Annotated in this window: 91 protein-coding genes, 6 tRNA genes, 1 other RNA gene and 1 riboswitch; of the genes, 66 read left to right on the top strand and 32 right to left on the bottom strand. The window is 60.2% G+C overall.

Annotation, left to right across the window (positions count from 1 at the left end; genetic code table 11):
- The first annotated feature begins 35 nt into the window (after positions 1–35).
- Entirely contained in the window at positions 36–1,229 is a 1,194-nt protein-coding gene (locus HMPREF2708_RS04590; protein WP_246840335.1) for a glycosyltransferase 87 family protein, read from the top strand.
- A gap of 12 nt (positions 1,230–1,241) precedes the next feature.
- On the opposite strand, the gene HMPREF2708_RS04585 is transcribed toward HMPREF2708_RS04590, so the two are convergent.
- Positions 1,242–3,659: an ATP-dependent RNA helicase gene (locus HMPREF2708_RS04585; RefSeq protein WP_070832884.1), complete on the bottom strand. Its 2,418-nt coding sequence runs from the start codon at positions 3,657–3,659 to the stop codon at positions 1,242–1,244.
- Between the two features lie 43 nt (positions 3,660–3,702).
- Between HMPREF2708_RS04585 and HMPREF2708_RS04580 the strand changes: the two genes are divergently transcribed.
- From HMPREF2708_RS04580 to HMPREF2708_RS04565, 4 genes are all read left to right on the top strand, one after another.
- The gene (locus tag HMPREF2708_RS04580; protein ID WP_070832881.1) at positions 3,703–4,596 is read left to right on the top strand and encodes a cation diffusion facilitator family transporter; all 894 of its coding nucleotides are present in this window, start codon (positions 3,703–3,705) and stop codon (positions 4,594–4,596) included.
- Between the two features lie 153 nt (positions 4,597–4,749).
- Positions 4,750–5,697 carry an alpha/beta hydrolase family protein gene (locus HMPREF2708_RS04575; RefSeq protein WP_070832878.1) on the top strand — a complete coding sequence of 316 codons (948 nt, stop codon included), beginning with the start codon at positions 4,750–4,752 and terminating at the stop codon, positions 5,695–5,697.
- Between the two features lie 27 nt (positions 5,698–5,724).
- Positions 5,725–6,210: a methylated-DNA--[protein]-cysteine S-methyltransferase gene (locus tag HMPREF2708_RS04570; RefSeq protein ID WP_246840334.1), complete on the top strand. Its 486-nt coding sequence runs from the start codon at positions 5,725–5,727 to the stop codon at positions 6,208–6,210.
- A 3-nt stretch (positions 6,211–6,213) separates the two neighbouring features.
- On the top strand, positions 6,214–6,876 hold the full coding sequence (locus HMPREF2708_RS04565) for a nitroreductase family protein (protein ID WP_070832872.1): 663 nt from the start codon (positions 6,214–6,216) through the stop codon (positions 6,874–6,876).
- 17 nt (positions 6,877–6,893) lie between these two features.
- Here the strand turns inward: HMPREF2708_RS04565 and HMPREF2708_RS04560 are convergent, their stop codons facing one another.
- Positions 6,894–8,954 carry an oxidoreductase gene (locus HMPREF2708_RS04560; protein WP_070832869.1) on the bottom strand — a complete coding sequence of 687 codons (2,061 nt, stop codon included), beginning with the start codon at positions 8,952–8,954 and terminating at the stop codon, positions 6,894–6,896.
- A 183-nt stretch (positions 8,955–9,137) separates the two neighbouring features.
- Between HMPREF2708_RS04560 and HMPREF2708_RS04555 the strand changes: the two genes are divergently transcribed.
- The gene (locus HMPREF2708_RS04555) at positions 9,138–9,899 is read left to right on the top strand and encodes an SDR family oxidoreductase (protein ID WP_070431859.1); all 762 of its coding nucleotides are present in this window, start codon (positions 9,138–9,140) and stop codon (positions 9,897–9,899) included.
- Positions 9,900–9,923: 24 nt separating this feature from the next.
- Complete coding sequence (locus HMPREF2708_RS04550) at positions 9,924–10,655, top strand: SDR family oxidoreductase (protein ID WP_070832866.1); 732 nt, start codon at positions 9,924–9,926, stop codon at positions 10,653–10,655.
- A gap of 82 nt (positions 10,656–10,737) precedes the next feature.
- Here HMPREF2708_RS04550 and HMPREF2708_RS04545 read toward each other — a convergent pair whose 3' ends face one another.
- The gene (locus HMPREF2708_RS04545; RefSeq protein WP_070832863.1) at positions 10,738–12,435 is read right to left on the bottom strand and encodes an AMP-binding protein; all 1,698 of its coding nucleotides are present in this window, start codon (positions 12,433–12,435) and stop codon (positions 10,738–10,740) included.
- Positions 12,436–12,973: 538 nt separating this feature from the next.
- On the bottom strand, positions 12,974–13,795 hold the full coding sequence (locus HMPREF2708_RS04540; protein WP_308608867.1) for a GmrSD restriction endonuclease domain-containing protein: 822 nt from the start codon (positions 13,793–13,795) through the stop codon (positions 12,974–12,976).
- Positions 13,796–14,120: 325 nt separating this feature from the next.
- Between HMPREF2708_RS04540 and gltB the strand changes: the two genes are divergently transcribed.
- From gltB to HMPREF2708_RS04525, 3 genes are read left to right on the top strand one after another with little or no spacing between them, the layout of a single operon-like run.
- Positions 14,121–18,743: a glutamate synthase large subunit gene (gene gltB / locus HMPREF2708_RS04535; RefSeq protein WP_070833119.1), complete on the top strand. Its 4,623-nt coding sequence runs from the start codon at positions 14,121–14,123 to the stop codon at positions 18,741–18,743.
- Complete coding sequence (locus tag HMPREF2708_RS04530; RefSeq protein WP_070832857.1) at positions 18,736–20,277, top strand: glutamate synthase subunit beta; 1,542 nt, start codon at positions 18,736–18,738, stop codon at positions 20,275–20,277. Before gltB ends, HMPREF2708_RS04530 begins: the two co-directional genes overlap by 8 nt.
- A gap of 54 nt (positions 20,278–20,331) precedes the next feature.
- Complete coding sequence (locus HMPREF2708_RS04525; RefSeq protein WP_005510900.1) at positions 20,332–20,652, top strand: heavy metal-binding domain-containing protein; 321 nt, start codon at positions 20,332–20,334, stop codon at positions 20,650–20,652.
- A gap of 161 nt (positions 20,653–20,813) precedes the next feature.
- Here the strand turns inward: HMPREF2708_RS04525 and HMPREF2708_RS04520 are convergent, their stop codons facing one another.
- A complete protein-coding gene (locus tag HMPREF2708_RS04520) occupies positions 20,814–21,803 on the bottom strand; it encodes an LCP family protein (RefSeq protein ID WP_141762915.1) in 990 nt (329 codons plus the stop codon).
- 366 nt (positions 21,804–22,169) lie between these two features.
- On the opposite strand from HMPREF2708_RS04520, the gene HMPREF2708_RS04515 reads away from it, so the two are divergent.
- From HMPREF2708_RS04515 to HMPREF2708_RS04490, 6 genes are read left to right on the top strand one after another with little or no spacing between them, the layout of a single operon-like run.
- Entirely contained in the window at positions 22,170–24,047 is a 1,878-nt protein-coding gene (locus HMPREF2708_RS04515; RefSeq protein ID WP_070832851.1) for a polysaccharide biosynthesis protein, read from the top strand.
- 18 nt (positions 24,048–24,065) lie between these two features.
- Entirely contained in the window at positions 24,066–25,310 is a 1,245-nt protein-coding gene (locus tag HMPREF2708_RS04510) for a lipopolysaccharide biosynthesis protein (protein ID WP_070832848.1), read from the top strand.
- A 3-nt stretch (positions 25,311–25,313) separates the two neighbouring features.
- Positions 25,314–26,504: a glycosyltransferase family 4 protein gene (locus HMPREF2708_RS04505; RefSeq protein ID WP_070832845.1), complete on the top strand. Its 1,191-nt coding sequence runs from the start codon at positions 25,314–25,316 to the stop codon at positions 26,502–26,504.
- A complete protein-coding gene (locus HMPREF2708_RS04500) occupies positions 26,504–27,682 on the top strand; it encodes a DegT/DnrJ/EryC1/StrS family aminotransferase (RefSeq protein WP_070832842.1) in 1,179 nt (392 codons plus the stop codon). The genes HMPREF2708_RS04505 and HMPREF2708_RS04500 overlap by 1 nt, the downstream gene beginning before the upstream one ends.
- The gene (locus HMPREF2708_RS04495; protein WP_070832839.1) at positions 27,679–29,241 is read left to right on the top strand and encodes an O-antigen ligase family protein; all 1,563 of its coding nucleotides are present in this window, start codon (positions 27,679–27,681) and stop codon (positions 29,239–29,241) included. Before HMPREF2708_RS04500 ends, HMPREF2708_RS04495 begins: the two co-directional genes overlap by 4 nt.
- A gap of 10 nt (positions 29,242–29,251) precedes the next feature.
- Positions 29,252–29,917, top strand: a complete 666-nt coding sequence (locus HMPREF2708_RS04490; protein ID WP_070832836.1) for a sugar transferase — start codon at positions 29,252–29,254, stop codon at positions 29,915–29,917.
- Here the strand turns inward: HMPREF2708_RS04490 and HMPREF2708_RS04485 are convergent.
- Together HMPREF2708_RS04485 and HMPREF2708_RS04480 are read right to left on the bottom strand one after the other, a co-directional pair.
- Entirely contained in the window at positions 29,901–30,596 is a 696-nt protein-coding gene (locus tag HMPREF2708_RS04485) for an acetyltransferase (RefSeq protein ID WP_070832832.1), read from the bottom strand. The genes HMPREF2708_RS04490 and HMPREF2708_RS04485 overlap by 17 nt on opposite strands.
- Positions 30,597–30,654: 58 nt before the next feature.
- Positions 30,655–31,182 (bottom strand): HPP family protein, encoded by a 528-nt coding sequence (locus HMPREF2708_RS04480; protein ID WP_246840333.1) that lies wholly within the window; start codon positions 31,180–31,182, stop codon positions 30,655–30,657.
- 140 nt (positions 31,183–31,322) lie between these two features.
- Between HMPREF2708_RS04480 and HMPREF2708_RS04475 the strand changes: the two genes are divergently transcribed.
- Entirely contained in the window at positions 31,323–31,616 is a 294-nt protein-coding gene (locus HMPREF2708_RS04475) for an RNA-binding S4 domain-containing protein (RefSeq protein WP_005510922.1), read from the top strand.
- Positions 31,617–31,619: 3 nt separating this feature from the next.
- On the top strand, positions 31,620–32,501 hold the full coding sequence (locus HMPREF2708_RS04470; RefSeq protein ID WP_038627226.1) for a VOC family protein: 882 nt from the start codon (positions 31,620–31,622) through the stop codon (positions 32,499–32,501).
- A gap of 249 nt (positions 32,502–32,750) precedes the next feature.
- Here HMPREF2708_RS04470 and HMPREF2708_RS04465 read toward each other — a convergent pair whose 3' ends face one another.
- Positions 32,751–33,935: an isocitrate/isopropylmalate dehydrogenase family protein gene (locus tag HMPREF2708_RS04465; protein ID WP_070832825.1), complete on the bottom strand. Its 1,185-nt coding sequence runs from the start codon at positions 33,933–33,935 to the stop codon at positions 32,751–32,753.
- A gap of 44 nt (positions 33,936–33,979) precedes the next feature.
- Positions 33,980–34,528, bottom strand: a complete 549-nt coding sequence (locus HMPREF2708_RS04460) for a neocarzinostatin apoprotein domain-containing protein (RefSeq protein ID WP_070832821.1) — start codon at positions 34,526–34,528, stop codon at positions 33,980–33,982.
- 202 nt (positions 34,529–34,730) lie between these two features.
- Between HMPREF2708_RS04460 and HMPREF2708_RS04455 the strand changes: the two genes are divergently transcribed.
- Genes HMPREF2708_RS04455 through HMPREF2708_RS04440 form a run of 4 tightly spaced genes read left to right on the top strand, consistent with a single transcriptional unit; the run spans position 34,731 to position 38,433 of the window.
- Positions 34,731–35,840, top strand: a complete 1,110-nt coding sequence (locus HMPREF2708_RS04455; RefSeq protein WP_246840332.1) for a heme/hemin ABC transporter substrate-binding protein — start codon at positions 34,731–34,733, stop codon at positions 35,838–35,840.
- 11 nt (positions 35,841–35,851) lie between these two features.
- Positions 35,852–36,931 carry a FecCD family ABC transporter permease gene (locus HMPREF2708_RS04450; protein ID WP_070832818.1) on the top strand — a complete coding sequence of 360 codons (1,080 nt, stop codon included), beginning with the start codon at positions 35,852–35,854 and terminating at the stop codon, positions 36,929–36,931.
- Complete coding sequence (locus HMPREF2708_RS04445; protein ID WP_070832815.1) at positions 36,931–37,713, top strand: heme ABC transporter ATP-binding protein; 783 nt, start codon at positions 36,931–36,933, stop codon at positions 37,711–37,713. The genes HMPREF2708_RS04450 and HMPREF2708_RS04445 overlap by 1 nt, the downstream gene beginning before the upstream one ends.
- Before the next feature lie 33 nt (positions 37,714–37,746).
- Entirely contained in the window at positions 37,747–38,433 is a 687-nt protein-coding gene (locus tag HMPREF2708_RS04440) for a biliverdin-producing heme oxygenase (RefSeq protein ID WP_070832812.1), read from the top strand.
- Positions 38,434–38,489: 56 nt separating this feature from the next.
- Here the strand turns inward: HMPREF2708_RS04440 and HMPREF2708_RS04435 are convergent, their stop codons facing one another.
- From HMPREF2708_RS04435 to HMPREF2708_RS04420, 4 genes are all read right to left on the bottom strand, one after another.
- Positions 38,490–39,170: a hypothetical protein gene (locus HMPREF2708_RS04435; RefSeq protein WP_246840331.1), complete on the bottom strand. Its 681-nt coding sequence runs from the start codon at positions 39,168–39,170 to the stop codon at positions 38,490–38,492.
- 474 nt (positions 39,171–39,644) lie between these two features.
- Positions 39,645–41,444, bottom strand: a complete 1,800-nt coding sequence (locus HMPREF2708_RS04430) for a phospho-sugar mutase (RefSeq protein ID WP_070832806.1) — start codon at positions 41,442–41,444, stop codon at positions 39,645–39,647.
- Positions 41,445–41,454: 10 nt separating this feature from the next.
- The gene (gene deoC / locus HMPREF2708_RS04425) at positions 41,455–42,105 is read right to left on the bottom strand and encodes a deoxyribose-phosphate aldolase (RefSeq protein WP_070832803.1); all 651 of its coding nucleotides are present in this window, start codon (positions 42,103–42,105) and stop codon (positions 41,455–41,457) included.
- Between the two features lie 119 nt (positions 42,106–42,224).
- Positions 42,225–43,511, bottom strand: coding sequence for a thymidine phosphorylase (locus HMPREF2708_RS04420; protein ID WP_070832800.1), 1,287 nt, complete (start codon positions 43,509–43,511; stop codon positions 42,225–42,227).
- Positions 43,512–43,680: 169 nt separating this feature from the next.
- On the opposite strand from HMPREF2708_RS04420, the gene HMPREF2708_RS04415 reads away from it, so the two are divergent.
- The 4 genes from HMPREF2708_RS04415 to HMPREF2708_RS04405 all read left to right on the top strand — a co-directional run bounded on the left by HMPREF2708_RS04415 (position 43,681) and on the right by HMPREF2708_RS04405 (position 47,586).
- Positions 43,681–44,100: a cytidine deaminase gene (locus HMPREF2708_RS04415; RefSeq protein WP_070832797.1), complete on the top strand. Its 420-nt coding sequence runs from the start codon at positions 43,681–43,683 to the stop codon at positions 44,098–44,100.
- Between the two features lie 45 nt (positions 44,101–44,145).
- Complete coding sequence (locus HMPREF2708_RS04410) at positions 44,146–45,363, top strand: NupC/NupG family nucleoside CNT transporter (RefSeq protein WP_070832794.1); 1,218 nt, start codon at positions 44,146–44,148, stop codon at positions 45,361–45,363.
- Between the two features lie 206 nt (positions 45,364–45,569).
- Positions 45,570–46,217 (top strand): ABC transporter ATP-binding protein, encoded by a 648-nt coding sequence (locus HMPREF2708_RS10870; protein ID WP_141762914.1) that lies wholly within the window; start codon positions 45,570–45,572, stop codon positions 46,215–46,217.
- The gene (locus HMPREF2708_RS04405) at positions 46,210–47,586 is read left to right on the top strand and encodes a hypothetical protein (protein ID WP_070832791.1); all 1,377 of its coding nucleotides are present in this window, start codon (positions 46,210–46,212) and stop codon (positions 47,584–47,586) included. Before HMPREF2708_RS10870 ends, HMPREF2708_RS04405 begins: the two co-directional genes overlap by 8 nt.
- 411 nt (positions 47,587–47,997) lie before the next feature.
- Here the strand turns inward: HMPREF2708_RS04405 and HMPREF2708_RS04400 are convergent, their stop codons facing one another.
- The 3 genes from HMPREF2708_RS04400 to HMPREF2708_RS04390 all read right to left on the bottom strand — a co-directional run bounded on the left by HMPREF2708_RS04400 (position 47,998) and on the right by HMPREF2708_RS04390 (position 52,595).
- Positions 47,998–49,146 (bottom strand): YihY/virulence factor BrkB family protein, encoded by a 1,149-nt coding sequence (locus HMPREF2708_RS04400; RefSeq protein ID WP_246840330.1) that lies wholly within the window; start codon positions 49,144–49,146, stop codon positions 47,998–48,000.
- A 143-nt stretch (positions 49,147–49,289) separates the two neighbouring features.
- The gene (locus HMPREF2708_RS04395; RefSeq protein WP_070832788.1) at positions 49,290–50,300 is read right to left on the bottom strand and encodes a sugar-binding transcriptional regulator; all 1,011 of its coding nucleotides are present in this window, start codon (positions 50,298–50,300) and stop codon (positions 49,290–49,292) included.
- 261 nt (positions 50,301–50,561) lie between these two features.
- Positions 50,562–52,595, bottom strand: coding sequence for a M13 family metallopeptidase (locus HMPREF2708_RS04390; RefSeq protein WP_070832784.1), 2,034 nt, complete (start codon positions 52,593–52,595; stop codon positions 50,562–50,564).
- A gap of 106 nt (positions 52,596–52,701) precedes the next feature.
- Here HMPREF2708_RS04390 and HMPREF2708_RS04385 point away from each other — a divergent pair, with 106 nt between their 5' ends.
- Complete coding sequence (locus HMPREF2708_RS04385; RefSeq protein WP_070832780.1) at positions 52,702–53,691, top strand: glycoside hydrolase family 25 protein; 990 nt, start codon at positions 52,702–52,704, stop codon at positions 53,689–53,691.
- A 27-nt stretch (positions 53,692–53,718) separates the two neighbouring features.
- Here HMPREF2708_RS04385 and HMPREF2708_RS04380 read toward each other — a convergent pair whose 3' ends face one another.
- From HMPREF2708_RS04380 to HMPREF2708_RS04355, 6 genes are all read right to left on the bottom strand, one after another.
- A complete protein-coding gene (locus HMPREF2708_RS04380; protein ID WP_070832777.1) occupies positions 53,719–54,747 on the bottom strand; it encodes a TIGR00730 family Rossman fold protein in 1,029 nt (342 codons plus the stop codon).
- A gap of 40 nt (positions 54,748–54,787) precedes the next feature.
- Positions 54,788–58,186, bottom strand: a complete 3,399-nt coding sequence (locus HMPREF2708_RS04375; protein WP_070832775.1) for an arabinosyltransferase domain-containing protein — start codon at positions 58,184–58,186, stop codon at positions 54,788–54,790.
- Between the two features lie 132 nt (positions 58,187–58,318).
- Entirely contained in the window at positions 58,319–60,340 is a 2,022-nt protein-coding gene (locus HMPREF2708_RS04370; protein WP_070832772.1) for a galactan 5-O-arabinofuranosyltransferase, read from the bottom strand.
- A gap of 110 nt (positions 60,341–60,450) precedes the next feature.
- Positions 60,451–61,212: a decaprenylphospho-beta-D-erythro-pentofuranosid-2-ulose 2-reductase gene (locus HMPREF2708_RS04365; RefSeq protein ID WP_069359684.1), complete on the bottom strand. Its 762-nt coding sequence runs from the start codon at positions 61,210–61,212 to the stop codon at positions 60,451–60,453.
- A 25-nt stretch (positions 61,213–61,237) separates the two neighbouring features.
- The gene (locus HMPREF2708_RS04360; RefSeq protein WP_049172477.1) at positions 61,238–62,707 is read right to left on the bottom strand and encodes a decaprenylphosphoryl-beta-D-ribose oxidase; all 1,470 of its coding nucleotides are present in this window, start codon (positions 62,705–62,707) and stop codon (positions 61,238–61,240) included.
- A gap of 113 nt (positions 62,708–62,820) precedes the next feature.
- Complete coding sequence (locus tag HMPREF2708_RS04355) at positions 62,821–63,048, bottom strand: hypothetical protein (protein ID WP_070832769.1); 228 nt, start codon at positions 63,046–63,048, stop codon at positions 62,821–62,823.
- A gap of 52 nt (positions 63,049–63,100) precedes the next feature.
- On the opposite strand from HMPREF2708_RS04355, the gene HMPREF2708_RS04350 reads away from it, so the two are divergent.
- The 6 genes from HMPREF2708_RS04350 (at position 63,101) to HMPREF2708_RS04325 (ending at position 70,001) form a co-directional block, all read left to right on the top strand.
- On the top strand, positions 63,101–63,730 hold the full coding sequence (locus HMPREF2708_RS04350) for a hypothetical protein (RefSeq protein ID WP_070832766.1): 630 nt from the start codon (positions 63,101–63,103) through the stop codon (positions 63,728–63,730).
- A 51-nt stretch (positions 63,731–63,781) separates the two neighbouring features.
- Complete coding sequence (locus HMPREF2708_RS04345) at positions 63,782–64,765, top strand: hypothetical protein (protein WP_070832763.1); 984 nt, start codon at positions 63,782–63,784, stop codon at positions 64,763–64,765.
- A gap of 78 nt (positions 64,766–64,843) precedes the next feature.
- A complete protein-coding gene (locus HMPREF2708_RS04340; RefSeq protein ID WP_070832760.1) occupies positions 64,844–65,377 on the top strand; it encodes a GtrA family protein in 534 nt (177 codons plus the stop codon).
- Between the two features lie 18 nt (positions 65,378–65,395).
- Positions 65,396–67,318, top strand: coding sequence for a glycosyltransferase (locus tag HMPREF2708_RS04335; RefSeq protein WP_070832758.1), 1,923 nt, complete (start codon positions 65,396–65,398; stop codon positions 67,316–67,318).
- 146 nt (positions 67,319–67,464) lie between these two features.
- Positions 67,465–68,664, top strand: a complete 1,200-nt coding sequence (locus HMPREF2708_RS04330; protein ID WP_070832755.1) for a hypothetical protein — start codon at positions 67,465–67,467, stop codon at positions 68,662–68,664.
- 206 nt (positions 68,665–68,870) lie between these two features.
- Positions 68,871–70,001 carry a PDDEXK family nuclease gene (locus HMPREF2708_RS04325; RefSeq protein ID WP_070832752.1) on the top strand — a complete coding sequence of 377 codons (1,131 nt, stop codon included), beginning with the start codon at positions 68,871–68,873 and terminating at the stop codon, positions 69,999–70,001.
- Between the two features lie 626 nt (positions 70,002–70,627).
- Here HMPREF2708_RS04325 and HMPREF2708_RS04315 read toward each other — a convergent pair.
- The 3 genes from HMPREF2708_RS04315 to HMPREF2708_RS04305 all read right to left on the bottom strand — a co-directional run bounded on the left by HMPREF2708_RS04315 (position 70,628) and on the right by HMPREF2708_RS04305 (position 73,696).
- Positions 70,628–71,734 carry a glycosyltransferase gene (locus HMPREF2708_RS04315; protein WP_070832747.1) on the bottom strand — a complete coding sequence of 369 codons (1,107 nt, stop codon included), beginning with the start codon at positions 71,732–71,734 and terminating at the stop codon, positions 70,628–70,630.
- Positions 71,735–71,898: 164 nt separating this feature from the next.
- Entirely contained in the window at positions 71,899–72,681 is a 783-nt protein-coding gene (locus HMPREF2708_RS04310) for a galactan export ABC transporter ATP-binding subunit Wzt/RfbE (RefSeq protein WP_070832743.1), read from the bottom strand.
- A 46-nt stretch (positions 72,682–72,727) separates the two neighbouring features.
- Complete coding sequence (locus tag HMPREF2708_RS04305) at positions 72,728–73,696, bottom strand: galactan export ABC transporter permease subunit Wzm/RfbD (RefSeq protein WP_083321871.1); 969 nt, start codon at positions 73,694–73,696, stop codon at positions 72,728–72,730.
- 459 nt (positions 73,697–74,155) lie between these two features.
- Here HMPREF2708_RS04305 and HMPREF2708_RS04300 point away from each other — a divergent pair, with 459 nt between their 5' ends.
- Positions 74,156–75,424, top strand: a complete 1,269-nt coding sequence (locus HMPREF2708_RS04300) for an aminotransferase class V-fold PLP-dependent enzyme (protein WP_070832740.1) — start codon at positions 74,156–74,158, stop codon at positions 75,422–75,424.
- A 16-nt stretch (positions 75,425–75,440) separates the two neighbouring features.
- Here HMPREF2708_RS04300 and HMPREF2708_RS04295 read toward each other — a convergent pair whose 3' ends face one another.
- A complete protein-coding gene (locus HMPREF2708_RS04295) occupies positions 75,441–76,409 on the bottom strand; it encodes an NAD(P)H-quinone oxidoreductase (RefSeq protein WP_070832737.1) in 969 nt (322 codons plus the stop codon).
- A 197-nt stretch (positions 76,410–76,606) separates the two neighbouring features.
- On the opposite strand from HMPREF2708_RS04295, the gene HMPREF2708_RS04290 reads away from it, so the two are divergent.
- The 3 genes from HMPREF2708_RS04290 to HMPREF2708_RS04280 all read left to right on the top strand — a co-directional run bounded on the left by HMPREF2708_RS04290 (position 76,607) and on the right by HMPREF2708_RS04280 (position 78,805).
- Positions 76,607–76,691: transfer RNA gene (locus HMPREF2708_RS04290), tRNA-Ser, on the top strand.
- Positions 76,692–77,130: 439 nt separating this feature from the next.
- Positions 77,131–77,916 carry a hypothetical protein gene (locus tag HMPREF2708_RS04285; RefSeq protein WP_070832733.1) on the top strand — a complete coding sequence of 262 codons (786 nt, stop codon included), beginning with the start codon at positions 77,131–77,133 and terminating at the stop codon, positions 77,914–77,916.
- Positions 77,909–78,805, top strand: coding sequence for a hypothetical protein (locus tag HMPREF2708_RS04280; RefSeq protein WP_246840329.1), 897 nt, complete (start codon positions 77,909–77,911; stop codon positions 78,803–78,805). The genes HMPREF2708_RS04285 and HMPREF2708_RS04280 overlap by 8 nt, the downstream gene beginning before the upstream one ends.
- A gap of 14 nt (positions 78,806–78,819) precedes the next feature.
- Here HMPREF2708_RS04280 and HMPREF2708_RS04275 read toward each other — a convergent pair whose 3' ends face one another.
- Complete coding sequence (locus HMPREF2708_RS04275) at positions 78,820–79,959, bottom strand: histidinol-phosphate transaminase (protein ID WP_070832725.1); 1,140 nt, start codon at positions 79,957–79,959, stop codon at positions 78,820–78,822.
- A 234-nt stretch (positions 79,960–80,193) separates the two neighbouring features.
- Here HMPREF2708_RS04275 and HMPREF2708_RS04270 point away from each other — a divergent pair.
- From HMPREF2708_RS04270 to HMPREF2708_RS04250, 5 genes are all read left to right on the top strand, one after another.
- A tRNA-Ser gene (locus HMPREF2708_RS04270) sits at positions 80,194–80,285 on the top strand.
- A 3-nt stretch (positions 80,286–80,288) separates the two neighbouring features.
- Positions 80,289–80,364 (top strand) — tRNA-Arg (locus tag HMPREF2708_RS04265).
- A gap of 567 nt (positions 80,365–80,931) precedes the next feature.
- Positions 80,932–84,603, top strand: coding sequence for a phosphoribosylformylglycinamidine synthase (locus HMPREF2708_RS04260; RefSeq protein WP_070832722.1), 3,672 nt, complete (start codon positions 80,932–80,934; stop codon positions 84,601–84,603).
- Between the two features lie 241 nt (positions 84,604–84,844).
- Positions 84,845–84,917: transfer RNA gene (locus HMPREF2708_RS04255), tRNA-Arg, on the top strand.
- Between the two features lie 526 nt (positions 84,918–85,443).
- Positions 85,444–86,433, top strand: coding sequence for an LLM class flavin-dependent oxidoreductase (locus HMPREF2708_RS04250; RefSeq protein ID WP_070832719.1), 990 nt, complete (start codon positions 85,444–85,446; stop codon positions 86,431–86,433).
- 47 nt (positions 86,434–86,480) lie between these two features.
- Here the strand turns inward: HMPREF2708_RS04250 and HMPREF2708_RS04245 are convergent, their stop codons facing one another.
- Positions 86,481–87,329 (bottom strand): CoA transferase, encoded by an 849-nt coding sequence (locus HMPREF2708_RS04245; RefSeq protein WP_070832715.1) that lies wholly within the window; start codon positions 87,327–87,329, stop codon positions 86,481–86,483.
- Between the two features lie 9 nt (positions 87,330–87,338).
- The gene (locus HMPREF2708_RS04240) at positions 87,339–88,364 is read right to left on the bottom strand and encodes a prephenate dehydrogenase (RefSeq protein ID WP_070832711.1); all 1,026 of its coding nucleotides are present in this window, start codon (positions 88,362–88,364) and stop codon (positions 87,339–87,341) included.
- 38 nt (positions 88,365–88,402) lie between these two features.
- Here HMPREF2708_RS04240 and HMPREF2708_RS04235 point away from each other — a divergent pair, with 38 nt between their 5' ends.
- The 3 genes from HMPREF2708_RS04235 to HMPREF2708_RS04225 all read left to right on the top strand — a co-directional run bounded on the left by HMPREF2708_RS04235 (position 88,403) and on the right by HMPREF2708_RS04225 (position 89,842).
- Positions 88,403–88,960, top strand: a complete 558-nt coding sequence (locus tag HMPREF2708_RS04235; protein WP_070832708.1) for a tRNA adenosine deaminase-associated protein — start codon at positions 88,403–88,405, stop codon at positions 88,958–88,960.
- Positions 88,950–89,516, top strand: coding sequence for a tRNA adenosine(34) deaminase TadA (gene tadA, locus HMPREF2708_RS04230; RefSeq protein ID WP_371326294.1), 567 nt, complete (start codon positions 88,950–88,952; stop codon positions 89,514–89,516). The genes HMPREF2708_RS04235 and tadA overlap by 11 nt, the downstream gene beginning before the upstream one ends.
- 137 nt (positions 89,517–89,653) lie before the next feature.
- Positions 89,654–89,842, top strand: a complete 189-nt coding sequence (locus HMPREF2708_RS04225) for a CsbD family protein (RefSeq protein WP_005510930.1) — start codon at positions 89,654–89,656, stop codon at positions 89,840–89,842.
- A 109-nt stretch (positions 89,843–89,951) separates the two neighbouring features.
- On the opposite strand, the gene HMPREF2708_RS04220 is transcribed toward HMPREF2708_RS04225, so the two are convergent.
- Positions 89,952–90,932, bottom strand: coding sequence for a diaminopimelate dehydrogenase (locus HMPREF2708_RS04220; protein ID WP_070603636.1), 981 nt, complete (start codon positions 90,930–90,932; stop codon positions 89,952–89,954).
- A 276-nt stretch (positions 90,933–91,208) separates the two neighbouring features.
- Here HMPREF2708_RS04220 and HMPREF2708_RS04215 point away from each other — a divergent pair.
- The 5 genes from HMPREF2708_RS04215 (at position 91,209) to HMPREF2708_RS04195 (ending at position 98,087) form a co-directional block, all read left to right on the top strand.
- A tRNA-Ser gene (locus HMPREF2708_RS04215) sits at positions 91,209–91,299 on the top strand.
- Between the two features lie 421 nt (positions 91,300–91,720).
- A complete protein-coding gene (locus tag HMPREF2708_RS04210; RefSeq protein ID WP_070832703.1) occupies positions 91,721–94,774 on the top strand; it encodes an MMPL family transporter in 3,054 nt (1,017 codons plus the stop codon).
- A gap of 61 nt (positions 94,775–94,835) precedes the next feature.
- Positions 94,836–96,137 (top strand): tRNA guanosine(34) transglycosylase Tgt, encoded by a 1,302-nt coding sequence (gene tgt / locus HMPREF2708_RS04205; protein WP_070832701.1) that lies wholly within the window; start codon positions 94,836–94,838, stop codon positions 96,135–96,137.
- A 194-nt stretch (positions 96,138–96,331) separates the two neighbouring features.
- Positions 96,332–97,294, top strand: coding sequence for an ABC transporter ATP-binding protein (locus tag HMPREF2708_RS04200; RefSeq protein WP_187404386.1), 963 nt, complete (start codon positions 96,332–96,334; stop codon positions 97,292–97,294).
- 13 nt (positions 97,295–97,307) lie between these two features.
- Complete coding sequence (locus HMPREF2708_RS04195) at positions 97,308–98,087, top strand: ABC transporter permease (protein WP_070833116.1); 780 nt, start codon at positions 97,308–97,310, stop codon at positions 98,085–98,087.
- Between the two features lie 62 nt (positions 98,088–98,149).
- Here the strand turns inward: HMPREF2708_RS04195 and HMPREF2708_RS04190 are convergent, their stop codons facing one another.
- Together HMPREF2708_RS04190 and HMPREF2708_RS04185 are read right to left on the bottom strand one after the other, a co-directional pair.
- Complete coding sequence (locus tag HMPREF2708_RS04190) at positions 98,150–98,926, bottom strand: queuosine precursor transporter (protein WP_070832695.1); 777 nt, start codon at positions 98,924–98,926, stop codon at positions 98,150–98,152.
- A 22-nt stretch (positions 98,927–98,948) separates the two neighbouring features.
- Positions 98,949–99,641 (bottom strand): ArsR/SmtB family transcription factor, encoded by a 693-nt coding sequence (locus HMPREF2708_RS04185; protein WP_070832693.1) that lies wholly within the window; start codon positions 99,639–99,641, stop codon positions 98,949–98,951.
- A 202-nt stretch (positions 99,642–99,843) separates the two neighbouring features.
- Here HMPREF2708_RS04185 and HMPREF2708_RS10865 point away from each other — a divergent pair, with 202 nt between their 5' ends.
- The 16 genes from HMPREF2708_RS10865 (at position 99,844) to ffs (ending at position 115,159) form a co-directional block, all read left to right on the top strand.
- Positions 99,844–101,136 carry an MFS transporter gene (locus tag HMPREF2708_RS10865; RefSeq protein ID WP_168168099.1) on the top strand — a complete coding sequence of 431 codons (1,293 nt, stop codon included), beginning with the start codon at positions 99,844–99,846 and terminating at the stop codon, positions 101,134–101,136.
- A gap of 31 nt (positions 101,137–101,167) precedes the next feature.
- The gene (gene gluQRS / locus HMPREF2708_RS04175) at positions 101,168–102,106 is read left to right on the top strand and encodes a tRNA glutamyl-Q(34) synthetase GluQRS (RefSeq protein WP_070832691.1); all 939 of its coding nucleotides are present in this window, start codon (positions 101,168–101,170) and stop codon (positions 102,104–102,106) included.
- 24 nt (positions 102,107–102,130) lie between these two features.
- Positions 102,131–102,583 (top strand): flavodoxin family protein, encoded by a 453-nt coding sequence (locus HMPREF2708_RS04170; RefSeq protein ID WP_016421860.1) that lies wholly within the window; start codon positions 102,131–102,133, stop codon positions 102,581–102,583.
- 68 nt (positions 102,584–102,651) lie between these two features.
- Complete coding sequence (locus tag HMPREF2708_RS04165; protein WP_083321868.1) at positions 102,652–103,878, top strand: Nramp family divalent metal transporter; 1,227 nt, start codon at positions 102,652–102,654, stop codon at positions 103,876–103,878.
- Positions 103,879–103,993: 115 nt separating this feature from the next.
- A riboswitch (SAM riboswitch) is annotated at positions 103,994–104,114 on the top strand.
- Between the two features lie 11 nt (positions 104,115–104,125).
- On the top strand, positions 104,126–104,479 hold the full coding sequence (locus tag HMPREF2708_RS04160; RefSeq protein ID WP_038627330.1) for a hypothetical protein: 354 nt from the start codon (positions 104,126–104,128) through the stop codon (positions 104,477–104,479).
- A 114-nt stretch (positions 104,480–104,593) separates the two neighbouring features.
- Positions 104,594–106,114, top strand: coding sequence for an AMP nucleosidase (locus HMPREF2708_RS04155; RefSeq protein ID WP_070832687.1), 1,521 nt, complete (start codon positions 104,594–104,596; stop codon positions 106,112–106,114).
- 120 nt (positions 106,115–106,234) lie between these two features.
- The gene (locus HMPREF2708_RS04150) at positions 106,235–107,413 is read left to right on the top strand and encodes an HNH endonuclease signature motif containing protein (RefSeq protein WP_070832685.1); all 1,179 of its coding nucleotides are present in this window, start codon (positions 106,235–106,237) and stop codon (positions 107,411–107,413) included.
- Positions 107,414–107,450: 37 nt separating this feature from the next.
- Positions 107,451–107,660 carry a heavy-metal-associated domain-containing protein gene (locus tag HMPREF2708_RS04145; RefSeq protein ID WP_070832683.1) on the top strand — a complete coding sequence of 70 codons (210 nt, stop codon included), beginning with the start codon at positions 107,451–107,453 and terminating at the stop codon, positions 107,658–107,660.
- Between the two features lie 23 nt (positions 107,661–107,683).
- Positions 107,684–109,894, top strand: a complete 2,211-nt coding sequence (locus HMPREF2708_RS04140; protein WP_070832681.1) for a heavy metal translocating P-type ATPase — start codon at positions 107,684–107,686, stop codon at positions 109,892–109,894.
- Positions 109,887–110,234, top strand: coding sequence for a metal-sensitive transcriptional regulator (locus tag HMPREF2708_RS04135; RefSeq protein WP_070832679.1), 348 nt, complete (start codon positions 109,887–109,889; stop codon positions 110,232–110,234). Before HMPREF2708_RS04140 ends, HMPREF2708_RS04135 begins: the two co-directional genes overlap by 8 nt.
- Before the next feature lie 186 nt (positions 110,235–110,420).
- A tRNA-Ser gene (locus HMPREF2708_RS04130) sits at positions 110,421–110,506 on the top strand.
- Positions 110,507–110,711: 205 nt separating this feature from the next.
- Positions 110,712–112,061, top strand: coding sequence for an extracellular solute-binding protein (locus tag HMPREF2708_RS04125; RefSeq protein WP_070833110.1), 1,350 nt, complete (start codon positions 110,712–110,714; stop codon positions 112,059–112,061).
- On the top strand, positions 112,062–112,979 hold the full coding sequence (locus HMPREF2708_RS04120) for a carbohydrate ABC transporter permease (RefSeq protein ID WP_070559682.1): 918 nt from the start codon (positions 112,062–112,064) through the stop codon (positions 112,977–112,979). It begins immediately after the preceding gene.
- Positions 112,980–112,991: 12 nt separating this feature from the next.
- Entirely contained in the window at positions 112,992–113,831 is an 840-nt protein-coding gene (locus HMPREF2708_RS04115; RefSeq protein ID WP_168168098.1) for a carbohydrate ABC transporter permease, read from the top strand.
- 18 nt (positions 113,832–113,849) lie between these two features.
- The gene (locus tag HMPREF2708_RS04110; protein ID WP_070832673.1) at positions 113,850–115,007 is read left to right on the top strand and encodes an ABC transporter ATP-binding protein; all 1,158 of its coding nucleotides are present in this window, start codon (positions 113,850–113,852) and stop codon (positions 115,005–115,007) included.
- Positions 115,008–115,064: 57 nt separating this feature from the next.
- Positions 115,065–115,159, top strand: an RNA gene (gene ffs, locus HMPREF2708_RS04105) — signal recognition particle sRNA small type.
- Positions 115,160–115,343 lie beyond the last annotated feature (184 nt).

The raw sequence follows: 115,343 nt of genomic DNA, 5'->3' as shown, positions 1-115,343 counted from the left end.
TAGGAAGAACAGTGCGGTAGTGTCGAATCATGCTCATGGACAGACTCTCGACGCTTTCCGTCATGCAGAGACGGATCTTGGCAATTGTATTTGGGCTGGTGTCGCTGGTCGTTGTCATCGACTTCATCTATCATGCGGCAACTGCCTACATGATGGACCTCGAGGTCTTCCAAGACGCCGGCTGGGCGCTACGACGAGACCAGGATCTCTACTCACCAGAGTTTCCCACCAGATCGGGTTTCCGCTTCATCTACCCACCGTTTGCAGCGCTGCTGTTTTACCCGCTGACCTGGGCGGGGCCGGTCACCCTGCAAATCATCTGGACGTTCGCCACGCTGGCGGCGGTATGGGCGATGCTGTGGATGGTCTTCACTCGTCTCGGGTCTGAGCGTCCGAAGCTGATGGCTACCTGCCTGCTCGGGGTGGTGATGCTGCTCGACCCGCTGCGCGCCAACGTGCTCTTCGGACAGATCAACGTCTTCCTCGCGCTGCTGGTGGTCTCCGATGTGCTGGGCTTTTTGCCCAAGAAGCTGCGTGGATTGGGCGTGGGTATCGCGGCGGGCATCAAGATCACCCCCGCGGCATATGCGCTGGTGTTCCTCATGCGCCGTGACTTTGCGGCTGTGGCCAAGAGCTTCTGCTGGTTCCTGGTGACCGTCGCCATTGGTTTCGCCGTGCGCTTTAAAGAGTCCATCTACTTCTGGACCGATGAGTTCTTCGCCGGCAACCGCGGTGGCGCCCCGGCTTACGAGGCCAACCAGGCGTTCAGTGGTCTGCTCGCCCGTGCCGGGGTGGAGGGCACTGCGCTCGATATTGGCATCTACGGTTTCTTCCTCTTTGGCGCCATCGCCGCTGCTTTCGTGGCGTGGATCTACCACCGCAATGGCTATGAGGTCGCAGCCCTTGGTTTCGTCGCGCTGGCGGTCAGCTTTGCTGGACCGTACGCGGTCAGCCACCACTGGTCGATTGTCATGGTCTTTGTGCCGCTGGTGTTCTTCGTCCGCGAGATCGGGAACATTGTTGTCGGCACCCTGTTCATGATCGCCCACTGGTGGGCGCCGTACAAGGTCTTTGTGGGCAACGACTTCGGCCACGCCGCGGACGTGGGGCAGTGGTTCTACGGCAACATGCAGGGAATCATGGGCGGCGTGCTCTTCTTCACCTGCCTGGGTTACGCAATCTACCTCTGGTACAAACCCAGTCGCGTGCGGGCGCAGGCAGCTGCTTAACGACGAGCCTGCTTAACGACGGCGCTTCGTTCTCGCAGTAGCCTGCTCCTCCCACGGGTTCTCGGGCCACGGGTGCTTGGGGTAACGGCCCCGCATCTCGGAGCGAACCTGTGCGTAGGCGCCATTCCAGAAACTTTCCAAGTCTCCAGTGACCGCGAGTGGTCGCTGAGCCGGTGACAGCAAATGCATTGTCACCGGCTTTTCCAATACCTGCGGGGTCTCCGCCAGGCCAAAGCACTCCTGCAACTTCACAGCCAGGACAATCTGCGCCTCTTCGTCGGTGGGGTCCTCCGGGTACTCCAGGCGAATCTTCGAACCGGATGGGACCTCCAGGCGTTCGGGCACCAGCCGGTCGAAGTCCGTAGCCTCCGGCCAGGGCAGCAGGCGGCGGAGGTGCTCGGCATCTAGCTTGGGCGGGCTGGTGCGATTCAGTTCGCCGGCAAAGAGGAGCTCGGCCTGGGCCGCAAGCCCTGCGGGGGAGACATCCGGCCATGGGGCACCGCGATGAGTGTGGAGAAAGGCCATGCGGCGGCGGAGCTGTTCGGTGTCGCGGTCGAGGTTGGGGCTGGCGTCGGCAAGCGTGTCGGCAAGCCAGGCGGAGTTGGCGGCAATGCACTGCTCGGGCGTCGGGGAGACCTGGCGGGAGGACAGCTCGATGGCGCCGAGCAGGTCGCGCTCGCGGGCGCGAACGCGGCCCTGTTCGACGCGCGCCGTGGTCTCCGTGCGGGCGAGGTGGCCGGCGGCGAGCATGGCGATTTCCAGGTCGATCGCCTCGCCGTCGCGGATTAGCGCACGACCGTGGGAGAGCCGCGAGATGTCGGCGGCCGCGATCCACTCGTGGCCGTGCAAGTCAGAACCGCGGGCGAGTTCCGCTGCGGTGCCGCCGGTGAAGAGGTACTCGTCGGAGTTCGCACTGCGCCGTCGCCCGATGAAATCCGGCCAGGCCAGAGCGGTGACCAGCGCGGGGATGTCCGAGGGCAGCAGGTTGGCGGGGGTTTCAGTTTCCAGCTCAATGCGGCGCACCTGCTTGGCCAAGCCGCGGGCATCGGTGAGTTTCTCCACCGCGCGTGCGACCGCGTCGGCGTGCTGCGGCATCATGGCCGTGGCCGTCAGCAGTGCGCGTCCCATGCGTGGATGCACCGGCAGGGTAGCCAGGGTGCGGCCGAGCTCCGTGATGTCACCGGCCTCATCAACAGCACCCAGGCCAGCGAGAATGCGGTTTGCAGCCTCCGTGTGGTGGGGCGGTGGGGCGTAGAGAAGCTTGAGTCCCTGCATCCCCGGCGTGCCCCACGCGGCGGCGTCGAGGAGCGCTTGGGTCAGGTCGGCGACCTCGATTTCCGGCGCGGGCCAGGCGGGAAAGGACGCGAACTCCGACCGAGAGACGCAGCGCACTACAATGCCCGGACCCTCACGTCCCGCACGGCCTGCGCGCTGGTTCGCGGAGGACTGCGCACACGAGCTGGTGACCAGGCCGGAGAAGCCACGCGCGATGTCGAGTCGCGGTCCGCGCGCGAGGCAGGCGTCGACAACGGCGCGCACACCCGGAACAGTCACGGATGATTCCGCAATCGCGGTGGACACAATCACGCGCCTACCGTCCGCTTGTCGACGGAACACGCGGTCCTGCTCCTCGGAGCTCTGTTGGCCGTGCAGCGTCAGCACCCTTACGTCCGAGGAATCCGCGATATAACCCGCGCAGCGCTCCACCTCGCGGATGCCGGGGAGGAAAACCAGCACATCACCGGCGGCTTCCTCCACCAGTGTCCTGGCCTGCGCTGCCACGTGCTGCAGGAAGTCGTCGGTCACACCGCGCGCATCCAGCCGTTGCGGAAAGGGTGCGTAGCGGATGTCCAACGGGAAGATCTCCGCCTCCGCCGCCACGATGGGAGCCGGGGTGGAGCCGCCGAGCAAGGCCGCGAACTTCGGCGCGTCCACCGTTGCCGACATAGCGACAAGGCGCAGGTCATCGCGGATATCCCGCAAGTCGCGCACCATTGCCAACACCAGGTCGGTGTCCAAGCCGCGCTCGTGCACCTCGTCGATGAGCACCGCGCTGGCATCCACGTCGCCGTCGCGCAGCAGTCGGCGCAGCAGCACACCGGGAGTGACAAACTCCACTCGGGTGGCGCGGGAAACCTTGGCGTCGCCGCGCACCGAGTAGCCAACTTCCTCACCGAGCTTCGTGCCCGACAGTTGGGCCAACCGCCGCGCCGCCGAGCGCACCGCCACGCGCCGGGGAGCTGTGACTACAATGCGGCCGCCCAGGGTGTTGGCCACCGCCGGCGGAACCAACGTGGTCTTGCCGGTACCCGGTGGGGCCTGGACTACTACGTCGTGGTCGCGCACGGCGTCGGCAAGCGAGTCAAGCTGCGACGCGAACGGCAGACCTGCGGAAATGTTCTGCAAATTGAACTGGAAATCGGTGCTCATAGAACTGGTAGTAACTCCGGACAGGCGGGTAAAGTGCCCGCATATGCAGGACTTATCTCGTTTTGGTTGGCTTTCAGTGGGGGCGGCGGTCGTCACCATCGCGCTGAAGTTTTGGGGCTACACTCTGACCGGATCGGTGGGCCTGCTTTCCGACGCGACGGAGTCGATTGTCAATCTGGTTGCGGCAGTTGTCGCAATTATTGTGCTCAAGGTTATCGCGCGGCCCGCGGACCGCGACCATGAGTTCGGCCATTCCAAGGCAGAGTACTTCTCGGCCGGGCTGGAAGGTGCCATGATCTTCGTGGCGGCGGCGGCGATTATTTATGTTTCTATCGAGCGTTTGGTGCACCCGCAGCCGATTGAGCAGATCGGCCTGGGCCTCATCGTGACCGTGATTGCCTCGGTGGTTAATGGTGCGGTGGCGCTGATTCTGCTTAGAGCCGGGCGCCAGCACAACTCTCTGGCGCTGACGGCCGACGGCAAGCATCTTATGACCGATGTGTGGACCTCCGCCGGTGTTCTGGCGGGTGTGGCTCTGGTGTGGATTACTGGCCTGTGGTGGCTCGACCCGATTATCGCGCTGGCGGTGGCGGTAAACATCCTGGTCACCGGTTTCAAGCTGCTGCGCGATTCCGGTAACGGACTGATGGACAAGGCCATGGAGGGCGACGACCGCGTAGCGGTGGATGAGATTTTGGCTTCGCACCGCGACCGGAGTCGGGGTATCGATGTCCACGAAATCCGCACTCGCGTGTCGGGACATCAGCAGTTCATTGAGTTCCATGTGCTGGTGCCGGGCGCGTGGAGCGTCGAGCGCGGCCACGATGTGCTTACCGCGATGGAGGATGAGCTGCGAGAGCGCTTCCCAGGTGTGCACATCTCCTCGCATCTGGAGCCAATTGAGGATGAACGCGCCTATGGGGATGTGCAGTTGTAACGCGCGTGAGGCAGCTCGGTAGAGGTTAAAAGAACGCGCAGTACCCAAAGTGAGCCAAATTCCACGAAAGCGCTGAAAGTGATGAGCCTTACACTTTAAGATTGTGTATACAAAATCATGCACTTGTTAAGTCCACTCGAAGGAACTGCATAAATGACCTCCGAAGCCTCAACCACTTCCACTGGAATTAGCCGTTTTTCCGCGAAGAGCCCGAAGTTGCCGGAGCCGTGCCCTCGGCAGGACATCATTATCCCGGCTAATGACCGCGTCCTGCTGCGCGGAACGATGTTCCGCCCGAAGGAGAACCCAGAGAACATTCCCAACGGCATCATCACCGTTCACTCCGGTACCGGTGTGCCGCAGGGTTTCTACCACCGTTTCGCTGAGACCGTGGCAGAAAAGGGCTACGGCGTTATCACCTATGACTACCGCGGAATTGGCCAGTCCGCTCTGAAGACTGACCAGAACAATGAAGACATCCGGATGTCGGACTGGATTACCAAGGATATTCCGGGTGTGATCGAGTGGGCCAAGGAGACCTATCCGGACGTGCCGCACTTCGCTGTCGGCCACGCGGTTGGTGGTCACGGCATCGCCTATGCCGGCTCCGAGGGCACCTATGACGCAGCAGCGCTGGTCAACTGCCGCGGTATGCGTATTTCCAAGGTGCCGTCCTTGGCGGGCAAGGTCCGCGCATTCTTCATCTTTAACATTCTCGGCCCGATCAGCGGTTTCATCACTGGCCACATTCCGGCGTCGGCGTGGCGTCTGGCTGTTGAGCCGCCGAACGGTGTCATGCGTCAGTGGGCGCGCTGGGCTCGCAAGGAAGGCTACTTCTTCGACGATTCCGAGTTCGACTTCGCTAATCGCTTCTCCAAGGCTCCGCAGCCGTTCCTGTCCATCCGCGTTCCGGATGATTACTGGACTGAGGAGTCCTCGGCAGACCTGATCACCAATGTGATGAGCTCTGCTGAAAAGATTGAAAAGCGCCAGGCTCAGCCGGCTGGTGGCAAGGGCGTAGGCTACGGTGGTTACTTCCGCTCCGGTCACGAGAAGGAGTGGGACGAGCTGCTGGACTGGTTCCAGGCCAACAAGGGCTAAGTAGGAGGTTTCATGGCGATTGCCCAGGTGGAGACGTCTTTTGGCGCGCTTGGAATCGCCACCTCCGCTCGCGGGGTCATCGAAGTCAATCTCTTAGGCCCCGTGCTTGACGACGATCCCAGCGCCGCCGACCCCGAAGCGCAGGCGGTGGCGGAACTGGCCGCGCAGCAGTTCCGCGAGTACTTTGCCGGGCAGCGCCGTGAGTTCGCGCTGCCGCTGGACTGCGACATATTCACCCAGGATTCTTTTCGCGCTCGTGCGTTGACCGCACTGCGCGATGTGCCGTATGGCCAGGTCGTAACCTACGGCGAGCTCGCCGAGATGGCCGGTTCTCCCCGTGCCGCCAGAGCCGCCGGGTCGGCCTGTGCCACCAATCCGCTGGGTATTCTGATTCCCTGTCACCGCGTGGTTCCCGCCAGCGGGGGAGCGGGATCTTTCGGATCTTATGCCGGCGGTCGGGAAATGAAGCGCTGGCTACTCGAACTCGAAGGTTGGCCGCCCGCTAATCTCTAATGCATGACTTCACATTCTCCGCGCGACCAGTTCGCCACCGAATTTGAGAACATCGTCCGCAACCGTCGTGCCACACGCGTCTATGCTGACGAACCTCTTGACGACGCTGACGTGCGCCGCCTCCTGGAGCTGTCCCTGGAAGCTCCCAGCGCCTTTAACATTCAGTCCCGCGCAATCGTGCGCATCGAGGACCCTGAGGTGCGCCAGAAGGTAGTGGAGGCCGCCGGCGGCCAGCAGCAGGTTGCCAATGCGCCGCTGCTACTCGCTTTCATTGGTGAGCCGACCGGCTGGAAGCGCGGTATTCCGCGCCTGGTTGAGGCCAACAAGGCCACTGGCCTGTGGGATGAGGTAGCTGCCGCGGAGCGGGCGGCTACGATGACCTCCTTCCACGAGGCCCGCGAGAAAAAGGGTCTCTCCCGCGAGTTCGCAATCCGCGACGCCATGATTGCCGCTTCTTTCGCTATGGTCACTGCCAGCGCCTTTGGTTGGGCTAGCTCCCCGATGACAGGCTTTAATGAGCAGGCGGTCAAGGAAGCTATCGGTGCCGGTGACACCGATGTGGCGGTGGCGCTGTTGCTGGCTATCGGTGTCCCGGGTGAGTTCCCGGCTCACCCGGGCCGTTTCGAGTTCGAGCAGCGCGCCTACACCGACCGCTACGAGGCTTAAGACCAGGTAGCGCAGCCCTACAGCGCGAGCGCTACCTCGACTGCCTGGCGGATCGCACGCTTTGCGTCCAGCTCAGCGGCCACGTCTGCACCGCCGATGATGGTGACATTGGAGTTATCGCCGATGACGCTCTCGCGGTCCTTGTCGCCCAGGCAGTCCAGATTGGATACCTGGCCAGTACAGACAATCACGTTGTCAACTGCGATGACCTGTGGCTTTTCATCGATGGTGATGTGCAGGCCCTCGTCATCGATACGGTTGTAGGTGACGCCGGTGTACTGCTTGACACCGGCCTTCTTAATCTCCGCACGGTGAACCCAACCAGTGGTCTTGCCCAGGCCCTTGCCGATGCGGGAGGTCTTGCGCTGCAGCAGGTGCACCTCGCGCTCGACCTCAAACTCCTCGGCCGCGCCAGAGACCGTGCCCGGCTTGGTCAGGCCCGCGCGGAACTCCGCTGGGTCACCGACGCCCCAGGCGTCCTTCCAGGCCTCGATGGTCTGGTTCGGCTTGCGCGTGAGGTACTCACATACGTCAACACCGATACCACCAGCACCGATGACGGCCACCTTGTTACCGGCCTGCTTCGCACCCGAGAGCAGCTCGTCGTAGCGAATGACCTTCTCGTGGTCGATACCGTCAATGCCCGGGATTCGTGGGGTGACACCCGTGGCCACAATCACGTGGTCAAACTTGGTCTTGAGCTCGTCGACGTCGGCACGCGTGTTCAGGTGAACCGGAACTTCGAGCACCTCCAAGCGTCGTGAGAAGTACTTCAGCGTCTCGCCGTAGTCCTCCTTGCCCGGAATCTGTGCGGCGAGGTTGAACTGACCACCAATCTGATCGGCGGCCTCGAAAATCTCCGGATGGTGACCGCGCTGAGCTGCGGCTTCCGCGAAAGCGAGACCGGCAACACCAGCGCCGATGACGGCGACGCGCTTGGCCTTGTCCTTCGCAACCGGCACGGATACCAGCTCGGTTTCGTAAGCCGCCTTCGGGTTGACCAAACAGGTGGAGCGCTTGGCCGCGAAGGTGTGGTCCAGGCAGGCCTGGTTACAGGCGATACAGGTGTTGATCTGGTCAGCTCGACCATCGCCCGCCTTGATTGCGAAGTCCGGGTCAGCCAGCAGTGGGCGGGCCATGGAAATCAGGTCCGCATTGCCGTCAGCGAGGATCTTCTCCGCAACCTCAGGGCGGTTGATTCGGTTGGAGGCTGCGACCGGGACGTCGACAAGCGAACGGAGACGACCAGTCAGATCCGTGAATGCGGCGCGCGGCACGGACGTAACGATGGTGGGGACGCGTGCTTCGTGCCAGCCGATGCCGGTGTTGAAGACATCGACGCCAGCCTCGACCAGACGCTGCGCGAGTTCAGTGGTCTCGGACCAGGTCTGGCCGTCTTCCACCAGGTCAAGCAGCGAAATGCGGTACTGAAGCAGGAAGTCCTCGCCCACTTCGGCGCGAATGCGGCGAACAATTTCGATGGGCAGACGCATGCGAGCCTCGGCGCTGCCGCCCCAGTTGTCCGAGCGGTGGTTAGTGCGCTCGGCCAGGAACTGGTTGAGCAGGTAACCCTCGGAGCCCATAATCTCGATGCCGTCGTAGCCGGCACGCTTCGCGAGCTTCGCGGCGCGGACATAAGCGCCAATGGTGCGTGAGACATCAAAGCCGGTGAGGCGGTGAGCCTTAAACGGGCTAATCGGTGACTGACCGGTATTGGCGGAGCGAGCCAGCGGGCTGTAGCTGTAACGACCGGCGTGCAGCACCTGCAGCACGATGTGGCTGCCGTGGGAGTGCACGAGGTCAGTCACACGGTGGTGATTGTCCGCCATGCGCTTCGACGCCATCATCGAACCGGCCGGAGTCAGCCAGCCTTCGATGTTGGGAGCATAACCGCCGGTGACGATGAGTCCCACGCCACCTTCGGCACGCCGACCCAGGTAGGCAGCCAGCTTGGGGATATCACGGGTGCGATCTTCCAGACCGGAGTGCATTGAGCCCATGATGATGCGATTGCGCAGAGTTAGAGGACCGACATCGAGAGGGGAGAGAAGATGTGGGAAGTGAGGCTGGTCAGACATGCAACCAGTATCGCGGTTTTAGCGGCTGTGCATGCGGTGAATCGGAAAAATTCCTGCACAGTTTTATATACGTTTCACGTGGAACATCAGGTGTGAAGCTTACGGAGTCTTCGGCGGAGGAAGGTGTCCTATGACTACAGTCGGGGATATCAGTAGACGCATGTAGCAAGGAGTTGAGCCCTCATGACCTCTGAAACTTCAACTAATGGCAGGAAAGTAGCTGTAGTTACCGGTGCTTCTTCCGGTATTGGTGCAGCCACTGCCAAGCAGTTCGCAGCTGAAGGTTTCCGCGTTGTGCTGGGAGCCCGCCGCGAGGACAAGCTCGAGGCTGTCGCGGAGGAGATCCGCGCTGCCGGTGGTGAAGCGACGGTCTACAAGGTCGACGTCACCTCCGACGACGATGTGGCGGCGCTGGCTAAGGCCGAACCGCGTGTCGACGTGCTGGTAAACAACGCCGGTGGTGCCTGGGGCATGGAGTCGGTCGAAGGTGCTGTCGAGGAAAAATGGCGTTGGATGTACGACGTCAACGTGCTGGGCACACTGCGCGTCACCCGCGCACTGCTGCCCGCACTGAAGACCACCAGCGGCATTGTGCTCACCGTCGGCTCGATTGCCGGTCGCCAGGTCTACACCGGCGGTGCCGGCTACAACGCCGCCAAGCACGCTGAGCGCGCTCTGGTGGAAGTCCTGCGTCAAGAGGTTGCTGTCGATGGCGTGCGCGTCACTGAAATCGATCCGGGGCGCGTCCACACCGACTTCTCACTCGTGCGTTTCGACGGCGACGAGACCAAGGCCGCAGCGGTCTACGACGGCGTTGAGTCGCTGACCGCCGATGATGTTGCCGACATCATTGTGTTCGCGGCCACCCGCCCGAATCGCGTCAACATCGACTTCCTGCAGGTGACCCCCATCGACCAGGTGGGCGGCGCGAAGCCGAAGAAGTAAACCGACTACATAGAGGAGCCGTATATGAGCATCGATATTGCCGCTGACACCAAGATTGCCCTGGTCACGGGCGCAAGCCGTGGTATCGGCCTGGCGGTCGCCAAGGATCTCTCCCGTGATCACCACGTCATTGTGGGCGCTACCAGTGTTGAGTCTGCTGAGAAGGTGGCATCGCAGTTGCCGTCGGCAAGCGTATTCGTTGCTGACCTGGGTGATACCGACGCCGTAAACGCGGAAGTGGCAAAGCTGTTGGAGGCGCTCGGTGGGCGCGGGCTGGATGTGCTCGTGCACTCGGCGGGTGTGTACGTCGATGGGGAGGTGGCGGAGGTTTCGCGTGCGGACTGGTCGCGGATCATGGACATCAACGTCGTCGCCGTCGCCGACCTGACCCGCCAGCTGCTGCCGGCGCTGCGCAAGGCGGAGGGCACGCTGGTGACCATCAACTCGGGCTCGGGATTCCGCGCTTCAGCTGGTACTTCACCGTATGCGGCCTCGAAGTTCGCGCTACGGGCCTTCACCGATGCGCTGCGTGAGGAAGAGCGTGGCGCGGTACGAGTCAGCTCCGTGCACCCCGGGCGCGTCGACACCGATATGCAGGTTCAGCTGCAGTCGAATTGGCACCGCGATGATGCGGATTGGCGTTACGACGGCACGCAGTTCATGCGGCCGGAATCAATCGCAGCCGCAGTACGCCTGGCCGTTGATACCGGAGCGGATGCCAACGTGGATGAAATCCAGGTGCGCCCGCGCAAATAGCCGTGTAAAAGGTAGCGAAGATAAGCAAAAAGTGTGCCCACGCGGCGGATAGCCGGTGGGCACACTTTCGTGTACACGCTTTTTACTGAGCGTCCAGGTTCAGGCGCTTGTGCATTGCCTTGACCTCGCGCGGAACAACCTTGCCGATGGCGTTGCGCGGCAGGGAGTCGACGAAGAAGACGCGGTCCGGAGTGGAGTGCTCGGCCAGAGTTTCGCGGACGTACTCGCGCAGCATGTCCTCGGTGAGGTTCTTGCCGGCCTCGTTGTCCTCGCGGACAACGTAGAGGAACAGGTCGGCGAAAATCTCGTCGTTTTCGTTGCTGCCGTGGCAGAAGACGTCGGCGATACCCGGCACCGGGCCGAGAATTTCTTCGACCTCGCGTGGGAAGACGTTCTCGCCGCCCTTGATCACCATGTCGTCGGAGCGACCACAGATGTACAGGTAGCCGTCCTGGTCGATACGGCCGAGGTCACCGATCTGGAACAGGCCATCGACGGTGGTGAACTTGTCCTTCTTGTTCAGGTAACCGATGAAGGAGAGCTCCTGAGCGGTGTGGATCATGCCAACCTCACCCGGCTCGACTTCCTTGCCGTCGTCACCCAGGATGCGAACCTTGGCGCCAATTGCCGGGCGACCTGCGGAGTCCGGGCGAGCTGCGAGGTCCGCGCCGGATGCGATGGAGCACAGGCCGGCCTCGGTGGAGCCGTAGAAGTTACAGATAACCGGACCGAAGCGGTGAGTCAGCGCGGAGACGAGCCAGCCCGGGATGGCGTTACCAGAGGAGACGATGAAGCGGAACGGGCCAATCTTGCGGTTCGGCTCCTCATCCAGAACATCCTTGATCTGGCGCAGGAAGAAGGCCGCGGAAATCATGCCGTTACAGCCGTACTGTTCACACTGGTCAACAGCCTTCTTCGGGTCGAAGACACGCATGGTGACAATGGTGGAGCCGGTAGCCATGCCAATCAGCACATTTGCCCATCCCCAGGCGTGGAACATGGATGCGGACTGGTGAATGACCATGTTGCGGCGCCACGGAATACGCTCGGCGATTGCACCCACAGTTGCCGGTGTCTTGGGCTCATTGCGCAGGACACCCTTCGGAATGCCGGTGGTGCCGGAGGACATGATGATGATGCGTCCCTGCTCCGGCTTCGGGTCGAACTTAGCGTTCGAGGTACGACCTTCTTCAATGAGGTCTTCCATGAGCAGGAAGTTCTTGCCCGCGTTCTTGCGGGTCTCCGGCTTGGTCACGGAGGTAATAACGACGGTGACATCGTCGAGGTCCTCCGGCAGGTTGCCTAGGAACTCGTCATCGACGAACAGGAACTTGGCCTTATTCTGGTCAACGACACCGCGGATCTGGGTCGGGCCGGAGCCGATGTTCATCAGCATAATTTCGGAGCCGATGAATCCCTTGATAGCCATCGGCAGAATAATGCCGCGACCGTTACGTGCGATAACACCGAAGCTGGACTTCTGGGTCATGCCACGGTCCATCAAAGCACGAGCCAGGGCGTGAGCGTTGTCCAGCAGCTGAGAATAGGTCAGCTCGCCGTCATCATCGACAAGGGCGAGGCGATCCGGGTAGCGCAGCGCCCCCATGGAAATCAGGCTGGCGACGGAGAACTTCAGGCGACGCAGGTAATCGAGGATCTTCGGCGCCGTCTTCGGAGTCATGTACAGGGCGCCGGTACGCAGGAGTGGTGGAATCGACTGGGCAAGAGCCTTGATTTGCAGCCCAAGTGGTACTTGCGGAGCCTTCATTTCAGCTGCCATGGGTGAGAATCCTCCAAGGTGATGGACAAGCGACTAATAGCGCCAAGCGACTCTCCAGTCACATTGACATCATCAGCCACGATAGTGCGATTTTGTAACAACCAGACTTTAACAAACCTGTGCCGCGTCAAAAAGTAGTTTCGGCGAAGAAATGTGAAAGATACGCAAGTAGTGTGCGCAGTGCTTTACGACGGATACCTTTTCGCGAACGGACTCGAGGATACAGTGTTATCAAACGGTTATAAACCGATGGAAAGCGGCAAACGTAACGAAATGATAACACTGTGGTAACGATATCAATTCTGGTATTGACCTATATAACTCTATGAACCCAGGGGTTTTCGGTTGGTTTGTTTGAGGGGAGCGGGCCGTGAGTGAATGACCGTCGCCCCCAGAAATTAGGGGGCTAGGAATCTTCAGAAAAACAGAAACGTTCGCGACTAGGGGGCGGGGGTTACGAATGCGTAGCTAAATAGATGACATATTCGCCGGCTTGAGCCTAGGTGTGTGGTACTGGTGTGTGCTGGAAACGGCTGCCCTAATTCAGGGTTAGGGCGGCAACCGCGGGTTCGTCCTCTGGCGCGCAGGTGGAGAGCCAACGGTCGATGGCATCGTACTCCGCCTGCGTGACCCACAGGTTGTATTTCTGTTTTACCGCCACCTGGCGAGCGACATACTGGCAGCGAAATGGTTTGTTGGCGGGTACCCAGGATGCGGCATCGCTATCTCGCTTTTGCTGATTAGCGGGACCATCGACGGCCAAGAGGTTGAGGGGGTCATTGGCAAAGTCCTGCCGAACCTCGGGTGGGAGCTGCTGTGCTCCCTTTTGCCAGGCGTCGCTCAAGGCTACGACATGGTCGATTTGCACGGCGGAAGAGGTGTCGCGGCCGCGCTGGAACTCAATCATCGTGCCGGTGTAGGGATCCAGTAATTGCCCCGAAAGTACGACGCAATCGCGAGTATTTGGTTTGTACTCCTTATTAATAAGGTCACGATTCAAAATATCGTTCCGCGTGTCACATCCGTTGTGGCCAAACTCAGCAGAGATGTCATCGCTCCAACGTTGCCCGAATTCGTCGCGCGCATAGCCGGTTTTTGGTGCGCGCCCTTTTATCTCCATCTGGTTGAGGGCGCTACGGATGCCGTCGATAGGCGATGTGCCGGGTACGTGGGGCGCTTCAGGAATCTCGGGCGCGGGTTCCGCTGGCTCGGGCGTGAATGCGGGTGCCGGTGCCGGGCTGTACGACTGGCTCTCTGGAGTGGGGGTTGTGGGAGCCGTGCAGCCGCTGAGGATTGTCGCTGCGCCGATAAGGAGGGCGAGGCCCTGTAGTGGCGAGCGGAAACGACGGTTGGCGAGCATGGGGCTAACCATAGCGGTGGGAGCGGATTGGGTATGGAGGGGGTTTGCTAAAGAATCGAACAACTGTGCGTGGGTAGTGGGGGTGGTAGCTCGATTAGGGGGTTATGGCGTTAAAACAGGTAGTGAAAGCCCGGTTTTATTCGGGCTGGCAGGCTGGTCTAGCTCCTTCGGGGGTGGGAAAATACAGTTAATTCCCTAAATACGTATTGCAATACGCTTAGATGAAAGTACATTGTTAAAACAGTTGGAAATATAGATAACCCGTGTCCCCCAATTGGCACATTGCACCTACAAGGGGAAAACAGCCATGACAGCTAAGACAGCCATGACTCTGACCGAAACAGCGACCACATTGCCTCGTGGTCCTCAGAGGGAAGGTCTCTACCACCCGTCGAACGAACACGATGCGTGTGGCGTGGCCTTTGTCGCCGACATTTACGGTCGCCAGACCCATGACATTGTGGAAAAGGGCATTCAGGCACTGGTCAACCTCGACCACCGCGGGGCCGCTGGTGCCGAGAAGACCACTGGCGACGGTGCCGGCATTCTCATTCAGGTGCCGGATGCCTACTACCGCGCTGAGCTGAGTAAAGAAGGCATTATTTTGCCGCCGGCTGGCACCTACGCCACCGGTATTGCGTTCCTGCCGCAGTCGCGCATGGCCACCCTCGATGCCATCCGAGCTATTGAAGACATCTGCGCCGAAGAGGGCATCGAGATTTTGGCATGGCGCGATGTGCCGATTAACGCTGACGGGCTTGGCCAGATGGCCCGCCAGGCTATGCCAGTGCTGCGTCAGCTCTTCGTTACCGCGAAGAACTACGAGGGGCGTCAGCTCAGCGATATTGATCTCGACCGCAAAATGTTCTTCCTGCGTAAGCGCTGCGAGCGCGAGCTGGGTGAACAGGGCGCCGGCGAGGGCTCTGGTGGTGACACCGTGTACTTCCCGTCACTGTCCAGTCGCACGATTGTCTACAAGGGCATGCTGACTACTCCGCAGCTGAAGGATTTCTACCTTGACCTGCAGCAGAAGGAAGTCACTTCCGCGCTCGCCATCGTGCACTCGCGCTTTTCCACGAACACTTTCCCGTCCTGGCCGCTGGCACACCCGTACCGCTACGTCGCTCACAATGGCGAAATCAACACCGTGCGCGGCAACGAGAACTGGATGCGCGCCCGCGAGTCGCTGATTCGCTCTGGCAAGCTGGGCAATATCGACCGCGCGCTGCCGGTGTGCGACCCCAACGGTTCTGACACTGCGCGTTTCGACGAGGCCCTGGAGCTACTGCATCTCGGTGGTCGTAGTCTCCCGCATGCGGTCATGATGATGGTTCCGCAGGCCTGGGAGCACGACGATAACCTCAGCCCGCAGGTTCGCGCGTTCTACGAGTACCATGCCTGCCTGATGGAGCCGTGGGACGGCCCCGCCGCCATCTGCTTTACCGACGGCCAGGTCATCGGTGCCACCCTGGATCGCAATGGCCTGCGCCCGGGGCGCATCTGGGTGACCGACGAGGGCTTGGTGGTGATGGCCTCCGAAGCTGGTGTCTTAGATATCCCGCCGGAGCAGATTGTGCAGCGCACGCGCGTGCAGCCGGGGCGTATGTTCCTGGTGGACATGAAAGCCGGTCGCATTATTGAGGACAAAGAGATTAAGTCCACGCTGGCCGCCACTGGTCCCTACGAGGAATGGGTCAAAGAGGGCCTGGTCGACATCACCGACCTGCCACGAGAGCGCTACCAGTACATGCCGCACGCCCGCGCAGTATTGCGTCAGCGCGTCTTCGGCATCACCGAGGAAGACGTTGACCTAATTATCCGTCCGATGGCACTCACCGGCGCGGAGGGCCTGGGGTCGATGGGTTCGGACACGCCGATTGCGGCACTATCCAACCGCCCTCGCATGCTGTTCGACTTTTTCTCGCAGCGGTTTGCGCAGGTGACCAATCCGCCGTTGGACTCGCTGCGCGAAAAGTTCATCACCAGCATGAATACGTTGCTGGGTGCAGAGACCAACATCCTGGAGCCCACTGCCGATGCAGCCCGTCGCATCCGGCTTGAGCATCCAATCCTGGACAACCACGACTTTGTCACCCTGTGCCAGGCGGGCAAAAACGAGGAGTACTCCGAGTTCCGCGCAGAGGTCATCTCTGGCCTGTACCCGGTCGCCCGCGGTGGCCGCGGCCTGCGCAACGCTATCCGCCGTGTCCGCCGTGAGGTCTCCGAGGCCATTGATCGCGGTGCCCGACTGATTGTGCTGTCTGACCGTGAGTCCAACGAGCGCTTTGCGCCGATCCCGTCGCTGCTGCTGACCTCCGCGGTCCACCACCACCTGGTGGAGGAACGCACTCGCACGCGTGCCAGCCTCATCATTGAGGCTGGCGACGCCCGCGAGGTGCACCACATGGCCATGCTGCTGGGCTTTGGTGCCGATGCCATTAACCCATACATGGCTTTCGAAACCATCGATGAGCTGCGCATGAAGGACCAGCTCGGTGATCTGACGCTGGATCAGGCCTGCTCGAACTACTGTAAGGCCGCCTCCAAGGGCGTGTTGAAGGTCATGTCCAAGATGGGTATCGCCTCACTGCAGTCCTACCGTGGCGCACAGCTGGCCGACACCGTCGGTCTGTCGCAGGAGTTCCTGGACGAGTACTTCACCGGCGCTGTTTCTCCGCTGGAGGGTATTGGTCTCGACGAGGTCGCAGAAGACGTTGCAGCTCGTCACCGCAGCGCATTCCTGCCGCGTCCGGAAGAGCAAGCACACCGCGAGCTGGATCTCGGCGGCGAGTACAAGTGGCGTCGCGAAGGCGAGTACCACCTATTCAACCCGGAGACCATCTACACGCTGCAGCATGCGACCCGCACTGGTCAGTACGCGGTCTTCCGCGACTACACCAACAAGGTCGATGAGCAGACCAAGCAGCTGGCAACTCTGCGCGGCATGCTCGAGTTCGCCTCGGACCGCGAGCCAATCGACATTGATGAGGTCGAACCGGTTTCCAGCATCGTCAAGCGTTTCTCCACCGGCGCGATGAGCTACGGCTCCATCTCTGCGGAGGCACATGAGACGCTGGCCATTGCTATGAATCGACTGGGTGCGATGTCCAATTCCGGCGAGGGCGGCGAAGATCCAGACCGTTTCGAAATGGAGGCCAACGGCGATTGGAAACGCTCTGCCATCAAGCAGGTAGCATCGGGCCGCTTCGGTGTGACCAGCCACTACCTGTCCAACTGCACCGACATCCAGATCAAGATGGCCCAGGGTGCAAAGCCCGGCGAAGGTGGCCAGTTGCCACCGAACAAGGTCTACCCGTGGATTGCGGAAGTGCGCATTACCACCCCGGGCGTGGGTCTGATCTCGCCACCACCGCATCACGACATCTACTCGATTGAGGATTTGGCGCAGCTCATTTACGACCTCAAGAACGCCAACCCGCGCGCCCGCATTCACGTGAAGCTCGTCTCCGAGCAGGGTGTGGGTACTGTCGCCGCTGGTGTGTCGAAGGCGCATGCCGACGTTGTGCTGATCTCCGGCCACGATGGCGGCACTGGTGCCTCGCCGCTGACCAGCCTCAAGCACGCTGGCGGTCCGTGGGAGCTGGGGCTCGCTGAAACCCAGCAGACCCTGATGCTCAACGGGTTGCGCGACCGCATCCGCGTGCAGTGCGATGGCCAGCTCAAGACCGGTCGCGATGTCGTGGTCGCGATGCTGTTGGGCGCTGAGGAGTTTGGTTTTGCTACCGCTCCGCTGGTGGTTGAGGGCTGCGTCATGATGCGCGTCTGCCACCTGGACACCTGCCCAGTCGGTATTGCCACCCAGAATCCGACGTTGCGGAGCAAGTTCACCGGCCGTGCCGAGCACGTGGTCAACTTCTTCACCTTCATCGCCCAGCAGGTCCGTGAATACCTCGCTGAGCTGGGTTTCCGCACCATCGATGAAGCGGTCGGACATGCCGAGTGCCTGCGTCCGCGCAAGAATCTGGGCAACCTTCCGCGCGTCGCAAAGCTTGACCTGGAGCGAATCCTGCACGTTGCCGAGAGCCCCTTCTTTGCGGACCAGGATTCCTACTGCACGAAGGCGCAGGACCACGGCCTCGAGGGGGCGTTGGACGAGCGCCTCATCGACGAAGCGCAGCCCGCGCTGCGTACGGCGCGCGCGAACGGGTTGGCGCCGACACCGGTATCGCTGCACCACGCCATCAGCAATGTGAACCGTTCCGTGGGCACGCGCCTCGGGTACGAAGTCACCAAGGTCGCAGGTAAGCAGGGGCTTGCCGACGACTCCATCGTCGTCAACCTGCTCGGTTCTGCCGGTAACTCGCTGGGCGCGTTCCTGCCAGCCGGTGTGACTATCAAGCTGGAGGGCGATGCCAACGACTTCGTCGGCAAGGGCCTATGCGGCGGCAAGATTGTGGTCCGCCCTTCACGTTCGGCCCCGCCGACCGCGGATGTGGCTACCGACACGATTGCCGGCAACGTCATTGGTTTCGGTGCCACTAGCGGTGAAATCTTCGTCCGCGGCACCGTCGGCGAGCGCTTCTGCGTGCGTAACTCCGGTGCCACGGCCGTAGTCGAGGGCATCGGTAACCACGGTTGCGAGTACATGACCGGTGGCCGCGTCGTAGTGGCGGGCCCGGTCGGTCACAACTTCGGCGCCGGTATGAGTGGCGGTATCGCCTACCTGCTGGATAACGAGGCGACGCGGGCGAACATCAACACCGAGTTGGTCGACATCGTGCCGCTCGACGATGAGGACATCAGCTGGCTGGAGGCAACGCTGTCGAAGCACCGCAAGCTCACAGGTTCTAAGACTCGGTTCCCGGCTGCACAGTTCATCAAAATTATGCCGCGTGATTACGCCCGAATTCTCGACGTAGTCGCGAAGGCAAAGGACAACGACGCTGACATCAACGAGGCAATCATGGAGGCAGTAACCAATGGCTGATCCGAAGGGTTTCATGAAGTTCCAACGCGAAGAGCCTGCTCATCGCCCGGTTCCGCTGCGTCTGATGGACTGGAAAGAAGTCTATGAGGAGGCTAGTCAGGAGCACCTGCAACAGCAGGCAACCCGCTGTATGGACTGCGGCGTGCCGTTTTGTCACTCGGCCTGCCCTCTGGGCAACATCATCCCGGAGTGGAATGACCTGGTTCGTCAAAACCGCTGGCACGAGGCTTTCGAGCGCTTGCACGCCACCAACAACTTTCCCGAGTGGACCGGCCGGCTGTGTCCGGCTCCGTGCGAGGGTGGTTGTGTGCTCGGCATCAACGACGATGCCGTGACCATTAAGAATATTGAGTTGGCTATCGTCGAGCGCGGTTTCGATGAGGGTTGGGTGCAGCCGATTGTGCCGACTTTCGACACCGGCCAACACATCGCTGTCATCGGCTCCGGGCCGGCGGGCCTTGCTGCAGCACAGCAGCTCACTCGCGCCGGGCATGATGTCACGGTCTTCGAGCGCGACGACAAGATTGGTGGTCTGATGCGCTACGGTGTACCGGACTACAAGATGGAGCAGCGTTTCCTCGACCGTCGCCTTGAGCAGATGGAAATCGAGGGCACTGAGTTCCGCACCAACATCTCACCGACAGCCGCTGACCTAGCCGATTTCGATGCAGTGGTCCTAGCTACCGGCGCCTCGCTGGCTCGTGACCTGCCCGTTGATGGCCGTGACCTCGAGGGCATTCACCAGGCTATGGAGTACTTGCCGGGTGCCAACCGCGTTGCCGTAGGCGAGCTCGACACCCCGCCAATTGATGCCAAGGGCAAGAAGGTCGTCGTCATTGGCGGCGGCGACACCGGTATCGACTGCTTCGGTACCGCGCTGCGTCAAGGTGCTGCGTCCGTCACGCAGTTCGATATTCGCCCGCGTGCTCCCAAGTCCCGTGCGGCGTCGACTCCGTGGCCGATGTACCCGCTGGTCTGGCGCGTGGCGACTGCCCACGAAGAAGGTGAGTACACCATCACCGGTTCCGAACCGCCAGAGGTTACCGAGGCACTCGGCCTCAACGCTCGCGTCACCGGTGAGACGCTGGGCAAGCGCGTTTTCAACGTCAATACCGTCTCCTTCCACGGCGAGGACGGTCACGTGACTGGCCTGTCCGCCAATGAGGTCGAGGTCATCGATGGCAAGCGCGTGCCCATGGAGGACACGGATTTCGAGCTCGATGCCGACCTAGTTCTCATTGCTCTGGGCTTCTCCGGTCCGGAGCGCGGGGGCCTGCCGCATGAGCTGGGTATTCAGTTCAACGATCGCGGTGTGATGATGCGTGACGACGACTACCTCGCCGTGCGCAGCGACATCGAGCAGAATTTCGACGGTCCGGTGTTCGTGGCCGGTGACAATGGCCGTGGTGCCAGCTTAATCGTGTGGGCTATCGCCGAAGGCCGCGCCTGCGCCGAGGCTGTGGACCAGTACCTGATGGGCGAGTCCAACCTTCCCCGCGCGGTGGAGCCGACCGACGCTCCAATTAAGTTGTAAATTCCAGTGTCTTTGCAGGTGTGAGCCGTCACACCTGCAGTTATTATTGGCACCATGATTTTGACTACCACCCAGAGCATCGAGGGTCGCCAGATTTCCCAGTACCTGCGGATTGTCTCGGCAGAGGCAATCTCGGGTGTCAATTTGTTCAAAGACTTCGGTGCAGGTTTCCGTAACCTCGTCGGTGGTCGCTCCGAAACCTATGAGCGTGAGCTGGGCATGGCTCGGGAAACTGCGCTGGCGGAGCTCTACCAGCGTGCCGAGGCCATGGGTGCCGATGCCGTGGTGGGCGTCGACATTGACTACGAGGTCCTGGGCGCCGATAACGGAATGCTCATGGTCACGGCATCGGGCACTGCAGTCACCCTGGTTTAGGTCACCGCCGCAGTGCTGAAACCGTGGTCAGGGGCTTGGGCGCCGCCCACGCCGTCGTGAAGCACTTGGCCCTTCGGAGATGCCAGGACATGCGGTGATTCTTGCCGGGCTTAGTAGTCGGTTTGGTTGCGCATTTAATAGGGGTGCATGTGGGAGCGTTTTTATTTGGGCAGGTCTTCGCCGTTTTTGTAGGCCTGCCAGAACTGTGTGGTCTGCTGTGTCCAGACCGCATTGACACCATCGTCGGCAGGGCCTGTTGGTAGTGTCGCGGTGGACACCGGTGTGGACGCGGCGCGCTGCATCAGGCTGCGGACATCATTCAGGCTGACAGTGGTGGCTGTTCCATTAGTTAGGGCGGTGAGGAGGGCAGTGAACTCCTTCATGGAGTTCACGGAGCCGCTGCTGTCAATGATTCCTTCGCTGCGGTAGTAATCCAGTAGCGCTCCCAGAATTTCCTGCTGGTGGTTGATGCGCGAGAGGTCACTGCCACCTGTTTCGGTCTTGCGAGCGCGAAGCTGCGTGACCACACCCTGGCCGGAAAAGTGCTGCTCACCTTTGCCTTCGCGGACGATGCGACCGTGTTCATCGACGGGGAGGTCTGTGCCGCCGAGGCTATCGATGATGCCGGCGACACCGTTGAAAGTGGTGGCGATGGTGTCATCGATGGGAATCCCAGCTTCTTCGGTAATCGCCATGGCTGCGCAGTCCATGCCCGCTTGGGCTGATCCGCGGTCATCGACATCGGCGACGGATCCGTAGGCGAATGCGGAGTTCAGTTTGTCCTTTTTGCCGGAGTGCTCGGTGGCGTGAGAACCAGCGCAGTCGGGTAAATCTACCAGGGAATCTCGCGGTACAGAGACAATGTCAATCCACTCCGGATCGTGACGCATCCGCATGAGCATGATGACATCTGAGCGGTGTCCCACCATGGATGAGTCTTGACTATCGACACCAAGGATGAGCAGTGTCTCTTGGTGCGTGGCCGATGTGTCGGCGACGTTCTGTGTCTGACTCATCCGGTTTTGAATCAGCATCAGGGTAGCAAGCAACAGCGCCATCACCGTTAGAACTGAAACGGCAGTAATCAGTGCAGCAAGGAAGGGCTTCCGGATGATGAAAGCGCGTGCCCGACGCGTTGATGATGTGCTCACGGGGGAAGTGTAACCCTTTTGTCAAAAACGATTGTTTGAGTATTCACGCAAATACTTCCTTGAATAAGCATCTCAATAAAGAGGTGATTTTGCATTAATTGCAATCGTCAGGAAGTGGTTACGTTAGAAGTTAGTTTGTACAGCTAGTTATATGAATGTAAACAGATTGAAGCTTCGGTAAATAGTTGGTGAAACATTGTTTTACCAGGGAGAATAATCGGTGGAAAGGGTGGCTTTTTGGCTACCCGAACGATGGGGTAGTCCTATGGAGTAGGAGCTGTAAAAGTAGTTTATATCGCATAGTATGCCAAGCCTGTGGAACGCATTGTGCGTAGAAAAATTTAACCAGCAATAAAAGGCATAAGAATGTTTATCCGAGACTGGAAGCAGTTCGCCTGGTGTGTATTTGATGTACTCGCCTGGCTGGTTGCGCTGTCCGCCGCTAACGGAATCGTCCGCGGTGAATTGGTATCTTTCTCTGAAATATCAGGCACTAATTTTTTGGTTGTCGCTGTCGCCGTGGTCGTCATCGTCCTGCTCGGCCTGCTGCTCGGGGAGTACACCAACCCGCAACGCGTATGGCCCGGCAGTCGAACTGAAGATATTGTTCTGCTGACCATCAGCATGGGTGGCGCTACCGCAGCCACAGGTTTGGCTCAAATCTTGAAGACCTTCCCGGAAATTGCGTGGTACGTTCCGTTCGCCGGTGGCTGTGTCGCAACTTTGGCGAGTATCTATACCCGAACTCTCGCTCGCTGGATCACCAACAACTTTGGTTCCCGCCAGACGGATGATCGCTTGATTGTTCTCGGTGCAGGACGTCGAGCCAAGTTTTTTATTAACAGCCTTACGGATTCCGGTATTTCCCGTGAGAACCGCTTCCACTTGGTTGGAATCGTCGATCCCGAAGAAAGCGGCGAGAACCATATTTCTCGTATCCATGGTCTCCGCGTGATTCGTGGCATTGATCAGCTGGGCGAAGTCGCATCGCGCACTTCGGCGCAGTCGGTCATCATCGCTACCGATGAGCCACTGTCCACTGAATGCATCAACGTCCTCAACCACATCTGTGAAGAATCGTCGCTGCGCCTGCTCATTCTGCCGCCGGTGGAGGAGTACTCGCGTCACCGTGGCGCTGTCGCTACCTCGCAGGTGCGCGAAATTAACATCGCCGACCTCATCGGCCGCCAGCCGCTGCACCTGGATGAATCCAAGGTCGCTTCCATTATTCGCGGTAAGAAGGTACTGGTCACAGGCGCTGGTGGTTCTATCGGTTCCGAGATCTGCCGACAGGTTCACCGCTTTGAGCCGGCAGAACTTATCATGCTGGACCGCGATGAGGGCGGCTTGCATGCCACTCAGCTGTCGCTGACGGGTTCGGCGCTTCTCGACGGCTCCGATACCGTCCTGGCTGATATCCGTGACGCGGAGATGCTGACGCAGATCTTCACCGAGCGCAAGCCCGATGTTGTCTACCATGCTGCAGCTCTCAAGCACCTGCCGCTGCTGGAGAGCTACCCTGCAGAAGCAGTGCAAACCAATGTCATCGGAACCCAGAACGTCCTGGATGCAGCCGCTGCGGCCAATGTGTCGACCGTTATTAATATTTCCACGGACAAGGCTGCGAACCCAGCCTCGATTCTGGGTGAATCCAAGCGCGCCGCAGAACGTCTGACTGCGCACATGGGGCAAACTCATGAAGGTGTCTGGGCATCTGTCCGCTTCGGTAACGTGTTTGGCTCGCGTGGCTCGGTCATTACGACTTTCCAGCGTCAGATTGAAGAGGGTGGCCCGGTTACGGTGACGCACCCTGACGTTCAGCGCTACTTCATGACCATTCCGGAGGCATCGCAGCTGGTGCTGCAGGCTACCGTTATTGCAGAGTCCGGTGAGACTCTGGTGCTGGAGATGGGTAAGCCGGTCAAGATTGCTGAGTTGGCGGAGAACCTTATCAGGCTCCATGACGCAGACGTAGAGATTGTCTACACGGGCCTTCGCGAAGGTGAGAAGATCTCCGAGGACTTGGTTGATGACCGCGAGGTTCCCAAGATTGGCGATCGTCATCCGCTGATCACTGAGGTACGTGTTGAGCCGGAACGGCTGAATTCGCGGATTCTCCCGTGCACACATAATCACGATGCTGCACGTCGTTGGCTTGCAGAGCACGGTGGGGCGCAAAGCAGTATTGCGGCGTATCCCGCTGGTGCACAATCACTTGCAACCGCTAGCTCGAAAGCAAAATAGTTAGGATGACTCCCCACCGTGACAACCACCAGCTCCTCTAACTCCGGGCAGCTGGCGCAAAGAGTTCGAACAGTTGCGACGATTTCGGCAGCTTCAGCGCTCGCCGCAGTCGTCGCCTTTGTGGTCAGTATTCTTTCCGCGCGAGTGCTGGGGCCCGCCGGTCGAGGTGAGGTCGCTACCGTTTTGCAGTTCGCCTATATTGTGGCGCCCTTCGTCGGCTTTGGGGCCGATCGGCTTTTGCTGCGCCGCGATGATTACGACCACGGTCTCATTCCGAGTGGTTTCGCCATGACTGTGGTCGCTCTGATTGCCTGTGCCATCGCAGGTGTCGTCTACGGACCGTGGACGGCAATGGCCGGCGTTGTCGCCTTGGTTACCGTGTCATTTTCCATGGTTCGTGCGATGGCTATCAGCCGCCATCGAGTGTCTTTCTTCGTCGCAGTATTCGTCGGTTTCCAGGGCTCAGTACTGCTGATTAGCACTGCGCTATATTTCGCCGGAGTCGAGGACTGGCGCTGGTGGGCTGCGGCCTATATCTTCCCGGCACTGCCACTGGCAATCTGGTCGCTAGCGAAGTCACGCAAACACACCGATTCCCGTGTTGGCGGAGTGGTAGAGTCGGCTCGAACAAATGCCCCATTCATCGCATCGGGCCTGGGACCGCTGACGACCACACGCTTGGGTCGCGTTTTGCTGCCGGCGCTGGCCTCACCGGCGTCGTTAGGTCTATTTGTAGTCGTAGCGACGGCGACGGAACCGCTGTACTGGATCGCGCAGTCAGTCGCCGATCAGCGCACCAGCGACCAGAGGGGTCGCGAACTCACCCCGTCTCGTGTGCTCCGACACCTTGGCATAGTCACTGCAGCGTACGGTGCGCTTGGTGCGCTCGGTGGTGTGGCACTCTACTTCCTCATCGTGCCGGTATTCGGCCATGAGTTTGAGCCTGCCCGGGAGTTGGTGCTGCCTCTGACTATCGCGGCCGTGGTGCTCGGCTGCTACCGACACCTGTGCGGTGAAATTCTCGGCAGCGACAATCCCCGTCGAATTGGTCGAGTGGAACTCATTTCCGCCGTTATCGCTGTCATTTGTTACCCAATTGGCATTCTTCTCGGAGACGCCCTCGGTCTCGCGTGGACTAGCGCAGTTGTCTATTTTGCAGCAGCCATGGTTGCGGCAGTGGCGCTAATGCGGCCAACCGGAGGCCAGAAGAATCCATCAACTACCACCGAAGAACTCCCCGTCGACGTAATCGAGGAAGCCTAAACAATGCGAATCACTTATATCCACCAGCACTTTGTTCTCCCCGGTGAGCCGGGTGGTTCCCGACCCTACGAGTTCGCCCGCCGAATGGCCGCCGCAGGCCACGAGGTGACAATGATCTGTGGTCGCGATGAGGCCATGGATAAAACGGTTGATGGCATCCACGTGCGTCGTCTAGCGATTCCGTACCGCAATGAAATGTCGAAGCGCGAGCGCATCGTCAGTTTCTTCAACTTCCTGGTGCGCGCCTCCGCGGTTGCTGCCCGTGTGCCTGCCGACGTGATTTACGCCTCCTCGACTCCGCTGACTGTGGCGGTTCCGGGAATTGTGGCGAAGTTTACCCAGCGTGCGCCGTTGGTGGCGGAGATCCGTGACCTGTGGCCAGAGGTGCCAATCAAGTTGGGCTACCTCAATAATCCGGTGGCGATTTTCCTGGCCAAGCAACTGGAGAAGGCATTTTATGCGGCATCGAGCGAGGTCGTGGCGCTGTCGCCGTCGATGGCCGATGGTGTCAAAGAGGTAGCTCCGAAGAAGCGCGTGACCGTCATTCCGAATGCGTCGGACTTTGAGCGTTTTGATGTCCCGGCCGAGCAGCGTGCAGCTTTCCGCAAGGAGCAGGGCTGGGGCGATGACGTGGTGGCGGTCTACGCTGGTGGTTTCGGCATGTCCTACCAGCTGGAGTGGCTTGTGGATTTGGCGGCGCAGCTGCGTCGTGATGGCGTGGAGAATGTGCGCTTTGTCCTGCTGGGGCAGGGAAGCGACTCGGATGCGTTGTACCAGCGCGCCGAGAACGCTGGCCTCGATGCCGATGCGATGTTCCTCGGCCGTCAGCCGAAGGAAGATGTCGCCAAGTACGTGTCTGCCGCCGATATCGCGCTATCGCCGCTGCGTGATGACCCCTGCCTGGAGGGCAATTCCCTGAACAAGGTCTTCGATGCCATGGCCGCATCGCGTCCGGTGGTGTTCAACCACGGTGGCTGGCTGGAGGAAGCCGCAACCGAGCACGATGCCGGCTGGCGTCTCTCGCGCGATATTCCGACCGCGGCCAAGCGATTCGCTGAGATCATCTCCGACCGCGATGAGATGCGCGCAGCGGGACAGCGAAACCGCGAACTGGGTGAGAAGCGTTTTGCTCGTGACAGCCTGTACAACCAGCTCATCGAGGTACTCAACCGCGTTCGAAAGGTTCAGAAGTAATGACTAACGCCGACACTAACAAGCCCAATGAGCGGATCTTTCTTTCGCTCGCGACAGTCACCGAAGCAGAAGAACAGGCCGTCGTTCGTGCACTCCACTCTGGTTGGGTGGCTCCGTTGGGTCCCGAGGTAGACGCGTTTGAAGCGGAGATTGCCAACCGCTGCGGTGTTGAGCACGCGCTCGCGCTGTCGTCTGGAACTGCTGGCCTGCACTTGGCGCTGCTCGCGCTGGGGATTGGTGAAGGTGACTACATCCCGGTTTCCACCATGACCTTCGCGGCCACGACCAACGCCATCGCTTACGTCGGCGCTACGCCGGTGTTTGTCGATGCCGCAGAGGACGGCAACATCGACCCTGAGCTGCTGCTCCGCACCGTCGATGAACTGCTTGCCGAGGGCAAGAGCGTTCCCGCCGTGATGATTGTGGACCTCTTCGGCCGCTGTGCCGACTACCCGGCCTTCGCGCCACGCCTGGAAGAACTCGGCATCGCGCTCATCGAGGATGGCGCCGAGGCACTCGGTGCCAGCGTCGATGGTCAGCCGGCCGGCAGCTTTGGCCGTGCCGCCGCGCTGTCTTTCAACGGCAACAAGATTATGACCACCTCCGGCGGTGGCATGCTGCTGTCCAACGATGCTGATCTCATCGCCCGCGCGCGCTACCTGTCCACGCAGGCGCGTCAGCCCGTCGCTTGGTACGAACACACCGAAATCGGCTACAACTACCGTCTTTCCAATCTGCTTGCCGCGCTGGGACGGGCGCAGCACTCGCGTCTGGACGACATGATTGCTCGCCGCCGCCAGATTCGCGACGCGTACCTAGATTTGCTCGCCTCGCTTGACGACGATGCCCCTGGTAAAGGTACCCGCTTGCTCTCTGACTCCGATGAGCGGTTCACCGAGAACTGCTGGCTGACCTCGATTGTGCTGCCGCAGGAGGCCGTCGATAAGGGCGTGCTGAGTCCGGACAGCGTGATTGCAGCGCTGGGCGAGGCCAACATCGAGGCCCGTCACCTCTGGAAACCGATGCACCTGCAGCCGGTGTACGAGGGCGCGCGGGCCACCATCAACGGCACCGCTGAGAATCTTTTCTCCCGTGGCATTACTCTTCCTAGTGGTCCGGCGCTGGACGATGATGACGTCGCGCGGGTGATTGGTGTTCTGAAGGAAGTGCTGGGATGACTTCTACTGAGGTAGCTGGAGAAGCTGTAAAACAGCGAAAACCAATACTGCAGTCGCTATTTATTGTGGTGGCCGCAGGAATGTTTGCTGGTGTTCTCTACGTTGGCGACACGACGATGAAGGATGTCTCCGCAGCGCTTCCTGATCTATCTTTGGCATTGCCGATTTTGGTGATCGTTGCAATCCTTACCGCCGTTGGCACGCCTAAAGCTCAGCGCCAGAGTTGGTTGAATGCGATGAAAGGCGCTGGCAATGTAAAGCAGTGGCCGATAGCAGCGTGGGCATTAGTGGCGTTCTATGTCTGGCTGTTATGGATGATGCTGTCCGGACTATGGGCTCCTGAATCTGCCGAAGTCGCTCCCGTCGTTACTGCGTTGATAACGCTCGGACTCATCGCCACGATGTCAGCGATACTGTTCTATTTGCATCCTCAGGCACTGGTGTGGCTGTGGTTAGCAATAGCCATTTGCTCGCTTATTTTTCTCTACGGCGGCATTACTGGTCCGAAATATGTCGGACGTATGACTGCGTTCGGCGGTGGCCCGAATGTCTTTGCCCGTTTCATGCTGTACGGCATCGCGGCAGCTGTGTTTTTTATGCTGTGGCGTAAGTTCATGTGGGCAGCTCTCTTGTTCGCTGCACCATTTGCTTACGGTCTCGTTGCGTCGGGAAGCCGCGGTGTACTGGTTGCTACCACCGTGGTAGTCCTCTTTACCGCAATAGCTGTGTTTTTTCACTGGGGTTGGAAGTGGGCGACTGTTTTTTACGTCGCTGTCGCCGCAGCGGTCGCGTATGGATACTCGCGATTCATCGCAGGTACCGAGATTGAAGAGTACTTTAAGACGCGCTTTATCCAGTTGACCTTCGAAAAAGAACATGATTCTGGGCGTAGTTATCTTCACGATGAAGCTTTCCGAATCATGGGTGAACACCGCATCTTTGGTGGTGGTCTGCACAGCTTCGTTGTGCTGTCGACACCGAGGTCTTCACGTCCACTGGAGCATCCGCACAATATCTTCTACACAATCGGATCTGAAGCGGGTGTCATAGGAATCGGTCTGTTTGTGATTGTGCTGGTTGTGTTGGCAATCGCCTGTCGCCACCTATTCAAGTTTCTTCAAGCTGGTCTGACCGCAGCTGTAGCGTTAGCAGTTCTTGTGGCGCAGGTTTTTTCCGGCTACTACTACGATTCCCGTTCGCTATGGCTATTTGGCTTTGCAGCAGCATTTGCAATGCTGAGCCTACGGCGCCGCGCGCAGGACACAGCATCGGTAGAACCAGAGCTGGAGCCGCAACCAGAACCCGCAGCCGAGCCCGAACCAGTCATGGTCGCCGATACCGCAGAGCCGGTTGTGCCGGAGCTGGAGCCAGCGGTGGCCGTCGTCAAGCAAAGTGCGCCTGACAACAAGAATGACGACAAGAAACTGCGCGTTGCGGCAGCGTCGTTTGCTGCGGCTGGTGCAGCGGGTGCGATCGGTTGGCTGGTCAGGAACCGTTCAAATGCGGAAGTCGATGCGCGTGCCGAAAAGATTCTGCGCGAAATGTTCAACGAAAAGTAGGAGATGACCAATGGATTCACTGAGCATCCGCGTGCAACGGGTAATTAAGCGTGGCGTCGACATCGCGGCATCTGTAACGGGCTTGATTGTGCTGTCGCCAGTTATGGGCGCTACGGCTCTGGCAGTGCGACTTTCCATGGGAAAGCCAGTCCTATTCCGCCAGGAACGCCCGGGCCAGGATGGTGAGCCGTTTAATATCCTCAAGTTCCGGACGATGCACCACGTCAATCCGGCAAAGGGGCTTGTCGACGATGCGTCCCGCCTCACGGAGGTAGGAAAATTCCTTCGGTCCACAAGCTTGGATGAGCTCCCGGAGCTCTTTAACGTTCTGCGTGGCGATATGAGCCTCGTTGGCCCGCGCCCGCTGCGCATGAAGTACCTGGAGCGCTATTCGCCGCGCCAAGCACGCCGCCATGAGGTGCCACCGGGAATTACGGGGCTTGCCCAGGTCTCGGGCCGCAATGGCATCACCTGGGAAGAACGTTTCGAGTACGACGTGCAGTACGTGGATAATTGGTCGCTACTGCTCGATGCAAAGATCCTGCTCGACACGATCTTGGTGGTGCTGAGGCGCGAAGGCATCTCAGAAGAGGGCCAAGTGACTATGACCGAGTTCACCGGTTCGTCGGACAAGGGTTCGTCGGATAAGGACGTCTCGGCTAACGCAGATTCTTAATCACACTTGCGGGAACGCCGGCGACAACGGAGTAGTCATCGACGTCTCTGGTAACTGCGGCTCCGGATCCGACGTACGCTCCCTCGCCGACAGTGAGGCCGGGGTTGATTACGGAGTTGGCGCCTAGGGTGCAGGCTTCGCCAAGCGTGACAAAGCCCGACACGGCATTGAGCGGGAAGATTGTGCAGTAATCCCGCAGCACCGCATCGTGGCCGATTGTGACATTCATATTGATTTGGGCGTGCTTGCCTACCTCAATATTGCAGGTCAGGCGCGCTCCGGGGCAGATGACCGTGCCCTCGCCGAGTGTGACCAGCGCGCCAATGCTGGTGTCTGGGTGGACCAGGGTCGCGGGCACGAGCCCCGCGGCATCTGCGCGTTGCGCAATCGAACGTCGAGCAGCGCCGCTGCCGATTGCGACTGTGTAGTAGACCCCCTCGGGCAAGTCCGCGAGGACCTCAGTTTTGCCCAAGAGTTGCACGCCCATTTTGTGGAAAAAGGCCATATCTGGGGTGCCATCATCGATAATGCCTAGGATTTCCCACTGCTTTGGCATTCCGTTTTCCACGGCGTAGTCGTTGATGTCCTTGATGAAGCTGACCACGTTTCGGCCAAAACCACCAGCGCCGACGATGACAATCTTTTCGGTCGTCGTGTTGTTAATCCACTGCTTTGGCATGAGTGTCATTATCCCACTGATAGCCGTATTTAGCCGGAGTGCTTGGCCCCGAATCCACCTACCACCAGTAGGTGGGATACCGAATGCCGCGCAGTCGATTTGCGAGGATGCCAAGCACCACGATCATGATTGACGAAGCGAAAATGAAGCCTATGAAGCGGAAGTCGTTGGCAAGCCCATGGCCGTGTGGCATCAGCACGGTGACCATAGCGGTAGCGGTGGCAGGGGAATGAGCCGCGCGAGCAAGAAGCATGAGTGCGAAGGCAACGCCGGCGGCAACCGCTGCAGCAATGATGGTCGAACCCAACATGTGCAGAATTGCGATGCCAGTCGTGCAGCCGATGAGGTGTCCGACCACGACATTTCGTGGTTGAGCCAGGGGCAAGTTCGGTGCGCCGACGATAAGCGCCATGGCAGCGCCAATAGGAGGTAAAAATAGCAGGTCAGAGACAGAAGTTGAGATGAGTGCCAGGGTCATCAGCGGCAGGCTCACGGCGACCGAGGCGGCGACAATATGGCGCAGCGGCGGGCGAGGTGGTGCTTCGCTGGCGATAAGGGGCCGTCTCGTTGGCCGTGAATAGGACATGGAAAGCATGTTAGGATGCGCTGCTTCGCTCCGCAGAGGTTCAGAGTTTTTATTGAAATAGAGGTTTCATGAGACGCTCTGAACCTCTCCGAACCAGCCAAACTCCGACCATTTTCACCGGATATGACACACTTAAGGGCATGGAGCCTATCGATGTCGCAATCCGGGATGAGTCCATCCGTCTCGGGCAATTCCTGAAGTTGGCAAACCTGGTGGAAACGGGCGGTCTGGCCAAGGAACTCATTGCTGAGGGCCAGGTCAGCGTGAACGGTGAGGTCGACACTCGTCGTGGCAAGGTGCTGCGTCCAGGGGACGTCGTCTCTGTTGCCGGTATGTCGGCACGCGTGGCCACTGCCGATGAAGTCGATGATGACTACTTTGATGAGGCCACCGCCGATGATGACTTTGATCCTGAAAAGTGGAGGAACCTGTAACTCATGCCCGCATTTCCCGCCGAATTTGGCATGCCCCTGCGCGTAGATCTGCTCTCCGCCGCACCGCGTAAGACCGAGCGCTTCTACCGTGGCGTTCTCGGGTGGGCTTACCGCAACACTGCGCCAATCCATGAGGATGCCCGCGAGGCTTCCGCGGGTCGCCGCGTTGCCATGCTGTCTGGAATGCCAGTGTCGGTACTGCTTGAGGCCGATAAGGACGCTGAGGATGCCTTCGTCAACCAGTGGCGCGTGAACTTCCATGTCGACTCCGCCGCTGGTGCCGTCGACAAGGCGCGCGAGCTCGGCGCCGAGGTCTTCCAAGAGCCGACCCCGCTTGTCGACGGATCCACGATGGCCGTCGTTTCCGACCCCGCCGGTGGCCTCATTGGGCTGCTGGAACAGCCGGGTGAACAGGCCTTCATCGCAGCGGGCGAGCCAGGCACCCCGGTGTGGTTCGAGCTGGTTGCAGGCCCGGAGGAGACCTTTGAGCAGGTCGCGGACTTCTACCACAACTTCTTTGGCTGGGAAATCGCAGTGCGCAACAAGAACGAGCACGGCACCTTCGCAGTCGCGATGGAAGACGGGGCACCATTTGCAGGTTTGGTAGCCAGCTCGGTTGCTGCACAGACCGATGCTGCCGATAAGAGCTTCGTCGGCTGGCTGGCGTACCTCGGCGTGGAGAACATCGACACCGCTGTCGCTAAAGCTGAGGAACTGGGCGGTTCCGTGCTCGTTGCCCCGCAGGCCACTGAGTTCGGTCCGCTGGCAACCGTGCAGGACCCGTGCGGTGCGGCAGTGGTTCTCTGTGAGGTGCCACTGCCGCCGGAGGAGGACATCCGCGAGTCCGACCCGCTGGAAGGCATTGACCTCAGCCAGTTCCAGTAGGGGCTCAGAGTTCTTCGTCGTCGTCCTCGGGGGCCCGTTTCCCGGTGTAGTTAACGTGTAAAGGATTGTCTTCGTTAGTGATCTCACGTAAAGGCACAGCCTGCGCAGCGTTATACCTGTTTTTACTCATACTTCTTGACCCTCCCCCTATGAGTAATCCCAGTCATCGGCGCTCTCCTTATCGGCGGAGGGTCAACGGCTGGGATTGATAGCAACCACTTTAATTACGCTTCGTAATCGAGTCAATGCCTACAACCCCAGCTCCGCCCGCACCGCAGCCACAAACTCGCTGGTAGTCGCGGTACCACCAAGGTCCGGCGTGGGTGCGGTGCGAGTGGCGGCGTAGACTGCCTCGCGCAGCTTGGCTGCGGGCGCAAGCTCCGAGGCCGGTGCCCCAAGGTGCTCGGCGCACATTGCCGCTGAGAGCAAAAATGCAGCCGGGTTGGCGATGCCACGACCTGCAATATCCGGCGCCGAACCGTGTACCGGCTCGAACACCGCGAAGTTATCGCCGACATTCGCCGACGCCGCCAGCCCCAGCCCGCCAATCAGCCCAGCACCGATGTCGCTGAGGATGTCGCCGATAAGGTTCTCCGCGATGATGACATCAAAGCGCGCCGGGTCGGTTACCAGCTGCATTGCCACGGCATCCGCATTGGCAAAATCGAATGCGACCTGCGGATACTCCTCCGCCACCTCTTCGACTGCCCCGCGAATCACACGCGCAGAGTCCCGCAGGATATTCGGCTTATCCGCCACCGTCACCGTCGGCGTGGCCTCCGAATCGGGGTTTGCCGCCTGCCGCGCGAGAGCCAACTTGGCCGCCGATCGCGCAAGGCGGTGCCACGCAAAGGACGTCGTCACGCGCAAAGAAACCGCAACTTCGCCACGCTTATCGACGGCGCGAGCCACCGTCGAGTCCTCCGCCACCTCTGCCCACAGGTGGTGGTGCGGGGAGTCGGCCGGGGCGTCGTGAGGCGGAAGGAGATAGTCGTGACTGTAGAGGCCCTCGGTGTTTTCGCGGACGATGGTGAAGTCGGCAGCCGCGCCGGGCAGGATGACCGGGCGGAGGTTGGCGAAAAGATCGAGGCGCTGGCGCAGCTGGAGAATAGGGGAGCGGTAGGTCAGGCCAGTGCCGCGCAGGTGTGGCGCCAGTTCATTCTCGGCCTCGCGAGCGGGCTTGGAGGTAATCGCCGCGAGGAGAGCGGCATCGCTGCGCTCTAGTGTCTCCCAGGTCTCCTGCGGGACGGGATTGCCGTGCGCGCACCATTGTGACCAGCCAATTTGCGCCTCCGTCAGTTCCCAGTGGGGGAAAACGTCGGTGATGAGTCCTCGGCAGGCATCGGTGATTTCGGGGCCGATGCCATCGCCGGGTAGGAGTGTGATGCGGCGCGGTGCCGCCTCTTTGGCAGTCGCAGGCTGGTCGGTTTCCATGGCTCTTAGCCTAGGTCTGCGACGCCTGCGCGTGTGTGGTTTGGCTATTTTGCGAAAGTAACCGGGATTTCGGTGATGTCCTCGAAGCCCTCGCTGTGGTCACCGAAGAGCTTCAGCACGCAGTCCTGCTGGGTGCAGTCCACGGCCTCGCCGGTGGGGACGACGCTGAGCTCGAAGTGCGCGGTGTTGTCGTCGGCGATGGTGGTGGTGCCGCCGGACTTCTTGGTAATCCACTGCTGCGACTGGGTGCCGGCACTGCGGTCACCGGTGCAGTCCGGGACGGGGTTGCCCGGAGCCTTCTCTGCGGCGCAGAGTGCGGCGTAGTAGCCGTAATCGGGGTCGAGACCGGAGAGGTCGACGGTGATGACATCGCCCTCGGACAGGTCGTTGACCGGCTCGGCCTCCATGGTTACTTCGCCGGCGGTGGCGTCGGTTTCTTGAGCCTCAGCCGAGCTGGTGGTTTCCGAGGCGTTGGCAGCATCCTGCGCGGCACCGTCTGCGTCATCTGAGCCACAGGCGACGAGAAGTGGAAGTGCGGCGACGGCCGGAATAGCCAGGAAAGCCGCTCGACGCTGGAATGTGCGAGTAGTCATAGGAGGTAACGTCCTTCCGACAAACTGTAGAAATTACTATGTTTATTTAAGGGTAGGCTAACCTAGACATAAAAGATAGCCTAAGATTCTTTGGGTGAGTAGAGCAAAGTCCTTTCTAAGCTCTTTGTTACTAGTGTTAGTCGTTATTTAGTCGTTCTTTTGTCGTCTATCTCCGTGCAGCGTCAGCTCACAGAGGGGGAATATGTTCACCGTGCCTGCCTGTCGCGTTCGCAGCCTTGCCGGAGCACTTCTGAGTGTGGTCCTGGTCGCAGGACTAGTCGCCTGTGGTTCCGATGATGCCGCGAGGGAGGGGGCGTCGTCGTCAAGCGCTGGCGTGACGACGGTACCGCGCGCCGACAACATTTCCGCTCACGGTGCCGCGCATGCGAACCTGCCTTCGGAAAACCCCGAAGTGCTGCTGAAAGACCCGAAGCCGGCAGAAGATAAGGACTACCAGCGTATTCTCACGCTTGACCGAGCGGGAGCACTCAGTCGTTCGGTCTACGCGCTTGGCCTCGGAGACCGTCTGGTGGGGCGCGACTCCACGTCCGATTTCCCGGCGGTAAAGGGTCTGCCGAACCTCACCATTGGCGGGCATGCAGTCAATGCTGAGTCGGTGATGAAGCTGAAGCCGGAGCTCATCATCACCGATGGCTCGATCGGCCCCAGCCGTGTCTTCGACACGTTTGAAAAGGCGGGGATCACCGTCGCCCATGTGTCGGATGAGCGCACTCCCGAGACCATCAACACGCTTATCGACGAAGTTGCGGACGCAGTCGGCCTGGCTGACCAAGTTAGCCCGGTGAAGGAGCACCTGGATAAGGAGATGGCGGCTGCGACCGAGTACGCGCAGGCCAAGGCCGATGGCCGCAAGATGATGATCCTGTATGTGCGCGGAACCGGTGTGGCCATGATTGCGGGACCAGACTCCGGTGGGCGTTCCCTGATTACTCGCCTCGGCGGCGTTGATGCTGGTGAGGGCGTTGGTATTCAGGGCGCGTTCACGCCGATTACGCCAGAGTCGCTCATCGCAGCGGCCCCAGACACCATCCTGGTTATGTCTGGTGGCCTCGAGTCCGTTGGCGGTATTGAAGGCTTGAAGGAAATCCCGGGCATTGCACAGACCCCGGCGGGCCAGAATGAATCCGTCGTGGACGTGCCGGATTCGCAGCTGCTGTCCTTTGACTCGCAGTCGCCGCGTGCCATCCGCGCCATCGCGGATGCTCTCTACGGTGGCGGTGCAGGTGATGATTCAGGTGCTGGTGCTGATGTAGGCGCTGGTGCGAGTGCCGATAACACTGCGGGGAAGTGACTAGCTGAGCAATGCAGACAACCGCGAACAAAACTAGTCCGTTCAGGCAGGCAACCGTTTTCATCGGGCTCGCCCTAGCGCTGGTGCTGGCAATTGGCTGGTCGGCCTCCGTGGGGCAGTTCGGTGCCACCATCGGGGAATCACTGAGCTCAATGATGAGGCTAGTGTTCAATGCCGGTCTCGGTGACGCGCCAGAGCCCATCGACACCGTGCTGTGGCAGGTGCGACTGCCGCGCATCGCGCTGGCCTGCCTCGTTGGTGCGGGGCTAGCCCTCGCAGGTGTGGCGCTGCAAGCGGTGTTCGGCAACCCGCTTGCCGAACCCGGCCTCATCGGCGTTTCCTCCGGCGCCGCCGTCGGCGCTGCTACCGCCACAGTTTTGGGCACCGCCGCCGGGCTCTCCGGGGTGCTCGGCGGAGTGTTGAGTGTCTTCGCCAGCAGCTGGGCCATTGCGGTCTCAGCTTTTATCGGTGGTGCGGTGGCCACGGCTATTGTGGCCGCAAATGCGCACGGTGGCCGCGATATCGCCCGAATCATTCTGGTCGGTGTGGCTGTGAACTCCATCTGTGGTGGTCTGGTGTCGCTCCTGACATTCGTAGCCTCCACGGCTGCCCGCGACCGTATTGTGTTCTGGCAGATGGGCTCCTTTGCCAGCGCCACCTGGACGCAGGTCGTCATCATTACGCTGGTGACAGTTCCGGCCGTAATTGCCATGTGGGTCAGCTACCGCAAGCTGGACATTCTGAGCCTCGGTGAAGCGCAGGCGCGCCACCTGGGTATTAACGTCATCACGCTGCGTCGCGCCATTATTTTCGGCACGTCTCTGGTCGTGGCGGCTGGAGTGGCATTTTCCGGCATCATCGTCTTCATCGGCTTGGTGGTGCCGCACGCTGCACGACTGCTGCTGGGACCAGCGCATCGCACGCTGATTCCCGCATGCATCCTCGGCGGAGCGCTGGCCACAACGCTGGCCGACCTCGCGGCCCGCACCATGATTACCGGTGCGGACCTGCCACTGGGAATGCTCACCTCGATCGTCGGCGGCCCCCTGTTCTTCTGGTTGCTCCTGCGTTCGAAGAGGGCGGTGCACTAATGGAAATTCACTCTGGCCTGGGCATTTCTGCTGAGAATGTCAGTATCACCCTGGACGGGCACCGCATCCTGAACGATATTTCCGTGGTCGCCGAGCCCGGAAAAGTCACCGCGCTGGTCGGCCCTAATGGTGCTGGAAAGTCGACACTGCTCGCAGCGCTTTCCGGCGACCATGAGCTCAGCGGCGGCGACGTCCGGATCGGCGAGCATTCCATTACCGAGCTCTCCATTGCCGACCTGGCCCGCTACCGCGCCGTCCTGGTGCAGAGCCAAGAACTGTCCGTACCATTCACCAGCCGCGAAGTCATCGACTTCGGACGCAACCCATGGGGCTGCCCGAACGAAGAGTTGCTCGCGGAAGTCATCGCTGAATGCGACGTCGCGCACCTCCTTGACCGGGAAGTCCCGACCCTCTCCGGCGGCGAGCGCGCCCGCGTCCACAGCGCGCGCGTGTTCTACCAGGACACTCCCGTCGTGCTTCTCGACGAACCGACCGCGGCCCTGGACCTCCACCACGCCGAAAAAATCATGGGAATGATGCGCGCCCGCGCGGCGGCGGGCAAAGCCGTGGTCGTGGTCTTGCACGATTTGTCCGCCGCCGCGGCGTATGCCGATCACGTTGTGGTGGTGGCGCAGGGGCGCGTCGTAAAGCAAGGCCCGCCTGCGGAAACCCTGGATGCACAGACCGTCAGCGAAGTCTACGGCATCGGCGTGGAAGTGCTTCGGGATTCCGCGGGCAACCCCGTGCTGGTGCCTCAGCGCGGACAATACCTCTCACCCTAGTCTCCAAAAACCCCACAGAGAAAGAAGAAAACCATGGTTGAAAACGCGATTAAAGAAGGTGACAAGCTGGCTGCTCAGCCCTTGGCAGAGCGGCTCAAAGTGGAGACTTCCGGTGTTCACAGTGAAGCGGAAAACTCCGACTTCATGTCGAGACTGCTTGCGGGTGAACTGGATGCGCAGGCGGCCATCGATTTAACCGGTCAGCTCTACTTTGTGTACGAAGCGTTGGAGCAGGCAGTGCGGTCCACTGCGGAGTCGAAGCAGGTCAGCGCGGTCTACGATGCGCAGCTGGAGCGCCTGGAAGCACTGGCAGCCGACCTTGAGCACTTGGTGGGGTCTGATTGGCGGGAAAAGATCTCGCCTGTGGAGGCGACAAAGAACTACGTGGCCGAGCTTCGTGAAATCGAAAGCAACGGCAACGCCAACGCCGCATTGGCGCACCATTACGTTCGCTACTTGGGTGATCTTTCTGGTGGTCAGGTGATTGCGTCCATGCTGGCCAAGCACTACGGCATCGGTGCGGAGGGAACCCGATTCTATGACTTCTCCGCGATCGGAAAAATTAAGCCCTACCGCGACGGCTACCGACGGAGTCTGTCTGAGCTGGGCATTTCGGATGCCGATAAAGATGCCGTGGTCGACGAGGCGAAGAAGGCATTTCGCCTCAACCGAGCGATCTTCCACGACCTAGCTGGTGGTCTGGACGACGCAGTGGCGTAGGTTGCGGCGTAGGGCGCGAACTGGAGTGTTGCGACTGTGGCTGCGGGTGGTGTGCGTTAGCCGATGTACACCACTGCGTTACGGCCGCCCGTGCACTTGATGTTGCCGCCAGCAGGACGGCACCACATGTTGTAGGTCAGGCCAGTCGTTGGGCTGTAGGCCGTGATGGTGCCGGATTCCGCACCAGTGGAATTGCGGTAGCGGACGTAGGCGCTGTGGACATTTCGAACGAACGGATCGCTCGTTGAGGACGTGCCCTTCCACGCACTGGAGAGGTTGCCGCCAGCCAGGCCACGTGACGAGCCCGAGGACCCAGCAGAGCCACCGGAGTTCGCGGAGTTTGGAACGACCACGGTCTCAGTCTGCGTGACCGGTGGGTTGGGCTGGCTCGAAGCATCGGCAGCGACCTGTGTAGTGGCAGCCGTCTGCGTGTCGGCCGCAGTCGCCGAGTCATCTTTGCCTAGGGTGACATAAAGTATCGCGCCAATTAGACCTAACAACACCACACACAGCACTGAGATGAGCGCAATCATGGCGCCGGAAGTGCGTGAGTTCTGCTGCGGATACGCTGGGGCTGCGTAGGCGAAAGTTGGTGCTGGCTGCGCAGCGAATTGGGGCTGCGGCTGAGGTTGAGGTTGGGGTTGGGGTGCCTGGTTTGGGTACACGGGACCGAACGAGCCGGTGGAAGGATTCGAATTGTAGTTGGGGTCTGAGTTGGGGAACTCGTTATACGACATGCTGGGCGTACCAATCACGAGGAGGGGATGTTCCCCTGTGATGAGACCAACCCGCGTAGCGAATGGTGTTCCATCCCCTGGGGACACGGTTAACGTCTTTTATTGTATTACCGGGAAAACTTTAAAGCATGTTATGGGACGCATGTCATCCCAAAATGCGGCACGGGCGGGTTTAGCTAGACCCGAAATGAGGTGGTGAGCCTCAAATGAGGGCGCGGCCATCGAGAAACTGCGTAAGTTTATGACAGTTTCGGCATTAATTTTTGCTTGTTTTTGTCATAAACGCAGTCACTAACTTGTGAGCCGACTTATGACCCGGCCCAAGACATAGGGGGGGCTGCACATGCGAAACTGGGGTGCGCATGAGACTTCACGGCCACTTTTCGACCGTTTCGTTCATGAGCACCCCAGTTTGTTGCGAGGTGGGGCTGGTAGCTACCAAATGGTTAGCGGTCAGCGGTTAGCGGTTAGCGGCTACATCCCCAGGATCTCCTTGAGCTCAGCCTTGATTTGGTCCAGCCGTTCGGCAGCGGCGGCGTGCGGAATTGCGGCCGAAGCGGCAGCGCCACGATTAGCAGCGCCATCATCACCATCAACCGGCAGCACGACCTCCAAGTAGCACTTCAGCTTCGGCTCCGTGCCGGAAGGCCGGGCAATGACGCGGTCGTTGGCCTCGGTGAGAATGAGAATGCCGTCGGTAGGCGGGATGTGATAGCTCTCGCCCTTGGCATCGACCATGTCTAGGCCGTCATTCATGTCCGTGACCTGCGTGACCTTCGATCCGGCCAGCTGTGCAGGCGGGTTGGCGCGCAGAGTGTCCATGCCCTTGGTAATCAGCGAGCGGTCCTCGACGCGGAAGGTCAACGGGGCGGTCTTGTAGAGGCCGTGGGCACGGGCGACATCATCCAGCAGGTCCTGAATGCCCAGCCCCTGGCCCTTCAGCCGTGCCACCGCGTCGGCGACACGCACCGCCGCAGATACGCCGTCCTTGTCTCGCACGACTGCCGGATCGGTGCAGTAGCCAATGGCCTCCTCGTAGCCGAAGATGAGCCCGTCCACACCAGCGATCCACTTAAAGCCGGTCAGTGTAGCGCGATAATTCAGTCCGTGACCTGCGGCAATCTTGCCCAGCAGGCGCGAGGACACAATCGAGTTAGCCATCGTGGCCGGGAACTCTGCGCCCTCATCATTGGTCACGGTCGCAATCCCACGAGCCTCGGCATCCGCAGCGATGACTTCACCCAGAAACGCACCGATGTCATCGCCGGAGAGCTGTCGCCAGCTGCCATCGACGCTGCTATCCGGAATAGCCACCGAGCAGCGGTCCGCATCCGGGTCAGCCGCGATGATGACATCCGCGTCTTCGGCACGCGCCAGCTCAAACGCGAGGTCCAGCGCGCCGGCTTCCTCCGGGTTCGGGAACGATACCGTCGGGAACTCCGGATCCGGCGCGAACTGCTTCTCGACCACGCGGACATTCGAGAAACCTGCCGCGTTCAGTGTGCGCACGATGGTCTCGCCGCCGACGCCATGCATCGGGGTGAGGACAATCTTCGCTGCCTGCTTCTCTTCGCTTGACGACGTCGTTGCGAGCGCAGCCGCCCGTTTCACATAGGAATCAAGCAGTTCAGGACCAACCTGCTCGACGGCATCGAAGTCACGCGGGACTTCATCAGCTGGTGGAGCAGCGGCGATGGCTTCCGCAATTTGCTTGTCATGGGGCGCGATAATCTGGACGCCTCGGCGGGAATCCGATTCCACCGCGCGGCCACCGAGGTAAACCTTGTAGCCATTGTCCTTCGGCGGATTGTGGCTGGCCGTGACCATAATGCCGGCATCGGCATTGAGGTGGCGCACGGCAAAGGCGGTCACCGGTGTGGGCAGCTGCTGTGGCAGGGCCAGGGCCTTGCCGCCGGCTGCGGCGACAACCGCGGCGGCGTCGCGGTGAAAATCAGCGGAGCCGTGGCGGGCATCGCAACCAATGACCACGGTAAAGTCATCGCCCACAATGTTCTTCAGATGAGCGACCAAGCCGGCGGTGGCGCGGATGACCGTGGCGCGGTTCATGCGGGACTGACCAGCTGCAACGACACCGCGAAGACCTGCAGTGCCGAATTCGAGTGGCCCGGCGAAACGGCTTTCCAGCTCGGCAATCGCATCGGGGTCGGCGGCCTTGGCTTCGTCGTAAAGCGAGGAGAGCTCGGCGGCGGTGGCCTCGTCCGGATCGTGGGCGATCCAATCGGTGATGGTGGCTTGTAGCTGTTCGGAGAGCATCGGTGTTCGCCTACTTCAGACCATCAAGGACAGCGGCGGAGGAGGAAAGGCCCAGGCGGGAGGCGCCCGCAGCAATCATTTCCTCGGCGGCAGCGGCATCGCGGATACCACCGGAGGCCTTGACTCCCAGGCGGTCGCCCACGGTTTCGCGCATGAGCTTCACAGCGTGAGCGGAAGCGCCGCCGGCCGGGTGGAAGCCTGTGGAGGTCTTGACGAAGTCTGCGCCTGCGGACTCGGAGGCCTTGCAGACTGCGATGATTTCCTCATCGGTCAGGGCAGCCGACTCGATGATGACCTTCAGGATCTTGCCCGGAATGGCGTCGCGAACAGTCTTGATTTCGGCCTCGAGGTCGTCGAAGCGGTGCTCCTTGGCGAAGGCGATGTTGATGACCATGTCGACTTCTTCAGCACCATCGGCCACAGCGCGAGCGGCTTCAGCAGCCTTGACCTCGGTCTTTACCGCGCCGGAGGGGAAGCCGACGACAGTGGCGATGTGCAGGCCCTCTGGCACCTCGACTGGGAGCTGCGAGGGGGAGATGCAGATGGAGTAGGTGCCGAGCTTGGCGGCCTCGTCGATAAGAGCCTTGACCTGGTCAGAGGTGGCTTCTGGCTTGAGTAAGGTGTGGTCAATCATCTTGGCAACATCAGCGCGGGAAGTCATGGGAGAAATCAAGTCCTTTCGGAAATTTGGGAGAGAGCTTAAAAGTAGGTGCTTAAAAGTAGGGAGGTGGCGGGCTCGGGGCGGGGAAGTGGCGCCGGCGCGAGCCCGTCAGAGATTATCTAGGACACGCGATCGAGGATAATTCCGCGCTCGGCTGTCGGCGCGGTGTCGCCGATTTCAATGCCCGGCTCGATGGACTCGAGGGCGCGCTCGAACTTATCCGGAGTTTCAGTGTGCAGCGTGAGCAGCTTCTGGCCCTTGGCCACCTTGTCGCCCGGCTTGGCGAAAATCTCAATACCGGCGGTGGCCTGCACCGGATCATCCTTACGAGCACGTCCCGCACCCAAGCGCCAGGAACCAACGCCGAGAGCCAGTGCATCCAGCTTGGTCAGGTAACCGTCGGCTTGTGCAACCACATCGTGCGTGTGAGGCGCCACCGGCAACGCGGCATCCGGATCGCCGCCCTGAGCGCGGATCATCTTCTTCCACGAGTCCATAGCGCGGCCGTCCTTCAGAGCCTGCTCCACGTCGGCATCGTGCACACCAGCCAGCTCCAGCATGTTTCGGGCCAGCTCACAGGTCAGCTCCACGACATCTGCGGGGCCACCACCTGCGAGAACTTCCACCGATTCGCGGACTTCGAGAGCGTTGCCGATGGTCAGGCCCAGCGGAGTGGACATGTCCGTCAGTAGCGCGCGGGTGTTCACGCCCGCATCGTTGCCCAGGTCAACCATGGTACGAGCCAGCTCACGAGCCTGATTCAGATCCTTCATGAAGGCGCCCGAACCGACCTTGACATCCAGCACCAAGTTGGAAGTGCCCTCCGCAATCTTCTTGGACATAATCGACGAGGCAATCAGCGGAATGCAGTCCACCGTCGAGGTGATGTCACGCAGCGCGTAAATCTTCTTATCCGCAGGTGCCAGGCCCGCACCGGCTGCTGCGACGACCGCACCGGAATCCTCCAGGATTTGCATCAGGCGGTCATTCGGAACATCCGCCTGCCAGCCTGGAATGGATTCCAGCTTGTCCAGGGTGCCGCCGGTGTGGCCGAGGCCGCGACCGGACAGCTGTGGGACAGCCACGCCGTAGGAGGACACCAGTGGGCCCAGCGGCAGCGTGATCTTGTCACCGACACCACCTGTGGAGTGCTTGTCCGTGGTGGGCTTGCTCAGCGATGCGAAGCTCATGGTCTCGCCCGAGCCAATCATCGCCTGAGTCCAATCCACAATCTCGCGGCGGTTCATGCCGCGGATGAAGATGGCCATGTTCAGCGCCGCCATCTGCTCATCGCCCACGACGCCGCGAGTGTAGGCGTCAATGACCCAAGCAATCTCTTCCGGACTGAGCTCACCGCCATCACGCTTTACCTTGATGACGTCAACTACATCGAACTTTTCAGCCATTGTTCGCTCCTTTTATAGGCGATTGTGCTTAGCGATATTGGTCTTGTGAACTCTGCTGATTCCGATTATCATCAGCACTAGAACAAATGTCAATAGATAACTTTCCATTTGTACCCACATAAGTATGTTTGCATAAATACCTCGAACAGGCTCGGAGAGGGAGAGCACAATGTCCCACATCTCAGACGAAGAACTGCTGGCTAAGGCCTACGCAGCCACGGAAAACTCGTACGTCCCCTATTCAGGTTTTCCGGTCGGTGCCGCACTTCTGCTTGACGACGGCACGGTGGTCACGGGCTGCAACGTAGAAAATGCATCCTATGGGGTGACCAACTGCGCAGAGCGCACAGCCGTATTCCGTATGGTCGCGGAGCACGGTGGCAACCATAAGATTGCGGCCTGCGCCATCGTCGGGCGAAAGGCGGCACCGTGCCACCCCTGTGGCGCCTGTCGGCAGGTCCTGCACGAATTTGGGTGCAAACGCGTCATAGTGGAGTCCGAGCGCCCGGAAAATGGTGGTTTAGGCGCTCCGGCCAGCATTGACTTCGAAAAAATTCTCCCTTACGCCTTTGGTCCCGAGGACCTGTAGGCATCATCACCACAGCCTCTTTTATCAAGAAAGAAGACCTTAGTCATGGATAGACTGCAAGGCTTACTGGGCATCATCCTCGTCATCGGATTTGCCATTGCTATCTCAAAGAACAGGAAAGCCATTAACTGGCGCACACTCGGCGTTGGCCTGCTGCTGCAAGCGGTATTCGCACTGGTAGTGCTGAAGTGGGAACCTGGTTTTAATGCACTGAAGGGTGTCGCCGGTGCCATTGAGAAGATGATCGATTTTACAAATGAGGGCACCTCGTTTGTCTTCGGTAATCTTTTCGACGGCACGGGTAAAAACTTCGTCTTCGTGCTCAACGTGCTGCCAGTGATCATCTTCCTGGGTGCAGTCCTCGGTGCCCTCTACTACCTGCGGGTAGTGCAGTACTTCGTTGAATATGTCGGGTCCGCACTGAAGTTCATTATGGGTACCTCGAAGGTGGAGTCCGTCTTCGCTTCCACGGTGATTTTCCTCGGGCAGTCGGAGGCTCCGCTCGTCGTCAAGCCGTATATTCCGAAACTGACCAAGTCGGAGCTGTTCGCATGTATGTCGGGCGGTTTTGCGTCGGTGGCCGGATCGACCTTGATCGGTTACTCCCTGCTCGGTGCGCCGTTGGAATACCTGCTGGCGGCATCGGTAATGAACGCGCCGGGCTCGCTGCTGATTGCAAAGACTTTCTGGCCGGAGACAGAGGAATCTGATCTGGATGCGTCGGTGAAGGATGTCCGCGATACCGAGTCGAAGAACGTCATTGATGCGCTTGGATCGGGTGCGCTGGCCGGCGGTCGTATCGCTGTGGTTGTGGCATGTCTGTTGATTGCGTTCATCGCTGTGATTGCGATGCTGTCGGCGATGATCGGCGGCATTGGCGGCTGGTTCGGTCAGGATAACTGGTCTCTGGAAGGACTGTTCGGCCTGATCTTTGCACCAATTGCATGGCTGATTGGTGTGCCGTGGGAGAACGCAGGGCTGGTCGGTAGCTTCATTGGTGAGAAGACGATTCTGAACGAGTTCGTCGGCTACACCTCGTTCTCTGAGCACGTCGACTCGCTGGATCCGAAGTCCATCATGTTGGCGACCTTCGCCCTGGCCGGCTTCGCTAACCTGTCGTCGATTGCAATTCAGATTGGTTCCTTCGGCGCCCTGTCGCCGGAGCGCCGCGGTGAGATTGCCAAGAACGGTCCACTGGCGCTGATCGCGGGTCTGTGCACCAACCTGCTCAACGCAGCAATCGTGGGTGTGATTGCGCTATAGCTGCTCTAAAGGAATGTTTGAGAGTCGTGTAGAAATCCAATGGCATATAGGTTGCTGATGCGACGGCATTAAATCCATGGTCTTATAGAGCGCGTGTGAGAGCTCCTAATTGGGTTTTCCTGTGGATTGTCTAAAGGACTCTATTAGGGCTGTATTTTTGCGGAGTTTTATTTCTATAGCGAAGGGCTGACACATGTTCGAAGTTATTGGAGCAGGATATCGGTTCAAGAAGGGAGATGGGGGGGGGAGAGTGGCTATTCCGCGATGTGGACTTTTCGATTGCAAATGGCGAAGTGGTGGCTCTTATGGGGCCGTCGGGGGCGGGAAAAACCACTTTATTGCATGGATTGGGTGGTATCAGACGCTTATCCGAAGGTCGGAGTGAACTTGATGGGGTTCAAATATCAGGTGTGCCAAAACGAAAAGTGCGTAAGCACTTAAGGGAATCTGTATCAATAATTTTCCAATATCATCTCCTAATTCCAGGGTTAAGTTTGCTGGAAAACGTGGAGCTGACTTGGTCCTTAGCGGGTAATCCGAAAGAGATATCACCAAATATCGTATTAGATAACTTGGGTATTGGAAACGAAAGAGACTCTTTACCCGAAGCAGTTTCGGGCGGGCAAGCACAACGTGCGGCAATTGCTCGAGCTCTGGCTAGCGGCCCGAAACTATTGTTGGCAGACGAACCGACGGGAAGCTTGGACGAACAGAACGCGCATCGTGCTTTTGACCAAATCACAACATGGTGTCGTTCGCATGACGGACACGGGCTCGTCGTGACTCATGATTCATCCATTGCAAAGCTATGTGATCGTATTGTTCGTTTAGACGGCGGGACAATCAATGGCTAAGCGCACTCGTGAAGAATCAATCACACTCAAAATCGCGGCATCGTATCTACGAGCATCAATCGGCCCAAACATTGCCGCTGCTTTAGCTATCGGTTTTACTATCGGCATACTGGCGGCCGTTCTTAACACCCGACAAGCGACGGAAGGCACAGCAGTAGGTGAGGCAGTCACCGTGAATCTGGCTACTAATGTTTCCATATCTTGGGCAATAGCTTCGATTTTCTGTATTCCGCAGATTGTGAGTCGAGCGTTTACCAAACTCGATTATTTTATTAGCTGCCTACAAGTTGTGGGATGGCCTGCTCGACGTTACTTTCTTCTGCTTGTCTTACAGCTTTTATCGATTGAGGCCTTGGTTATCGCAATATCCTATCCTGTAGCGGTACTTTTTCAACAGGTAGTGATGCTGATATCGCGTCGAGACTCCGATGACCTTCTATATCCCGGTCAGTATTTCGAACCCATATCGCTGAACTCAATTCTGATGGCCACATTCATAATCAGCATAAGCGTCATCATCAGTGGCATTGTCGTGTTCATGGGATACGCCCTGAAGCAGAAGGCTCAGAGTGCAGGAGCGAAACCAGTGCGAGTTTCGATTGATGGAGCCAATAAACTGCAGTGGGGAGACTTAGTCGCTGCGCTGTCAATGATTTTCCTTGTAATAGCGGTCCAATCCGGTGCTCAGGCAGGACTATTTGTGATTTTAGCTATGTTATCCGCGTTGTTTTGGCTGTGTAGTCGATTTATTCTGCACATCATCAGAGCAATCGAGAGAGCTCTTGCCCGATTGGCTGGTTCCTTTCCAGGGGCAGCTGCGCTAGGTGCTTTCTCCGCAGAACTCCATACTGCGACCAAGTCAATCGTCTTGCCATTGGCTTACGTATTGGGCATTCCAGCTATTGTTCTCTCGGTTTCACACACTGAGGCTTACGCGATGAAACAAGCGGGCGGCGGAATCCAGAACTGGGATTTCCTAGTCATGCTAGGGCTACCTCTATTTTTCGTAGGAATATTGTCACTCACGTCATTCCTAATGGCTGTAGATCAAGTCGTGATTACAGCCGATCGACTTAACAAAGTTGGGTTTCCAGCCCCCGTACTGTACTTGGTAAGATTTGCCGGTTTACCATTTTTGTTTATATGTGTGAGCCTTGGAATTGCAGCTGTATTCGCACTGGGCGGCTCGATGGTTCATGTAATGATTCTTGATGTGCCGGCCAGATTCGCGATTGAGGGGCTATCATTAATGGTCTCCCTAGCATTAGCTGGAGCCATCTACCTAGCCTTCCTTCTGTGCGGACTAGTCTTCTTAGCGTGGAAGTTTCGTCGCACCATGAGTAGTTTGCTATACGCCAATTGCGGCTAAATTGAACTACGGCGTGTTGCAACTGATTGCCTAAATTGACGCTTTAGGTGGATATCAAGAGTACGATTTCTTACGAGGAATGCTCAGTCTACCCCGGGGGGGGGAGATTGCGAGCACGGTGTTCGATGCACTTGTTCAAATACACGATTTTCTCAGTAGTAAATGGTGTAGAGAGACCCCCAGCCTTACCTGATTGGTTGCCTGCTAGTCCCTTCGTTGAGTGAAGGAACAGCCTAAGTGTTCGTCATTTCAATTGTGTAGACGAGCTCGATTGCGCGTGGCTCGGGAGCAGTCCCACGCTTATGCTGCCTGGGGTGTGCTCGCGCTCAAACATGAAAATCAGAAGTTGTATGCCTTTCCGCGGTTATGGCCTCCAGATGTTGTAGTCTGCGGACCGTTCAAACCGAAACTTCAGGCCTCCTCGAAATTAGCCCTTTTAGGGCTAGCGTCAGCGCTACTACTCTCATCCCGCGCGGCTTCCCAAAATTGGTGCGCCTGGTTTTCGAGATTGCGGTGAATCTGCTGCTCGCCTTCGGCAGCAGCGGTAGCTCGAGGCGGAAGCTGGATGTATCGCTCCGCGGGCAAACCTGCGCGCAGTTGACGCATCCGCTCAACCTCGGCATCCAGTTTGAAGCCGAAGACCACGACCACATTAATGCTCCAGAGTGCGGTCATCAGCGCGATAACCGCACCCATGGCGCCATAGGGATTCGAAGCCGCAAAGTTGAATAGGTACAGCTGGAGCGCCTTGCCGATGATCAGCGAGCTAATAATTGCCAGTGCCGAACCTGTGCTGAGCCAGCGGAATTTGCGCATGCGCACGTTCGGCGTGAAGTAGTATAGCGAGCCAATCAGAATCATCGACATGACGATGATCACCGGCCAGCGCAGCCAACTCCAGACGGAGATGCAGAAGTCAATGACCTGTCGCGTGGTCGATTCAATACCCAATGGGCGGGCAACCGGTTCGACGATGGTGATAACTAGCTGGTCATTGACAATAATCGCAATGAGCAGCACCACAGTGCCGATTAACAGCAGCAGCGTAATGGCGACCATGAGCAGGTGGTAGCGAATCAGCGTGCGACCTTCGGAAACGCCGTAGATGGAGTTAGCCGTGCGCGAAAAAGCGCGCGTGTAGGCCGAGGACGAAATCAGTGCAAAGACAATACCGATAGTCAGTGCGACAAGACCGCCCGTGGCGGAGCCGATAATCGTTGAAATGACATTGCGGATCGGTTCGGCATACTCAGCTGGGACATAGCTGCGGATGAAATCTTCGGTCAGTCGGTTGAGGTCTTCTGTATAGCCGGCCAGCATCAGCGTGGCAATCGAATAAATCGCAAGCAGTGCGGGCGCGAAGGTCAACACCGTGTAGTAGGTCAACTTCGCGGCAGCGTCGAAACCGAGCTCCAAGAAAAATTCGATACCCGCACGCTTGAGGGCGTAGAGCGCTCCTTTCCACCCCACGGGTGGCAACTTCTTCGCGGACTGGGCAAATGATGCGTCCGCCGACTCGTAGGCCTGGAGTGTGTGCTTGATTTGCTGTGCTGGTGACACCTAAAGAATCGTCCTCTCCGACCGGACAGCGGCTGCAACATATATGCGGACATGTGCGCTCGCTTAAGTCTATCGGTCGAAGAGGACAAAGACGCTTCTCGGGCCCGGGTGTCAGTTCTTTGTACTGATGCGTTCCGGGACGGTTATTCCGTGGCAGTAAGAGGGGTGGAGCTATCGGGGGAGCCCGGTGAAGCCGGTGCAGCTGGTGAGTCCGGTGAGTCCAGCGCAAGCAGGCGTTCAGCGGTGGCATCGTCGATGACCAGGTGAGTAGCCAAATTTGTTCGAAGGGCCACGTCGATGGCCGCGGCCTTGTGTGCGCCACCGGCCACAAGTACCCGAGTGGGGATCCGGCGCAGGTCAGAGAGGCTGATACCTACCGTGCGGGCATCGACCTCTGGCAGCGCAATGCCACCGTCAGCGCGATAGAAGCGTGAGCAGGCATCGCCCACTGCGCGCTCCACGAGCAAGTCCTTTTCGGTTGCCGACAGCTGTCCCAAGTTCAAGGCCAGCGAATCATGGTCGACGGCGCCGACGGTGAAAACGGCAATGTCCACCGTCCGGCCAAGGGCCAAAACGCTGGCAATGAACCGATCCTGTTCCACGATGCGCTTGGTCTCGACCGAATCGAAAATCACTGGCAGCGGCAGTGTGCGGGCGTAGGCGTGGAAGGCGTGGCAGAATGCGCCGATAGTGCGGATGTCGTTCGTGGACTTATCGGAGTGGCTCATTCCTCCCTTGAGCTGCACAATTTCCACGCCCGAGACATCCTTGGACTTCAGTTGCGTGGATACGGAGTACATGGTCTTACCCCACGAAACACCGAGAAGGGTACCGTCGACCACCAACTCGTCGAGAAGCTCTGCGCCCACGCGCCCCAACTCGCGGAGCAAGACTGCGTTGCCAGCGCGAGCCGGTTGCGCCAGCCGCACATCGTTCAACTTGTAGCGATCCCGCATCTGCGTAGCGGTCTCTGAGGCTTCCTCGCGCGGATCATGAATCTCAATGCGCACGTAGCCGCGCTCACGGCCAAGGTTGAGCAGTTTAGAGACCGTTGGACGAGAAACCCCGAGTTCGGTTGCAACCTGAGACTGGGTGAGCCCCTCGCCGTAATAGAGTTTGACGGCGGTGAGTGCTTGGATGTCGCGACTGTCCACAGCGGCCTCCTCCAACAAGAGCACTTAGCAAGCGCACTTGTAACAGGAACCTCGCTTGATTGTGGCCCTGCCCGACTTGATCATCGGGAAAGCGTGCGCCTCACCTGTGATTTTAGTTCCATGTTTGCAAAAACAAAAAGTCAGCTTTTGCATTTGTAGTAAACGGTGAGGCGTTGGCTTTCCCCGGAGGGTGTCGGAGGGCATCGGAGGACCCCCGAAGGTGTCGGAGGGGAACGCAGCGCAGGTTGGGTTCTCGCAGAATTACCAGATATTCACGCGCTCGCTGGGCTCACGCCACATGCCGTCGCCCGCTGAAGTGTCGAAGGCCTCATGGAACTCATCGATGTTGCTGGCAATGACGTTGCAGCGGAACTCCGCTGGTGAGTGCGGGTCGATGGCAAGCAGCTGACGCGCGAACTCCGGGCGAATCTTAGATCGCCAAACCAGTGCCCACTGCTTGAACAGGTCACGGTAGGTCTCTGGGGTGTCCTCCAGTCCAAGTTCTTCACCGCGGGCAGCGAGGAAACGGCGGAAAGCGACGACGGCAATGCCGAGCCCGCCCAAGTCACCGATGTTCTCGCCCAGGGTGAAGCGACCGTTGACACCGGGCAGGTCAGCGCCCTCCTCGGCCTGCTCGCGCAGTGCCTGCGGCACCAGTCCCTCGTACTGATCCACCAGTGCGGCGGTCAGCTTCTCAAAAGCTGCGCGATCCTCATCGGTCCACCACTGGTGGAGGTTGCCGTGCCCGTCATACTGCGAGCCCTGGTCATCAAAACCATGCCCAATCTCGTGACCAATAACGGCACCGATACCACCGAAGTTCTCCGCCGGGGAAGCGTCCGGTGAGAAGAACGGCGACTGCAAAATCGCAGCCGGGAACGTGATGTCATTGACCACCGGATTGTAGAAGGCGTTGACCGTCTGCGGAGTGCCATGCCACTCATCGCGATCGGCCGGAGTACCTAGCTTTGTTACCTCATAATCATGCGCAAAAGCACTGGCGGCGCGGACATTGTCCATCAGAGAATCCCCGAGCTCCATCGCCGAGTAATCACGCCAGCGCTCCGGGTAACCAATCTTGGCCTTAAACAGCGACAGCTTCTCCAGTGCTCGCTCTTGCGTCGCCTTCGTCATCCACGGCAGCTCCGAAATGCGCTCCCGGTACGCCGCCAGCAGGTAGTCCACCAGTTCCAGGACCTGCTCCTTGTACTCCGGTGGGAAGTGCTTTTCCACATACAGCTTGCCGACGTCATGTCCAACCGCCCCGTCCGCAAAGGCAACACCGCGCTTCCAGCGTGCACGCTGCTCGGTCGAACCCTGCAAGGTGCGGCCGTAGAAGTTAAAGCTCTCCGCAGAGAAGTCATCCGACAGGTAGGCAGCACGCTGGTGGAGAACGCGCCACAGTGCCCACAGGCGCAGATCTGTCAGGTCAGTGTCCTGCCACAGTTTGCTCAAGTGCTCGAAGTACGACGGCATCATCACCACGATGGTGTCGATGGCGGTCTGGTTCGTCTCATTGACACCGGTGGCCGCGAGCCACTCCGCGACCGGGAAGCCGGTGGGGAGGTCAGCAATAGCCGTCTTGTTATAGGTCTTCAGCGCGTCGCGGGTATCGACCACATTCCAGTGACCAGCGGCAATGCGCTTTTCAAAAGCCACGATGCGCGCCGCCGCAGCGGCCGGGTCCACCAACTCGAATGCAGCAAGTGCGGTGGAGAGGTCCCCCGCGCCGTCGTCATGCGAGGAGAGGAGCTTCAACATAGCGGCAACATGCTGCTCATAGGCGGCGAGAGTGTCGGCGTGGCCAGGCTCGCGGTAGTAAGCCTCATCCGGGAGGCCGAGGCCCGACTGCAGCAGGTAGAGAGCATCTAGGTCAGAGCCGGAATCCTTTTCCACCCAGTACCCGAGCGCACCACCGACACCGAGGCGGTCGAGGCGGCCGAGCGCCAACGCCAGCTCATGCGCGTTCTCGGCGGAGGCAATCATTTCTAAATCCTGCGCGAGCGGAGCAGCGCCGGCGTCATTAATAGCGGCTTCGTCCATAAAAGAGTTGTACAAGCGAGCGACGCGGGAATTCGGATCCGCATCGGCGGCAGTGGTGATGAGCTCGCGGACGTTTTCCTCCGCCTCATCCCTCAGCTTGTAAAAGGCGCCATCGATGGGGCGGTCAGCCGGGATGACATGATTGCTAATCCACTCACCGTTGGTGGCCAAGTAGAGGTCATCCTGTGGGCGAGAAGTCGTTGAGAATTGGGACGTTGCGGACTGGGTCTCAGTATTAGTGCTATTTGTCATGCCGCCAGTCTAGGGGCAAGTGCGGATTGAAGCTGTGACTGGAGGGGCAGGATAAGTTTAGGCTTACGAATGGGGCGGAAGAGGTTTAGGGGGTAAGGTGCAAACCATGAAATTTCTTCCACTTTCCGCGACCGCGGTGCTGAAGCGACGCCCGGGCCGCGCTACTTTGGCAAGTATCGTGGCCGTTGCGCCGCTGACCTTGGGTGTTATTGCACCGGCTGACGCGCAACCCCAGGACGCATCTGCACACTCCAACCCGTCCGCTGCTGATTCCAAGGGGTCGCTCGACTTTTTGACCGAATCACCGAGCATCACCGATGCGCCGCTGGTGTCGGATGCTCAGGAGCCGCAGGGCTCTGATGCCAACGGTTCGTCCACTAACTCTGAGTCGAGCGCTGAGGCTCAATCCGCCGAGAATGCATCGTCGAACTCGGCGCGCACCGGCTTCCACATGGGGCCGACCGGTGTGGACGTCTCCAAGTGGCAGCGCCCAGGTGGTGTCGCGCTGAAATGGGACGAGGTCGCAGCCAGCGGCCAGAAGTTCGCTTTCATCAAGGCCACCGACGGTGTCGAAGGTGACCAGAAATACTTCCTCGAGGACTCCATCGCCGCCGCGAAGGCCGGTCTGTACGTGGGCAGCTACCACAAGGCACACCCGGATCGTTCCGCAACCGCGCAGGCTGACCAGTACGTAGAAGCACTGCAGCAGCGCGATGAACAAATCTCCACAGACAAGACACTGCCGCCTGTGCTTGACATCGAGCTGGACAATGGCCTCAACCCAACCCAGCTGCAGAAGTGGACCAAGGACTTCCTCGAGCGCGTCGAGGAAAAGACCGGCGAAACTCCGATGATTTACACCTACCGTTGGTTCTGGCAGAACCCGATGGGTAACTCGACCGACTTCACCGACTACCCGCTGTGGCTCGCCGCCTACGAAGACAGCGCTCCGACCTCGCTGCCGGGCGGTTGGCAGAGCATGACCTTCTGGCAGCGTTCCTCCACCGGCCGCATCGATGGCATCCCGACCATCGTGGACGAGGACGTCTTCAACGGCACCGAAGCTGAGCTGCAGCAGCTGGCTGCTGCTCACTAGCAGTGTGTTGTGGGGTCTGGGGCCGGGCTAAAACTTCGTCCGCCCCGCACGCCACGCAATCAACGCAGGTAGGAGCTTGTCGACGTCGTCGACGACGATAAGCGCATCGAGAAGCTCCGGCCGCACAAAGCCCGCATCCACAACATTGCGCAGGAGCACCAACAGGGGCTCCCAAAATCCCGAAGGCCCCAGCAACGCCACTGGCTTGGCATGAATCCCCAGGTGCTGCTGGGTCCACACCTCGAAGAACTCTTCCAGTGTGCCCGCACCGCCGGGGAGCGCAACAAAAGCATCGCCGAGCTCATACATACGCGACTTTCGATCGGCCATAGTCGCAACAGTTTCCAGGTGAGTCAGCCGCGGATGGGCAATTTCCTTCTTGACCAGGACCTCGGGGATGACACCGGTGACACTGCCGCCGTCGTCAAGCGCTGCGTTAGCAACCGTGCCCATAAGACCAATCGCCGCGCCACCGTAGACGAGCTCCACCCGATTTTTCGCGAGTGTCTGGCCGAGGCGTTCGGCGGTGACGCGCCAGGCGGGATCGTTGCCGAAGCCGGAGCCGCAGAAAACAGTTAGTGACGACAGTGCGCGCTGTGGCTGTTCACGGCCAGCGGCAAGCTGCGGCAGCTCTTCACGGAGCTTCGGCAGAGTGGTCTCGGCCAGCATAGGGGCGATTTTCCCGGTCGGCAGCCAGGGGTCGAGCCAGCGGACCTCTTCAATCTCGGCGTGGGGCTGAACGTTCGCCAGCTCATCGGTGAACTCGCCGACATAGCGCACATGGTGGCCGACGACCTCGAAGCCCGCCTCGTTGGCGGCGGCTGCGCGGGCGATATTCCACGGACGCAGTTGCGATAGCTCGATATCCACGCCGAGCTCCTCGGAGACCTCGCGCGCGGCAGTGACCTCCGGGTTATCGACGGACTCACCCGGCTCGAACTTGCCGCCGGGCAGCATGAACGTATCCGTACCCCGCTTACGAACGCACAAAACCCGCCCCACCGGGTCAGTCACAACCATTGCGGCGACAACGATGGAACGGGTTTGTGCAGTCACTCGGGCTCCTTAGGTGAAGGAAGCGCCGAGGCTCTTTCGCCTAGGGATCCTTCACAATCATCTTCCCGGGCGAGTATAGACCCGAGCGAGTGATATCTTCATACTCAATTTCGGCGACATCCGGCTTGACCTTGTCCTTATTCGGACGCGGCGAGAGCTTCTCGACGGAACCCCAGTCGCGGCGCCAGTCGTTCTTGAGGTAAGTCGGTACGGACGTAGCCTCATTCACAGCGTCGGAGAATCCGAGCGGACCACCGCCATCGACCGACTGCCAGACATCTGAGCCGACGACCTTCAGACCACGGTCCGGAGTGATGCGGTACTCCGGAAGTTCCGCGACACCGGCGTAGTGGTCGAACGGACGCTGGCACGGGAACTGGAAGGCAACCGGCCAGTCCGGGATAGTCGCAGTTTCCGGTGAGATGACATCAGTCATCGACTGCAGTTCGGCCAGGCGAGGCGGGGTCAGCGCCAGCCACTGATCCTCGGAGACATCATTGTCCTCCGCGACCAGTCGCACAGCGGTGGCTCCCTCTGGGATCTCCTCGGTCAGGAAGCGCAGGTTACGCCAGGTCGGAGCAGGGCCGATATCAATCGGCTCCGACTCGGAGAGGACCTCGAAGCCGTCCTCGTCGCCGCCCTTGCGACCGTACTGTGCCACCAGCTTGCGACCCGGCTGAGCAACACCGTTGATGTCGTGGTGGAAGATACGGCCGGCCGCCGATACGACGAGTAGCGGGTGGTCCTCGTCAATCTCAGGCAGCTGGAACCAGGAAGTTTCCAGGCTTGCCGGACGCTGAATGTCCTCGGAGTAGGAGCCAAGCACCGGCACCTTATCCGGATTCAAGCCAAATGGCAGCTCGACCTGCGAGCCGTTGACACCCTTGTCGGCGCGCTTACCGCCGTCGGTGCCCGACGCGGAACCGCCCTCAACTGTGGCTTCCGGATCAGAAGATTGATCATCAGTGTCGGCAGTACTTGCCTGGCTCTGGCTGGTGTCCACAGCTTCGGCCTTCATGTTTGACGGGACGCCGTTCGGGTCGAAGCCACGGCTCTTGTCGCCACCGCGCAGTGATTCCGCTAGCGGCTTACCATCAACGGTGCTCAAGAAACCATCGTTCGGATCGGTTTCCATCAGCACATCGCTCGCCAGATTACATGTCTGACCAGTCAAGGAGCGGATATTGCCCGCGGCGACCGAGTAGGCCGGGTACTGCGATACTGCGCCCTTGCCCAGTGAAGCCACCATGAACATTGTCACCAACAGTGTCGTCACCGCAATCGGGGACGATGCAACTGCATTGATGCGGCGCGCGCGTGCCGACTTTTCCTGCGACTTCGGCTTGGTACGGAACTCCTGGACGAAGTTCATTACGGCACCAGCCAGCAGCAGTAGCAAGGCCAGAGCCAATACTGCTGAACCGAGCTGGTGGCCGCGCAACTGAATGGTCTTGTCGAACCACGGCACACCGTAGGACGACACATACCACCAGCCGTTAATACCCATCAGCGAGAAAGCGAGGATGAAGGTGAAACCACCGGCAAAGAACAGCTGGTTGCGCGGGTTACCTGCTACCCAATGGCTAATGGCCATGGCGGCAAGTGCTGCCAGGGAAGCCGCGATGCCCGCGTATACGCCGAAGTGGTGCGTCCACTTTGTCGGCGTGAAGGTCAGGAAGAACATGGTGCCGATGAACATGAACACCAGGCGTGCCGACGGACCGGCCAGAGCCCCCGGAACGGTGCGGTGACGAAGCAGCGCGGCAATCGTGATGCTCAAGCACGCCAGTGCAATCAGAACCGGGAAACGACGCGGGAACGCGCCGTCGACCGACTGCAGCACCAGCCAGTAGTAGCGGACGTACTCGTTGTACCAAGGCTCCGACGGGCCGATGATGCTGCGGACGCGAATGGACTCGCGGACCGTGGCCAAAGTCTGGTCGCCGAAGACACCGACCAAGATGGCGGTGCCCGCAGCCAGGAACGGTGCGATCTGCATCAGTGGGGCCTGCCAACCACCACCGAGAGCCTTATGGCGCTCAACGACAATGCGCACCAGCATCGGGATGCCTGCGAGCAGGGCAGCAACTGCCATTAGGCCCGTCGGGCCCGAGCCCAGTGCCAGCGTGGCGATAACCACTGCGACTGCAGCTGGCAGCAGGCGTCGAGTCAGAATTGCGCGTTCGATAAATACCCAGGTCAGCAGGGATCCCAGAGCAATGACCGGCTCCGGGCGCAGTCCGTTGTTGTACGGCAGCCAGAAGGCCAACAGCACACCAGCAGCAGACCAGTAGGCCACCCGGCGCTGGGCAATCTTCTCGCCGAGGCGCGGGATAACCATTCGGGAAATAATGAACCACACCAGCAGTGCGGACAGCAGCGCAGGAAGTCGCATCCACAGAGACGAGGTGGACACCTTCACCATCAGCGACAGCAGGTCGTAGTAGGGGCTGCCGAACGGTGACTCAGGAGCGCCGAACCAACGGTAGTAGTTCGCCATGTAGCCCGACTCGTCGGAGACGCGCGCCATGGTGAAGATGTAACCGTCATCGGAGGTGTTGCCACCGATGAAGTGCCAAACAACCAAAATCGTGCCAACCAGGATGTCCAGCGGAGTCGGCTTCAACGCACCGCGCTTGAACAGCGGAGTGAAGGGGGAACCGTCGATACGGTCAATGCGAGCTAACGCGACCAGGGAAGCCAGCGTCAGAAGCAGCCCCAAGTACATGACGATGTACTTCACCACAGTCGGGTGTGAGGTGTAGCGGGAGTCGATGTTCATGTGGACATTGAGCCCATCGGCTACGGCCTTGGCCACGTCGCCGTCAGCGGGCAGGTCAGTGTAGATACCGGTGACCTGCGGGCGGTAATCGCCCTGTGCGGTGGCGGTGAGCTTCTCACCATCTGAGTTCTTGGCGCCGTCGATGTTGACGGTGGTCTCATGCTCGTTTGAGCGGATCTCCAGGATCTTGCCCTTGTTGTTGGCAAGTTCCTTCTTATCCAGGCTCATCACCACGCTGTCGCGCAGAATGACGTCGAGGCCGTCCTTGCCCGAACGCACCATCAAGCCCCGTTTGGTCGGCTTATCCGCGGTCGGCGGGATAGTCGACAACAGGGTTGTCCGCTTGTCGGAAAGTTCATCCGTCAGCGACAGAGGCAAATCGACGCTCAGGTCCAACGGTGCCTGCGCCATGAGTGGCGCATCCACTGAGTTCAGTGTGTCGCGCTGAGGCCAAGACACGGAGGACTGGGTATTCACGACCGGGAGGAACGGTGTGATGACAAAGCAAATGAAACCGACGATTCCAGCGATAATCGCTGTCCAACGAGTCAGCGTCGTAGGAGAGGGGCCGTCCATAGGCGGTCTCTCCACGCGGTCGATGGTCACTTCGGGTGAGCCGTCGACACTTTCTTTGATTTCTTTAGTTTCGGCAGTCACAAGAAAAGATACTACGGTAATTGGCCTTTTTCTTTGAGTTTGCAACGCGAAAGTTACATCACAGTTTCCACATTAGTAACAGGAATCACGTTTGTGGCAGGGGATAGCCGCTCAATATCGACTTGCCAATACCTACTTGCGAACCGCCACTACAAACGGGCCGACCTGGTTTAGCTCCCAGTGCCCCTCAAATGCAGAGCGGGCAAAATTCAGGCTCCGGAAGACCACATTCGGATTGTTCGGATAGATATCATCCGCGATGTCCAACGTCAGCGGAGCGGCATCCTCGCCATCAGGCGTCTCAACCTCGCCTCGCAGCACAATGGCATCTGGTCCGCGCCACGGCGTTTCGTCCATTGCCTGCACGAGCTCATCGGGGTCGCGAATCTCCGACCATTCCTCCAATGCCTGATTACGGCGGTCAAACTCACCCAGAGGGTTAGCGTAGTGGCTGGTCAGTGCCTGGAATCCGTACCAGGGATAGAGTGCCTGGAAATTCTTCTCATCCGTCAGCACCACTGTCTGGGCCGGATTGAGCCCAGCCTCCTTCAGCGTTTGGTCCACCGCTGAGTACCACGCCCCGGCATTCGGTGGGAAGCGGTCCGCGCGCTCGCCGTTACCGTCGGTGTCGGTATGCGCCAAGTCGATGGCGCCATGCAACTTATTCGGAATCGACTGCGCGTAGCCAATGCCCGCCAGCAGCAAGACTGCCGCCATTACCGCGGAAACACGCTTGGCAATGTGAGCTGGTGCCGCCTGCGGCCAGTACTTCTCGATTCCGTTGAGACGGGCGTCGGCAAGCGCGACCACACCAGCCGCGATCAACATGAACGTAATCGGTGCGGTGAGGCGAAACCCCAGCAGCGTGCGTCCGAGCAGTGTCGCCACCATCGAGGCCACTACCCAGCCATAGAGCACCAGCGTGCCCAGGCCGAGCGCGCGGGCATCCGGCTCTGTAGCGCTGACCAGCATGCGCACGACACCGATGAAACACAGCACACCGATCACGCTGGCGGCGAGCATCGGCAAAGGCAACTGCGCGCCCTCCGGCGGCAGGTAATGCGTCGCTGTCGCGCCCGAGCGCGGTGCCCCCGTCGCAACCGCCAGCATGTACGGGCCCCACACCGTCGCCGCAATCAGCATCGATCCCACGCCCATAATGATCAGGCGCACTACAGGCATCCACGAGCTTGACGACGTCCACGCGACCACGGCCAACACGACCACGATAAGCGCGCCTACGGCAGTGTAAAGAGTGTAGAGAGTCGCAGAAATACCCAGGAAGACGAGCACGCCAAACATGGCGGACCAAGCGCCGGTGAGACCGCGCCAGGCCATCACGGTCATCGCCGGAAGACCCATAGCAACGACTGCGGCGTAGGGCTCATCGGCGACAGTGGCCAGGGCGACGGCCGTGGTTGTCAGCGCAATGCCAGTGGCTACTGGCAGGGAGCCACTCAGGCGTTGCCACACCGGAACCAAAACACAGCCAGCAGCGGCGAGTGTCATCAACGCCCAGGGCTGGAAGACCTCCCAGCCGGCGATGCCCAGGATATTGGCCAGGCGTCCGCCCAGGAAGAACCAACCAGCGGGGTAGAAAGACGGGATGTCGATGTACGACATGTCATGCAGGCCAGGCTCCGCGGCCATCCTGGTGAGGTATTCAGTGCGGAACTCCTGGTCGACAGACAGACCGTCTAACCACAGCCTGGTCGAGCCCAGCGGCAGGCCGACGGCAGAGACCACCAGAATGGCCGGTGACATGTAAGCCATCAGGTATGTCAACCACGTTAGCCACCGGGGGCGATTGTCTTTGCCCTTGGTGGCGAAGAAATACAGCAGGACGGTGGTGAGCGTCAGCGTGATGACAATCAGCGCCGTTGCGACTGCCCTGGTCAGCTGCGAGCCGCCAAAGGCCGGCAGCGACAGGCGGTGGAACACAAACCAGGACGCCAGAGCGATAACCGAACCGCCCACAAGCGCAGCAACCAGGTAGAGGAGGGCAGCCTTGAGGGTGAGCTGGTCATCATTGAAGATCTCATAGCGATCTTCGTCAACCAGCTCACTAAAGGATCGTGCGCCCATTGTGTTGGCGCTAGTGTTGTCGGCACCTGTGGTGTCAGCGCTCGAGGTTTCGGCCTGCTTGTCTACCATGCCCTCAAGTTTTGCACAGGAACCGGACTCCGACGAACGGCGGAGCTAAAGGTGGGTACGTCAGCCCGTCAAGCCCCGCCGGGTTCTATCGAGTCCCTCGAACCCCACTTTTAAATCGGCAGCTTCTTGAAGATCGGGCGCGGGATGTGCTTCAGCACCATCATCACAAGCTGGAATGCCGGCGGAGCCCAGACCAGGGTCTTACCGGCCTCGACGGATTTCACTGCGAGCTTGGCGACATCTTCCTTATTCACAGTCAGTGGCGCCTCGTCCACGTCAGCGGACATACGGGTACGGACCTGACCCGGGCGGATAACCAGGGTCTTGACGCCGTACTCCTCCAGGGCCTCACCCAGGTTCAGGTAGAAACCATCCAGGCCGGCCTTGGTGGAACCGTAGACAAAGTTGGAGCGACGCACGCGCTCACCAGCAACGGAGGACATGGCAATGAACTGGCCGTGGCCCTGCGCCTTGAACTTCTGACCAACCAGAACACCCATCGACATCGCACCGGTGTAGTTGATGTTCGCAGCCAGGACGGCCTTGCGCTGGTTCTGCCAGAGCTCCTCGGCGTCGCCAAGCATGCCGAACGCGACGATGCAGATATCCACGTCGCCGTCGGCAAATGCCTTCTCGACGACCTCCGGGTGGGAGTCGAAGTCCGTTGCGTCGAAGTCGAGGGTGACAACCTCGGAAGCACCGGCGGCCTTCATCTTCTCAGCGGAGGCCTCGCGCAGCGGATCGTTCGGCAGGGAAGCCAGGATGACCTTGGCCGGGCCCTTCTTCAGGAACTCGGCGGTAATAGCCAGACCGATTTCACTAGTGCCGCCGAGCAGCAGGATGGACTGGGCAGCGCCTACAGCATTAATCATTGGGGCTTAAATCCTCTCGGTTCTTTTAGTGCAGTTCCAGTCGACGCGACATGTCAGAGGCGAAGACACCGTGCGGGTCGATCTCGTTGCGGGTGTCCAGCCAGCTCTGCATCTCGGGGTACATCTGGTGGAAGTTAGCGGCGGAAGTGCGCGACTCCTTGGCCAGGTAGAGGCGGCCGCCGAACTCCATGACGCGACGGTCGAGGTCGTCCAGGAACTGGCCGAGACCCGGCTTAATCGGGAAGTCCACGCAGACGTTCCAACCCGGCATCGGGTAAGACAGCGGAGCGCGATTACCCTCGCCGAACAGCTTGAACACATTCAGCGCCGAGTAGTGGCCGGAGCGCTGGATATCGCGGACAATCTCCTTGAACGGCTCGACGGCCTCGCGCGGAACAACGAACTGGTACTGCAGGAAGCCCTTGGAGCCATAGCCGCGGTTCCACTCACCGATGAGATCCAGCGGCTGGTAGAACTGCGTGAGGTTCTGCACCTGGTTCCGGTAGGTACCGGACTTCAGCCACCACAGCTCACCAATGCTGATCATGGTCAGCTTGTTCATGGTGAAGGACGGGAAGATATCCGGCACGGTCACCAGCTGCGGAGCGTTGAACTTCAGCGGGTCCTTGGCCAGCTTCGGGGCGTATTCCTCCAGCTGAGCCAGGGTTGCCAGCGAACCGCGGGAGATTGCGGCGCGTCCCAGCTTCGGCTCCGGCGAGATGGCATCGAACCACGCGGAGGAGTAAGTGAAGTTCTCCTCGGAGCCATCGGAGTGGAACTCGATGGTCTCGTCCAGAGTGTGGGTCATGTCGCCATCGGCGATGAAGTACGCCGTCTCGGTCTTGGTCATCTTGATCCGAGCGCGGACAATAATGCCGGTCAGGCCCATGCCGCCGACAGTTGCCCAGAACAGCTTGCCGTCCGGGTCATCCGCGGAGCCCTCCGGCTCGAGGTGCAGGATGCGGCCGTCAGCGACCAGCAGCTCCATCGACAGCACATGGTTGCCGAAAGAACCTGCGGAGTGGTGGTTCTTACCGTGAATATCCGGGCCAATGGCACCACCGATAGTGACCTGGCGAGTACCCGGCAGTACCGGCACCCACAGACCGTAGGGCAGTGCAGCCTTCATCAGCTGATCCAGCGTGACACCGCCGTCGACATCAACAATCGCCGACTCCTGGTCAATGGAGTGGATCTTGTTGAGCTTCTGCATGTCGATGACAAGACCGCCCGAGTTCTGGGCGGGGTCGCCGTAAGAGCGGCCCATACCGCGGGCAATTACACCGCGGCGCAGGTGGTCAGGCTTGTCGGAGTTCTGGTCTGCGACAGCCTTGACGGCGTTAACGATTTCATCCAAGTCCGGCGTCGACAGCACCTGGGACTTAGCGGGGGCGGTACGACCCCAACCGGTCAGGGTCCTGGCTTCTGTGTGTACGGCTCCGTAGGCACCGTTCGAAGCATCGGTGCTGGACTTGCCGTTAGTGTTAGTGGACATCAAGGCTAGGCTACCCCTTTGCACCGGCTCCGTCGCCCGTGACGCTCCGAGGTGTTGGTCACGCTTGTGGCCGCGCACGGGCCGTCGGAAAGCGAACGAATTATGCTGGAAGGCTACAAATCCATGATTTTTCGGATTTCTTCCGGCAGCATTTCCTGCGAGGTGATTTGCGGGCCGTCGTATGCCTCGAGGGCGCGGTAGACTGCAGCGCGTTCCTTGCTGTCGAGGATGGGCAGTTCCTCGGCGAACAGCATGACCATCTGGTTCGACAGCGGGGTGTTGGTGTACTCGGCGGCCATGTTGATGGTTTCGCGCGGCTTCTTCTTGAAAAAGTCGAACATGCGATAAAGGCTACCCCGCTTCGAATCCGTCACTCGCGATACCATCAACCTCATGACATCCACGCCCGCTGCTACTCCGCAGACCCTTGCCGTATGTAGTTCCACATCGCCCGTTGTCATTTGGCATGTGGAGCTCTCGCCGTCCTTTGCAGGCGAGAGGTTGTCGGGTGCATGGCTGGTCGATCCGCTTGACGACGGAGCCCTGGAGACCGCCACCAATCTGCTCACCGGTTGCTTTGTTGCGACTGTGACCGCGGGCGATGGTGGCGGTGACGCTGCAGCTGAGAGTGCTGAGAGTGCTGAGGGGGCTGAGGGGGCGGACCTGCTATCGCAGGCGATTGAGCAGGCGGAGGCCACGGTGGTGGACCTGCCAGCATCGGTGGCCGGCATTCGTGACCACATCGGACAGCTGCGCGCCGCCGCGAAGGAAGAGAAGGCCAAGCCCGGCAAGGGAAATCTGACGGAGCCGCGGTTTCCCAAGGTCAACGACGTGGAGGTCATTGATTTTCCGCATGTTGGCGAAAAAGTCGCAGGACCGGTGCTGGGGCTTGCCCGCGGGGTAGAAGAGCTGGTAGCGCAGTGGATGGCTGTGGAGTCGCAGCGCCTGCGTCGCAAGTACTTGGCAGAGCCGTGGGGCGCGGAGCCGCGCCAGATTCCGCTGGTAAAAACGTGCGCATTGTAGCGAGTTTTTGCTATCCAGGCCACCTTGTTTTTCCTGCGTACGCTGTGAGGTATGGCAGCACAGACCGATAACGTAGTCGCCTTCCCAGGCGTTCGCGTGGCCACGGAACCGGCCACGCTCATTATCGGTGCCTCTTTAGAGGAAGAACCGTGCAGTGCCCACCGCGTCTTCGGGGTCAATGACCAGATGGATCTGCGAAGCCTGTCCCGCGTGTTAGCGGTCATCTTTGGGTGGGGCGACGAAAGCGTGCCGACGAAGTTCCATTTGCCCGGCTCTGCGGTGGAGTCTGTGGCGCAGCTGGTGACTGGCGGCAGACCCGCAGCGGGCGGAGTCGTCGATGTTCCCTTATCCACCACAGTTGCCGAGGTGCTGCAAAGTCCCGGCGATACCCTTATCTGGCAGTGGGGCCTGTGGGAACATATCTTGCAGGTCAGAGAAGCTTTTGCCCGCGATGAGGCCACGCCGGATGCCCTGTGCATCGGTGGCTCGGGTTCTATCCGCGCACTGGGGGATGTGGACGCGGAGGAGCCGGTAGATATTGCCGCAATCAATAGGGAATTGACCGGACGGGACTCTATTCAAAATACGTTGGCCACCGCTCGTGCCGATGTCGTGGACATCATCGAGAGGTCGGGGGTGTTTGAATTCGTGCCCCTGTTACAGGCTCTGGACCTGCAGAGGTCGGAATCAACCGCGCTGGAATTGACCGGGGAGGCGGGGGAGAGCGTCGTTAAGCGATTGCGTGCATTGCCTATAGAGGACGCCGAGAAAGACCCAGCCGGGCACGATGCGGCGTTGGTGGAGCTGCTGTGTTTGGCGGCGCTGACTTCGGATGAGCTGCGGCATGATGTGGCGGCGCATGTCATGGAGCGCCTCGGATGGGAGAGCGACGAGGGCATCCCGCTATCCGGCGAGGACGTGGAGGAATTGGCGGCGGCTAGCTGGGCGGAGATGAGTGCGTTGGGCCTAGCTGGGGAGGATGTGCTCTCGCCGGTGGAGCGGCTGGATCTGCTGCGTGAGGCGCTGCGGCGTTAGTTCGTTTCTCCTCTTTATTGCCTCTTCATGTTCGCGCTGGCTGTTTGTTAGCTGGCCGGTGGCCTAGAATTTCTAGGCGTGTCAGCGAATGAAACAGCAAATGAAAACCCGAACCGTGAAAACGGCAAGCTCGGAAACGGCTCCCACGAAAATGGCTTTGTCGTAGAGGACTCGGCCGCAGTGCCGATGGCGACGGAGACCAAGGACGAGCACGGTCTGAAAGTGCAGATGATGCGCTTTATTATCTCCGGCGTTATTGCGGCGGTGGTGGACTTCGGCCTGACGTTCATCATGCTCAACGTCTTCGGGGTGACCAACTTCTGGGGCAAGACGGTCGGCTGGGTTTTCGGCACGATTACGGCGTACATCATCAACAGCCGCTGGACCTTCAAGTCGAAGTCCTCGGCGAAGAAGGTGCTGGCAGTTGCGGTGCTGTACCTGATTACTTACGCCACCCAGGTCGGTATCTTCAACGTGTTACAGCCCTGGCTCGTCGAATCCTGGGACTGGAACGCGCAGTGGGCACAGTTCGGCGCATTCGTCGTCGCGCAGGGCGTTGCGACGGTAATTAACTTCATCATTCAGCGTGTATTCATCTTCCGTGTGAAATAGCGCGATACGCTGGGGGGCGTGACTTCGACTGCTTCTAATAAGGAATCCACTCAGCTGACCGCCGAAACCGATGTTGACATGCTGACTATTCAGCGCGTGCTGTTTGCTCCGCCCGCAGACTGGGTGGAGCCGGATTTGTACTACCGAGTCGAAGGCGTTGGCGCCTACGACAGCTCGGTGCAGGCCACCCGTAACTCGATCACGCTCGGTCGCCACACCGTAGTGCGCACTGACACCTACTTCGGGCGCTTCCGAGCTTCTTACTGGCAGCGCTGGACCTCAATTAAGCAGGTCGAAATCCGCGCGCGCGTGGTCGGTTCCGCGCGTGTGCTGGCCTACACCGAGGATATTGGGGGCCACCTCCGCTTGGAGGACTCCTGGGCAGCGGGCGGCTCGGATGCCGACGGCAACTGGACCGGTGAGCACTCGCCGATGTCGGGTTCTGCCAATGAAGAGGTGCGCCTGACCGTTCCGCTGGACCGCTTCGCCGATGGCGGTGCCATTCACCTGCGCTTCGACACCGAGGACGCAGGCGCAAAGATTTCCGATGTCCGCTATGTTGTGCCCAAGTCGGCTATCAAGCGTGATATTCCGACTGACCTGGTCATTTGTTCTTACAACCGACCGGTTGACTGTGCTCGAACCGTCGCCACGCTGGCTGAGGACCTGCCAGCCCTTGAGCGCGTTCGCACCATCCGCGTCGTTGACCAGGGCGAACAGCACCCAGCCGACGAAGCTGACTTCATCTGGGCCAAGGAGGTCCTCGGCGAGCGCCTGAACGTCGTCCATCAGCCGAACCTCGGCGGCGCCGGCGGTTTTTCCCGCGGCATGCGCGATGCCACCGCTGCGGGCGACTGCATGGTGCTGCTTACCGACGACGACATCCGCCCCGAGCCCGAAACCACCCTGCGCCTATCCGCCCTGGCCGTGTGCGCGGAAAAGCCGATGCTGCTCGGCGCGCAGATGCTCTTCCTGTTCAACCCGACCAGTCTCTTCCGCACCGGCGAGACCTACAACTGGAAGGCGCTGACCGTCGAGGAGAACGACCCCAAGTTCGGTTACGCCGACGTGGACGTGCGCAAGTACCACCAGCTGCGTCGCCTGGGTGTTGACTACAACGCCTGGTGGACCTGCCTGGTGCCGTCCGAGGTCATTAAGAAGATTGGCCTGGCGCTGCCGCTGTTCTTCCAGTACGACGACATCGACTACGGCTTCCGTGCTGCCAAGGCTGGTTACCCGACCGACACCATTCCGGGCGCCGCCGTCTGGCACGCCGATTTCTACTGGAAGGACATCGAAAACGCCGCCCAGTACTTCGGCCTGCGCAACTCCCTCATCGCCGCCACCATGCACGGCGATGTCACCGCGAAGGACATGGTCAACGTCGCTTCACGACGAATCCTCTCGAACCTGGTCTCTATGCGCTACGGCCTGGCCTGGACGCAGATGGAAGCTGTTCGTGACCTGCTGCGTGGCCCGGAGGTGCTGAAGAACGCATCGCAGGGCGACTTCGCCCGCATTTCTGCTGGTCGAAAGAGCTTCCCGGAGACCGAGCTGCTGCCGATGCACGAGATGCCGGGTGGTCTGACTCCGGTTCGCCCACCGTCACACGAAATCTCCAGTGAAAACAAGACGATGGCAAAGCGGCTTGCGTACACCCAGATGGGCAAGAAGCGCCCGGGTCCGGTGGCTGTGGCCTTCGAGGACTCCTTCTGGTGGCACATTTCCACCTTCGATGATGTCTGGGTCACCGATGCCTCCCAGAACGGTGTGCGTCACCTGGTCCGCGACCTGGATAAGGAAAAGTCCATGCGCGCCGAGACCATCAGCCTCATGCGCGAACTGTCCTCCAAGTGGGACGACCTTGCGAAGCAGTGGCGTGCCGCCGTGCCGTCGCTGACCAGCGAAGACAACTGGGAAAAGTTCTTCCAAGGCGAGTAGTCTTGCTGAGATTGGGCTGAGCCTGGGCGGGGTTAACCCCTAGAGTGCAGAAACCGGCGGATAACAGGAAATTCGCCGGTTTCGTGCTCTAATAGTGTTTACTCACCTTAAAAATTCATAAATTTTCGAACGGAGCCCCGCCTCGTATGACTACGCCCATGCCCCCGAATAACACAGGCGACAAAACACGCAAACAGCTCATCACCATTCTGGTGCTGCTGGTACTAATCATCCTTGCAATGGTCGTGTTCCTGTTTGTCAAGATGTCCAGCGATCGAGGTGGCGATTCGCCGGCTGCCGAGGGCAGTGGATCGTCGTCAAGCGAAAATGGCGATGCGCAGGTGCAGGCGCAGGCGGAGAAGGCCGTCGTTGTGTACAAGCAGGTGCTGGCGAATCCAGCGCCACTGCAGACTTTTGTCGGTGAAGTTAGTCCTGGTGGGGCGATGAAATACGCGCTCGTGCATCTTGATGATGGGTGCGTGCCCGAGCTGGTGCTGAACTACGGCACAAGTGCGATGAGCGCCGAAATTAATGCGATTGGTGTCTACGGCGTCGACGAAAACGGCCAGGAAATTCAGTTTCAGAATTCCTACCATGACGGTGCTTCTTCAACGGGCGGTGTACGTCGCGCCCTTCAGCGAGCTACTGGGCAGCCGGGTATGTTCTCGTTTTCTGCAGAGAGAGGCGGACGTAATCAGGAAGATTTACTGGTGACGCGCCAGGGCAATGAGCTGGTGGAAACGCCTGCGAATCCGGGTGCTGGGGAGTTCGAACAGTTTAACTGGATTCCGGCTGACAACCTGGATATCGTCGAGGCCATTGCTGCTGGTAGTGATTGCGCGCCGGGCTCGGGCTCGGGGGCGGGTGCTGGCGCTGATGGTTCTGGTGCTGATGGCGCTAGTGGTGCCAACGGTGGCCCAAATCCGACGGCGGGGCAGCAGGCTGCGGGGTCTGGGTCTGGTTCGGGTTCGCAGTCTGGGGCTTCGGACACGGGTTCTTCGTCGAGCAATGGCACCAGTGGCCAGCAGACGGTGACCGGCACGGTGAAGATTTTCCAGAATCGCGCCGAGGTTCTCGCTTATCAGCAGCGCGAGGATCCCAACCCGCATCTCGCCGATGACCGACAGTTTGCGATTTTGGTTCTTGACCAGCCAACTGAAGTGACAGCCAAGCTCGCAGGAAGTAATGAATCTGAAACACGCACTATTGACCATGTCGTGATTAACCCAAATCTCCACAGCGACGGGGAAAAGGCAACGATTAGCTTCTCGACTGACAAGACATACTGGCCGTCGGACACGGGCATCCCGTTCGGTCTCGCTGTTGAGGACGGCGCCAAATGGTAAGTAAGCGACAGCTGGGTGTCCGCAGCTAGTTATCCACAGCCGCCAAATTGTCCACAGGAACGGGCAATTTGGCGGCTTTTATTCTGCCAATTTTCACGGAGTCGGCCATAAATGAAGGCACTAATTCCAATGCGTGAGTTCCTGTAGTCAGCCTGCAACGAACCTGCAGCCAAAACGCAACCAACCTTAGGGAGTGCCGAACACCAATGCCAACCTGGAATTACGATTCCGATGGCCTCATCCACGCGGCTGCGCAGAAGCAAATCAAGCATCCTTGTGAATATGTCAGTGCCAAGTCAGAGCTGGATAATCTGCACGGCCACGTCGAAAGCACAAGTACTCGAGATAAATCCCTACTCAGACTGGCGCACGGCACCTACATCGAGTGCTCTCGCTGGAATGCGCTGTCAGCATTTGAACGTTTTCAACTGCAGATAAAGGCACTGGTCAAACCAGGATCCGGGACAATCATTACAGGCGAAGCAGCCGCTGCGTTGCATGGCATCCCGTTGCTTGTTCGAAATGCCACAATCGCGCTTGCCAATTCCGGCTTGCGCCGACCTGGCGGCGGATTGCGCCATGTCGGTGGCAAAATTCTCGAACAAGACATCGTTCGCATTGGTGGGCGCTGCGTTACCGATGTGCCGAAAACCGTCATCGATATTTGCCGCACCAGCGAGTCCGAAAACGGGCCAATCGTCGTTGACACCGCACTACGGAAGTGGTGTGACCTCGAAGAATTGCATACAGTCCTCACAAATTACCCACGTTCGCCGGGGACCCGTCGTGCCCGTGAGCTACTTCGAACTGCCAGCGAACACAGCGAAACCATCGGTGAGTCAATCACAAAGAAATGCATAATCGACTCAGGAATTGCCACGCTTTACGACGAAAAATGCGTGCTCATGCAGCAAGTCGAGTTCTATGACAGTGAAGGATTCATTGGGCGCGTCGATTTTTATGTGCCTCATCTGAATTTGATCATTGAGTTCGATGGGCTGACTAAGTATTCCGGTGGCGGGATAGCAGCCACTGAGACTGTACTTCTGGCAGAGCAAGCTCGCGAGAAGCGTCTGAGGAACCTCCACTTAGATGTACTCCGCTTCCAATGGGCACAGGTCATTAATGGGGACTGCGTGGAGGTCTTGCGACAGTTCGCTATTCGGCAGAGGCAGCGCATTCAGGCAGGTGGGTTGGTATTTTCGTCCGAAGTTGGGCGTTTTCGTCAAGCCACTGTCCCGTATAAAGATCGGCAGCTCCGTGAGTCGAGAATCCAGGAGCGTAAGCAGCGTTTGCAGCTTCTGGAAAATGCACCGGCCTCGCGCGACTTCAGCTAAGTTCAGCTGCTGACCTGTTGCTATTGTGCTGACCGGACTTGGAACGATTTCGAGGAGCGATTTCGAGCGGATTGGCTCGGATTTCCAGCGACTTATGGCCAGTTTCACTTCACTCATCGACGGTTTTTCAAGACTCATCGACGCTTTTTGGCCGTCGTGCTCACTTATGGCCAATTTCCTGGAGCTTATCGATGTTTTTCCGGGACTTATGGCCAACTTCCCGCCACCTGTCGATGACTTTTCAGGACTTATGGCCATGCTGTTGGCCTGGCCCGCGCACTTATCGTAGGACTATTCACTTATGCGCAGGCTGTAGCGCATCGATGAGTGAATACCTCATCGAAATGTCAGAGGAAGGGAGGGGAACCAGGGGTTAGGTAACGCTTTTGCGCGCTGAGCACTCGGAATGCGGACTACACGACCCGGGTGAGGCCAAATATGCAGGCCAGCGCAACCCCAGCCTCAGCAAGCCCAGCGCCGCAACCCCAGCCCCAGCGCCGCAACCCCAACGCCAGCGCCGCAACCTCGGCCCCACCAGCCACACCAGCCCCAGCGCCGCAACGCCTGCGCCTCAATGCTTGCGTCCCACCAGCCCCCGCAAGCAACCCCACCAGCCCCAGCCCGAACTACTTCGACTTCGGATCGAAGCGCTCGAAGTTCTCCGCGCGCCCCTGCTTCAAAAGCTTGAACCAGCGGTAGAAGCCGCGGACATCGCGACGCTGGACCAGGAAGAACCAGCCGAAGCGCAGGAACTCCTGTGGCATGAGTTTGCGCATGCCGGGCTGGCTCATCAGGTAGCCGCGGTTGCGGTAGGTGAAGTAGCGCTTGAAGTCATTGGTCGGGTACTGCGTGTGCATCTTGCCACCGAGAATGGGCACAAATTCACCCGAGCCGGAGGGGTGCAGGTAGGCCGTCGTCAAGCATGTGCCGAACCGGAGGCCGGAGCGGACCAGGCGGCGGTGGAATTCGACCTCGTCGCCGCGGATGAACAGGCGGTAGTCGGGAACGCCGAGCTGTTCCAGCGAGCGGGCGCTAAACAGCGCGCCGTTGAACAGGGATGCGATGCCGGGCAGGAGGTCGTGGTTGCCGTCGATGGTCTCGAGGTCGCTAGGCAGTTCGAGCCCGGTCGCAGCCTTCTGATCTGCGAAGTTGGTAAACCACTTCGTGCCCTCGGAGTCGCGTACTTCCGGGAGTTTGGGGTTGATGCCGCTTTCGAAAAGCTCCTCGCGATGACGGCGCCACACCAGCCCGCGGCGCAGGGGGAATGCCAGCTTGTTCGGGGCCTTAATGTCGCAGACCACCGGCGAGACAGCGTCAAGCTGGTGACGTCGCGCGCAGCTGTGCAGCGCCTTCAGCACGTAGGAGTCCTCCGGGCGGCCGTCATCATCGGCGCACCAAATCCACTCCGCGCCCAGCGACAGCGCAGTCAGCATGCCCAGTGCGAAACCACCAGCGCCGCCCAGGTTCGTCTTGGAGCCGAAGTAGTGAATTTCCGGCGCCGATCCGCTTTCCGACGACTGCTGCGCCGCCACCTGCTCAGCGAGCTCCTTGACCTTCGGGTCGTTGCCGTTGTCGACGATGATGAGCCATTTCGGCATGTGGGTCTGGCTGGCAACGATGGGAAGCGATTGACGCAGGTCCTCGATGCGGTTGTGAGTCACGACGATCGCGGCCGTAGCTGCCTCATCGTGCTTTGGGTGGTCAGCCGAGTTTTCGCTCACTTCGTTCTCCATCGGGGACGTACCGTTTATTACTGTTTTTATTGCTGTCTATCTTGCCATGTTGCTTCGGGTGAGCAATTCCAACCATCCGTGCCAACCACCCGCGCCGCCCGCAATCTGTCCGCGAGCCGCCCGCTTGGCCACTATGGACCCGCGCCCAGCTCCCCGCGAAGCTGCTACCGGCGCTGCGCGAGCACGTTGCGCACCTGGTCGGCGGCCTTTTTACCTTCGTAGGCTTCGACCACTTCGTCGACAAGCCCTGCCTGTCGAACCGTACCGTGATCAATCCACAGTGCCGTGTCACACAGCTGCGCCAGGAATTCATTCGAGTGCGACGCAAACACCAGCAGACCGGAGCGGTCGACCAATTCGGTCAACTTCGTCCGGGCCTTCGCCATAAACGCGGCGTCCACGGCTCCGATGCCTTCGTCGAGAAGCAGAATCTCCGGCTCAATGGACGTGACCACACCGAGCGCCAAACGCACGCGCATACCGGTGGAGTAGGTGCGCAGTGGCATGTGCAGGTAATCGCCGAGTTCGGTGAATTCTGCGATTTCGTCGAGCTTGGATTTCATCTGCTTGCGCGTCTGCCCCAGGAACAGGCCACGGATGATGATGTTTTCCAGGCCGGAGATCTCCGGGTCCATGCCGACACCGAGGTCGAACACCGGCGCCACACGCCCGCGCACATTGGCGGCACCGCGCGTGGGCTCATAGATTCCCGACAGTAGTCGCAGCAGCGTGGACTTACCCGCTCCGTTGTGGCCTACCAAGCCGACGCGGTCGCCCTCGCGCAGATGGATGTTGATGTCCTTCAGCGCCTCAATGACCACGACATTGGAGTCATTGCGGCCAATCGCACCACCCGCGGCGCCGAGGAACGCCTTCTTCATCGACCGCGATTTGGCGTCGAAAATGGGGAAGTCAACGCACGCGTTGTAAGTATCAATGCTGACCATGCTTATCCCTTGCTAGTTCTATTCGCTTTACGACGGCCTTTGCGGCCTAAACCCAGTAGCTCACGCGGGAGCGCCACAGGCGCATGGCCCCGAGTGCCAGCAGCAGGCCAACTGCGGTGCAGGCGAGGACGATCCACCAGTGGTAGGTATCCACCGGTTGGCCGGTCAGTGGGGCGCGGATGATTTCCAGGTAGTGGAACAGGGGATTGATCTCTGCGATGCGTGCGCGTTCGGCGACGGCACCGCCCTGTTCCTCCAGTGTCTTGGTGGTCCACACAATCGGAGTCATGTAAAACACCAGCTGAATTAGGGAATCCAGCAGTGGTGCCACGTCGCGGTAGCGCGTAGCGATGATGCCGAAGAACATCGTCACCCACACACCGTTGACCACCAGCAGTGCCATCGCTGGGATGACTAGGAAGAAGTTCCAGCCCAAATCCGGGCGGAAGACCAGCACGAGAATCAGCCAGATCACCATGTTGTGGGCCAGGAAAAGCAACTGACGCCACACCAGCCTGTAGACGTGAACACTCAGCGCACTGGGCAACTGTTTGATGAGGCCTTCGTTTTCAATGAAGACGGTTGCGCCCTCGCGCACGCAGCCGGAGATGAAGCCCCAGATAATCAGACCAACGGTCACGTGCGGCAGGAAGAACGCCAGGTCCTGCTGGAACAGCAGCGAGTACAGCAGGCCGAGAGCCAGGGCCATTGCGCCGGTGGCAATGGTGATCCACAGCGGGCCAAGCGTGGAGCGACGGTACCGCTGCTTGATGTCCTGCCAGCCCAGTTGCAGCCACAGTTCGCGCTGGCCAAAGCCGGTAGCCAAATCCCGCCAGGCAGCGCCCATGGTACGGGAACGCGACTTGAAAGCCGGTGCCTCACCCGTTGCGTCAACCATTCGCGCAATGTCGCGGCGGAGGGTTTCCTCCGTGCGGATAGCGGAGCCATTGCGCACAGTATCGGCAGACTGGTCGGCGGCGTCTGCGGATTGGCAATCATTTTCTGCGTTAGTCACGTCTCCAAACTACTAGCAAGGGCGGATTAGATTGAATACCGACAGCGCCGGGCGAGCCATTATTCCACGTCGTAACGGCGAACAACGGTCGCGTGGGATGGTCGTCATTGGTGGTTACGTGGTGCTTCTGAGGCTGGTTCCACAACTGGTTATGTGACTCTGGAAAACTTACATACAATCGCCGCTGTAACTGCTTTATGGCCTGCGGCTGGTGCATATAGTTCACGCATCGGGAGTGCTTGCGCATGGCTGCAGGCAGGAAAAGTTCAGCCAATTTTAAGCAACTACTAAAAAGGGATAAAGATTATCCTATAGGGGGTTGCTTCGATAGAATTGGCTCCAACTAAGATGGGCAAGCGATACACGGTTCGAGGCATGGACACTCGATTCGTGGGTGATTGCACGGTTAATTCTGAAATAGATATCGCAGCTTGAATTCGAAACCGGGAAAGGGTTTTCATGGCCTTCGATGTGCCTACAACCAGGGGTGCTTACTCGTCGCTTTCCGACGGGTGGGCATACCTCAATGCGGGTCAACGCACCCAGGTGCCCGAACGTGTTCAGGCTGCGATGATCTCTGCATTTCGCAACGCGCAGAAGTCCCTTCCGGGTGAGACCGGGGCGGGGGCTCATGGTCAGTCGCGTAGCTCGGGTGTTCCCGCTGCAGCGGAACTGACCGCCAGTGCGCGCCGGGCTTTTGCAGACCTCACTGGCGGTCCGGTCGCCGGTGTGGTGTTGGGATCTTCGCGTGAGGTGCTCATGGAGCAGTTCACCTCCGCAATGAGTCGACGCTTGACGCTCGGCTCTAATCTGGTGATTTCTCGCATCGGTTCGCAGGTCGTACACGCACCACTACGCCGAGCAGCCAATCTCTACGGGGCTAATGTCCGCATTGCTGAGGCCGACTTGTCCTCGGGTACGTTGCCGTCCTGGCAGTTCGACGAACTTGTAGACGAGCACACTCGCCTCGTTGTCGTCCCGGCCGCGGATCCGTTCGTTGGCACCATTGCGCCGGTAGCTGACATTTCTCGGCGGGTGCATGAGCACTCCAACGCCTGGGTGTTGGTCGACGCCTCGGATATTGTCGCCTACCGCGACGTGTCGATGAGCAAGCTGGGCGCCGACATCATGCTGGTTGACGCCTCCGTGCTGGGCGGGCCTGAGGTCGCGGCTTTGGTGTTCAAGGATCCTGAGATGTTCGAGCGCATGACGTCGTTAAGCTATGTGCCGAATGCGCGCGGCGTCGAGCGGATGGAGGTTTCCCCGGTGTCGCCGGCACTGCTCGGTGGGGTGTCGGAATCGGTGCTGCACCTGGCATCGCTGGATAGCACGGCGAGGGGGTCGCGTAGGCACCGCATTGAAACGGCGATGCCGCAGGTTTCTCGCTACTTGACGACGTTGTCGGAGCGCCTGATTGCGGCGCTGATGACCCTGCCGCGGGTGTACATCATCGGCATGGATACCGAAGATGATTCTTTCGCGAGTGTGTCGCGGGCACAGCACATTCCGCGCGTTAGCTTCCTCGTCGATGGGGTGTCGGCGAAGGTGGTCGTGGACAGGCTGCTGGATAATGGCCTGGTGACCAGCATTGTTGATGCATACGAATCGCCACTGCTGGAGGCCATGGGCATCGCTGAGGCTGGAGGTGCCGTGGGAGTCGGCCTCCAGCCGTTCAATACGCCGCACGACATTGACCAGCTCGTGCGCGCAGTTGCCTCGCTCGGTTAACTAGGCGGTCAGCTAACTAGACGGTCAGCACAATCTTGCCGCTGACCGCGCCACTGTCGAGCAGTTCGTGGGCCTTGGCCGCGTCGCGCATATCCATGACCTCATGAATTTGAGGGGTGACGGTGCCGTCGGCAAGCATTGGCCAAACGGTGTCCTCTGTGGCGTTGACGATGCGAGCCTTATCAGCTAGATCGCGGTAGCGCAGGCCGGTGGCGGTAATGGAGCCGCGCTTGCTCAGCAGGCGGCCGATGTTGAGTTCCCCCTTTACGCCGCCCTGCATGCCGATGATGACCAGGTGGCCGTCCTTCGCCAGGGCCTTGACGTTTCGGTCGAGGTACTTTGCGCCCATGATGTCCAGAATGACATTGGCGCCGCCCTCAGCTGCGACGATTTCCTCGAAGTCCTCTTCTTTGTAATTGATGAGGATGTCGGCGCCGAGCTCTTTGCACTTAGCCAGCTTCTCCGCTGAACCGGCTGTGACTGCGACGCGAGCGCCGAGCCGCTTGGCCATCTGAATAGCGAAAGCGCCGATGCCGCCCGCGCCACCGTGAACCAGTAGTAGATCGCCTTCCTTGAGGCCAGCAATCATCACGACATTCGAGAACACCGTGCAGGCAACCTCGACGATAGATGCGGCCTCGGTGAAGGAGCAGCCATGTGGCAGTGGGAGAATCTGGCCGGCCGGGACTGCGACCTTTTCGGCGTAAGCGCCACCGGAGAGAAGGCAGCAGACCTCGTCGCCGACTTTCCAGCCCTGAGAGTCGCCCTTGACCTCTTCAATGACACCCGCGCACTCCAGGCCGAGGGTGTCGGTCACGCCTTTCGGTGGCGGGTAGTGGCCAGCGGCCTGCAGCAGGTCAGCGCGGTTTACGCCAGCGGCTTTGACCTTGACCAGCACCTGCCCATCCTCGAGAGTCGGTTCCGGAGCATCGGCCCATTCCAGGGCGCGGGGGTTGGAAAGATCAGTCTGAATGATTGCCTTCATAGTCTTCAAAGGTAATGCAAAAACTGGTTATGCACGCGGTATTTCAAGCTCTTTTGCAATTAGCAAAAATAGTTATGTCTGTAGAGGTGGATGCTTGGGGCGTGGTTTCAGATGAGGGGCTAGTGAAAGGTGCTGGCAAGGGGTGTTATGAGGGCGTTTGCTGCCTCACGGCGGTATGCGGTTATGATGTTGTCGTTGGAAGTATGGCAGAGCGGCCGAATGCACTGGTCTTGAAAACCAGCGAGGGTCACACCTCCGGGGGTTCAAATCCCCCTGCTTCCGCAGTTGGAAACCCTCGGTAGTTGTTCTACCGGGGGTTTCTTTATTTGTCGTAAAAGTTGGGGTATGTGGTGGGGTCAGCGACGGCAACTCGTACCGCACGTAACCGCGGTATTGCGCGCATTGCTGCATTCTCTCCGGCCGCAGGTATGACATGCGCGGACATGTGCGGGATTCGGCAGTATCGCACATGCTCAGGAACTGGTGGTCGATGACACCATCACCAAGGGGGTGCCGACGCGATTGCCGACGGTTCGTTGAATACAGGAACTGAAATCCACTTCAACCCGGGGCACTCGGTGGAAAAGCTGCATGACATGGACCCGAAATCGTTGTGACCTGAAACAGTACGGGAGGATTGCCAAAACCGGTAAGCTCGGTCTTGCTGTAATACAAACTCAGCGTCATACTGGCTGACGGCATTGAGGGAAAAGGTCGAACAATGGCAACGAATCGGAGCAACCACTCGGATGACTCGTTCGGTGAGTGGAGCATAAATCCGTACACGTCAGGTGACCAACCCTCCGCAGATACGCCGGCAAATGCGTGGAGCGCTGTGGATGGGGCACAGTGGGAGCAGCCTGAGGGGCAAACGCAGGACCATCAGTCCCAGCAGCCGCCCCAGAACCAGCAAACCCAGTATCTGCAGCAGCAGTATCCACAGTCCCAGCAGCCTGAACCATACCGCCCCGCCCCCTATGTCCCCGGTCCGCAAACTGGCCCGGCTGCTGCGCCGAGCAATGACAATAAGGGGCTGACCATCGCGGTTATTGTCCTGGCACTCATTGCGGTTGCCCTCCTCGTCGGCGCAATGGCCTTCTTCTACTTCTCGGATTCGAAGGGAGTGAATTCGGCCGGCAGCAATTCATCGCAGTCGGTTCAGTCCGCTAGTACTGAGGATTCCTCCACGTCGTCGACCGCTGAGCAGAAGCGTCGCGCTGAGGGGTTCCAGCCGCCATCGAGTTGGCGCCACTGCTCCGGCTCGGGTGATCCGGGTGATTTGAACTTGGTATATGCAGAAAATGTCGGAGGTAACACGACAACCTGTCAGTTTGCCACCAACGTGCGCAATTCCTTCGTTGAGCAGTACCAACTTACGAAGAAGCTCAACGGTACTGTCACCGCTAGCAGCCCAACAACTGGCAAGACTTACACCATGACCTGCCGCGATAACGGTGAGGTTGTCACTTGCACCGGCGGTACGAATGCGACGGTGCACATTGTCTAAACGTCTCCGAGTAGCTCTGGCCGCAACCGCCGTCGTCACGCTCGGTCTTAGCGCCTGCACCATCGGCACCGACTCCGACTCGTCGATGCCCTCGCCGACGCCGTCCAATTCGCTTGGCGACGGCCCCGGAGGCGCATCCTCCGGCGGGAAAGTTGTGCCCGGCGAGATGCCTCGCGAAGTTGTCGAGGCCGTGAAGTCCGCGCAAAAGGAATTCGGTGGTTTGGCCGGCGCCGCTCTGGCAACGCCGGATAAAGATTCCGAAGTGGTTTCCACGGGGGATTTCAAAACTGGTCCGGCCTGGTCTACCTCCAAGGTGCCAATCGCAGTGGCTTATGTGCGCCAAATGGGCGTGGACGCGCAGGTGGAATCTGCAATCACGGTTTCCGACAACGACGCGGCTGAGTCCATGTGGTACTCCCTGGGCGATGACGCGACCGCAGGCGCGACCACCAATAAAATCCTTCGAGAGGGCCACGACGCCCGCACCGTCATGGGCACTGACCGCATCCGCGCGGAATACACCGTCTTCGGACAGACGCAGTGGGATTTGCGCGACCAAGCCGTTTTCGGCGCCAATTTGCAGTGCATCGAGGCGGGCCCAAAGGTTGCTGACCTCATGGGGCAGATTGCCGACGAGCAGTCCTACGGCCTCGGACGCATCCGCGGTGCCCACTTCAAGGGCGGTTGGGGCCCCGATGATGAAGGCGTCTACCTTGTGCGGCAGTTCGGCTATCTGCCGGGCAAGAAGCCGGGCACCTTCGTTGGTGTTGCTATCGCAGCCCAGCCTGACGACGGCACCTATGAGACCGGCCAGCAAATGCTCGACCGCATCGCAAAGGCGATTGAGCGCAGTGGTGGCGCGACCACTGGCCGCGCTGGCACCTGCTAGCTGAGCGATAGCTGCTAGTGCTCAATTCCTAGCGCAGCCAGCAGCTGCGAGGTCTCTTCCTCAGTAGTGATGGTGATGCGAGCACCTTCGCCGGCAAAGCAGCGGATGAGAATGTTGCGCTGCGCCAAGAAGTCACCGAGATCGGTGGTGGTGGCCACCGAGACGTCGTCAAGCAAAGAGAGATCGGCAATCCGATCCTCACCGATCCAAATGAAGTTGGCCTGCGAGTTCGGCAGCACCGTCTCGCGGCCGGTGGCGGCATTGATGGCCTCGGTGACGGCGACGCGCTGTGCGCGGACCTCGGCGATGCGGGCGGTGAGCTCTTCCTGTGCGTCCAGCGAGCTGAGCGCGGCGATCTGCGCGAGAGTGTTTACGGAGAAGGGGATAGCGACCTTATTCACGGCCTCCACAAGCTGCGCCGCGCCGAACATGTAGCCCACGCGGAGCCCGGCCAGGCCGTAGACCTTGGAGAATGTGCGCAAGCCAACCAGGTTGGGGTAGGTATCCAGCAGCTCATGAGCCAACGGGGTAGCGGCGTGAGTGGCCTCGTCCACCAACTCGATGTAGGCCTCGTCGAGAGCAACCACAACATCGCCCGGAACCTGCGCCATAAACTCCGCGAATGCCTCGCGAGTGACGGTCGTGCCCGTTGGGTTGTTGGGATTACAGACGAAAACCAGACGAGTGCGGTCGGTGATAGCGGCGGCCATTTCTGAGAGATCATTACAACCCTGCGCATCCAGCGGCACCGGCACCGGAGTAGCCCCGGCGACGCGAGCGAGAATGGGGTAGGCCTCGAAGCTGCGCCACGGGAACACGACCTCATCCCCATCCGCACAGGTGGCCTGCACAAGTTGCAGGCACAGAGCGGAGGAGCCGCAGCCGACCGCGACCTGCTCCATGGGCAGGCCCAGGTGTTCGCCGAGCTTAATGCGCAGGTCAACTGCGCCCATGTCCGGGTAGCGATTCGGACTGGTAGTTGGGTCAGAGATGGTCTGCGAGATGGCCTCCACCACCGAGGGCAGCGGCGGTTGGGTCATTTCATTGGACGCAATCTTCAGCGCGCCGGGCACAGCCTTGCCCGGAACATAGGCCGGAACCTGTTCGAGGTCGGCACGGGTTTTGGGCTGAACTGAAGATGCATCGTTGGTCATAGGCCTAACTGTAGAACATGGTCCGGATTGGGCAGTACAGAATCCCTGCAAAATCCCAAGGTGTGGTCGTTATTTGTGGCGCCGTATTTGGTGGCTTCGCGGGTGTTTTGCTTTTCAATTCTTGTGTTCTGTAGGATTGGCTGCGGTTATTTGGTCTCGTCGACGCAATGGCGAACGCAATGCTCATGCAATGGCGAACAGCCTTGCTGAAGCGGGATCGATGCCAGTGGTTTTGGAGGCGTGCCAGAGCGGCCGAATGGGGCTCCCTGCTAAGGAGTTGCCTGTCTTGCGACGGGCCGGAGGTTCGAATCCTCTCGCCTCCGCCACACGCGCCCGTAGCTCAACGGATAGAGCATCTGACTACGGATCAGAAGGTTAGGGGTTCGAATCCCTTCGGGCGCACCATGCAGACCCGCACCTTGTAGGTGCGGGTCTTTTGTTTTTATTACCTGGCAGTGCAGCGCGAGCCGAGGCATTGCGGGGCGGGGCAGCGCGGTCCTTCACTTGTGGCCAGGGTTCGGTCACTTATCGATGGTTTCTCGTGACCTGTCGATGGTTTTGCGCCACTTATGCGCGCGCTGTGGGTGCTACGTGTGCACTTGTCGATGCGCTGTTCACTTGTGGCCAGGCTATAGCGAATCGATGGGTGAACTATGCATCGATAAGACAACGAACCAGCTCCCTTGCTTCAGCAACGCGCAGCAACAGGTAGCAACGTGCAACAACAGGCACCAACCCGGACCTGCCGCCCGACTCACCACCTCCCTGAGCCGCCACGGCCGTACCTCCAACACCCCCGCGCAGCCTTTGCCTGGCCGAATCCGATTAGCCTGGCCTTGTACTTGGTCAATCGGGGCTTCCGCCCCGCGCCGCCCCGCGCCGCCTCGCACACCGGGGAACATTTTCCTATCCTGAACAGTTGCAATAGACTTAGACCCCGGTTGCCCTCCCCGTATTTCGATAGGAGCCTTGATGGACGCCCGTCTAGCCGTTCGCCGTAAGCCCGAGTTCCGCAATGAGGAAGCTACGCTGCTGTCCTCGATCGGCCAGGACGGCGAGGTAGCAATCTACTATCTCTACGATGCTTTCGATGCGACGGAGGAGGACCTCGTTGCGCTGCGGGAGTCGGTAGTTGCTGATTCGCGTGTCGACGAGCTGGTCGAGCTCCCGGCCCCTGCCGAGCTGGGGAACTACCTTGCTGTCGAGCCTCTTCCTGGCCAGTACGACCAGCGTGCCGATGCCGCCGAGCAGGCCCTGCGTCTACTCCGCCCGGAAACGCAGGCGCAGATCACCTCGGCAACACTGTATGTTTTCAACGCTCCGGTGAATGACGCCGTACGCTCCTTCCTCATTAACCCGGTCGAGTCGGGGGAGAAGAACCTGAACGTCCTGCGCCGTCCGAGCATGGGCGAGATTGAGCCGCTGAAGGAGTACCCGGGCTTCACCGAGCTGGATGACGAAGGCCTGACCGAGCTGCTCGCAGCCGATGGCATGGCCATGTCGCTGGCCGATCTGAAGACCATCCAGGATTACTTCCGCTCCGAGGGCCGCACTCCGACCGAGGTGGAGCTGTCCGCGCTGGATACCTACTGGTCAGACCACTGCCGCCACACCACCTTCAACACCGAGCTGACCTCCATCGAGAACAACGAGCCGCGCTTTGCCGCGCAGTTGGATCGCGCGCTGCGTCGCTACGACGAGCTGCGTGAACTCAACGGCCGCACTCACAAGCCACGCACCCTGATGGACATGGGCACCATCATGGGCCGCGAACTGCGCCGCACGGGCGTTATGGATGACCAGGAAGTCTCCGAGGAAATCAACGCCTGCTCCGTCTACGTCGACGTCGAGGGCGATGACCGCAAGTGGCTGCTCATGTTCAAGAACGAGACCCACAACCACCCGACCGAGATTGAGCCGTTCGGTGGTGCCTCCACCTGTCTCGGTGGCGCAATCCGTGACCCGCTGTCAGGCCGTTCCTGGGTCTACCAGGCCATGCGTCTGTCCGGCGCAGGTGACATCAACACCCCGCGTGAGCAGACCCTCGAAGGCAAGCTGCCGCAGCGCGACATCTCTTCCCGCGCCGCAGCCGGCTACTCCTCCTACGGCAACCAGATCGGTCTGGCCACCACTGGTGTGCGCGAGCTGGTCCACCCGGGATACGTCGCTAAGCGAATGGAACTCGGTGCCGTCGTTGCGGCTGCCCCGGCAGACAACGTCAAGCGCCTCGAACCTGCGCTGGGCGATGTGGTGATTATGCTCGGCGGTCGTACTGGCCGTGACGGCGTCGGCGGTGCGACCGGTTCGTCGAAGGCTCACGATGAGGAATCGCTGGGCCGCTCCGGCGCCGAGGTACAGAAGGGTAACCCGGTCAACGAGCGCAAGATTCAGCGCCTGTTCCGCCGCGAGGACGTCGCCACCAAGATCGTCCGCTGTAATGACTTCGGCGCTGGCGGCGTGTCCGTTGCGGTCGGTGAGCTGGCTGACTCCATCGACATTCACCTCGAGCGCGTGCCACTGAAGTACGCCGGTCTGAATGCCCGCGAGATTGCAATTTCCGAGTCCCAGGAGCGCATGGCGCTGGTCGTCCGCCCAGAGGACGCCGACTTCATCATCGCCGCCGCTGCCGAGGAGAACATTGAGGCCGTCGCGCTGGCCGACATCACCGACACTGGCCGTCTGCGCATGTTCATGGGCGACGAGGTTGTCTTCGACCTCTCCCGTGAGTTCATCGACACCAACGGCGCTGACCGCGCCCAGAACGTCGAGATGGTTGCTGCGGAGGGCGGCGTCGTAAAGCAGGCACCGGCGAGCGTGCTGGAGTCGCTGCGTGCGGCGACGGCGGGCTCCCAGGAGGGCATGATCGAGCAGTTCGACTCGACCGTCGGCCGCTCCACCGTGCTCATGCCGTACGGTGGTGCGACGCAGAAGACCGACGAGCAGGCGTCGATCCAGACGCTGCCGGTCGATGGCGGCACGACCACCGCGTCCGTCATGACTTGGGGTTACTCGCCATCGCTTGCCGACGAGTCCCCGTACCTCATGGGCTCCTACTCCGTCGTGGAGGCACTGGCTAAGCTCGCAGCGGCCGGTGGCGATCCGCGCGGTGCCTGGCTGAGTGTGCAGGAGTACTTCCAGCGCCTGGACCAGGATCCGCAGCGCTGGGGCGAGGTTGCGCAGGCTCTGCTCGGTCTGCTCGAGGCTCAGGATGGCTTCCAGGTTGCGGCCATTGGCGGTAAGGACTCCATGTCCGGCACCTACGGTGAGGATCTGCACGTGCCGGCGACGCTGGTGACCTTTGCGGTTGCCGCGATGGACGAGACCGACGCCGTATCCGCTGCAATCCCGGCCGGTAACTTCGACCTCTACCTGTTTGCGCACAAGCCGCTCGAGTCCGGGGAACCGAACTACGAGCAGCTCAACGAACTGTTTGCTGCTGTGCGTGAGCTGCGTCCGGCTGCGGCCTCGGCTGTTACCAACGCGGATCTGGCCGCGACTCTGGTCAACATGGCTGTGGGCAATGGCGTGGGCCTGGAGGCATCGCTGCCGGAAGCTCCGCTGGGTTCCATCGTTGTGGCTGTTCCGGCTGGTCAGGCTGTTGAGGGTGCTGTTGCGGGGGCCGTGAAGATCGGTGCCACCGACGAGTCGGGCACGCTGCGCTTCGGTGCGGAGTCCTTCACTGTTTCGGAGGCCCTGGAGGCGATGGAGTCCGGTTACCGCGAGGTCTTCCCGCCCAATGAGTACGAGGGCGAGCCCCTGCCGGAGTTCGCTAACCAGGTCAACGAGAACGAAACCGACCTGCAGAGCCCGGGCAAGAAGGATGTCCACGTACTGCTGCCGGTCTTCCCGGGTACCAACTCCGAATACGACATGGCCGAGGCATTCGTCGCAGCTGGTGCTACCTACGAGTTCCACGTAATCCGCAACCTGACTCCGGCAATGCTGGCGGAGGACACGAAGGCGTTCATCGAGAAGCTTCAGGACGCCGACATCCTGGCGTTCTCCGGTGGCTTCTCCCTGGGTGATGAGCCGGACGGATCCGCTAAGTTCATCGCCGCGTTCCTGCGTTCCGACGACGTCGCAGCCGCCGTCAAGGAGTTCGTGGCCGGAAACGGTCTTGTGCTCGGTATTTGTAACGGTTTCCAGGCGCTGGTCAAGTCCGGTTTCCTGCCATACGGTGACCCGGCGCAGCTCCGTGAGGATTCGCCGACCCTGGCCCACAACCGCCAGCTGCGTCACGTTTCCCGTATCGCTACCACTCGCGTGGCTACCGTGGATTCCCCGTGGCTGCGCGGTTTTGAGCCAGGCCAGACCCACCTCATGCCGGTTTCTCACGGTGAGGGCCGTTTCGTGGTTTCCGAGGACGAGGCTCGCCGCCTGTTCGAGGCCGGTCAGGTCGCTTTCCAGTACGTCGATACCGATGGTGATGCCGAGGGTGGTGCCGAGGGCGTGCCGACGATGGCAGCGCCAGCCAACCCGAACGGTTCTTCTTATGCCATTGAGGGCATTGTTAGTGCCGACGGCAGGATCCTGGGCAAGATGGGCCACCCGGAGCGTTTCCGCGAGGGTCTGATGCGCAATATTCCGGGCATTGGTGAGCAGGACATCTTCGGCAACGCTGTCCGCTGGGTCCGCGGCGAGTAGTTCCTCGGTTTCTCCGGTCCTCGCTGGTGCTGGCCTCCGGGGGCCGGTTAGACCGGGGTAACCGCAACGAAACCTGTTGTTAATGTGCAACGAATATGTACTTGAAGAATATGTACTTGAATAAGCGCCCAAAAAGGTTGCTTGAACAGGCGATTTTGTAAAACTTCGCAGGATGAGTAAAGTATCTATTCGTTGCAGGGACCGAGGGAATTACCCCAGAGTCGCTGAATAACAACAAAATGCGCCCGTAGCTCAACGGATAGAGCATCTGACTACGGATCAGAAGGTTAGGGGTTCGAATCCCTTCGGGCGCACAAAGCAGACCCGCACTGATAAGGTGCGGGTCTTTTTGTCTGCCCGACTTGTCGATGGTTTTCCGGCACTTATGCGCGCGGTATTGGCTCTGCCTGCGCTCATGTCGATGAGCTATTCACTTGTGGCCAGGCTATAGCTCATCGATATGTGAATATCTCATCGACAGGTGAGGGGCGGAATTGACAGGTGAGGGGCGGAGCGGAGAATCAAGCAGGGAACTAGAATATCCGTGCCTTTTCGTAAGCGAAGTCGACACGAAGTCCGCATTTCCATCCACCCGCATCCGCCCACCCGCGCCCGCAAACCGCCACCCGCAAACTGCCGCCCGCAAACCGCACCCGCAAACCGCCACCGCCACCCGCGCCCGCAAACCGCCACCTGCACCCATGAGCCCGTCCACCCACGAGCCACCCTCAAACCTCCAAACCCCAAAACGCCAAATCTCAAACCCCCAAACCCCAACGCCTCAGTATTCGAAACATCTCAAACTCGCAATATCTGCCTAACGGTCTAGACTGTGGAACCATGATTCGTACTGAGTCCATTCTTGACCTTGCTACCGTAGCCTCGGGGCAGTCCCACGCTGACGCACTGCAAGGCTCCATTGATTTGGCGCAGACAGCGGAAAAGGCCGGTTATCAGCGTATTTGGTACGCAGAGCACCACAATATGAACTCCATCGCGTCCTCGTCGCCGGCCGTTCTTATCGCAGCCGTGGCTGCAAAAACCGAGAGCATCATCCTCGGTTCCGGCGGCGTCATGCTGCCGAATCATGCACCGCTGACGGTCGCGGAGCAGTTCGGAACGCTCGCGAATCTGTACCCGGATCGCATCGAGCTGGGGCTTGGCCGCGCGCCGGGCACTGACCAGGCCACTATGCGTGCGCTGCGTCGTGACCCGCGCTCTTCCGATTCCTTCCCGCAGGATGTGCAGGAGCTGCGCGGTTACCTCTCCGACGAGTCGCTGATCAAGGGCATCAACGCGATTCCGGGCCGCGGCACCCACGTGCCGCTGTACATCCTGGGCTCCTCGCTCTTTGGTGCTCAGCTCGCGGCGGCGCTCGGCTTGCCGTACGCATTTGCTTCACACTTCGCGCCGGACGCGCTTCTCGACGCCATCGCGGTCTACCGCGAGCAGTTCCAGCCTTCTGAGCAGCTGGATAAGCCGTACGCTTTTGCGGCCATGAATGTGATTGCGTCGGAAAGCGAAGAGGACGCGCAGCAGCAGTACTTCGCTACCCGCAGGAATATGGTTCGGCGGTTCCTCAGCCGTGGTGGGCATCACCTCACTGACGATGAGGCGGAGATTCTGATGGATACCCCGCAGGGGCGCCAGGTGCAGAATATGTTCCGTCATACGGCAGTCGGCACGGTGGCGCAGGTGCGTGAGCAGATTGCGCAGTTCGGTGAGTACTCGACGGCGGATGAGCTGATCGTGGCTCATCAGTCGTTGAAGGTTCCTGACCGACTGCGTTCGGTGGAGCTCACCGCCGAGGCCGCGGGGCTGACCGCGTAAGGCTCCAGGCCCCGGCACCCCGAGGCGCGTGGCGTTGAGTTTTCCGCTTACTCCACCGCAGCCAGTGGCAGCGCCTTTTCGCTGGCAAACTGCATGATTTCGGCATTGGTGCGCTCGCTGAGGAAGGCTGCGAGTTCCTCGCGGTTGCTCGCGCCAGTGGCCTCGGTCAGGGCGGCGGCAAAGTGCGGCTCCAGCGCTGCCACGGCCACGTAGCCGTCGGCGCTGGGGTAGAGGCCGTACGTCCACAGGCCGCCACCGAGTAGTCCGCCGGGCGCCGTCATGCCGTACTTCAGCGACGCGGCACCGGCCTCACCAGCCTGCTTCAGGCCGATGCGGCAGTGCAGTCCAGGCTGCTTTACGACGTCCGCCCCAGCACCCGCCCGCTTAATCAACCCGGCAAGGGCAGCGGTGACCGCAAAGTGTGCGCCCAGAATGTCGCCCAACAGCACCGGCGGCATGGCCGGAGGCGTGAGGGTTCCGGCCTCCGCCTGGTAGGTCAGGTCATGGCCAGGTGTTTCTGGAGCTTCGGTATCACCGACAATGTCGATATGTACCGGTCCATTCGGGCGCTCGTGGAGACCCGCCAGCCCCATGCGTTCCAGCGCGGAGGGGCGAACCGAGGTGATGACCACATCGGCCTCATCGATCAGTGAGCTCAGCTGTGCGCGGCCCTCATCGCTCTTCAGATCCGCCTGGATAATCTCGTGACCTGCGGACATAGCTTCATACCAAGGGCGGCCGAAGGAACCGAGCGGGTCGCCTGTGGGCGGTTCGACCTTAATCACCCGGGCGCCTAGCTGGCCCAAGTGCTGAGCGGCCAGTGGTCCCGGAACGTTAATGGCGAAGTTGACGACAGTGATGCCTGCGAGGCTGGTGTGCAGCTCGGGGGAAAACATAGTTCCACACTAGAACACATCTACCTGCCCGCCGACGCTTTCGGCCAACTTCAACTGGTTAATCCAGTCGCCCTCGCCGACGCGCAGTCGGAAAATCGGGCGGTGAGCGGGGCGGGCCTCGTAGCGGACACGGGCAATCTGACCGGTTTTGGCCAGGTCCATAGCGGTTCCCTCGGTGGCCAACTGGGTGCGCGCGGCGGTGAGGCGCTCGATGACGTCGTCAAGCGCGGCGAGCACGGGTTCGGTGTTGTTCTCACACCAGGACATGACCATGTCGGGAGCAGCGGCGGCGACGCGGGTGCAGTCGCGGAAAGAGCCGGCCGCAAGCGAAATGGCCAGGGGGCCACCGGCTTCACCGGCGGCGGCAATTGCGTAGGCCGCCAGGTGCGGCATGTGGGAGATGCGGGCGACGCTGGCATCGTGGTGATCGCTCAGCGCTGGAATGAGCTGACTGCCAAGAGCTGCTCCCAAGTTGGCGACCTGCGAAAAGACTTCAATCCACCGCTCCGGGACGGGCCTTCCCGCAGCGTCGGCAGCAGCTGCCAGGTCGTAGGTGATGACCCAGGGGGCGCCGTCGAAAAGCCCTTCGAGCGTGGCGGACCAGCCCGCCTGTGCGGAACCCGCCATTGGGTGCGCGCCGACGAAGCGTTCCTCCATCCCGCGAGCGGAGACCTCGGCGGCGACGGCCGCCTTCACGGAGACCACATCCGTGATGCCACAGCTGGGGGCGTGCTCGTTGATCGTGTCGAGCATCGTGCCGACGACTGTCATGGGGGTGCCAATCACGATGAGCGCGCGGCTGGCCTCAGCGCGCTCGAGCGTGGCTTGAAGATCTGTACTGGCGTCGAATCCCTCCTTCGTGGCTTCCTCGACCGTCGGGGACGAGCGATTCCAACCGAAGCATTCGACGTTATGGGCCCGCAGATCGCGCATCATGGAGCCACCGATGAGGCCCAAACCGAGGATGCATACCGCGGGTAGTCGTGCAGCTGACAGGGAGGACGAAGCAGGGGAGGGGGACTCGAAATTGCTCACCTGACAAGCATGACATATAGCGACTAGCGTTGTGGGTTATGAGCACGACCTTTTCCGGAGGGTACACCTCCGATGACGACCGCTCCTTCGCGGTTGCGGTAACTATGGGGGAGCGCGGTTGGCGCGTCGTCGACCTCGGGGACGACGCCACCGATACGCTCGCTGACGCTGCACAGGCGCTGCGCAATCTGCGCTCGGAACGCGCCGCCGTCGGAATGCTCAATATCGACGATGACTACTTTATTCTCGTGCGCCAGGGCGTTGGGTCGCTGCGCGTTGTGCTTTCCGACGCCACCGCCGCCGTCACCGACGACATTGCGGCAGATGTGTTCGACGAGCTGGATCTGGACATCCCGGACCTCGACGAGGACGAGCTCGACGATGTCGACGCCTGGTCTGAAGGAGATATGGATATTCTCGCTGACCTGGGCTGTTCGGAGGAAGCCCTGGAGTCCATCTGTGACGATCAGTCGCTGTGGGCGTCCGAGCAGCTTCTGGCCATTGCCGAGGAGCTGGGGTGCGCCGAGGAGCTCGCCGATGTCGCCGACCTGGATTACGACGGCGACGATGACGATTACGACCCCTATGACGACTAACTCTGAGAAAGGTCATCTGACCGAGCGGCCAAGTGCCCTTGCGGCCAGCCAGCCAGCTGGTCGGCCAAGTGCTCTTCCCCGTCGCGAACAGGATATTCGTGACGAGGAGTGGATGCGCCTGGCTATCGCCGAAGCTGCTCACACGGCCCCCGGGGATGTGCCGGTGGGAGCTGTGGTCGTGGATGCCGAGGGCAAGGTTGTGGGCCGGGGTTCGAACCGTCGGGAAGCTGATGGTGATCCGCTTGCCCACGCCGAAGTCATTGCGTTGCGCGAGGCCACCCGCGCTGTTGGTGACGGCTGGCGGCTGGAGCAGTGCACGTTGGTCGTGACACTTGAGCCGTGCGTGATGTGCGCCGGCGCGTGCGTCATGGGGCGCGTGGGGCGCGTGGTCTTCGGCGCGTGGTCGCCCAAGACCGGCGCGTGCGGCTCTATCGCTGATGTCATCCGCGATCCCGCCCACGCCTTCACGCCACAGGTGCGCGGGGGTGTGCTTGCCGACGAATGCTCCGTTTACCTGCGGGAATTCTTCGAACGGCAACGGCAGTCGGAAGCGTGAGTGGAGTCACAGTTAGGTCACAATTCCCGCTGTGGCCGTGACGAGCCTTCATTTTCACGTACCGTCGGAAGTAGTGGGGCTGCTAGACGGTGGCTCTATAGAAACTAGATAAGTCGTTTACGTAGGAGGCTTACATAATGAGCGAGCTGCAGAACAAGGCCGACGAGTTGGGCGGCAAGGTTAAGGAAGCTGCTGGCGACGCCGTTGGCAACGACGACCTGGCAAACCAGGGCAAGGGCGAGCAGGCTGCGTCCAAGGTCAAGCAGGGTGCTGAGGACCTGAAGGACAAGGCTACTGAGACCCTGGGCAAGCTGACTGACAAGTAAAGCTTTTAGCTCTCGGGAAGAGACAACCCCAACCATTTCCGCTTTTGATATGCGGAGATGGTTGGGGTTCTTTGTGTTTCGATGGCCGGCTGTCAGTGCTGGGGGCTGGCTACAGCTTCTGAGCCACCAGGTCATCCAGTGGTTCGGCGGACAGTAGGTACGGGGCGATCTCGAAGACGGTACGGGCACCGGTCTCGCCAGCCTGCTTCAGGCGGTAGGCGGCGCGACCGTAGGCAACCTGGACGGCTGCAGTGAAGTCGGGGTTGCGCTCCAAATCGAGGCCGAACTCGATGACGTGACCGGAAGTGCCGGCCTGGCCACGGGTAATGACCTGGCCGCCGTGCGGCATGCCCTGGTGGTCGCGGTCGAACTCCTCTTCAGAGATGAAGTCCACGATGGTCTCGTAAGGGGCAAAGTAATCCGGCATGGTCACGATGGTTTCGCGAATCTGCTCCTTGAGCTTGGCGTCCTCGTCGGCGTTGCCCGTCTCTTCAGCGACGACGAAGCAGTGGCGCAAGTGGCACTCGTTGCCCTTCAGGTCTGCGCCCTCGCCCTTCTTTACAGCCTCGATGGCCTCCGGGTTTGGCTTGGTGTACTGGACACCCTTCTTCACTCCCGGCACGCGACGCACGGCATCGGAGTGGCCTTGCGACAGGCCCGGTCCCCAGAAGGTCATCTGGTCTGCGCCCGGCAGGATGGCAGCGCCCAGGACGCGGTTCAGGGAGAACAGGCCCGGATCCCAACCGGTCGAGATCATGGCGATGTTGTCACCCTCGCGGGCAGCGGCGTCCATGGCCGCGCGGTGCTTCGGAATCTCGTGGTGGTTGTCGTAGGTGTCGACCGTCGTAAAGTTCTTTGCTAGCTCAGGGGCCTGCTCCGGGACATCGGTGGCCGAGCCGAGGCACACGAACAGCACGTCTACCTCGTCCTTATACTTTTCGACATCTGCAGCCGGGAGCACGCGGGCCTCAGTGTCCAGCGAATCGCGACGGGAGAAAACACCGACGAGTTCCATATCCGGCTGGTCGGCAATGACCTTTTCGACGCTGCGGCCCAAGTTGCCGTAGCCGATGATGGCGGAACGAATCATGAGGGAGAACCCTTTCTGTGTGGCTGCACTTCTGTGTTTAAGTTTCTAGATTTCAAGCTACAGACTATTCCTTCATATCTCAGCGGGCGTTGGCCACCCCGAATAGCGCGGTCGTTTAAGTGGATGGTGCAGTAGATGGAGTGATTTGGGATGGCGGGGGTTGTGGTTCTGTGCGAACGGCTTGGCGAAGGACCGGCGGTGCCGACTGTGCGGACAGCTGAGCCCTCTGACCTGGGGATTTGGTAGATAAAGGGGCTACCTGTAACGTTTTCTAGCGGTGACGTGTCCGAGCGGCCGAAGGTGAAGCACTCGAAATGCTTTGTGCGGTAACCCCGTACCGAGGGTTCAAATCCCTCCGTCACCGCCAATAAAACCCCCGGTGGTTCCTTTAAGTAGGAGCCTCGGGGGTTTTGCATTTAATCGGCCCTGATTGCCTGAGTGTGGTGGGGAGAGGTGCCCGTCGTAAAGCGGTGAATGGTGAGGCACCCGACCTGGAGTGCCTAAATCACAAAAATAACATCAGTAACACACACCCCATTGTTCACGTTTATCCGGGAAGTCCGCTACTCTTAGCAAAAGTATTTCCGGTTTTTATGTCGTGCCCGCCCCCAATGACCATGTCAGCGCCAGAGTTGATGTTGGCCAATCCGGGGTGGTCGCTAGCATCGGAGTAGCGAAGAGGCTTCAAACTGCAGGTGGAGTCCGAGGGAGTGCGTGGTTAGCGCGAATTCGGGGAAGCGGCAGTTGGGGGCGGTCCAGGCGAATATTAGACGTAAGGGAAACTTGACATGGCAAAGGCCTTGTTCAAACTCGGCAGGTTCTCCTACCTGCATAAATGGACTGTGATCATCGCGTGGTTCCTGATTTTGGCGGGGCTGGGCGGTGCAGTTGCCGCATTCCAGAAGGGGTTCATCGACCAGTTCTCGATCCCCGGCATGCCGTCGGCAACGGCTTCGCACGTGATCGAGGAAAAGTTCCCCGATGTTCCGAACCCAATTCGAGAGCAGCGTATTTATGTCGCCTTCGAGGCCCCGGAGGGGCAGAGGCTCGATGACCCACAGAATAAAGAAGCTGTTGACCAGGTCATTAACGGCATCCGCGACAATGTCGGCCAAATCTCCGATGATTTGCAACTTCACAACCCGGTAGACCTCAATCCGAAGATGCAGGCGATGGTCAAGGAACAGGGCATGGCCGCCGGCCTGCCCAAGGATGTTGCCGAGGCCGACGCCAATGCCATGCGTACCGTGTCCGATGACGGTCGCTACGGTATTTCCACCTTCGTTTTCGATGCCAAGATGCCGCAGGATATCGAGCCGGAGAATATGCAGGCGCTTCTCGACGCAATGCAGGCCGGTCGTGACGCCGGTATCAAGGTCGAGGCCTCTGGCCCGGGCATGCAGCCTGCGATTGAGGTAGCTCCGACCTCGGAGATTATCGGTGTGACCGTGGCATTTATCGTGCTGGTTGTCACCTTCGGATCTCTGGTCGCTTCGTTCCTGCCAATTGTGACGGCGGTAGTGGGCATCATCATCGGTGTCTTCGGCGTGACATTGATGACCGCATTCACCGACGTCAACTCGATTACCCCGGTGCTTGCTGTCATGTTCGGCCTGGCTGTCGGTATTGACTACGCACTGTTCATCCTCTCTCGCTACAGGGCAGAAAGAGCCCGAGGGATGACCAACGAAGACGCCATCGGCATGGCTACCGGTACGGCTGGCTCCGCTGTGGTTTTCGCTGGCCTCACCGTGATTGTCGCCTTGGCAGCGCTGACGGTCGCCAAGGTGCCGTTCATGTCCCTGATGGGTATTTCGGCGGCAATTACGGTGGCCTTCACAGTGCTGGTCTCTCTGACCCTGCTGCCGGCAGTAATGTCTCTGCTGGGGGACAAGGTCTTCGCTGGTCGCGTGCCCGGTGTTGCTGGCAACCCCTCGCGTAATCCGCGCAAGGAACGTCGCTCTTCCTTCTTCGGTGAGATGACGATGGGGCGACGTTGGGTCACCTTTGTGCACAAGGCCCCAGGGTTGTTCTTGGTCGGCTGTATCGTCCTATTGTTGGCATTGGCCTACCCGGCCATGCACTTGAAGCTGGCGCTGCCGTCCGACTCTACTGCGGCTAAGGACAGCACGAACCGCAAGGCCATCACCATGATTGAAGAGGGCTTCGGCGCGGGACGTAATTCTCAGCTCATCATTGTTGCCAAGTCGGACGATGTGAAGCCCGATGCGCCGGTGCTCAAACCACTTATCGAGTCCCTGAGGCAGACCAACCCGGAACTCTCTGACATCGAGGCCGCCCGCAAGGCTTCCTATAGTTACGCTGTCGACCAGTTCAAATCCAACATCGGTGTCGAGCACATCCAGATGATTGGCATGAATCATGACGGCACTGCGGTCAAGATGATTATGACCCCGAAGTCGGGTCCACTCGATCCCGCGACCAAGCAGCTGATGAACGCGGTGCGCGATCAGCAGAAGCAGATTGAGCAGACCACCGGCCTATTCACCGGTGTCACTGGCCTGGTTCCTATTGAAATTGACATCACCGACCGCCTCCAGGGCGCAATGCCGCTCTACTTGGGCGTTGTCGTGGGTCTGGCAGTGATCCTGCTGCTGATGATTTTCCGTTCCCTGATGGTGCCGTTGACTGCGGGTGTGGGCTTCTTGCTCTCTGTCGCAGCCGCATTCGGTGTCACAGTGGCATTTTTCCAGGACGGCCTCTGGGGTGTGATTAGCACTCCGGGTCCGCTGGTCAGCTTTGTGCCAATCTTCCTCATCGGTGTGACGTTCGGTTTGGCCATGGACTATCAGGTCTTCCTGGTTTCCCGCATGCGCGAGCATTACACCCACAACAAGGGTGAATCCTCACCAGAGTCGAAGTACAACGCGGTCGAAGAATCGGTCGTTGAGGGCTTTACGCTCGGCGCTCGTGTGGTCACTGCCGCTGCGATTATTATGATCTCCGTCTTCGCAGCGTTCGCCGGGCAGCCCCTGGCGATTATTAAGGTCTTCGGTTTCGCGCTGGGTGCCGCAGTGCTTTTCGACGCCTTCGTTATTCGCATGACGTTCATCCCGGCATCTATGTTCCTGCTTGGCCGCGCTACGTGGTACATGCCGAAGTGGCTGGACAAGGTGTTGCCTTCTGTAGATGTCGAAGGCTCTGCCCTGGAAGAGGTTTCCGAGGAGCTGGTGGAGAAGGGCCGCCGTGAGCGTATGGCCCGCGGTGAGTCCCTGCTGCCCGAAAGCGAAGGCGCTGGGCGTGGCTTTGGCGACACGGACGCTGACGAGGACGAAACAGACGGTGCCGATGGTGAAGTCGGTGCTGGTGCAGCCGGTGCGGCGGGCGCAGCGGGCGCAGCAGGTGGTACCGCTGTGGCGGTTGCGACCAAGAAGCGTAACCGCTGGATTCCGAAGCGGAAGAAGGCAAAGCTGGAAGAGCTCGAGCCCGCTGACCAGGCCGAGCAGGCCGAACAGCCGGAGCGCTCTGACCAGGCTGAGCAGGCCGAACCGTCCGCCCCGACGGCACCAGCTGAGCCGGAGCAGCCGGAGCAGGCAGAGCAGCCGGAGCAGCCGGAGCAGGCAGAGCCGACCGAACAGCTCATGCAGGCAGCGCCAGCTGAACCCGCTCAGCAGCCGGAACAGCCCGCCCAGCCGAACCCGGAAAATGCCAAGGACATCGAGGTTCGCCCGTACTACAGCCCGGCTCGCAAGCGGAAGAAGATTACGGTTGCGGAACTGATGAAGCGCGAAGGACTCGAAGAGGAAGCGCCACGTCGTAGCCGTGCCGTGTGGGACCCGGAAAACGCTGACCAACCCGAGGAAAACGACAGCGCTGAGTAACTTGCGAATAGCACCCAGGTAACCTCAAGGCATTAGCACTGGACCACAACCAAGGAGCTTCATGTCGCAGTCGAGGACGACGGGCTTTGACGTCGTAAAGCAAATCGAAGGCGCGCGCGGACGTGCTGGCACCATCCACACCCCGCATGGCGATATTGCTACGCCGGCGTTCATCCCGGTCGGCACGAAGGCGACCGTGAAGACACTCACGCCCGAGCAGGTGCGATCCACCGGCGCGCAGGCGATGCTGTCGAATGCGTACCACCTGTACTTGCAGCCCGGCGAGGAAATCGTCGACCAGGCCGGCGGATTGGCTAAGTTCTCCAACTGGAACGGTCCGACGTTCACCGACTCCGGCGGATTCCAGGTGCTCAGCCTCGGCGCGGGCTTTAAAAAGACCCTCGCGATGGACGTCACCGGCATGCAGAAAGACGACATCGTCGCCGAGGGCAAAGAGCGCAACGCGTTCGTCGATGAGGACGGCGTGACTTTCCGCTCGCACATCGATGGCTCCGAGCACCGCTTCACGCCGGAGGTGTCCATGCGCATTCAGCATGCGCTGGGCGCTGACATCATGATGGCATTTGACGAGCTCACCACGCTCATGAACACCCGCGGCTACCAGGAGGCATCCGTCGAGCGCACGCACCGCTGGGCACGCCGTTGCCTGGAGGCTCACAACGAGCTGACAGTTTCACGCGGTCAGGTCGACGGGCACGTCCATTCGCTTGACGACGGCCAGTTGCCCATCCAGCAGTTATTCGGTGTCGTCCAGGGTGCGCAGTACGAAGACCTGCGCCGCAAGGCCGCCCGCGGGCTAGTCGAGCTCTCCCGCGAGTTCGAGGACGCCGGCCAGCTCGGCTTCCACGGCTATGGCATTGGTGGGGCGATTGAGAAGCAGAATCTGGGCCTGATCTGCGGTTGGGTCAACGACGAGCTCCCCGACGACCGCGCCCGCCACCTACTGGGAATCTCCGAACCGGACGATATTTTCGCCGCTGTCGAGGCCGGTGCCGACACCTTTGACTGTGTGGCTCCGACCAGGCTTGCCCGCCGAGGTGGTGTGTACACGCTCGATGGCCGGATGACCTTGACCAATGCCCGCTTCAAGAACGACTTCCGCCCCGTAGATGCGGAGGTGCCCTCCTACACTTCGCTGAATTACTCCCGGGCCTACCTGCATCATCTGTTGAAGGCCAAGGAGTACCTGGCCGGCACGCTGTGCACGATTCACAACCTGTATTTCATGGTGCAGCTGGTGGAGAACATTCGCGCTGCGATCCTGGAGGACCGGTTCTTCGAGTATCGCGATGAGTTCATGGGCCGCTACTACGCCAATGGCGGCCGCGCGGTGGGGAATTAGGGGCTTGGCTCGGTGGGGCTCCCTCCCTTGCGCACTTCACGACACCTACGTCACCTCGTGCCAGCTGTGGAGGTGGCATGAGGTGACACTCGTGTCGTGAAGTGGAGATGGGGGCGGGGACTGGAGATGGGGGCGGGGCGGGGAGCAGAAAACTAGACCTAGCACTACTGCGAGAGCTCATCACAACCGGCATCATGGAGGGCATGATCACGGTTGAACGACTCAGCAAGAAGTACGGCTCGAAATTAGCCGTCGATGACCTGTCCTTCACCGTTCCCGACGGTGTAGTGACAGGTTTTCTCGGCCCAAACGGCTCCGGCAAGTCCACCACCATGCGCTGCATGCTGGGCCTCGACGCCCCGACCACGGGCCAGGCCTTGTTCACCGGGACGGATTCACAGGGCAACACCTACAGCAACCAGCCCTTTTCCACGCTGAAGAATAAGCCCAGCGTCGCGGGCGCAATCCTGGATGCGACGTGGCACAACAAGGCTCGTTCGGGCCGTGCTCATCTGCGGGCCCTCGCCCGCGGCGCCGGTATCCCCGACACCCGCGTGGAGGAGTGCCTCGAGCAGGTCGGCATGACCGAGGCCGCGAAGGACAAGGTCGGCGGCTATTCGCTGGGTATGAAGCAGCGTCTGGGAGTGGCGGCGGCTCTGCTCGGCAAGCCGCAGCATCTGATCCTGGATGAGCCGGTCAACGGCCTCGACCCGGAAGGCGTCTCGTGGATGCGCCACACCATCAAGGCCCTGGCCGCACAGGGCTGTGCGGTCCTCGTGTCATCGCACCTCCTTTCCGAGATGCAGCTCACGGCCGACCGCATCGTCGTCATCGGTCGCGGCCGCATGATCGGCGAGTACAGCATGGACGAATTCCTCTCCGACGGCACGGTCATTGAAGTTGAGGTCGATGATCCCGCTCGGCTGCTGCAGGCGTTGGGGCCGGTGGCGCGTGGGGTTGACGTCGATAAGCAATTGCGCATTCCGCTTTACGACGGCATCAGCGAGCAGCAACTCCGCCGCGACATTGCGGCCGCTGCTCTGCGTGAGGGGCTGCTCGTGACGCGGTTGCACACGAAGCGCGACAACCTGGAGGAGAAGTTCCTGGCTGCGACCCAGGAATCGCAGGAGTACCGCGCGCAGGCGATTGGGCAGTAGGGGAGTGACTGAGATGAGTTTTGGAAACGCTTTGCGGTCGGAATGGACGAAGCTAACCAGCCTGCGCGGTACGTGGGTGTATGTGGTGTTGTTGGTGGGCTCGATAGCTGGGCCGATGGTGGCTTTCAGTATGGCGGCGGACGTTGGTGCGACCGCTGATTGGGAATTGCTGCTGTTGGGGACGGTGATCTTCAACATGATCGTGATTGCCTTTGGCGGTTCCACCTTGGCGGGTGAATACAACGATCAGATGAATGCCCATGCGTTCTTGACGCAGGACCGAAGGAGCCTGTGGCTGTCCGCGCGGATGACGCTGACGCTTGTGTTGATTGCTGTCTGTTGGGTCATCGGTGTGGCGCTTGCTTGGTTATCGGTGACGGTGTCCCCGCGCGTGGAGTTCAAGGGCGGTGACGCTGCCCCGGACATTCTCGCCGGAGTGCTTGGCTTCGTCGTGTTTGGGCTGATTGCGATGTCGCTGGGAGTGTTGACGCGCTCGCGCGTGGCCGCTGTCGCTATTCCGCTGGTGTGGATTCTGGTGGTGGAAAGCATGCTGGAGTTCGCGGCGCTGGCGTATGCGATTTTCCGGCCACTGTGGTTGGTCACGCCGGGGGCGCGCATTCAGCAGTTGTCAACGCAGCTGGGCGGTGTGATGACAAATCCGGAGAATCCACGCCTCGGGTTTGAAGCTGGCATGACGCAGCCGATGTGGTTCAACATCGTGGTGCTGGTGGCCTGGATCGTTGTGGCTGTTGGCGTTGCTCATTGGGCCAATGCCAAGCGGGACGTGAAGTAGAAAAACAAAAAGTGCCGCGACTACTCGCATCTCAGGCGAGGTCGCGGCACTTTTTTTCGTCGTTAAGCGGGAACGTGCGTGTCGTAGTAGCCTTCGCTGCGCTTGACCCACGCGATGACGGCGTAGGTGATTGGCATGACTACGATTTCGACGGCGGTCTTCCAGATGAAGCCGACGATGACGTAGTTGACGAAGGTGCCCCAGGTGTCGATGCCGATTGCGGTGGCGGCGATGGAGCAGAAGATGAGCGTATCGACGAACTCACCAACCACAGTCGAGCCCATCAGGCGCGCCCAGAGAGCCTTTTCGCCAGTGCGCTTCTTAATGGCGTTGAGCGACCAGGCGTTGAGTAGCTGACCGACGACATAACCGGCCAGACCTGCGAGAACTAGCTGCGGGACGGTGCCAAGGACGGTGGCGAATGCTTCCTGGTTTTCGTACCACGGTGCCGCCGGGAGCTTGATGGCGGCAAAGAAGCAGAGCATTGCGCCGGCGAGGATGGCGAAACCGGTCCACACGGTGCGGCGGGTGGCTTTGTAGCCGTAGCACTCGGAAAGCACGTCGCCGATGACGTAGCTCAAGGGGAAGAGGAAGAAGGCACCGTCGGTGGCCAGGCCGAAGATTTCCACGCCCTTGGTGGCGGTGATGTTGGAGACAATCAGCACGCCAATGAAAATGGCCGTGAACATCGGGTACAGCGATTTCGGTACCGGGATGTGGCGTGGCGTGGTTGCTGTGGATTCGGACTTAGTTGCGTTCTCGGGCGCGTGCGAGGTGCTCACAGCGGCAGCCTCGGCGTTGCCCGGCCCAGACTTGGGCAGGTTTTCGTTATTTGTCACGGGAGGGAATGTTACCTGCCGGCTAGGGCTCCAAGCGAGTGCCGATGAAGTCTTCGAGGCCGACTTTGCCTTCTGCCGTGAGTTCGAGTCCGCGGGAGTCGGGTATCGGCTTCAACCAACCCTTTGAAATGAGGCCACGCAGGAGCGCTGCGCCGAGCGATCCGGCCAGGTGAGAATCGGCGTGTGTCCAGTCCTTGCAGAGGAACGCTGTCTTCCTGCTTGCGTCGAGGCTGGATAGGCCAGTGCCGAGGTAGGCGAAGCATTTCTCGGCGTTGGGGCCAAAGGTGACGTCCCCGGCGTCGGTGATGAGTGCTTCTTTGGCGAACAGAGCCCGAGTGAGTTGTACTCCGAGAGATCCTGCTAGGTGGTCGTAGCAAGACCGGGCGAAGGTAACTGCTGGTTGGTGCTCTGGGATGGGTGCGGCAGTGTCGGCGCCGGCAGCCTGGAAAAGATTGGCAATTACCTGGCGTATTGAGGGGTTAGCGATGGAGTAGGTCGCGCTCTTCCCCTGTCGCTCGACATCGACGATTTCGGCTTCGCGGAGGCGTCGAAGATTGTTGGACAGCGTCGATTCTGCGATGTTGGTGGACTCGGCGAGGCTGCGCACGCGAGTGGGACCATTTTTGAGAAGGTACTCCAGGATTGCCAGGCGCACGGGAGACGAGCATTCCGCAGCGATTGCGGCTGCCTGCTCGAAGTACGTGGGCTGTTTCATGGTGTTAGCGAATCACTTTGCGGTGTTTGAAGCAAGTGGCGGCGCGCGAAATGGTGGGCTGAACTGGCTTTTTAGGGTTTGTTTGGGCGTGTCGACGTAAGGTGCTGCGGGGTTAGTTCTGTCGAAAGTCTAGTCATCCAAACCATTTTGTGAAAACATACTTTCTATAACCCGAAAGTATGAACTGGACGGAGGGATGGAGATGACAGGTACGGCATGTACGGCAGGTGGCGCTGACGCGAAGGCTGCGAGTACGGCAGATGCTGCTGATACTCGAGCGAACGCTATGAAGGCTGCGGGCGCTACAAAAACCGCCGACGTCCGAGATGGAGCAGCGCTCGCGCTGGGGCTGGTCATCGTAGTGATTGGCAGCACGATGCCTTCCGGACTATATGCCGTCTATCAGCGCGACTGGGGGCTGAGCACCGATAAAACAGTGGTGGTTTTTGCCTGCTACGCAGTAGGGGTCATCGTTACGCTGACCTATGGCCATTTGTCGGATTCACTCGGGCGAAAACCCATCGCGCTTACCAGCATGGCGCTGTCCCTGGTCTCAACGCTGATGTTCTTGGCAGCGGCGCTGGTCGATTCACATGAGGCCGTCTTATATCTCGCGCGAATTGTGTCGGGCTTTTCCGTAGGGTTAGCAACCGGCTCTTTTACTGCCTTATTGCAGGAAAAATTGTTCACGCAGATTGGTGCCCTCACAAGCACGGTTGCTGTCTCCGGGGCATTGGCTTTGGGGCCGTTGGCCTCGGCTGTGGTGGCACAGTTTTCATCGTCGCCACTGCAGATGCCGTACTGGATTTACGCAGCGTTGACCGTGGTGTCGATGGTTGGTGTCGCCCGCGTGCGGGAGCGTAGCTGCGAGAGAAATTCGGTGAGCTGGCGGCCGCAGTTTGGTGTGGCTCGGGATGTGATTCGAGTTTTCATTCCGGGAGCGTTAGCGATTGGTTGTGCGTATGGAGTCAACGGTCTCTTCCAGTCCGTAGTCCCGCTGGCTGCGAAGGATATGGGCTTCGATACGCAGCTAAAGATTGCGTCGATTACAGCTTTGATGCTTGGAGTATCAGCAGTGACTCAGGTGATGCTCGGGCGGAGGGCGCAGCGGGTCTCGTATCCGGTGGGCTTGGTGATTCTCGCGCTCGGGTTGGGTGGTGCAACAGTGAGTTTGCTTAGCTCAAATGCTGTTTTGCTGATTATCGCAACCGTTATCTGTGGTGTTGGCCAAGGGGTCTCTTTCAAGTATTCGCTGCTGCGGGTTTCGGAAGCGGCACGTGGAAAGAACCTTGCTGCGACCGTTTCCAGCTACTACATCGTGGGCTACGTGGGAACGGCAGTTGGCCCGCTCGCGGCGGGTCTGAGTGGCGGAAGTAGTGCAGTGGTTGGAATTGTGTGTATCGCATTCGCAGCGCTATCCGTTGCGGTTGCAGTCGCGGGTAGTCGGCAAGCTGCGAAAGCCACGACAGCTACGGAAACTACGGCAGCAACGTAGAGCGCGCGCAACATTAACTACCGTTGTAACCATGTCGACTAATTCAATCACCGGCCGCTACGCCCCTTCGCCGACCGGTCGGCTGCACCTGGGAAACCTGCGCACCGCAGTGTTGGCCTGGGCGCACGCCCGCGCGCAGGGCGGTCGCTTCATCGTGCGTATCGAGGACATCGACCGCCAGCGCTCCCGCCCCGAGTATGAGGCGCAGCAGCTCGCCGATCTCGAGGCCATCGGCATCGACTGGGATGGCACGCCGGTCCGCCAGTCCGAACGCTCTGACCTGTATGAATCCGCGCTCGCCGACCTCACGCAACGCGGCCTGACCTACCCGTGCTTCTGCACGCGCCGCGAAATCCTCGCCGCCTCCTCCGCGCCCCATGGCGTGCCGGGGCAGTATCCCGGTACGTGTCGTTCGCTTGACGACGAGCACCTCGCCGCGAAGAAGGCCGAATTTGCGGCGGCGGGGAGAAGGCCGTCGATACGCCTGAAATCGCAGGTGCGTAAGGGGACTGCGGTCGATGAGCTGCACGGCGAGATCACCGCCCCGATCGATGACTTTGTCCTTCAGCGTGCCGATGGCATGTGGGCCTACAACCTCGCGGTCGTCGTCGATGATGCCGAGCAGGGTGTGACCGAGGTTGTGCGTGGCGATGATCTGATGTCCTCCGCACCGCGCCAGACGTACTTGGCTGGTCTTTTGGGGTATGCCGCACCTTCGTTCGTGCACGTTCCATTGGTGGTGAACTCTGAAGGACGGCGACTGTCCAAGCGTGATGGTGACGTGACTCTCGGCGAGGTGCCCGTGGGTGCAGCGCAGCAGTGGATTCTGGATTCGCTCGGTGGCGGTAACGGTAGTGATGGTGGCGATGGTAGTGATGGTGGCGGGAGTCTAGAGCTCGACTCCATTGCCGACCTCCCGGAGGCCCTGCGTGCGGGTCTGGAAATTCCGCGCGAACAGGTGATTTTCTAGGGGCCGCTTCGTTACCCTCGGGGCATGCCTACTCTTCTTGTCGTCCACCATTCCCCGACCCCGCTTCTACAGGAAGTGTTAAGCCATGCGCTCGAGGGGGCCAACGACCCCGCGCTAGAGGGCGTGGATGTCAAGGTCGTCGAGGCTCTCGACGCCACCATCGACGACCTGACCAGCGCCGACGCCATCCTGCTCGGCACCTCCGCCAACTTCGGCTACATCTCCGGCGCGCTCAAGCACTTCTTCGACACCACCTTCCGGGAGGCTCAGGAAGTCACCAAGGGGCTGCCATTTTCCTACTGGATCCGCGGCGGCTTCGACACCACCGGCGCGGAAAATGCCATGAAAACCATCACGACCGGCTACAAGTGGGAGCTTGCGGCCGAGCCGGTCGTGTTCGTCGGTTCGCTTGACGACGACATCTCCGACCGCCTGGTAAATCTAGGTGGCACCATGGCTGCCCAAATTTTGGGCTGATTGAAGATTTAGTGTCGGAGCCGTGAAATAATGGCCTGGTGAAAAATTTTGGGGCACAGGGGGCGCAAGTGACGTCGTCAAGCAAGCCCATGATGAGTCTGCTGGGGCCTGCGTTTGTGGCGGCGATTGCCTACGTGGACCCCGGAAATGTGGCTGCGAACCTGTCCGCGGGGGCTAGCTACGGGTATCTGCTGCTGTGGGTGCTGGTGGTGTCCAACCTCATGGCGATGGTTGTGCAGTACCTGTCGGCAAAGTACGGCCTGGTGACGGGGCGGTCGCTGACCGAAGGTGTTGCCGACCGCTTCGGTTCGAACCGGCCGGGGCGACTGGCGTACTGGGTGCAGGCCGAGATCGTGGCAGCAGCGACGGATGTGGCGGAAATTATTGGTGGTGCCACGGCGCTGTATCTGCTTTTCGGGACACCGATGCTGCTCGGTGGCGTCATTGTCGGCGTGGTCTCGCTGGGGCTGTTGCTGCTGCAGGGTGGGCGTTCGCAACGCACTTTTGAAGGTGTGATTGTGGCATTCCTGCTGGTCATCACGGTGGGATTCCTGGCCGGACTGTTTGTCACGGGATTGAGCCTCGGGGAGATGGCCAACGGAATTCTGCCGCGCTTCCAAGGCGCGCACACCGTGGTGCTGGCGGCGTCCATGCTGGGCGCGACCGTGATGCCGCATGCGGTCTACCTGCACTCCGGGCTGGTGCGCGACCGCGAGTACAAGGTGGAAGATGATGCTTCGCTGCGCCAACACCTGCGTGCCACGCGCATCGATGTCTTCGGTGCCCTCGTGCTGGCTGGGTCGGTGAATATTGGCATGCTGTGTCTCGCAGCCGAAGCGCTTCCGGGAGTGGAGGGGACTGACTCCATCGAAGGCGCCCACGCTGCCGTGACCAGCGCGCTCGGCCCTGTAGTGGGTGTGCTTTTTGCGGTTGGATTGTTGGCCTCCGGGCTGGCGTCGTCCTCTGTCGGCTGCTACGCCGGCGACCTGATTATGCGTGACCTGCTGAAGGTGCACGTGCCGATGCTGGTGCGCCGCATAGTCACCATCATTCCGGCGCTGCTCATTATCGCCAGCGGCGTGGAGCCGACGTGGGCGCTGGTGCTCAGCCAGGTGGTGCTGTCGATTGGTATCCCGTTTGCGCTGGTCCCGCTGGTGTATATGACCTCCTCGCGTGCCGAGATGGGCATCTGGGCCAACACCCCACTACTGCGCCGAGTCGCGTGGGTTATCTGTGGGCTCATTGTCGCGCTCAACGTGGCGCTGGTGGTCCTGGTGCTGATGGGGAAGGGGTAGTCGGTGGACGAGGTGGAAGGCGGCAGCTTCCGGGAGTGGCGGGGTGGGGCTTCGTCGTAAAGCGCGCGGGAGATGGTAGACAAAGCTGTCTAGTTGGTGTTAGGGTGGGCGACACGATCACAAGATATCGACGAGAAATGGCCTTTGACAGCGTCGATAGGCAACCGCCCGATTCGCGGACCCGGTGCCCCAAAGGAAGATCAGCCCCGCAGACCGCCTGCGGGGAAGAGCGAATAGGAGCGCCACAGTGCACACCACAATAAGCGACGTCCACATCATCCACCTCAGCCGTCACACCGCTGACCTCCTCGTCGACGGCCGACCCGTCGCCATCCGGCTGCAAGAAGCCGACATCGACCCCCACTCCCGGAATCTCGTCCAACTTCCCGTCGACCCCGCCTTCTACGCCACCCTCCGCGGCCAACAACGCGCCGACTACCTCAGCGCCCACGTCCGCGACGGCGTACGCTACGGCCGCATCCTCTGGCACGAGCTTGACGACGGTCGACACTTCCTCACCATCCCCACCGTCGGTGGCTACCACGTGCACCAGGTCTTTGAGGTTCGCCGAAGCCGTGAAGGAGTCTGGAGCCGGCACTGAGCTGGTTTCGTGAGCGTGGCGCGTCTGATGTAGTGAGCGCGGCATTGCGTGGGTGAGCGTGGTGATGAGCGCGGCGCGGATGCGAGCGGGAAACTCTCCGCCTAACCTTGGGCTATGCAGGTACGAGACTCCGCAACACCCCCGTTCTGGCCCACCGAAGGCGAAGGCGACTTCTACACCGACGCCGCCGCAGCCGTCGACCGGCTCACCGAAATCCACCGGGCAGGGATGGCCTACCTAGTCGAGCAGTACACCGCCGCCGCTAACGGAAATTCCGGGAGTGGGCCGGTGCGCGCCTACTACCCCGAACTACGCTTCACCGTCCCAGCCGGCAGTGCCGTCGAGGGCGTCGACCCCTCCCTGTCACACGGCTTCGTCGACCGCCCGGGAGTGTACGCCACCACCATCACCCGCCCGGTGATGTTCCGCACCTACCTCATCGAGCAAATCACCGACCTGCTCGCCAACCATGGTGGCGAAATCGAGGTGCGAGTCTCCGACCAGCCCATCCCACTGCGGATGTGCCGCGGTTTCGATGCGGCTGCCGAGGAAGCGGCGAGGAGGGAAGGGGCGTCGGCAAGCGCGTTGGCGGCAGTGGAGAAAACGTTTACCCCCATTGACTCCGCCTGCATCGACGACACCATCGCCGACGGCGAAGCCGACTACCTGGGCCTTCCCATCAAACCTTTGAGCCTCTTTACCGCCCAGCGCATCGACCTCGCCCTCCAGCGCCTCGAGCACTACACCGGGTCGCACGCCGCAAACATCCAGCGCTTCGTGCTGTTCACCAACTACCAGCTGCACACCGACGTGTTCCTCGAATACGCCGCCACCCTCACTCCCGGAAATCCCCACGGGTACACGGCGCTGGCGTGCCCGGGAGGAAAGCAGTACGACGTCGGCGCCATCCCCACTCCCGGAATTTGCCGTCAGCACGCGCACGCCTCGCAGATGCCGGCGTACCACCTGCTTCGCGACGACAAATGCGGCATCACCATCATCGACATCGGCGTCGGCCCCTCGAATGCCAAAACCATCACCGACTGCCTCGCCGTCACGCGCCCACACTGCTGGATGATGGTCGGACACTGCGCCGGCCTCGACGGCCGCATGCGCATCGGCGACATGATTCTCGCCAACGGCTACGACCGCGCCGACGGAGTCCTCGACAACTACGTGCCCCTGGAAAAACCCATCCCACCGATTGCGGAGATTCAGCTCGCCGTCACCAACGCGCTCGCCCGCGTCTCCGGACTTTCCGGCGACGAACTGAAAAAGCGCCTGCGCACCGGCACCGTGCTGTCGACCTCCGACCGCAACTGGGAGTGGCGCTCCCAGACCGACCTCTACCGGGAGCTGCAGAAATCCACCGCCATCGGCGTCGAAATGGAATCCGCCACCATCGCCGCCAACGGCTACCGCTTCCGCGTGCCCTACGGCGCGCTGCTCAGCGTCTCCGACATGCCGCTGCACGACAAACCCAAACTCCCGAAATCCGCCCGCGAGTTCTACCAATCCTCCAAGGAAGAGCACCTCATGGCCGCCGTGCGCGCGTGTGAGGACATGGCCGCCGCTCCCGACACCCTCCACTCCCGGAAGTTGCGTCGGCCGGTGGGAGAGGTTGCGTTCCGGTAGGTCACTTTCGGGAGCGTGTCGTCAAGTCCGTTTGTGCAGATTGTGCATGCTTTACGACGGCTGTGGACAACGCCAAAAAGCGATTGAAGCCGTCCCCTCCCGGACGCTAGCCTTAGCCCCATGACGACATTGGGACTGCTCAGCGCGCTGGCGACACGGGGGATTGACGTGCTCGCCGACCTGCGTGCCGCACTCCCGGAAAAATCCACCGGGCACCGGGAGTTGGCAGCCAGTATCGGCTTCGACCCCTTCCGACTCAAGCGCCTGCTGCGTTGCGCCGAGCGGCTGTTCGGCACCGTCGAGAAGGATGTTGATGCCGAATCCCGCGACAAAGCCGTCGCGATCGCCCGGGAGCTGAAGCTGTCGCTGGACACGGTAATGCAGATCGACAAGCGCTCCGGACAGCTCAACAACGTCGAAATCCGGGAGTACTACCGCCTGGACTTCACCCGCGCCGCCGCGGCCTACGACTTCGAGGGCCTCGACACCTACATGCGTACCAAGGTCAAGGAGCTCAACCGCACCGACGAGCCGCCGCAGCACCTGCGCGCCCACGTCTCCCGGAATCCCGACATCCGTGGGATGAAGCACCTGCAGGTCACCGGTCCGGCGAACATGATTGACGACCTGGTCGCGCCGCTGACCGTGCGCGCAGCCGAAATCGCCAAGGTGCACGAGGACTACACTCGAGATCGGTGCGTCGGTCAAGCGCTGGCAGAACGCCTGGCGCACGGGTCGGAGGGGCCGCTTGACGACGTCGATAAGCTCCGTTACCAGCCCGCGCTCATCGTAACCGCGCAAGACATCGTGGAGTACAGCCCGCGGTTTGCGGCGACCTCCAACGGTTCCGTCCTCACTCCCGGACAATTCGTCGAGGCGCTGCTCGCGGAAACCGGCTGGGTGCTGGTCTACGACGAGCACAACACGCCGACCGACCTACTCCCGATGCACAACCCGCGCCTGGCGACGGAGGAACAGCGCATCGCGATGATCCTCGACAATCCCATCTGCGCGTGGCCCGGGTGCCCGCGCCCCGCCCACGCCGGGCAGGCCCATCACCTGGTCGCCAGGAAAAACGGGGGTGCCACGACCATGGAAAACATGGTTATGACCTGCAAAGAACACAACGCCGCCAACGATGACGACAGGCAAGGCCTCAACGGGCACCTCGAGCGTGACGACGGTTCCGGTGCGGTCTACCGTCACCCGCCGTCTCCGCACGCGCCGCCCGAATTCAACCTTGCCTTCCCGACAGCTCTCGCGGGGCGGGCCTACTCGGGCTACCGTCAGCGCGAATAGCTTTACAGGTATACCCGTAGGGGGTATATGTTGGGGTATGGCTAATCAAACTTTTACTGTTACTGGCATGACATGCGGACACTGTGAGGCATCGGTGCGGGAGGAAGTCTCTGAACTCCCGGGAATCACCGATGTCCAGGTTGACCGCTCCCGGAATTTCCTTTCCGTGACCTCGGATGCAGGCATTGACACCGCTGCCGTAATCGCAGCAGTGGATGAAGCTGGCTACAAGGCGGTCGCAAACTAGACCCCCAAAAAAGAGGAAAGCGGATGTCTGAGCAGCAACTTCTCACCCTTGATATCCCCGTCGGCGGGATGACGTGTGCGTCGTGCGCAAACCGTATTCAACGCAAGCTGAACAAACTTGATGGCGTTAACGCGAGCGTGAACTATGCGACCGAAAAGGCGCATGTGGAGGCTCCGGCGGACATCAACCCGCAGCAGCTGATCGACACAATCGTGGCAGCGGGGTACACCGCTGAACTTCCGCAGGAAGAGCCCGAACATGAATCGGGTGATGCTCCCGAGGGGAAAGACCGGGAGCTGGAAGACCTGCGCAACCGTGTCATCGGCGCTGTCATCCTCACCACTCCCGTCATCGCAATGTCGATGATCCCTGCCCTCCAATTCACTAATTGGCAGTGGCTGTGCCTCACGCTCTCGGCGCCGGTCTTTGTGTGGGCCGGCTGGCCGTTCCACCGCGCGACACTGAAGAATCTGCGTCATGGCGAGGTCACCATGGACACGCTAATCACCATGGGTACGACCGCCTCGTTCCTCTGGAGTGTGTGGGCCTTGTTCTTCGGGCGCGCCGGGCTGCCGGGGCTCAAGCACGAGTTCCACTTCACGGTCACTCCCGGCGATGCTGATATGAACATCTACCTCGAGGCGATGGCCGGCATCATCATGTTTGTACTGATTGGGCGTTATTTCGAGAAGCGTTCCAAGCGCAACGCCGGTCAGGCGCTCCGGGAGTTGATGAAGCTCGGAGCCAAGGATGTCTCCGTTCTCGAAAGTTCGGGAGTGGAGAAGCGGCTGCCCGTGGAACAGCTCCGTCCGGGAGTGGTGTTCGTCGTTAGGCCTGGTGAGAAGATCGCGACGGACGGCGTTGTCGTGGAGGGCGCGTCGGCGGTGGATGCGTCGATGCTGACCGGCGAGCCGATGCCTGTCGAGGTCGGCCCTGGCGATGAGGTGACGGGGGCGACGATTAACACGTCGGGGCGGCTGCTTGTGCGGGCGACGCGCGTGGGCTCGGAGACGCAGTTGGCGCAGATGGCGGCGATGGTCGAGGCGGCGCAGACGGGCAAGGCACCGGTGCAGCGGCTGGCGGATCGGGTTTCGGGAGGGTTCGTGCCCGCCGTCATCGCGATCGCCGCGGTCACGCTGGGTGCGTGGTTGCTCACGGGGCACGGTGCGAGTGAGGCGGTCACGGCTGCGGTCGCCGTGCTCATCATCGCGTGCCCGTGTGCGCTTGGCTTAGCGACGCCCACAGCGCTCCTGGTCGGCACGAGTGAAGGTGCCAAGGCTGGTGTGTTGCTGCGTGGCCCGGAGGTGCTGGAGTCGGCGCGGAAGGTCGACACGATTGTGCTGGATAAGACCGGCACGGTGACTACGGGCGTGATGGAGTTGACGGAGGTACCTCCCACTCCCGAAAATCTGGTGCCGCTTGCCGCTTCGGTGGAAGCGGCGTCGCACCACCCGATTGCGCAGGCGATTGTGCGTGCGGCGGATCCGGATTCTCTACTCCTGGTTTCGAATTTCCGGGATATTCCGGGAGTGGGGGTTGAAGGCGTCGTGGATGGTCACCGCATCGAGGTCGGCCGCTCCGGGGAAAGTTCCGGGAGTGGGGGGACGGTGGTTGCGGTGCGCCGCGACGGCGAGCTGCTGGGCACGTTGGAGGTTTCGGATTCGGTGAAGCCGACGTCGGCGGCTGCGGTCGCGAAATTCCGGGAGTGGGGGGTGCGGCCGATTCTGCTGACCGGCGACGCCGCCACCCCTGCGTTTCGGGTCGCGGATGAGGTTGGTATTGCTCGCGAGGATGTGATTTCGGGAGTGATGCCGGAGGATAAGGTCGCGACGATTGAGAAGTTGCAGGCCAGCGGCGCGTGTGTGGCGATGGTCGGTGATGGCATTAATGACGCTGCGGCTCTTGCGCAGGCGGATTTAGGCATGGCGATGGGCACGGGCACCGATGTGGCGATGGAGGCCGCGGATATCACGCTGGTGCGTGGTGATTTGTTGGCGGCTGCGGATGCGCTGCGGTTGTCGCGCCGGACGCTCCGCACGATTCGGTCGAATCTTTTTTGGGCGTTTTTCTATAACGTTTTGGCAATTCCTGTCGCCGCGCTGGGGTTGTTGAATCCGATGTTGGCTGGCGCTGCGATGGCGTTTTCGTCGGTTTTTGTGGTCGGCAACAGTCTGCGTCTGCGCGGTTTTTCTCCGAGTCAACCAGCTATTCAAAAAGGAGTAATTCATGAGTGAGTCTTGTTGTTCGTCTCAATCGCATTCGCTTGACGACGGTTCTTGCTGCCATGACACCACTGATCCCGGTTATCTCTCGGAGAAGCGGCGTTATGAGTCCCGTATTCGTCGCATTGAGGGGCAGGTTCGTGGCATTGGTCGGATGATTGAGAACGAAGAGTACTGTATCGATGTTTTGACCCAGATTTCGGCGGTGAATTCGGCGTTGAAGTCGTTGGCGTTGACTCTTCTGGATGCTCACCTTCACCACTGCGTGGTGCATGCGGCTGAGGGCGGCCCGGAGGAGTTGGATGCCAAGCTGGAGGAGGCCTCGGCGGCGATTGCTCGGCTGGCTAAGTAACTCCCGGAAAAATTCCGGGAGTCGTGAAGCGAAACGGCGGTCAGCGGTCGGTGGTCGGCTGTCGTTTTTTGCTTCCGGCTGTTGGTTGCACCGATTGCGCCGGAGCGCCGCTCGAGAGCATTGTTTTCCCTGGTAGTGGGCGCGTTTTGGGAAAATGGGGTTTGTTGGGTAGTCTTTAACGACGTTGGAGGATTCGACTAGCGGCCTATGTCACACGCCTGGAACGCGTGCGGGAGTCACATCCCTCGTGGGTTCAAATCCCACATCCTCCGCAGAGTGAAAACCCCCGGTATACGCCGGGGGTTTTCTTATATTTTTGGCCAAATATGCCACTCCCGGGAGTACAGTTAGTTTTGTACGTCGAAGCACGGAGTGGTCATTATGTTTAATAAGCGCCTGAGAATCCGAAGAGCCGGCCGAGACCGTACAGGAGTTCGTTTCGGCTCTTTAGGCTCCGGCCCGAAGGTTCGAGCTGCCATCGCGGCAGTGTCAGCTGCATCGCTTGCCACGCTGGTGGCGGGTTGTGGTTCGGAGGTTCAGCAGGAAGCGGCGCCAGTACTGCGGATTATGGGGCCGGCGGATGGTTCGGATCAGTATGCGCAGGCGGCGCAGAAGTGCTCGGATGCGTCGGGCGGAAAGTATCGCCTGGAGTATGACATTTCGGCGAAGCAGACTGATGATCAGCGTCTTCAGTTGGCTCGTCGCATTGTGGGCGGGGATTCCTCGTTCGACATTATGGGCCTTGATGTGACGTGGACTCCGGAGTTCGCGGAGGCGGGCTGGGCGCTCCCACTCCCGGAAGATATGGCTGAGCGGGTTGCGGAGGGCACGCTGTCGGGTCCGTTGGATACGGCGACGTGGCAGGATCAGCTCTACGGGGCGCCGCTGAATACGAATACGCAGCTGCTGTGGTACCGAAAGTCGCTGGTAGATAGTCCGCCGAAGACGTGGGATGACTTAATCGCGACGGGGGAGCGGCTTGCCGATGAGGGCAAGGCGTCGATGATTGGCGTCCAGGCTGCGCAGTATGAGGGCTCGGTGGTGTGGCTCAATTCGATGACGGCGTCGGCGGGCGGTCAGCTGGTCGCGCCGGATGGGCAGTCGGTCACCATCGCGGATAACGATGCCGCGGAGCGCGCCCTGGACACCATGCACCGCGTGGCCACGGCGAAGGGGCATGATCCGTCGATTTCGCAGTCGGATGAGAACCAGGCCCGTCTGGCATTCGACCGCGGCGATGCATTTGCGCAGGTGAATTACCCATTTGTTTATGCCGGTGCGAAGGAGAAGGCGGAGTCGGGAAATCAGGTGGCTAAGGAGGTCTTCGAGGACATGGCCTGGACCACCTACCCGGCGATGGATGAGGGCACACCGGCGCAGGTCACGATTGGTGGCCTTAACCTTGCGGTGCCGTCGACGTCGAAGCACCCGGAGCTCGCTTTCGAGGCAATCGACTGCCTGCGCAATGAACAAAACCAGCTCAACAACGCGTTGAAGGGTGGCCTGCCGCCGACGTTGACGAAGCTCTACACGCAGGCCACAGATGAATTCAAGGGGGAATACCCGTTCTACCGGGAGATCTACGAGCAGTTGAATACGTTGGAGGAATCCGATTCGGCTGAGTTGACGCGGGAGGAGCGGGCGCTGTTGCCGTCGCCACGCACGGCCGGTGTGGTGACGCGCCCGAAGTCCCCTGCGTACCAGTCGTTGTCGATTTTGATGGCGTCGCGCATTAGTCCGCCGGAGGATGTTGATGCGAAATCACTGGTTGGCGCGCTTGATGAGGAGCTTCAGGCGGCCGTGAACTCGGAAGGCCTGGTGCCGTAGATGTCTGATAAATCTACGAAAACGAAGTCTGCGCTTTCCGACGGGCGCCGCGCCGAGCGTCGCCTCGGTCTGCTGTTGGTGGCTCCTGCGCTGATTTTGATGCTGGCGGTGACGGCGTACCCCATTGGGTACGCGATTTGGCTGTCGCTGCAGCGCTATGACCTGCGTTTCCCCGATGACCGTGAGTTTATCGGTCTGCAAAACTACGCATCCGTGCTGACCAGCAGTTATTGGTGGGAAGCGCTGGGTGTGACGGCCTTTATCACGCTGGTTTCGGTAGCGGTTGAGTTGGTGCTTGGCATGGCTATCGCGATGGTGATGTACCGCGCGATTTTCGGCCGCGGCCTGATCCGCACGGTGGTGCTGATTCCGTACGGCATCGTCACGGTGGCGGCGGCGTACTCGTGGAATTACGCGTGGACGCCGGGGACGGGGTATCTCGCCAATTTGCTTCCCGACGGCACCGCGCCGCTGACGGAGCAATGGCCGTCGATATTTATCATTATCGGTGCTGAAATTTGGAAGACGACTCCATTCATGGCGCTGCTGCTTCTTGCGGGTCTGGCGCTGGTGCCTGATGACGCGCTCAAGGCAGCCGAGTTGGATGGTGCGGGTTTCTGGCAGCGCTTTTTCAAGATCACCTTGCCGCTGATGAAACCGTCGATTGTGGTGGCTCTGCTGTTCCGTACGCTGGATGCTTTCCGAGTGTTCGACAACATCTACATTTTGACCAAGGGCAATAACGGCACTGGGTCGGTGTCGATTCTGGGTTACAACAACCTGTTTAAGGCGTTCAACCTGGGTATTGGTTCGGCAATTTCGGTGTTGATTTTTGTGTGCGTGGCGCTGATTGCAATTGTGTTCGTCAAGGGCTTCGGGGCCTCGTCGCCAGGCGCGGCCACGGGCAAGGATAATTAGGAGGCGATTGCTGTGCACAACACGGATAAGACACCGAAGCAACGCGTCGCATGGACAATCGGCATCGCCTTGGTGGTCATTTACGCGCTGGTGCCGGTGCTGTGGATTGCCAGCTTGTCGTTCAAGCCGACAACCGATCTGCACGATGGCCACTTCATTCCGCGCAATTGGACGTTGGATAACTACCGCGGCATCTTCCAGACCAGTGAATTCACCCGCGCGCTGATCAACTCGATTGGTATTGGGCTGATTACAACGCTTTTGGCGGTAATTGTCGGCACGATGGCGGCCTACGCTATTGCTCGCCTGGAGTTTCCGGGTAAGTCGGTGATTTTGGGAGTCTCGCTGCTGATTGCCATGTTTCCGCAGGTCTCCCTGGTCAGCCCGCTGTTCGACATCGAGCGCAAGCTCGGCCTGTTCGACACCTGGCCGGGCCTGGTTCTGCCGTACATCACTTTCGCACTCCCGATGGCAATCTTTATTCTGTCCTCCTTCTTCCGGGAGATTCCCTGGGAGCTGGAGAAGGCGGCGCAAATGGACGGCGCGACCCCTTTCCAGGCATTCCGCCTGGTGGTGGCGCCGCTGGCGATTCCGGGAATTGTCACCGCTGCAATTCTGGTGTTCATCTTCGCGTGGAATGACTTCCTGTTGGCGGTGTCGTTGACCTCGACGGAGGCGGCACGTACGGCGCCGGCGGCGATGGCGAACTTCACCGGCTCGTCGCAATTTGAGGAGCCGACCGGTTCCATTGCTGCTGCCGCGATTGTCATCACCATTCCGATTGTCATCTTTGTGGTTATTTTCCAACGTCGAATTGTCGCTGGTCTTACCTCCGGCGCAGTGAAGGGCTAAAGAAGGTTAGGGCTAAAAATGGCTGAAATTGAACTAAAGCACGTGTACAAGCGCTTTCCTGATGGTCACATCGGTGTGGAAGACGCGAATCTCAAAATCGACGACGGCGAGTTCATCATCCTCGTCGGCCCCTCCGGTTGCGGTAAGTCGACGATGCTGAACATGATTGCAGGGCTGGAGGACATCTCCGAAGGTGACCTGCTCATCGACGGTGAGCGCATGAACGATGTCGCTCCGAAGGACCGTGATATCGCCATGGTGTTTCAGTCCTACGCGCTGTACCCGCACATGAACGTCCGCGAGAACATCGCTTTTCCGCTCAAGCTGGCAAAACTGCCGAAGAAGGAGATCGAGAAGAAGGTCAACGAGGCCGCCGAAATTCTCGATCTGACGGAGTTCCTCGACCGCAAGCCCGCGCATCTCTCGGGTGGTCAGCGTCAGCGCGTGGCGATGGGCCGCGCCATCGTCCGCCGACCGAAGGTCTTCCTCATGGACGAGCCGCTCTCAAACCTGGACGCCAAGCTCCGCGTCCAGATGCGCACCGAAATTGCCCAGCTGCAGGAGCGCCTCAGCACCACCACTGTCTACGTCACCCACGATCAAACTGAGGCCATGACGTTGGGCGACCGCGTCGTCGTGCTGAAAAAGGGCGTTATCCAGCAAATCGGCGCTCCGCAAGAGCTCTACCACCGACCGGTCAACGTCTTCGTCGCCGGTTTCATCGGCTCACCTGCCATGAACTTCCTGCCCGCCACCGTGCTTGACGACGGTCACAGCGCCGACACCGCCCTGGGCCACCTGCCACTCCCGGAAAAGTTGGCTCCGGGCCGGAAGGTTATCGTCGGCTTGCGACCAGAGGCCTTCGAAGACGCCGTCCTGACCGGCGACAGTTGCGATGCACCAACAGTCGAGGTCGAGGTGTCCGTCCTGGAGGCGATGGGCTCCGAGCAGTTCATTCACTTCCCACTCCCGGAAATTGATTTGAAGGGGCATGCCGCAGCTGAGGAGGCTGGCCTGGCGGATAACCCGCATGCCATGTTGGTGGCTCGAGTCGATGCGGAGTCGAATGTGCGTCGAGGTCAGAAGATTACGTTGGCCATCAACACGGACAAGTTGAATGTCTTTGATTCTGAGTCGGGTGAGAACTTGGCGTTGAAGGCTAAGAATGAAAATTAGAAACTGTCGGCCTGACAGTGGTGTGACTTTTTGTACGTAGCTGTAGTAGGCTGTCTTCACGGATCCCATGTGGCGTCCATCTCGTGAACTCCCCCAGGGCAGGAATGCAGCAAGGGTCAGCGAGCTCTGACGGGTGCGTGGGGTCCCCTTTTTTTTATCCCCGGCGTTCTTCTGGCACTTGTGGCAGGGTTTCGGCCACTTGTCGACGGTTTCCTGTGACCTATCGATGTTTTTTCGGCACTTATCCCCGCGATATTGGCCAGGCCATTTCACCTATCGATGAGCTATTCACTTATGGCCACGCTGCAGCGCATCGATAGGTGAATACCTTGGCCA

The organism is Corynebacterium sp. HMSC073H12, assembly GCF_001837775.1.
Classification (GTDB): Bacteria; Actinomycetota; Actinomycetes; order Mycobacteriales; family Mycobacteriaceae; genus Corynebacterium; species Corynebacterium amycolatum.
The sequence above is the reverse complement of the archived record's forward strand: the minus strand, read 5'-3'. Positions and strand labels throughout refer to the sequence as shown.

Bases quoted from the DNA above. Each gene is read 5' to 3' on its own strand.
- HMPREF2708_RS04590 (WP_246840335.1), top strand. From the start codon at position 36: ATGGACAGACTCTCGACGCTTTCCGTCATGCAGAGACGGATCTTGGCA.
- HMPREF2708_RS04585 (WP_070832884.1), bottom strand. From the start codon at position 3,659: ATGAGCACCGATTTCCAGTTCAATTTGCAGAACATTTCCGCAGGTCTG.
- HMPREF2708_RS04580 (WP_070832881.1), top strand. From the start codon at position 3,703: ATGCAGGACTTATCTCGTTTTGGTTGGCTTTCAGTGGGGGCGGCGGTC.
- HMPREF2708_RS04575 (WP_070832878.1), top strand. From the start codon at position 4,750: ATGACCTCCGAAGCCTCAACCACTTCCACTGGAATTAGCCGTTTTTCC.
- HMPREF2708_RS04565 (WP_070832872.1), top strand. From the start codon at position 6,214: ATGACTTCACATTCTCCGCGCGACCAGTTCGCCACCGAATTTGAGAAC.
- HMPREF2708_RS04560 (WP_070832869.1), bottom strand. From the start codon at position 8,954: ATGTCTGACCAGCCTCACTTCCCACATCTTCTCTCCCCTCTCGATGTC.
- HMPREF2708_RS04555 (WP_070431859.1), top strand. From the start codon at position 9,138: ATGACCTCTGAAACTTCAACTAATGGCAGGAAAGTAGCTGTAGTTACC.
- HMPREF2708_RS04550 (WP_070832866.1), top strand. From the start codon at position 9,924: ATGAGCATCGATATTGCCGCTGACACCAAGATTGCCCTGGTCACGGGC.
- HMPREF2708_RS04545 (WP_070832863.1), bottom strand. From the start codon at position 12,435: ATGGCAGCTGAAATGAAGGCTCCGCAAGTACCACTTGGGCTGCAAATC.
- HMPREF2708_RS04540 (WP_308608867.1), bottom strand. From the start codon at position 13,795: ATGCTCGCCAACCGTCGTTTCCGCTCGCCACTACAGGGCCTCGCCCTC.
- gltB (WP_070833119.1), top strand. From the start codon at position 14,121: ATGACTCTGACCGAAACAGCGACCACATTGCCTCGTGGTCCTCAGAGG.
- HMPREF2708_RS04530 (WP_070832857.1), top strand. From the start codon at position 18,736: ATGGCTGATCCGAAGGGTTTCATGAAGTTCCAACGCGAAGAGCCTGCT.
- HMPREF2708_RS04525 (WP_005510900.1), top strand. From the start codon at position 20,332: ATGATTTTGACTACCACCCAGAGCATCGAGGGTCGCCAGATTTCCCAG.
- HMPREF2708_RS04515 (WP_070832851.1), top strand. From the start codon at position 22,170: ATGTTTATCCGAGACTGGAAGCAGTTCGCCTGGTGTGTATTTGATGTA.
- HMPREF2708_RS04505 (WP_070832845.1), top strand. From the start codon at position 25,314: ATGCGAATCACTTATATCCACCAGCACTTTGTTCTCCCCGGTGAGCCG.
- HMPREF2708_RS04500 (WP_070832842.1), top strand. From the start codon at position 26,504: ATGACTAACGCCGACACTAACAAGCCCAATGAGCGGATCTTTCTTTCG.
- HMPREF2708_RS04495 (WP_070832839.1), top strand. From the start codon at position 27,679: ATGACTTCTACTGAGGTAGCTGGAGAAGCTGTAAAACAGCGAAAACCA.
- HMPREF2708_RS04490 (WP_070832836.1), top strand. From the start codon at position 29,252: ATGGATTCACTGAGCATCCGCGTGCAACGGGTAATTAAGCGTGGCGTC.
- HMPREF2708_RS04485 (WP_070832832.1), bottom strand. From the start codon at position 30,596: ATGCCAAAGCAGTGGATTAACAACACGACGACCGAAAAGATTGTCATC.
- HMPREF2708_RS04480 (WP_246840333.1), bottom strand. From the start codon at position 31,182: ATGTCCTATTCACGGCCAACGAGACGGCCCCTTATCGCCAGCGAAGCA.
- HMPREF2708_RS04475 (WP_005510922.1), top strand. From the start codon at position 31,323: ATGGAGCCTATCGATGTCGCAATCCGGGATGAGTCCATCCGTCTCGGG.
- HMPREF2708_RS04470 (WP_038627226.1), top strand. From the start codon at position 31,620: ATGCCCGCATTTCCCGCCGAATTTGGCATGCCCCTGCGCGTAGATCTG.
- HMPREF2708_RS04465 (WP_070832825.1), bottom strand. From the start codon at position 33,935: ATGGAAACCGACCAGCCTGCGACTGCCAAAGAGGCGGCACCGCGCCGC.
- HMPREF2708_RS04460 (WP_070832821.1), bottom strand. From the start codon at position 34,528: ATGACTACTCGCACATTCCAGCGTCGAGCGGCTTTCCTGGCTATTCCG.
- HMPREF2708_RS04455 (WP_246840332.1), top strand. From the start codon at position 34,731: ATGTTCACCGTGCCTGCCTGTCGCGTTCGCAGCCTTGCCGGAGCACTT.
- HMPREF2708_RS04450 (WP_070832818.1), top strand. From the start codon at position 35,852: ATGCAGACAACCGCGAACAAAACTAGTCCGTTCAGGCAGGCAACCGTT.
- HMPREF2708_RS04445 (WP_070832815.1), top strand. From the start codon at position 36,931: ATGGAAATTCACTCTGGCCTGGGCATTTCTGCTGAGAATGTCAGTATC.
- HMPREF2708_RS04440 (WP_070832812.1), top strand. From the start codon at position 37,747: ATGGTTGAAAACGCGATTAAAGAAGGTGACAAGCTGGCTGCTCAGCCC.
- HMPREF2708_RS04435 (WP_246840331.1), bottom strand. From the start codon at position 39,170: ATGTCGTATAACGAGTTCCCCAACTCAGACCCCAACTACAATTCGAAT.
- HMPREF2708_RS04430 (WP_070832806.1), bottom strand. From the start codon at position 41,444: ATGCTCTCCGAACAGCTACAAGCCACCATCACCGATTGGATCGCCCAC.
- deoC (WP_070832803.1), bottom strand. From the start codon at position 42,105: ATGACTTCCCGCGCTGATGTTGCCAAGATGATTGACCACACCTTACTC.
- HMPREF2708_RS04420 (WP_070832800.1), bottom strand. From the start codon at position 43,511: ATGGCTGAAAAGTTCGATGTAGTTGACGTCATCAAGGTAAAGCGTGAT.
- HMPREF2708_RS04415 (WP_070832797.1), top strand. From the start codon at position 43,681: ATGTCCCACATCTCAGACGAAGAACTGCTGGCTAAGGCCTACGCAGCC.
- HMPREF2708_RS04410 (WP_070832794.1), top strand. From the start codon at position 44,146: ATGGATAGACTGCAAGGCTTACTGGGCATCATCCTCGTCATCGGATTT.
- HMPREF2708_RS04405 (WP_070832791.1), top strand. From the start codon at position 46,210: ATGGCTAAGCGCACTCGTGAAGAATCAATCACACTCAAAATCGCGGCA.
- HMPREF2708_RS04390 (WP_070832784.1), bottom strand. From the start codon at position 52,595: ATGACAAATAGCACTAATACTGAGACCCAGTCCGCAACGTCCCAATTC.
- HMPREF2708_RS04385 (WP_070832780.1), top strand. From the start codon at position 52,702: ATGAAATTTCTTCCACTTTCCGCGACCGCGGTGCTGAAGCGACGCCCG.
- HMPREF2708_RS04370 (WP_070832772.1), bottom strand. From the start codon at position 60,340: ATGGTAGACAAGCAGGCCGAAACCTCGAGCGCTGACACCACAGGTGCC.
- HMPREF2708_RS04365 (WP_069359684.1), bottom strand. From the start codon at position 61,212: ATGATTAATGCTGTAGGCGCTGCCCAGTCCATCCTGCTGCTCGGCGGC.
- HMPREF2708_RS04360 (WP_049172477.1), bottom strand. From the start codon at position 62,707: ATGTCCACTAACACTAACGGCAAGTCCAGCACCGATGCTTCGAACGGT.
- HMPREF2708_RS04355 (WP_070832769.1), bottom strand. From the start codon at position 63,048: ATGTTCGACTTTTTCAAGAAGAAGCCGCGCGAAACCATCAACATGGCC.
- HMPREF2708_RS04350 (WP_070832766.1), top strand. From the start codon at position 63,101: ATGACATCCACGCCCGCTGCTACTCCGCAGACCCTTGCCGTATGTAGT.
- HMPREF2708_RS04345 (WP_070832763.1), top strand. From the start codon at position 63,782: ATGGCAGCACAGACCGATAACGTAGTCGCCTTCCCAGGCGTTCGCGTG.
- HMPREF2708_RS04330 (WP_070832755.1), top strand. From the start codon at position 67,465: ATGACTACGCCCATGCCCCCGAATAACACAGGCGACAAAACACGCAAA.
- HMPREF2708_RS04325 (WP_070832752.1), top strand. From the start codon at position 68,871: ATGCCAACCTGGAATTACGATTCCGATGGCCTCATCCACGCGGCTGCG.
- HMPREF2708_RS04315 (WP_070832747.1), bottom strand. From the start codon at position 71,734: ATGGAGAACGAAGTGAGCGAAAACTCGGCTGACCACCCAAAGCACGAT.
- HMPREF2708_RS04310 (WP_070832743.1), bottom strand. From the start codon at position 72,681: ATGGTCAGCATTGATACTTACAACGCGTGCGTTGACTTCCCCATTTTC.
- HMPREF2708_RS04300 (WP_070832740.1), top strand. From the start codon at position 74,156: ATGGCCTTCGATGTGCCTACAACCAGGGGTGCTTACTCGTCGCTTTCC.
- HMPREF2708_RS04295 (WP_070832737.1), bottom strand. From the start codon at position 76,409: ATGAAGGCAATCATTCAGACTGATCTTTCCAACCCCCGCGCCCTGGAA.
- HMPREF2708_RS04285 (WP_070832733.1), top strand. From the start codon at position 77,131: ATGGCAACGAATCGGAGCAACCACTCGGATGACTCGTTCGGTGAGTGG.
- HMPREF2708_RS04275 (WP_070832725.1), bottom strand. From the start codon at position 79,959: ATGACCAACGATGCATCTTCAGTTCAGCCCAAAACCCGTGCCGACCTC.
- HMPREF2708_RS04260 (WP_070832722.1), top strand. From the start codon at position 80,932: ATGGACGCCCGTCTAGCCGTTCGCCGTAAGCCCGAGTTCCGCAATGAG.
- HMPREF2708_RS04250 (WP_070832719.1), top strand. From the start codon at position 85,444: ATGATTCGTACTGAGTCCATTCTTGACCTTGCTACCGTAGCCTCGGGG.
- HMPREF2708_RS04245 (WP_070832715.1), bottom strand. From the start codon at position 87,329: ATGTTTTCCCCCGAGCTGCACACCAGCCTCGCAGGCATCACTGTCGTC.
- HMPREF2708_RS04235 (WP_070832708.1), top strand. From the start codon at position 88,403: ATGAGCACGACCTTTTCCGGAGGGTACACCTCCGATGACGACCGCTCC.
- tadA (WP_371326294.1), top strand. From the start codon at position 88,950: ATGACGACTAACTCTGAGAAAGGTCATCTGACCGAGCGGCCAAGTGCC.
- HMPREF2708_RS04225 (WP_005510930.1), top strand. From the start codon at position 89,654: ATGAGCGAGCTGCAGAACAAGGCCGACGAGTTGGGCGGCAAGGTTAAG.
- HMPREF2708_RS04220 (WP_070603636.1), bottom strand. From the start codon at position 90,932: ATGATTCGTTCCGCCATCATCGGCTACGGCAACTTGGGCCGCAGCGTC.
- HMPREF2708_RS04210 (WP_070832703.1), top strand. From the start codon at position 91,721: ATGGCAAAGGCCTTGTTCAAACTCGGCAGGTTCTCCTACCTGCATAAA.
- tgt (WP_070832701.1), top strand. From the start codon at position 94,836: ATGTCGCAGTCGAGGACGACGGGCTTTGACGTCGTAAAGCAAATCGAA.
- HMPREF2708_RS04200 (WP_187404386.1), top strand. From the start codon at position 96,332: ATGGAGGGCATGATCACGGTTGAACGACTCAGCAAGAAGTACGGCTCG.
- HMPREF2708_RS04195 (WP_070833116.1), top strand. From the start codon at position 97,308: ATGAGTTTTGGAAACGCTTTGCGGTCGGAATGGACGAAGCTAACCAGC.
- HMPREF2708_RS04185 (WP_070832693.1), bottom strand. From the start codon at position 99,641: ATGAAACAGCCCACGTACTTCGAGCAGGCAGCCGCAATCGCTGCGGAA.
- HMPREF2708_RS10865 (WP_168168099.1), top strand. From the start codon at position 99,844: ATGACAGGTACGGCATGTACGGCAGGTGGCGCTGACGCGAAGGCTGCG.
- gluQRS (WP_070832691.1), top strand. From the start codon at position 101,168: ATGTCGACTAATTCAATCACCGGCCGCTACGCCCCTTCGCCGACCGGT.
- HMPREF2708_RS04170 (WP_016421860.1), top strand. From the start codon at position 102,131: ATGCCTACTCTTCTTGTCGTCCACCATTCCCCGACCCCGCTTCTACAG.
- HMPREF2708_RS04155 (WP_070832687.1), top strand. From the start codon at position 104,594: ATGCAGGTACGAGACTCCGCAACACCCCCGTTCTGGCCCACCGAAGGC.
- HMPREF2708_RS04150 (WP_070832685.1), top strand. From the start codon at position 106,235: ATGACGACATTGGGACTGCTCAGCGCGCTGGCGACACGGGGGATTGAC.
- HMPREF2708_RS04145 (WP_070832683.1), top strand. From the start codon at position 107,451: ATGGCTAATCAAACTTTTACTGTTACTGGCATGACATGCGGACACTGT.
- HMPREF2708_RS04140 (WP_070832681.1), top strand. From the start codon at position 107,684: ATGTCTGAGCAGCAACTTCTCACCCTTGATATCCCCGTCGGCGGGATG.
- HMPREF2708_RS04135 (WP_070832679.1), top strand. From the start codon at position 109,887: ATGAGTGAGTCTTGTTGTTCGTCTCAATCGCATTCGCTTGACGACGGT.
- HMPREF2708_RS04120 (WP_070559682.1), top strand. From the start codon at position 112,062: ATGTCTGATAAATCTACGAAAACGAAGTCTGCGCTTTCCGACGGGCGC.
- HMPREF2708_RS04110 (WP_070832673.1), top strand. From the start codon at position 113,850: ATGGCTGAAATTGAACTAAAGCACGTGTACAAGCGCTTTCCTGATGGT.